General features: G+C 54.9%; 110 protein-coding genes and 2 tRNA genes (2 of these 112 only partly in view). 61 read left to right on the forward strand and 51 right to left on the reverse strand.

The window, feature by feature from the left end:
- The 14 genes from ACG1VR_RS01815 to ACG1VR_RS01880 form a co-directional block, all read right to left on the reverse strand.
- Positions 1-506, reverse strand: the 5' portion of a protein-coding gene (locus ACG1VR_RS01815) for an amino acid ABC transporter permease (RefSeq protein ID WP_395490055.1). Its footprint begins 676 nt before the window's first position; the window shows 506 of its 1,182 coding nt (coding positions 1-506); its start codon is at positions 504-506; the stop codon falls past the left edge of the window.
- A 70-nt stretch (positions 507-576) separates the two neighbouring features.
- Positions 577-1,602, reverse strand: a complete 1,026-nt coding sequence (locus ACG1VR_RS01820; RefSeq protein ID WP_395490056.1) for an amino acid ABC transporter substrate-binding protein — start codon at positions 1,600-1,602, stop codon at positions 577-579.
- Between the two features lie 301 nt (positions 1,603-1,903).
- Positions 1,904-2,125, reverse strand: a complete 222-nt coding sequence (locus ACG1VR_RS01825) for a hypothetical protein (protein WP_016538439.1) — start codon at positions 2,123-2,125, stop codon at positions 1,904-1,906.
- Between the two features lie 297 nt (positions 2,126-2,422).
- A complete protein-coding gene (fis, locus tag ACG1VR_RS01830; RefSeq protein ID WP_000462905.1) occupies positions 2,423-2,719 on the reverse strand; it encodes a DNA-binding transcriptional regulator Fis in 297 nt (98 codons plus the stop codon).
- Positions 2,720-2,744: 25 nt separating this feature from the next.
- On the reverse strand, positions 2,745-3,710 hold the full coding sequence (dusB, locus tag ACG1VR_RS01835; protein WP_016538438.1) for a tRNA dihydrouridine synthase DusB: 966 nt from the start codon (positions 3,708-3,710) through the stop codon (positions 2,745-2,747).
- A 371-nt stretch (positions 3,711-4,081) separates the two neighbouring features.
- On the reverse strand, positions 4,082-4,966 hold the full coding sequence (gene prmA, locus ACG1VR_RS01840) for a 50S ribosomal protein L11 methyltransferase (RefSeq protein WP_395490059.1): 885 nt from the start codon (positions 4,964-4,966) through the stop codon (positions 4,082-4,084).
- Between the two features lie 11 nt (positions 4,967-4,977).
- On the reverse strand, positions 4,978-6,432 hold the full coding sequence (gene panF / locus ACG1VR_RS01845) for a sodium/pantothenate symporter (RefSeq protein WP_172568890.1): 1,455 nt from the start codon (positions 6,430-6,432) through the stop codon (positions 4,978-4,980).
- On the reverse strand, positions 6,422-6,664 hold the full coding sequence (locus ACG1VR_RS01850; RefSeq protein ID WP_395490061.1) for a YhdT family protein: 243 nt from the start codon (positions 6,662-6,664) through the stop codon (positions 6,422-6,424). The genes panF and ACG1VR_RS01850 overlap by 11 nt, the downstream gene beginning before the upstream one ends.
- Before the next feature lie 113 nt (positions 6,665-6,777).
- On the reverse strand, positions 6,778-8,124 hold the full coding sequence (gene accC / locus ACG1VR_RS01855; protein ID WP_016538432.1) for an acetyl-CoA carboxylase biotin carboxylase subunit: 1,347 nt from the start codon (positions 8,122-8,124) through the stop codon (positions 6,778-6,780).
- Positions 8,125-8,134: 10 nt separating this feature from the next.
- Positions 8,135-8,614, reverse strand: coding sequence for an acetyl-CoA carboxylase biotin carboxyl carrier protein (gene accB / locus ACG1VR_RS01860; RefSeq protein WP_016538431.1), 480 nt, complete (start codon positions 8,612-8,614; stop codon positions 8,135-8,137).
- 22 nt (positions 8,615-8,636) lie between these two features.
- A complete protein-coding gene (aroQ, locus tag ACG1VR_RS01865; RefSeq protein ID WP_016538430.1) occupies positions 8,637-9,089 on the reverse strand; it encodes a type II 3-dehydroquinate dehydratase in 453 nt (150 codons plus the stop codon).
- 231 nt (positions 9,090-9,320) lie between these two features.
- Positions 9,321-9,920: a protein-methionine-sulfoxide reductase heme-binding subunit MsrQ gene (msrQ, locus tag ACG1VR_RS01870; RefSeq protein ID WP_016538429.1), complete on the reverse strand. Its 600-nt coding sequence runs from the start codon at positions 9,918-9,920 to the stop codon at positions 9,321-9,323.
- A complete protein-coding gene (gene msrP / locus ACG1VR_RS01875) occupies positions 9,921-10,925 on the reverse strand; it encodes a protein-methionine-sulfoxide reductase catalytic subunit MsrP (protein WP_016538428.1) in 1,005 nt (334 codons plus the stop codon).
- 117 nt (positions 10,926-11,042) lie between these two features.
- Positions 11,043-12,017, reverse strand: coding sequence for an MDR family oxidoreductase (locus ACG1VR_RS01880; protein ID WP_172568892.1), 975 nt, complete (start codon positions 12,015-12,017; stop codon positions 11,043-11,045).
- A gap of 201 nt (positions 12,018-12,218) precedes the next feature.
- Between ACG1VR_RS01880 and csrD the strand changes: the two genes are divergently transcribed.
- The 8 genes from csrD to tldD all read left to right on the forward strand — a co-directional run bounded on the left by csrD (position 12,219) and on the right by tldD (position 24,501).
- A complete protein-coding gene (gene csrD / locus ACG1VR_RS01885; protein WP_016538426.1) occupies positions 12,219-14,159 on the forward strand; it encodes an RNase E specificity factor CsrD in 1,941 nt (646 codons plus the stop codon).
- A 306-nt stretch (positions 14,160-14,465) separates the two neighbouring features.
- Positions 14,466-15,509, forward strand: coding sequence for a rod shape-determining protein MreB (gene mreB, locus ACG1VR_RS01890; protein ID WP_000913396.1), 1,044 nt, complete (start codon positions 14,466-14,468; stop codon positions 15,507-15,509).
- Between the two features lie 65 nt (positions 15,510-15,574).
- A complete protein-coding gene (gene mreC / locus ACG1VR_RS01895; protein ID WP_016538425.1) occupies positions 15,575-16,561 on the forward strand; it encodes a rod shape-determining protein MreC in 987 nt (328 codons plus the stop codon).
- On the forward strand, positions 16,561-17,049 hold the full coding sequence (mreD, locus tag ACG1VR_RS01900; protein ID WP_016538424.1) for a rod shape-determining protein MreD: 489 nt from the start codon (positions 16,561-16,563) through the stop codon (positions 17,047-17,049). The genes mreC and mreD overlap by 1 nt, the downstream gene beginning before the upstream one ends.
- Positions 17,050-17,058: 9 nt before the next feature.
- Positions 17,059-17,652, forward strand: a complete 594-nt coding sequence (locus ACG1VR_RS01905) for a Maf family protein (RefSeq protein WP_395490066.1) — start codon at positions 17,059-17,061, stop codon at positions 17,650-17,652.
- Entirely contained in the window at positions 17,642-19,111 is a 1,470-nt protein-coding gene (rng, locus tag ACG1VR_RS01910; protein ID WP_016538422.1) for a ribonuclease G, read from the forward strand. The genes ACG1VR_RS01905 and rng overlap by 11 nt, the downstream gene beginning before the upstream one ends.
- A gap of 46 nt (positions 19,112-19,157) precedes the next feature.
- Positions 19,158-22,970, forward strand: coding sequence for an AsmA2 domain-containing protein YhdP (gene yhdP, locus ACG1VR_RS01915; RefSeq protein ID WP_395490068.1), 3,813 nt, complete (start codon positions 19,158-19,160; stop codon positions 22,968-22,970).
- An 85-nt stretch (positions 22,971-23,055) separates the two neighbouring features.
- On the forward strand, positions 23,056-24,501 hold the full coding sequence (tldD, locus tag ACG1VR_RS01920) for a metalloprotease TldD (protein WP_016538420.1): 1,446 nt from the start codon (positions 23,056-23,058) through the stop codon (positions 24,499-24,501).
- Between the two features lie 17 nt (positions 24,502-24,518).
- Here tldD and aaeR read toward each other — a convergent pair whose 3' ends face one another.
- Positions 24,519-25,466 (reverse strand): HTH-type transcriptional activator AaeR, encoded by a 948-nt coding sequence (gene aaeR / locus ACG1VR_RS01925; RefSeq protein WP_395490070.1) that lies wholly within the window; start codon positions 25,464-25,466, stop codon positions 24,519-24,521.
- Between the two features lie 177 nt (positions 25,467-25,643).
- Here aaeR and aaeX point away from each other — a divergent pair, with 177 nt between their 5' ends.
- The 5 genes from aaeX to ACG1VR_RS01950 all read left to right on the forward strand — a co-directional run bounded on the left by aaeX (position 25,644) and on the right by ACG1VR_RS01950 (position 30,621).
- Positions 25,644-25,847 (forward strand): p-hydroxybenzoic acid efflux pump operon protein AaeX, encoded by a 204-nt coding sequence (gene aaeX, locus ACG1VR_RS01930; protein ID WP_008454892.1) that lies wholly within the window; start codon positions 25,644-25,646, stop codon positions 25,845-25,847.
- 7 nt (positions 25,848-25,854) lie between these two features.
- The gene (aaeA, locus tag ACG1VR_RS01935) at positions 25,855-26,787 is read left to right on the forward strand and encodes a p-hydroxybenzoic acid efflux pump subunit AaeA (RefSeq protein WP_016538417.1); all 933 of its coding nucleotides are present in this window, start codon (positions 25,855-25,857) and stop codon (positions 26,785-26,787) included.
- 11 nt (positions 26,788-26,798) lie between these two features.
- A complete protein-coding gene (aaeB, locus tag ACG1VR_RS01940; protein WP_172568895.1) occupies positions 26,799-28,760 on the forward strand; it encodes a p-hydroxybenzoic acid efflux pump subunit AaeB in 1,962 nt (653 codons plus the stop codon).
- A 97-nt stretch (positions 28,761-28,857) separates the two neighbouring features.
- Positions 28,858-30,312: an NAD-dependent succinate-semialdehyde dehydrogenase gene (locus tag ACG1VR_RS01945; RefSeq protein ID WP_016538415.1), complete on the forward strand. Its 1,455-nt coding sequence runs from the start codon at positions 28,858-28,860 to the stop codon at positions 30,310-30,312.
- A 36-nt stretch (positions 30,313-30,348) separates the two neighbouring features.
- The gene (locus tag ACG1VR_RS01950) at positions 30,349-30,621 is read left to right on the forward strand and encodes a barstar family protein (protein WP_016538414.1); all 273 of its coding nucleotides are present in this window, start codon (positions 30,349-30,351) and stop codon (positions 30,619-30,621) included.
- A 70-nt stretch (positions 30,622-30,691) separates the two neighbouring features.
- Here the strand turns inward: ACG1VR_RS01950 and yhcN (ACG1VR_RS01955) are convergent, their stop codons facing one another.
- The 3 genes from yhcN (ACG1VR_RS01955) to argR all read right to left on the reverse strand — a co-directional run bounded on the left by yhcN (ACG1VR_RS01955) (position 30,692) and on the right by argR (position 32,191).
- Positions 30,692-30,958: a peroxide/acid stress response protein YhcN gene (gene yhcN, locus ACG1VR_RS01955; RefSeq protein WP_016538413.1), complete on the reverse strand. Its 267-nt coding sequence runs from the start codon at positions 30,956-30,958 to the stop codon at positions 30,692-30,694.
- Between the two features lie 124 nt (positions 30,959-31,082).
- Positions 31,083-31,346: a peroxide/acid stress response protein YhcN gene (gene yhcN / locus ACG1VR_RS01960; protein ID WP_039899448.1), complete on the reverse strand. Its 264-nt coding sequence runs from the start codon at positions 31,344-31,346 to the stop codon at positions 31,083-31,085.
- A 374-nt stretch (positions 31,347-31,720) separates the two neighbouring features.
- Positions 31,721-32,191 (reverse strand): transcriptional regulator ArgR, encoded by a 471-nt coding sequence (gene argR, locus ACG1VR_RS01965; protein WP_039899447.1) that lies wholly within the window; start codon positions 32,189-32,191, stop codon positions 31,721-31,723.
- A 488-nt stretch (positions 32,192-32,679) separates the two neighbouring features.
- On the opposite strand from argR, the gene mdh reads away from it, so the two are divergent.
- Positions 32,680-33,615, forward strand: a complete 936-nt coding sequence (mdh, locus tag ACG1VR_RS01970) for a malate dehydrogenase (protein WP_039898870.1) — start codon at positions 32,680-32,682, stop codon at positions 33,613-33,615.
- A gap of 56 nt (positions 33,616-33,671) precedes the next feature.
- Here the strand turns inward: mdh and degS are convergent, their stop codons facing one another.
- The 3 genes from degS to zapG form a co-directional block, all read right to left on the reverse strand.
- Positions 33,672-34,742 carry an outer membrane-stress sensor serine endopeptidase DegS gene (degS, locus tag ACG1VR_RS01975; protein ID WP_172568896.1) on the reverse strand — a complete coding sequence of 357 codons (1,071 nt, stop codon included), beginning with the start codon at positions 34,740-34,742 and terminating at the stop codon, positions 33,672-33,674.
- A gap of 90 nt (positions 34,743-34,832) precedes the next feature.
- Positions 34,833-36,203: a serine endoprotease DegQ gene (gene degQ, locus ACG1VR_RS01980; protein WP_395490074.1), complete on the reverse strand. Its 1,371-nt coding sequence runs from the start codon at positions 36,201-36,203 to the stop codon at positions 34,833-34,835.
- Positions 36,204-36,382: 179 nt separating this feature from the next.
- Positions 36,383-36,781 (reverse strand): Z-ring associated protein ZapG, encoded by a 399-nt coding sequence (zapG, locus tag ACG1VR_RS01985; protein ID WP_016538407.1) that lies wholly within the window; start codon positions 36,779-36,781, stop codon positions 36,383-36,385.
- Positions 36,782-36,958: 177 nt separating this feature from the next.
- On the opposite strand from zapG, the gene zapE reads away from it, so the two are divergent.
- From zapE to sspB, 5 genes are all read left to right on the forward strand, one after another.
- Positions 36,959-38,083, forward strand: coding sequence for a cell division protein ZapE (gene zapE / locus ACG1VR_RS01990; RefSeq protein ID WP_172568898.1), 1,125 nt, complete (start codon positions 36,959-36,961; stop codon positions 38,081-38,083).
- Between the two features lie 227 nt (positions 38,084-38,310).
- Positions 38,311-38,739, forward strand: coding sequence for a 50S ribosomal protein L13 (gene rplM, locus ACG1VR_RS01995; protein WP_008454874.1), 429 nt, complete (start codon positions 38,311-38,313; stop codon positions 38,737-38,739).
- Between the two features lie 15 nt (positions 38,740-38,754).
- Positions 38,755-39,147 carry a 30S ribosomal protein S9 gene (rpsI, locus tag ACG1VR_RS02000; protein WP_000829818.1) on the forward strand — a complete coding sequence of 131 codons (393 nt, stop codon included), beginning with the start codon at positions 38,755-38,757 and terminating at the stop codon, positions 39,145-39,147.
- A gap of 322 nt (positions 39,148-39,469) precedes the next feature.
- Positions 39,470-40,111: a stringent starvation protein SspA gene (gene sspA, locus ACG1VR_RS02005; RefSeq protein ID WP_016538405.1), complete on the forward strand. Its 642-nt coding sequence runs from the start codon at positions 39,470-39,472 to the stop codon at positions 40,109-40,111.
- 3 nt (positions 40,112-40,114) lie between these two features.
- A complete protein-coding gene (gene sspB / locus ACG1VR_RS02010) occupies positions 40,115-40,618 on the forward strand; it encodes a ClpXP protease specificity-enhancing factor (protein WP_016538404.1) in 504 nt (167 codons plus the stop codon).
- 92 nt (positions 40,619-40,710) lie between these two features.
- On the opposite strand, the gene ACG1VR_RS02015 is transcribed toward sspB, so the two are convergent.
- Positions 40,711-42,129, reverse strand: coding sequence for a glutamate synthase small subunit (locus ACG1VR_RS02015; RefSeq protein ID WP_016538403.1), 1,419 nt, complete (start codon positions 42,127-42,129; stop codon positions 40,711-40,713).
- A gap of 9 nt (positions 42,130-42,138) precedes the next feature.
- Entirely contained in the window at positions 42,139-46,599 is a 4,461-nt protein-coding gene (gene gltB, locus ACG1VR_RS02020; protein ID WP_016538402.1) for a glutamate synthase large subunit, read from the reverse strand.
- Positions 46,600-47,278: 679 nt separating this feature from the next.
- On the opposite strand from gltB, the gene ACG1VR_RS02025 reads away from it, so the two are divergent.
- The 5 genes from ACG1VR_RS02025 (at position 47,279) to ACG1VR_RS02045 (ending at position 53,445) form a co-directional block, all read left to right on the forward strand.
- Positions 47,279-48,211, forward strand: coding sequence for a TIGR01212 family radical SAM protein (locus tag ACG1VR_RS02025; RefSeq protein ID WP_395490079.1), 933 nt, complete (start codon positions 47,279-47,281; stop codon positions 48,209-48,211).
- 61 nt (positions 48,212-48,272) lie between these two features.
- Positions 48,273-50,615, forward strand: a complete 2,343-nt coding sequence (arcB, locus tag ACG1VR_RS02030; RefSeq protein ID WP_016538400.1) for an aerobic respiration two-component sensor histidine kinase ArcB — start codon at positions 48,273-48,275, stop codon at positions 50,613-50,615.
- Positions 50,616-50,846: 231 nt separating this feature from the next.
- Positions 50,847-51,500, forward strand: coding sequence for an isoprenoid biosynthesis glyoxalase ElbB (gene elbB / locus ACG1VR_RS02035; RefSeq protein ID WP_395490082.1), 654 nt, complete (start codon positions 50,847-50,849; stop codon positions 51,498-51,500).
- Positions 51,497-52,225, forward strand: a complete 729-nt coding sequence (gene mtgA / locus ACG1VR_RS02040) for a monofunctional biosynthetic peptidoglycan transglycosylase (RefSeq protein ID WP_395490084.1) — start codon at positions 51,497-51,499, stop codon at positions 52,223-52,225. The genes elbB and mtgA overlap by 4 nt, the downstream gene beginning before the upstream one ends.
- 83 nt (positions 52,226-52,308) lie before the next feature.
- Positions 52,309-53,445 carry a glycerate kinase gene (locus ACG1VR_RS02045; RefSeq protein ID WP_395490086.1) on the forward strand — a complete coding sequence of 379 codons (1,137 nt, stop codon included), beginning with the start codon at positions 52,309-52,311 and terminating at the stop codon, positions 53,443-53,445.
- A gap of 15 nt (positions 53,446-53,460) precedes the next feature.
- Here the strand turns inward: ACG1VR_RS02045 and npr are convergent, their stop codons facing one another.
- The 11 genes from npr to ACG1VR_RS02100 form a co-directional block, all read right to left on the reverse strand.
- Complete coding sequence (gene npr / locus ACG1VR_RS02050) at positions 53,461-53,733, reverse strand: PTS phosphocarrier protein NPr (protein WP_016538396.1); 273 nt, start codon at positions 53,731-53,733, stop codon at positions 53,461-53,463.
- Positions 53,730-54,584 (reverse strand): RNase adapter RapZ, encoded by an 855-nt coding sequence (gene rapZ, locus ACG1VR_RS02055; RefSeq protein ID WP_016538395.1) that lies wholly within the window; start codon positions 54,582-54,584, stop codon positions 53,730-53,732. Before rapZ ends, npr begins: the two co-directional genes overlap by 4 nt.
- A 46-nt stretch (positions 54,585-54,630) precedes the next feature.
- On the reverse strand, positions 54,631-55,128 hold the full coding sequence (gene ptsN / locus ACG1VR_RS02060) for a PTS IIA-like nitrogen regulatory protein PtsN (RefSeq protein ID WP_016538394.1): 498 nt from the start codon (positions 55,126-55,128) through the stop codon (positions 54,631-54,633).
- 82 nt (positions 55,129-55,210) lie between these two features.
- Complete coding sequence (gene hpf / locus ACG1VR_RS02065; protein ID WP_016538393.1) at positions 55,211-55,498, reverse strand: ribosome hibernation promoting factor; 288 nt, start codon at positions 55,496-55,498, stop codon at positions 55,211-55,213.
- 22 nt (positions 55,499-55,520) lie between these two features.
- Entirely contained in the window at positions 55,521-56,954 is a 1,434-nt protein-coding gene (gene rpoN, locus ACG1VR_RS02070) for an RNA polymerase factor sigma-54 (protein WP_016538392.1), read from the reverse strand.
- Positions 56,955-57,002: 48 nt separating this feature from the next.
- Positions 57,003-57,728: an LPS export ABC transporter ATP-binding protein gene (gene lptB, locus ACG1VR_RS02075; RefSeq protein ID WP_016538391.1), complete on the reverse strand. Its 726-nt coding sequence runs from the start codon at positions 57,726-57,728 to the stop codon at positions 57,003-57,005.
- A 6-nt stretch (positions 57,729-57,734) separates the two neighbouring features.
- Positions 57,735-58,286: a lipopolysaccharide ABC transporter substrate-binding protein LptA gene (gene lptA, locus ACG1VR_RS02080; RefSeq protein WP_016538390.1), complete on the reverse strand. Its 552-nt coding sequence runs from the start codon at positions 58,284-58,286 to the stop codon at positions 57,735-57,737.
- Entirely contained in the window at positions 58,255-58,827 is a 573-nt protein-coding gene (lptC, locus tag ACG1VR_RS02085; protein ID WP_016538389.1) for an LPS export ABC transporter periplasmic protein LptC, read from the reverse strand. The genes lptA and lptC overlap by 32 nt, the downstream gene beginning before the upstream one ends.
- Positions 58,824-59,390: a 3-deoxy-manno-octulosonate-8-phosphatase KdsC gene (gene kdsC, locus ACG1VR_RS02090; protein WP_016538388.1), complete on the reverse strand. Its 567-nt coding sequence runs from the start codon at positions 59,388-59,390 to the stop codon at positions 58,824-58,826. The genes lptC and kdsC overlap by 4 nt, the downstream gene beginning before the upstream one ends.
- Positions 59,391-59,407: 17 nt before the next feature.
- Positions 59,408-60,394 (reverse strand): arabinose-5-phosphate isomerase KdsD, encoded by a 987-nt coding sequence (kdsD, locus tag ACG1VR_RS02095; protein WP_016538387.1) that lies wholly within the window; start codon positions 60,392-60,394, stop codon positions 59,408-59,410.
- Positions 60,395-60,410: 16 nt separating this feature from the next.
- A complete protein-coding gene (locus ACG1VR_RS02100) occupies positions 60,411-61,388 on the reverse strand; it encodes a calcium/sodium antiporter (protein ID WP_395490090.1) in 978 nt (325 codons plus the stop codon).
- A 229-nt stretch (positions 61,389-61,617) separates the two neighbouring features.
- Between ACG1VR_RS02100 and mlaF the strand changes: the two genes are divergently transcribed.
- The 7 genes from mlaF to murA all read left to right on the forward strand — a co-directional run bounded on the left by mlaF (position 61,618) and on the right by murA (position 66,429).
- Positions 61,618-62,433, forward strand: coding sequence for a phospholipid ABC transporter ATP-binding protein MlaF (mlaF, locus tag ACG1VR_RS02105; RefSeq protein ID WP_395490092.1), 816 nt, complete (start codon positions 61,618-61,620; stop codon positions 62,431-62,433).
- Between the two features lie 6 nt (positions 62,434-62,439).
- On the forward strand, positions 62,440-63,222 hold the full coding sequence (gene mlaE / locus ACG1VR_RS02110) for a lipid asymmetry maintenance ABC transporter permease subunit MlaE (RefSeq protein ID WP_039898863.1): 783 nt from the start codon (positions 62,440-62,442) through the stop codon (positions 63,220-63,222).
- 4 nt (positions 63,223-63,226) lie between these two features.
- Complete coding sequence (gene mlaD, locus ACG1VR_RS02115; protein ID WP_016538383.1) at positions 63,227-63,778, forward strand: outer membrane lipid asymmetry maintenance protein MlaD; 552 nt, start codon at positions 63,227-63,229, stop codon at positions 63,776-63,778.
- Between the two features lie 18 nt (positions 63,779-63,796).
- Positions 63,797-64,426, forward strand: coding sequence for a phospholipid-binding protein MlaC (gene mlaC, locus ACG1VR_RS02120; protein WP_016538382.1), 630 nt, complete (start codon positions 63,797-63,799; stop codon positions 64,424-64,426).
- Positions 64,426-64,728, forward strand: a complete 303-nt coding sequence (mlaB, locus tag ACG1VR_RS02125; RefSeq protein WP_016538381.1) for a lipid asymmetry maintenance protein MlaB — start codon at positions 64,426-64,428, stop codon at positions 64,726-64,728. The genes mlaC and mlaB overlap by 1 nt, the downstream gene beginning before the upstream one ends.
- A gap of 130 nt (positions 64,729-64,858) precedes the next feature.
- Positions 64,859-65,113 (forward strand): BolA family iron metabolism protein IbaG, encoded by a 255-nt coding sequence (gene ibaG, locus ACG1VR_RS02130; RefSeq protein ID WP_008454819.1) that lies wholly within the window; start codon positions 64,859-64,861, stop codon positions 65,111-65,113.
- Positions 65,114-65,166: 53 nt separating this feature from the next.
- Complete coding sequence (murA, locus tag ACG1VR_RS02135) at positions 65,167-66,429, forward strand: UDP-N-acetylglucosamine 1-carboxyvinyltransferase (protein WP_016538380.1); 1,263 nt, start codon at positions 65,167-65,169, stop codon at positions 66,427-66,429.
- 46 nt (positions 66,430-66,475) lie between these two features.
- Here the strand turns inward: murA and sfsB are convergent, their stop codons facing one another.
- Together sfsB and ispB are read right to left on the reverse strand one after the other, a co-directional pair.
- Positions 66,476-66,739 carry a DNA-binding transcriptional regulator SfsB gene (gene sfsB / locus ACG1VR_RS02140; RefSeq protein ID WP_016538379.1) on the reverse strand — a complete coding sequence of 88 codons (264 nt, stop codon included), beginning with the start codon at positions 66,737-66,739 and terminating at the stop codon, positions 66,476-66,478.
- A 234-nt stretch (positions 66,740-66,973) separates the two neighbouring features.
- On the reverse strand, positions 66,974-67,945 hold the full coding sequence (ispB, locus tag ACG1VR_RS02145) for an octaprenyl diphosphate synthase (protein ID WP_016538378.1): 972 nt from the start codon (positions 67,943-67,945) through the stop codon (positions 66,974-66,976).
- Positions 67,946-68,205: 260 nt separating this feature from the next.
- Between ispB and rplU the strand changes: the two genes are divergently transcribed.
- The 4 genes from rplU (at position 68,206) to cgtA (ending at position 71,041) form a co-directional block, all read left to right on the forward strand.
- Entirely contained in the window at positions 68,206-68,517 is a 312-nt protein-coding gene (rplU, locus tag ACG1VR_RS02150) for a 50S ribosomal protein L21 (RefSeq protein WP_016538377.1), read from the forward strand.
- Positions 68,518-68,536: 19 nt separating this feature from the next.
- Positions 68,537-68,794, forward strand: a complete 258-nt coding sequence (gene rpmA, locus ACG1VR_RS02155; RefSeq protein WP_007673187.1) for a 50S ribosomal protein L27 — start codon at positions 68,537-68,539, stop codon at positions 68,792-68,794.
- 92 nt (positions 68,795-68,886) lie between these two features.
- Complete coding sequence (locus tag ACG1VR_RS02160) at positions 68,887-69,852, forward strand: DMT family transporter (protein WP_016538376.1); 966 nt, start codon at positions 68,887-68,889, stop codon at positions 69,850-69,852.
- A gap of 16 nt (positions 69,853-69,868) precedes the next feature.
- On the forward strand, positions 69,869-71,041 hold the full coding sequence (gene cgtA / locus ACG1VR_RS02165; RefSeq protein WP_016538375.1) for an Obg family GTPase CgtA: 1,173 nt from the start codon (positions 69,869-69,871) through the stop codon (positions 71,039-71,041).
- Between the two features lie 39 nt (positions 71,042-71,080).
- On the opposite strand, the gene pmrB is transcribed toward cgtA, so the two are convergent.
- Genes pmrB through dacB form a run of 3 tightly spaced genes read right to left on the reverse strand, consistent with a single transcriptional unit; the run spans position 71,081 to position 74,231 of the window.
- Positions 71,081-72,136 carry a two-component system sensor histidine kinase PmrB gene (gene pmrB / locus ACG1VR_RS02170; protein ID WP_016538374.1) on the reverse strand — a complete coding sequence of 352 codons (1,056 nt, stop codon included), beginning with the start codon at positions 72,134-72,136 and terminating at the stop codon, positions 71,081-71,083.
- Positions 72,133-72,795: a two-component system response regulator PmrA gene (gene pmrA, locus ACG1VR_RS02175; protein WP_395490099.1), complete on the reverse strand. Its 663-nt coding sequence runs from the start codon at positions 72,793-72,795 to the stop codon at positions 72,133-72,135. Before pmrA ends, pmrB begins: the two co-directional genes overlap by 4 nt.
- 2 nt (positions 72,796-72,797) lie before the next feature.
- A complete protein-coding gene (dacB, locus tag ACG1VR_RS02180; protein WP_395490101.1) occupies positions 72,798-74,231 on the reverse strand; it encodes a serine-type D-Ala-D-Ala carboxypeptidase in 1,434 nt (477 codons plus the stop codon).
- A gap of 254 nt (positions 74,232-74,485) precedes the next feature.
- Between dacB and greA the strand changes: the two genes are divergently transcribed.
- Positions 74,486-74,962 (forward strand): transcription elongation factor GreA, encoded by a 477-nt coding sequence (greA, locus tag ACG1VR_RS02185; RefSeq protein ID WP_016538371.1) that lies wholly within the window; start codon positions 74,486-74,488, stop codon positions 74,960-74,962.
- Positions 74,963-75,067: 105 nt separating this feature from the next.
- Here greA and yhbY read toward each other — a convergent pair whose 3' ends face one another.
- Positions 75,068-75,361 (reverse strand): ribosome assembly RNA-binding protein YhbY, encoded by a 294-nt coding sequence (yhbY, locus tag ACG1VR_RS02190; RefSeq protein ID WP_008454796.1) that lies wholly within the window; start codon positions 75,359-75,361, stop codon positions 75,068-75,070.
- Between the two features lie 126 nt (positions 75,362-75,487).
- Here yhbY and rlmE point away from each other — a divergent pair, with 126 nt between their 5' ends.
- The 18 genes from rlmE (at position 75,488) to mtr (ending at position 94,862) form a co-directional block, all read left to right on the forward strand.
- A complete protein-coding gene (gene rlmE, locus ACG1VR_RS02195; RefSeq protein WP_016538370.1) occupies positions 75,488-76,117 on the forward strand; it encodes a 23S rRNA (uridine(2552)-2'-O)-methyltransferase RlmE in 630 nt (209 codons plus the stop codon).
- Positions 76,118-76,173: 56 nt separating this feature from the next.
- Positions 76,174-78,111, forward strand: coding sequence for an ATP-dependent zinc metalloprotease FtsH (gene ftsH, locus ACG1VR_RS02200; RefSeq protein WP_016538369.1), 1,938 nt, complete (start codon positions 76,174-76,176; stop codon positions 78,109-78,111).
- A 98-nt stretch (positions 78,112-78,209) separates the two neighbouring features.
- On the forward strand, positions 78,210-79,058 hold the full coding sequence (gene folP, locus ACG1VR_RS02205) for a dihydropteroate synthase (protein WP_016538368.1): 849 nt from the start codon (positions 78,210-78,212) through the stop codon (positions 79,056-79,058).
- On the forward strand, positions 79,051-80,388 hold the full coding sequence (gene glmM / locus ACG1VR_RS02210) for a phosphoglucosamine mutase (RefSeq protein ID WP_395490105.1): 1,338 nt from the start codon (positions 79,051-79,053) through the stop codon (positions 80,386-80,388). Before folP ends, glmM begins: the two co-directional genes overlap by 8 nt.
- Positions 80,389-80,623: 235 nt before the next feature.
- Complete coding sequence (gene secG, locus ACG1VR_RS02215) at positions 80,624-80,956, forward strand: preprotein translocase subunit SecG (protein ID WP_016538366.1); 333 nt, start codon at positions 80,624-80,626, stop codon at positions 80,954-80,956.
- A gap of 49 nt (positions 80,957-81,005) precedes the next feature.
- Positions 81,006-81,092 (forward strand) — tRNA-Leu (locus tag ACG1VR_RS02220).
- A gap of 59 nt (positions 81,093-81,151) precedes the next feature.
- Positions 81,152-81,228, forward strand: a tRNA-Met gene (locus ACG1VR_RS02225).
- A 211-nt stretch (positions 81,229-81,439) separates the two neighbouring features.
- Positions 81,440-81,892, forward strand: a complete 453-nt coding sequence (rimP, locus tag ACG1VR_RS02230; protein WP_071704146.1) for a ribosome maturation factor RimP — start codon at positions 81,440-81,442, stop codon at positions 81,890-81,892.
- A 27-nt stretch (positions 81,893-81,919) separates the two neighbouring features.
- Positions 81,920-83,407: a transcription termination factor NusA gene (gene nusA / locus ACG1VR_RS02235; RefSeq protein WP_016538364.1), complete on the forward strand. Its 1,488-nt coding sequence runs from the start codon at positions 81,920-81,922 to the stop codon at positions 83,405-83,407.
- A gap of 24 nt (positions 83,408-83,431) precedes the next feature.
- Positions 83,432-86,125 (forward strand): translation initiation factor IF-2, encoded by a 2,694-nt coding sequence (gene infB / locus ACG1VR_RS02240; RefSeq protein WP_016538363.1) that lies wholly within the window; start codon positions 83,432-83,434, stop codon positions 86,123-86,125.
- Between the two features lie 65 nt (positions 86,126-86,190).
- Positions 86,191-86,592 carry a 30S ribosome-binding factor RbfA gene (rbfA, locus tag ACG1VR_RS02245; RefSeq protein ID WP_008454782.1) on the forward strand — a complete coding sequence of 134 codons (402 nt, stop codon included), beginning with the start codon at positions 86,191-86,193 and terminating at the stop codon, positions 86,590-86,592.
- Complete coding sequence (truB, locus tag ACG1VR_RS02250; protein WP_016538361.1) at positions 86,592-87,536, forward strand: tRNA pseudouridine(55) synthase TruB; 945 nt, start codon at positions 86,592-86,594, stop codon at positions 87,534-87,536. Before rbfA ends, truB begins: the two co-directional genes overlap by 1 nt.
- A gap of 153 nt (positions 87,537-87,689) precedes the next feature.
- Positions 87,690-87,959, forward strand: coding sequence for a 30S ribosomal protein S15 (gene rpsO, locus ACG1VR_RS02255; protein ID WP_002434239.1), 270 nt, complete (start codon positions 87,690-87,692; stop codon positions 87,957-87,959).
- A gap of 249 nt (positions 87,960-88,208) precedes the next feature.
- Positions 88,209-90,338 carry a polyribonucleotide nucleotidyltransferase gene (gene pnp / locus ACG1VR_RS02260; protein WP_039898858.1) on the forward strand — a complete coding sequence of 710 codons (2,130 nt, stop codon included), beginning with the start codon at positions 88,209-88,211 and terminating at the stop codon, positions 90,336-90,338.
- Positions 90,339-90,455: 117 nt separating this feature from the next.
- Positions 90,456-91,340 (forward strand): lipoprotein NlpI, encoded by an 885-nt coding sequence (nlpI, locus tag ACG1VR_RS02265; protein WP_008454770.1) that lies wholly within the window; start codon positions 90,456-90,458, stop codon positions 91,338-91,340.
- 110 nt (positions 91,341-91,450) lie between these two features.
- Positions 91,451-91,528, forward strand: a complete 78-nt coding sequence (yrbN, locus tag ACG1VR_RS02270) for a protein YrbN (RefSeq protein ID WP_099458804.1) — start codon at positions 91,451-91,453, stop codon at positions 91,526-91,528.
- Positions 91,521-93,458 (forward strand): DEAD/DEAH family ATP-dependent RNA helicase, encoded by a 1,938-nt coding sequence (locus tag ACG1VR_RS02275; protein ID WP_039898857.1) that lies wholly within the window; start codon positions 91,521-91,523, stop codon positions 93,456-93,458. The genes yrbN and ACG1VR_RS02275 overlap by 8 nt, the downstream gene beginning before the upstream one ends.
- Positions 93,459-93,617: 159 nt before the next feature.
- Positions 93,618-94,862, forward strand: coding sequence for a tryptophan permease (mtr, locus tag ACG1VR_RS02280; protein WP_395490111.1), 1,245 nt, complete (start codon positions 93,618-93,620; stop codon positions 94,860-94,862).
- A gap of 42 nt (positions 94,863-94,904) precedes the next feature.
- On the opposite strand, the gene ACG1VR_RS02285 is transcribed toward mtr, so the two are convergent.
- The 3 genes from ACG1VR_RS02285 to ACG1VR_RS02295 form a co-directional block, all read right to left on the reverse strand.
- The gene (locus ACG1VR_RS02285) at positions 94,905-95,912 is read right to left on the reverse strand and encodes a luciferase-like monooxygenase (RefSeq protein ID WP_016538356.1); all 1,008 of its coding nucleotides are present in this window, start codon (positions 95,910-95,912) and stop codon (positions 94,905-94,907) included.
- A 143-nt stretch (positions 95,913-96,055) separates the two neighbouring features.
- On the reverse strand, positions 96,056-96,934 hold the full coding sequence (locus ACG1VR_RS02290; protein ID WP_395490113.1) for a U32 family peptidase: 879 nt from the start codon (positions 96,932-96,934) through the stop codon (positions 96,056-96,058).
- 8 nt (positions 96,935-96,942) lie between these two features.
- Entirely contained in the window at positions 96,943-97,938 is a 996-nt protein-coding gene (locus tag ACG1VR_RS02295) for a peptidase U32 family protein (protein WP_395490115.1), read from the reverse strand.
- 258 nt (positions 97,939-98,196) lie between these two features.
- On the opposite strand from ACG1VR_RS02295, the gene ACG1VR_RS02300 reads away from it, so the two are divergent.
- Together ACG1VR_RS02300 and ACG1VR_RS02305 are read left to right on the forward strand one after the other, a co-directional pair.
- Positions 98,197-98,721 (forward strand): SCP2 domain-containing protein, encoded by a 525-nt coding sequence (locus ACG1VR_RS02300; protein ID WP_039898854.1) that lies wholly within the window; start codon positions 98,197-98,199, stop codon positions 98,719-98,721.
- The gene (locus ACG1VR_RS02305; RefSeq protein WP_016538352.1) at positions 98,715-99,218 is read left to right on the forward strand and encodes a GNAT family N-acetyltransferase; all 504 of its coding nucleotides are present in this window, start codon (positions 98,715-98,717) and stop codon (positions 99,216-99,218) included. Before ACG1VR_RS02300 ends, ACG1VR_RS02305 begins: the two co-directional genes overlap by 7 nt.
- Here the strand turns inward: ACG1VR_RS02305 and ACG1VR_RS02310 are convergent.
- Entirely contained in the window at positions 99,215-99,508 is a 294-nt protein-coding gene (locus ACG1VR_RS02310) for a GIY-YIG nuclease family protein (RefSeq protein WP_172568914.1), read from the reverse strand. The two genes, ACG1VR_RS02305 and ACG1VR_RS02310, sit on opposite strands and share 4 nt — an antisense overlap.
- 53 nt (positions 99,509-99,561) lie before the next feature.
- On the opposite strand from ACG1VR_RS02310, the gene ACG1VR_RS02315 reads away from it, so the two are divergent.
- The gene (locus ACG1VR_RS02315; RefSeq protein WP_016538350.1) at positions 99,562-99,990 is read left to right on the forward strand and encodes a YhbP family protein; all 429 of its coding nucleotides are present in this window, start codon (positions 99,562-99,564) and stop codon (positions 99,988-99,990) included.
- Here ACG1VR_RS02315 and ACG1VR_RS02320 read toward each other — a convergent pair.
- Entirely contained in the window at positions 99,987-100,505 is a 519-nt protein-coding gene (locus tag ACG1VR_RS02320) for a type 1 glutamine amidotransferase domain-containing protein (RefSeq protein WP_016538349.1), read from the reverse strand. The genes ACG1VR_RS02315 and ACG1VR_RS02320 overlap by 4 nt on opposite strands.
- Before the next feature lie 84 nt (positions 100,506-100,589).
- On the opposite strand from ACG1VR_RS02320, the gene ACG1VR_RS02325 reads away from it, so the two are divergent.
- Positions 100,590-101,234, forward strand: coding sequence for an NAD(P)H-binding protein (locus ACG1VR_RS02325; RefSeq protein ID WP_395490117.1), 645 nt, complete (start codon positions 100,590-100,592; stop codon positions 101,232-101,234).
- 20 nt (positions 101,235-101,254) lie between these two features.
- Here ACG1VR_RS02325 and nrdG read toward each other — a convergent pair whose 3' ends face one another.
- From nrdG to ACG1VR_RS02340, 3 genes are all read right to left on the reverse strand, one after another.
- Complete coding sequence (gene nrdG, locus ACG1VR_RS02330; RefSeq protein ID WP_395490118.1) at positions 101,255-101,719, reverse strand: anaerobic ribonucleoside-triphosphate reductase-activating protein; 465 nt, start codon at positions 101,717-101,719, stop codon at positions 101,255-101,257.
- Between the two features lie 73 nt (positions 101,720-101,792).
- The gene (gene nrdD / locus ACG1VR_RS02335) at positions 101,793-103,928 is read right to left on the reverse strand and encodes an anaerobic ribonucleoside-triphosphate reductase (RefSeq protein ID WP_039898850.1); all 2,136 of its coding nucleotides are present in this window, start codon (positions 103,926-103,928) and stop codon (positions 101,793-101,795) included.
- A gap of 296 nt (positions 103,929-104,224) precedes the next feature.
- Positions 104,225-105,106 (reverse strand): LysR family transcriptional regulator, encoded by an 882-nt coding sequence (locus ACG1VR_RS02340; protein ID WP_016538345.1) that lies wholly within the window; start codon positions 105,104-105,106, stop codon positions 104,225-104,227.
- Positions 105,107-105,208: 102 nt separating this feature from the next.
- Here ACG1VR_RS02340 and ACG1VR_RS02345 point away from each other — a divergent pair, with 102 nt between their 5' ends.
- Positions 105,209-105,739 (forward strand): NAD(P)H-dependent oxidoreductase, encoded by a 531-nt coding sequence (locus tag ACG1VR_RS02345; RefSeq protein ID WP_016538344.1) that lies wholly within the window; start codon positions 105,209-105,211, stop codon positions 105,737-105,739.
- A gap of 63 nt (positions 105,740-105,802) precedes the next feature.
- On the opposite strand, the gene treC is transcribed toward ACG1VR_RS02345, so the two are convergent.
- The 3 genes from treC to treR form a co-directional block, all read right to left on the reverse strand.
- On the reverse strand, positions 105,803-107,461 hold the full coding sequence (gene treC, locus ACG1VR_RS02350; protein WP_395490121.1) for an alpha,alpha-phosphotrehalase: 1,659 nt from the start codon (positions 107,459-107,461) through the stop codon (positions 105,803-105,805).
- Between the two features lie 53 nt (positions 107,462-107,514).
- Positions 107,515-108,933 carry a PTS trehalose transporter subunit IIBC gene (treB, locus tag ACG1VR_RS02355; protein ID WP_016538342.1) on the reverse strand — a complete coding sequence of 473 codons (1,419 nt, stop codon included), beginning with the start codon at positions 108,931-108,933 and terminating at the stop codon, positions 107,515-107,517.
- A gap of 121 nt (positions 108,934-109,054) precedes the next feature.
- Entirely contained in the window at positions 109,055-110,002 is a 948-nt protein-coding gene (gene treR / locus ACG1VR_RS02360) for a trehalose operon repressor TreR (protein WP_016538341.1), read from the reverse strand.
- A gap of 464 nt (positions 110,003-110,466) precedes the next feature.
- Between treR and mgtA the strand changes: the two genes are divergently transcribed.
- Positions 110,467-113,184 (forward strand): magnesium-translocating P-type ATPase, encoded by a 2,718-nt coding sequence (gene mgtA / locus ACG1VR_RS02365; RefSeq protein ID WP_395490124.1) that lies wholly within the window; start codon positions 110,467-110,469, stop codon positions 113,182-113,184.
- A 115-nt stretch (positions 113,185-113,299) separates the two neighbouring features.
- A protein-coding gene (locus tag ACG1VR_RS02370; RefSeq protein ID WP_395490125.1) for a beta-N-acetylhexosaminidase crosses the window boundary here: on the forward strand, positions 113,300-113,858 show its 5' portion. The gene runs 1,832 nt beyond the window's last position; only the first 559 of its 2,391 coding nucleotides appear in the window; the start codon lies at positions 113,300-113,302; the stop codon falls past the right edge of the window.

Consider the following 113,858-nt stretch of genomic DNA (forward strand, 5'->3'; position numbering starts at 1 on the left):
CGGTTGCTCAGATACATCAGCCCGAAAGCATCTAACGCCTGGCGCGGCCCCGGCAGGTTACGCAGCACCGCAAAGTACCAAAAGAAGATCTGCAACAGCGGAGGAATATTGCGAAATGTCTCTATATAGAAAGTAGAGAGTTTGCGCAGTAGCCAGTTATCAGACAGCCTGGCAAGGCCGACGAAGAAGCCGATAAACGTGGCAAACACGATACAGAGTGCGGAAACCAGCAGCGTATTCAGTAGCCCGACAACGAAGACTTTTCCGTAGGTGTCGCCCTGCTCGTAATCGATAAGATGCTGAACAATTCCGAAGCCTGCGGCACGGTCGAGGAAAGCGAAGCCGGAAGTAATACCACGATTATCCAGGTTGGTGATTGTGTTGTGAATAAGATAGATAGCAATACCAAGAACAATCGCCACGGCGACGATTTGATAAAGCCAGGCGCGAACCGAGGGATTAGAAAAGGACCAATCTGTCTTCACGGTTGGGCGGCGATGACGCATAAGCAAACCTCAGTAACAAGAAGCTAAACCCAGGGCACCACCCGAGCAGTGCCCTGTTCTGATATGTCGCTTAGCGAACCGGCGGGGCGTACTGGATGCCGCCGTTATTCCACAGATTGTTTTGGCCACGCTTGATTTTCAGCGGGCTTGCGGAGCCGACGTTATTGTCAAAAATCTCCGCGTAGTTCCCCACCTGTTTGACGATGTTGTATGCCCATTTGTTGTCGAGCTTCAGGTCTTTACCAAAATCACCTTCTTTACCTAACAGGTGCGCCATATCCGGCGTGGTTGGGTTCGCGGCCATTTGATCCACGTTTTTAGAGCTGATACCCATCTCTTCGGCATTCAGCATCGCAAACAGCGTCCAGCGCACAATGGAGAACCAGTCATCATCGCCGCGGCGCACCACCGGCCCGAGAGGCTCTTTTGAAATGACCTCCGGCAGCACCAGCCACTCGGCCGGGTTGCTCAACTTAATGCGCAAAGCGTAAAGCTGTGACTGGTCCGAGGCCAGGGTATCGCAGCGGCCTGACTCCAGCGCTTTTGCCGACTCGTCGGAGCGGTCAAAGGTCACCGGCGTGTACTTCATGTTATTGGCTTTGAAGTAGTCGGCCACGTTCAGCTCGGTATCAGTACCGGCCTGAATACAAACGGTTGCCCCGTCCAACTCTTTAGCGCTCTTCAGGCCAGCCTTGTTATGGGTGAGGAAACCAATGCCGTCGTAATAGGTTACGCCGGTAAACACCATGCCCATTCCTGCGTCGCGCGAGGAGGTCCATGTGGTGTTACGGGAAAGAATGTCCACTTCGCCAGACTGGAGTGCGGTAAAGCGCTCTTTGGCCGTCAGGGGAGTGTATTTCACCTTCGTCGCATCGCCGAAAACGGCCGCTGCCACGCCGCGACATACGTCCACATCAATACCGGTAAATTTGCCGCTGCCGTCGGCGTAAGAGAATCCCGGCAGGCCGTCGCTAATCCCGCATTGTACAAAGCCTTTCTTTTTTACCGCATCGAGCGTGGTACCCGCATGTGCCTGATTAGCCATCGCAAACAGCGTGCCGGTAGCGACCAGAGTGGCGATCATCATCTTCTTCATAATGCATCCTGTGTGGCGAAATTATCGTTATTGGCGTGGTGGCGTCCGGGAGGCGCCGTATCCCTGTCTGTGGTAATGGCCAGAGTCATATTCTTTAAAGCAAAGGCGATGCCAGGTTTATGAGTAATCAGATACGGACAGTGCGGCGGGAAAAGAAGCGGTAAAGCGTGCAGGCATTGCTCTGAAAAGGTGCAACGCTGAAACTAACGGCGCATTTGAGAGCAAAATGATTCAGGTAAGGTGTGAGAAGGCGGAGTAAAGGAAAGCGCGAGCAGGCTCGCGCTTGTAACGGAATAAAGAGTTACTTGGTTAAGGCAACAATACCCAGAGCCACACCGGCTACGGCGGCAGTCCCGGCGGCAATGGCGCCAGCGGTTTCCCAGTTATCCTGGGTGGTGCCTTTCATACAGGTATTGGTATGCACCAGACGGCCCTGGTCGTCGTATACCGGTACGCAAGGGGAGTTTGTGGCGCAGCCAGCCAGAAGCGTGGAGAGTAACGCGGCGGCGATTAATTTTGTCATTTTGAACCTCAGTTGAACCTAACTCCGGGGCAGGGAGAACTCTCATCGTTACCCTGAAAGGTACGGAGTTTTCACAGGTGCTGCCACGGCGTGAATGCGGCTATTTTATCACCCCGAATCTACGCTCGTAGAATGGGGAATAATTGCAAATCGTGTGGAGTGTAAACAAAGTGAAGAAAACGGCGATGCGGCGGTAAAAAATGAGGAAAATCGTCAGGCGTCGGGTGTTAGAAAAGAAAAAAGGCGCTTCCCCATGCCGAGTAGCGCCTTCTTAAACAACAAGTTAACTGATTAGTATCAGTTCATGCCGTATTTTTTCAGTTTCTTACGCAGCGTACCACGGTTGATGCCCATCATCAGGGCAGCACGGGTCTGGTTACCGCGGGTGTATTGCATCACCATGTCCAACAATGGCTGTTCTACTTCAGCCAGTACCAGCTCATACAGGTCATTCACATCTTGACCGTTCAGTTGAGCAAAATAGTTCTTCAGTGCCTGTTTCACGGAATCACGCAGGGGTTTTTGGGTTACCTGATCCTGAGAGTTAACGGTAGAAACGGTCAGTACGTCAGAATTTACGCGTTGTTCGAACATAGTTCTGTCAGCTCTTTATTTCTGTTTACGCAAAATTTTCGAAGTATGCCTCCAACGCCTCCAGCTGTTCGCCGGAATCCTCAATAGCGTTGAATGTGCGCCGAAACTGGTCATCTGGAGCGTGTTCCTGGAGATACCAGGAAACGTGTTTACGTGCAATTCGGTAACCTTTCACATCGCCATAAAAGCTATGCAGTTCCCGAATGTGCGAGCAAAGTAAGCGCTTTACCTCTGCCAGAGGCAAGGGCGGAAGCAGCTCTCCAGTGTCCAGATAGTGCTGGATTTCCCGAAAGATCCAGGGTCTTCCCTGAGCTGCGCGGCCTATCATCAGGGCATCAGCCCCCGTATAGTCAAGCACAGCTCTGGCTTTAAGCGGGTCAGTAATGTCACCATTCGCGATAATCGGAATGGAAACTTTCTGCTTAACTGCCCGAATGCTGTCGTATTCAGCGTCGCCCTGGAATAAACAGGCGCGTGTGCGTCCGTGAATTGTCAGTGCCTGAATGCCACAGTCTTCAGCCAGTTGGGCAATCTCTACACAGTTACGGTGCGCGGGCTCCCAGCCGGTACGAATCTTCAGCGTTACAGGAACATCCACTGCCTTCACTACCGTCGTCACGATGTCCTTTACCAGACTCGGATACTGCAGAAGGGCTGAACCTGCCAGCTTACGATTTACCTTTTTTGCCGGACAACCCATATTGATATCAATAATCTGGGCGCCATTAGCCACGTTAATACGCGCGGCTTCCGCCATCTCTTCAGGTACGCTGCCGGCAATTTGCACGGTGCGAATACCCGGTTCATCCACATGTACCATCCGCAAACGGGACTTGTCGCTCGCCCATACTTCCGGGTTGGAGGACATCATCTCGGAAACGGTTAACCCGGCTCCCATCTCGTAACACAGCGTCCTGAATGGTCTGTCAGTAATGCCAGCCATAGGTGCTGCAATCAGGCGATTTCTGAGCTGGTGGTGTCCGATGCGCATGAGTTAAGAAATGACCATACTGTACCTGCAAGGCGGCGTATATTACGCATTTTTTGCACGAGATGAAAGGCCAAACTTTGAACAATCCTCTGTCACAGATCAATGAAGCGCTAACCAGTTCAAGGTTATTTAATAATTAACGCTATTAATCATAAGCTTAGGATTTATCCTTTATTTCATGCTGTTTTAAATTTTCCTGAAAGTTAGCAGAAATAAGCTGTATGACAGGGGCTTTTTGCCAGATAAACCGCTGTTTTTGTGGTCAGTTTTGGGTTTTTTATGCGAGCAAGCTCTCATTTTTAGCCCACAGATTGTCACTAAAACTGGCCAGGAAAAGCATGCGGCAGCGCCGCCGCATGCTGCACTTTTAATCAGCCGTGTTTGCGCCCGGTGATGCGGCACCACTCTTCTTTTTCCGCTACCGGGTCGAGAGTGAATTTATCCGCATAGGCTTCACAAACACTCTCAGCCTGGCTTGCCAGTACCCCGGAAAGCCCAAGGAAACCGCCCTCAACGGGCAGGACGCTGATTAACGGCGCCAGCTCGCGTAATGGGCCAGCCAGGATGTTTGCTACCACTACGTCGGCGCTCATGGCTTCCGGCTGGTCTTTTGGCAGATAAAGCTCCAGGCGTTCGGAAACCCCGTTACGCTCGGCGTTATCGCGGCTGGCCTGAATCGCCTGCGGATCGATATCAATCCCAATGGCTTTGGCCGCGCCAAGCTTCAGGGCGGCAATGGCCAGGATCCCGGAGCCGCAGCCAAAATCGATAACGGTTTTACCCGCCAGATCCAGCCCATCGAGCCATTCAAGGCACAGAGAAGTCGTTGGGTGGGTGCCGGTGCCAAAAGCGAGGCCCGGGTCGAGCATCACGTTAACGGCGTTCTCATCCGGCACGTCGCGCCAGCTTGGGCAAATCCACAGGCGGTTGCCGAAACGCATCGGGTGGAAGTTATCCATCCATTCGCGCTCCCAGTCTTTATCTTCGAGCTGTTCCACTTTGTGGTGGAAGCCGTTGCCCAGCAGCGGGCAGTGCTCAAGGATAGCAATCACTTCTTTCATGTCGGTTTCCGCGTCGTACAGGCCGATGACGTCGGTATCTCCCCACAGGCGGGTTTCCCCCGGCAGCGGCTCAAAGACCGGCGTGTCGTGGGTATCCTGGAAGGTGACGGAAACCGCACCGCTGTCAATCAGCGCATCGCCTAAGCTTTCGGCGTCGCCGCCGGTAGTATTAATTTTCAGTTGGATCCATGGCATGGCGAAACTCTTTATTTATCAGTAGTTGAAACGAGAAGGGGTTCCGGTACGGCACGGCCAAAGCGGTTGCCTACCAGGAATGCCAACAAACTTAAAACCAGCGACGGCACAATCGGATGGAAGCCGAACAGCTGAATGCTGAAGCTTGCCAGCAGCGCGTACAGCGCGCCGCCGACTATCATACCGCTCAGGGCTCCTGCGGCATTGGCTTTGTCCCAGTAGAGACCGAGCACCAGCGGCCACAGGAAAACGGCTTCCAGGCCGCCGAAGGCGAGCAGATTCAGCCAGATTATCATCTCTGGCGGGCGCCAGGCGGCCAGCATCATCAGAATGCCCAGCACCAGCGTGGTGGTGGTGGAAATGCGCTTCAGGCGGCTCTCCTGACGAATTTTAGCCGGACTCGCGCTTAGCCACAGGTCTTTCACGATAGTCGCGGACGCCTGCAGCAGGTGGGCGTTAACGTTAGACATGATGGCGGCCATCGGGGCGGCAAGAAACAGGCCCGCGGCCCACGGCGGCAGAACCTGCATCATCAGGGTAGGAATCACCAAATCCGGCACCGTGAGGCCCGGCAGAACGGCTCTGCCAAGCGCGCCTGCCAGATGCATGCCGAGCATCAAAATTGCCACCACGATGGTGCCGATGATAATGCCCCTGTGCACCGCTTTGCTGTCTTTATAAGAGATGCAGCGCACCGCCGTATGCGGTAAACCGATAACGCCGAAGCACACCAGCACCCAGAACGAAGTCATAAAGGTTGGCGTCAGGATATCGTCGGCCCCGTGCGGGCTGACCAGCTTTGGATCGATATGCTCGAGGGTCTGCACCGCATTGCTCAGGCCGCCCGCAGCGTGAACCACGCCGACCAGCAGCACGATGGTGCCAATCAGCATGACCATGCCCTGCATCGTGTCATTTAGCACGCTGGCGCGGAAGCCGCCAAAGGCGGTGTATAAAGCAATGGTTATCCCGAAGATCAGCAAGCCGGTTTCGTATTTGATCCCGGCCGCTGTTTCCAGCAGGCGCGCCCCGCCGATAAACTGAACGGCGATTGCGCCGACAAAGGCGACCAGCAGGCTAACGCTTGCTATCCAGACTACCGCGCGGTTCTGGTAGCGGGCCTGAAGCATATCGTTGAGCGTAATGGCGTTATAGCGCCGCGCCAGAATAGCGAACTTTTTGCCCAGAATACCCAGCGAGAGCCAGATCGTCGGGATCTGAATCATCGCCAGTAGCACCCACCCCAGTCCGTATTTATAGGCGGCACCCGGCCCGCCGATAAACGAACTGGCGCTGATATAGGTAGCCGTTAGCGTCATCGCCAGCACAAAGCCGCCCATGGAACGGCTGCCGAGGAAATATTCACTGAGGAAGGTGCCGGAGCTGCGCTGGCGCATGGCATAAACCGACAGGCCAAATACCACAATCAGGTAGACGGCCAGTACGGCGATAACTTCATTTTGCATTTTCGTCCTCCAGTGGAATATCGCGGAAGACCGTTCTGACCATCAGCCAACAGAGCAGGATGAAAAGCAGTGGCACCAGCAGGCAGGCCATTTCAAACCAATGCGGCAGGCCGGTGAATCCCTGAGTATTATCGGGTAAGTAAGCGGCCACTGACCAGGCGGCAAGATAGAGCAGGGTCAGCCAGAGCGCCCAGCGCGCTTCTTTATGGGCCTGAACAAAACGCTTGTCCATTTTTATCCCTTGAGTTCGCGGAAAGCGGCGATTGTAACGCATCAATCCTGCATCAGGATCAAAAAAGAAAAAGGCCGGAGAACCGGCCTTTTGTCGACATGTTTGACGGAAACTTAGTGTTGAAGACCGAGTTTCTTCTCCAGATAGTGGATGTTAGTTCCACCCTGCTGGAAGTGTTCGTCATTCATGATTTTGGTTTGCAGCTCGATGTTGGTTTTGATGCCGTCGATGATCAGCTCTGCAAGAGCATTTTTCATGCGGGAAATCGCCACTTCACGAGTTTCGCCGTAGCAAATCAGCTTACCAATCATTGAATCGTAGTACGGCGGTACGGTGTAACCGGCGTAGATATGCGATTCCCAACGCACGCCAAAACCACCAGGCGCATGGAAGCGCGTGATTTTGCCCGGGCTTGGCAGGAAGGTGTTCGGGTCTTCGGCGTTGATACGGCATTCTACCGCATGGCCGGTAACGTGAACGTCTTCCTGTTTGATGGACAGCGGCTGACCGGCAGCAATACGCAGCTGCTCTTTGATCAGGTCAACGCCGGTAATCATTTCGGTAACCGGGTGCTCTACCTGAATACGGGTGTTCATTTCGATGAAATAGAACTCGCCGTTTTCGAACAGGAACTCAAAAGTACCCGCGCCGCGGTAGTTGATGTCCACGCAGGCTTTGGCGCAGCGATCGCCGATGAATTTACGCAGTTCCGGCGTGATGCCCGGCGCTGGCGCTTCTTCAACGACTTTCTGGTGGCGGCGCTGCATGGAGCAGTCACGTTCGGCCAGATAGATAGCGTTACCCTGGCCATCGGCCAGAACCTGAATCTCGATATGGCGTGGGTTCTCGAGGTACTTCTCCATATAGACCATGTCGTTGTTGAAAGCCGCTTTGGCTTCCGCACGGGTCATATTGATGGACTGCTCAAGTTCCGCATCGCCGCGAACTACGCGCATACCGCGACCGCCGCCGCCGCCGGACGCTTTGATAATAACCGGGTAGCCGATGCGCTTAGCATGAGCACGGTTTTTATCCATGTCGCCGTCGAGAGGGCCGTCAGAGCCTGGTACGGTTGGTACACCCGCTTTCTTCATCGCGGTGATAGCGGAAACTTTATCGCCCATCAGGCGGATAGTTTCGGCTTTCGGTCCGATGAAGATAAAGCCGGAGCGCTCAACCTGCTCGGCAAAGTTGGCGTTTTCTGACAGGAAACCATAGCCCGGGTGAATCGCTACTGCGCCAGTAATTTCTGCCGCAGAGATGATTGCCGGGATATTCAGATAGCTTTTCACGGACGGAGCCGGGCCAATACAGACCGTCTCATCCGCCAGTAATACGTGTTTCAAATCGCGATCCGCACTTGAGTGCACGGCGACGGTCTTGATGCCCAGTTCTTTACAGGCACGAAGAATACGCAGTGCAATCTCGCCGCGGTTGGCGATGACAATTTTATCCAGCATGTTCGCCTCGTTACTCGATGACGACCAGCGGCTCGTCAAATTCTACCGGCTGACCATTCTCGACCAGAATTGCTTTCACCACACCGGCTTTATCAGCTTCGATCTGGTTCATCATTTTCATTGCTTCAACGATGCACAGGGTGTCGCCAACGTTAACCTTCTGGCCAACTTCAACAAACGCTTTTGCATCCGGGCTTGGGGTACGGTAGAAGGTACCGACCATTGGGGAACGTACGATGTGACCACTGACTTCAGCAGCTGCAGGGGCTTCCATTGCCGGGGTAGCGGCTGGCGCGACGGCCTGGGCCAGACCCGGCTGTGGCTGAGGCTGGTACATAGGCGCAGCATAAGCCTGTTGCATCATCGGGAAACCCGCGTTTGCCGGTGAGCGGCTGATACGTACAGACTCTTCGCCTTCAGAAATTTCCAGTTCAGCGATGCCTGATTCTTCAACCAGCTCGATCAGTTTTTTAATCTTACGAATATCCATGAGTGGGTTCCGTACTCTTTGTTTAGATGGATTTTGACAGGCGTTTTACCGCCGTCTGTAGTGCATATGAATAGCCGTCAGCGCCTAATCCGCAGATGACGCCGACGGCTTTATCTGAAAGATATGAATGATGGCGAAACGGTTCACGCGCGTGAACATTGCTGAGGTGGATCTCGATAAACGGGATATCTACCGCCAGCAGAGCATCGCGCAGCGCGACGCTGGTATGCGTGAACGCGGCCGGATTAATCAGGATAAAGTCCACATTGTCTTTGGCCTGATGAATACGGTCAATCAGCGCATATTCGGCGTTTGATTGCAGGTGGCTGAGCTTCACGCCAAGGTCGGTCGCCTGTGCCTCCAGGGTGTTAACAATTTCTGCTAACGTCTGGTGGCCGTACTTATCCGGCTCCCGGGTGCCCAGCATGTTCAGATTAGGGCCATTCAAAAGCAAAATGTGAAATTCACCCGACATCGTGCTGCCATCTCCTGCAATTAGTAGGCAATTTACAAAATATACCTAAGTTTTCCGGTTGTCACCTTTTCGAGTCGAAAATGGGCACCAGAAAAAACCGAAGTCGCACATTATAACGATTTCGTAGCATTTGGCAGCTAAATACTGGTCTTATCAGGGAAGATGATCAACCGCTACCCCATCAGGGGCGGCAGTTGACGTTCATTCGGCGGAAAACAAGATGCTCTGAGGCTAGCGCCACCACTGGCGAAACTTCTTGTAGCGCAGTGCCAGAAGGATGATAGCACCCAGGGCATAAAGCAAGGGCTGCGGGGACAAAATCTTAACCGACCAGATGAAATGAACTGGCGCGAGGATCGCGACCAGATAGACGAAGTTATGCAATTTCTGCCAGCGGGAGCCAAGCGCTCGTTGGGCTTTTTGGGTGGAGGTCACGGCCAGAGCGAGCAAAATAAGCCAGCAAATAATGCCCAGCGTGAGGTAAGGACGGGTGACTAGCTCCTGGCCCAGCAGGCCAAGATTGCTTATGCCGAGCTCAAGCAGCGAATAGCTGGTGAGGTGCAAAGACGCCCAGACAAAGCACCAAACGCCGAGCAGGCGGCGGGTACGAATCAATAAAGGCTGTTTGGCGTAGCGGGCCAGCGGAGTGATAAGCAGCGTTGCCAGCAGCAGCTTTAGCGCCATTCTGCCGGTAAAATGCTGGATATCTTTTGCCGGATCGGCGCTAAAAAGCCCCTGGCTGGCGGCGTAAAACAGCCAGACAAAAGGCAAGAAAGCGGCCAGATGCAGCGCCACCTTAAGCCAGGTAATTTGCTTTGCTGTCAGGCGCACTCAGAAATTCTCCTTGAGATTCAGGCCGTGGTAAAGCGATGCCACCTGTTCGGCGTAGCCGTTAAACAGCAGCGTGGGCTGGCGCTTCACATCCAGCACGCCGCCGGAGCCGATAAACCGCTCTGAAGCCTGCGACCAGCGAGGGTGGTCAACATGCGGGTTCACGTTGGCGTAGAAACCGTATTCATTCGGCGCGGCAAGGTTCCAGGTCGTAGGCGGCAGCTCGCGTACCAGCTTGATGCTGACAATCGACTTTATCCCCTTGAAGCCATACTTCCACGGCACAGTCAGGCGAATCGGCGCGCCGTTTTGCGGCGGCAGCGCCTTGCCGTAAACGCCAACGGTCAGCAGCGTCAGCGGATGCATCGCCTCATCAAGCCTCAGCCCCTCTACATAAGGGTATTGCAGGCCACCGCCGATGAAACGATCTTTCTGGCCGGGCATTTGTTCGGGATCGTAAAGCGTTTCAAAGGCAACATATTTGGCATTGCTGGTGGGCTCAACCATCGCCAGCAATTTGCTTAGCGGGAAGCCAATCCACGGAACCACCATTGACCAGGCCTCAACGCAGCGCATGCGGTAGATGCGCTCTTCCAGCGGAAAACGTTTATACAGATCGTCGTGATCCAGCGTGAGCGGCTTGGCCACTTCACCGCTGATTTTTATCTGCCACGGGTCGGTTTTCAGCGCGCCGGCATTTGCCGCCGGGTCGGCTTTATCCAGCCCGAACTCATAAAAGTTGTTGTAGCCGGTGACTTTATCTTCCGGCGTCATGGCGAGCTTTGCCTGCCACTGCCCGGGCTGGCTAAAGGTCAGAGGCTTTCCCGAAGGGGCGGGAGGACGGTCATTGCCTTTAAACCAGGAAAGAATATCGGCGTTGGCGGTGTGCGGTAGCGACAATGCGGCGGCGCTAATCCCCAGAGCCTTCAGCACCTGGCGACGCTTCATCATAAATACCGATTCTGGCGTGACGTCGGCTTCGCTAAGCCGGGTGACCTTTTTCATGACATTCTCCTCGTTGCTATAGGCTAAGCATGACCGAGAGAAAGCGTTCCGGCGAATATGTCACGAAAAATTGAAATTTACGGGGGCGCAAGGTACGGCCACGGCCCCCGGCGGGTATTAACGAACTTTTACCAGCGTACGCCCCTGAGCGGCGTTATTGATGATGGCGTCAGCGAACTTCGGCGCATCTTCAAGACCAATTTCGGTGGTGGCCTGCTGATAGAAAGACTCCGGTAAATCACGAACCAGGCGTTCCCAGGCCGCAGCGCGACGCGCGGTTGGCGTCATGACTGAGTCCACGCCCTGCAGGCGAACGTTACGCAGAATAAACGGCATCACGGTGGTTGGCAGCGCAAAGCCGCCCGCCAGGCCACAGGCCGCCACACAGCCGCCGTAATTCATCTGCGCCAGCACTTTCGCCAGCACTTTGTCGCCCACGGTATCCACCGCGCCAGCCCAAAGCTGTTTTTCCAGCGGGCGGGTTTCGGCAAATTCATCGCGGCCAAGAATGCGGTTAGCGCCCAGGCTGCGAAGGTAGTCATGGGTAGACTCGCGCCCGGAAACGGCGGCCACCTGATAACCGAGCTTGTGCAGTAACGCTACCGCCGTGCTGCCCACTCCGCCGCTGGCACCGGTGACGACGATTTCACCGCTCTGTGGCGTCACGCCTGCTTCTTCCAGCGCCATTACGCAGAGCATAGCGGTGAAGCCTGCGGTACCAATAATCATTGCTTTGCGTGCGTCCAGCCCCTGGGGCATCGCGACCAGCCAGTCGCCATTCACTCGTGCGGCTTCCGCCAGCCCGCCCCAGTGGTTTTCTCCCACGCCCCAGCCGGTTAGCAGCACGGCCTGGCCAACGTGGAAGCGTGGATCTTCGCTGCTCTGTACCTTCCCGGCGAAGTCTATGCCCGGCACCATCGGGAAGTTACGAATAATTTTGCCTTTGCCGGTAATGGCGAGGGCGTCTTTGTAGTTGAGGCTTGAGTAGTCAATCTCAACGGTAACGTTGCCTTCCGGCAGCGTAGCTGGCTCGATATTTTTTACCGCTGCCAGGGTCTGGCCTTCGGACTGTTCCAGGATTAGTGCCTGCATTGGCGCTCCTCGGTGGCTATTAATGGGAAAAAAATCTCAGAAGACTATACTCCGATACTGATCTTAAGAGCCGACTTACCGCAATAAATGCACAGAAATGACCGTGGAGTTTGCCAGGGTTCTTGCTTTGCTATTTAATGCTTCATCCTTTGATACCAATGTGAGTGTGGTTAATTTTCACCAACCGGAGTTAACACAGGGATGCGATTAACGACGAAACTTTCCGCTTTTATCACCCTCTTAACCGGCCTTGCGATAATCGTAACGCTGTTGGGCTGCCTGCTAAGTTTCTACAGCTCGGTGCATGATAAAACGCAGCAGCGGATTATGGCGGTCGCCACCATTATTGATAATCAGCTGGTTTCCAGCTCGCCGCAGCAGCTTGCCAGCCGTTTTACCGAATTAATGACCCCGGTTGATATCACGGGGATCCGCCTGCAGGCGGATAAAACCTACGAATTTCAGCACGTCTTACCTGAGGATTACCGCCCGACCGGCACCCAGTATCTTTACCGCACTCTCACCGTAGATCTGATGAAGCATCCAGGGATGACGCTGACGCTGACCTATCGGGACCCCGTTGCCCTCTATTATCACGCGATGTTTACCACCACCCCGTTAACGGCGGCGATCGCTTTTATGCTGGTGGTGCTGCTGCTGGCCGGACGCTGGCTGAAAAAGCAGCTTTCCGGTCAGGAGCTGCTGGAGGCGCGTGCGGGTAAAATCATCAGCGGTGAGCGTGGCGTTGGCGTGCGGGGCTCCGTGCATGAATGGCCGCCGCTGGTCAGTAGCGCGATTGACGCCTTACTTTCAGATTTGCAGAGCGCCGACGAACAGCGCAACCGGGTTGATACGCTGATCAGGGCGTTTGCGGCCCAGGACGTTCAAACCGGGCTAAACAACCGTCTGTTCTTCGATAACCAACTGGCCACGCTGCTGGACGGGCAGGAGCAGGTGGGCGCGCACGGCGTAGTGATGATAGTTCGTTTGCCGGACTTCGAGCTGCTGAAGGAAACGTGGGGTAATGCGCCGGTAGAAGAATATCTATTCACTTTGGTGAATTTACTCTCCACTTTTGTGATGCGTTACCCTGGAGCCCTGCTGGCCCGCTATTTTCGCAGCGACTTTGCGGTTCTTTTGCCGCATCGCACCCTGAAAGAGGCCGATGGCATAGCCAGCCAGCTGTTAAATGCCGTGGATGCGCTGCCGCCGACCCGTATGGTAGATCGCAGCGATATGCTGCACATTGGCATCTGCGCCTGGCGCAGCGGGCAGACCAAAGAGCAGGTGATGGAGAAAGCCGAAATTGCCACCCGAAACGCCGCTTTCCAGGGGGCTAATAGCTGGTCAGTCTATGACGACAAGCTGCCGGAACAGGGAAGAGGGAGCGTGAAATGGCGTACTCTGCTTGAGCAGGTGCTGAAGCAGGGCGGCCCGCGTTTCTATCAAAAACCGGCGGTTGACCGCCTGGGCATCGTGCACCATCGCGAAATCATGTGCCGTATTTTTGACGGCGAGCAGGAGGTGCTGTCGGCGGAGTATATGCCAATGGTCAGGCAGTTTGGCTTATCCGAGCAATACGATCGGCAGGTCGTCTCCCGACTTTTACCTTTGCTCAGCTTCTGGCCCGAAGAGACGCTGGCGATTCAGGTCACCGTTGACTCGCTTATCCGCGCACCTTTCCAGCGCTGGCTGCGTGATTCTCTGATGCAGTGCGAAAAATCGAAACGCTCAAGGATTATTTTTGAACTTGCGGAGGCAGATGTCTGTCAACACATCAGCCGTTTACAACCCGTAGTCAGGTTGATAACCGCTTTAGGGGCAAGAATTGTTGTTATCCAGGCTGGATTAACCGTGGTGAGCACAACCTATATTAAAGAGCTGGATGTGGGGCTGATAAAACTGCATCCGGGTCTGGTGAGAAACATCGGCAAGCGTACAGAAAACCAGCTGTTTGTTAACAGCCTGGTGGAATCCTGTAAAGGTACGCGAACCCGTGTTTTTGCTACAGGTGTGAGGACTCGCGGCGAATGGCAGACGCTGATTGATAACGGGGTGGCGGGGGCGCAAGGTGATTTTATCGCCGCATCTCAGCCGCTTGACAGTAATGTGAAAAAATATTCACAAAGATACTCGGTTTAACCTGCCGTTTGGCATTATTTCACGTAGAATAACGCGCGCTGCATCTCAAGGGGGCGAGTCTGCCTGCCGGCCAGATTGTCGCAGCCGTTATGAACCGGTTTGCTGCTGTTAGCTGTTCGTTTATTCTACCGCGTTTGCTGCATTTCTGAGCGCCATGTAGGAAGACGTTTCAAAAGTGTAACAGCCGTAGTGAACTGCACTATTTTTCACCGTTGCAGAACATTTTTGCGCCTTGTCGCTGTAGCGTGTGGTTGGTAAAGTAAGCGGATTTTGTATCCGCCCCAGCTTTCAGGATTATCCCTTAGTATGTTGAAAAAATTTCGTGGCATGTTTTCCAATGACCTGTCCATTGACCTGGGTACTGCGAATACCCTGATTTATGTGAAAGGACAAGGCATCGTACTGAATGAGCCCTCCGTCGTGGCCATTCGCCAGGACCGTGCCGGCTCTCCTAAAAGCGTTGCAGCCGTAGGGCACGACGCTAAACAAATGCTTGGCCGTACACCAGGCAACATCGCGGCTATTCGTCCGATGAAAGACGGCGTTATTGCCGACTTCTTCGTGACTGAAAAAATGCTGCAGCACTTTATTAAACAGGTTCACAGCAACAGCTTCATGCGCCCAAGCCCGCGCGTGCTGGTGTGTGTGCCGGTTGGCGCAACTCAGGTTGAACGCCGCGCAATCCGTGAATCCGCTCAGGGTGCCGGCGCGCGTGAAGTGTTCCTGATTGAAGAGCCAATGGCTGCGGCAATCGGTGCAGGTCTGCCGGTTTCTGAAGCAACCGGTTCAATGGTTGTGGATATCGGTGGCGGTACGACGGAAGTTGCGGTTATCTCCCTCAACGGCGTGGTTTACTCCTCCTCCGTACGCATCGGCGGTGACCGCTTCGACGAAGCCATCATTAATTATGTGCGCCGTAACTATGGTTCCCTGATTGGTGAAGCAACCGCCGAGCGCATCAAGCACGAAATCGGTTCTGCCTATCCGGGCGACGAAGTGCGTGAAATTGAAGTTCGCGGCCGTAACCTGGCCGAGGGCGTTCCACGTGGCTTTACCCTGAACTCCAACGAAATCCTCGAAGCGCTTCAGGAGCCTCTGACCGGTATCGTTAGCGCGGTGATGGTTGCTCTGGAGCAGTGCCCGCCGGAGCTGGCGTCCGATATCTCCGAGCGCGGTATGGTTCTGACCGGCGGTGGCGCACTGCTGCGCAACCTCGATCGCCTGCTGATGGAAGAGACAGGTATCCCGGTAGTAGTTGCAGAAGATCCACTGACCTGTGTTGCCCGCGGCGGCGGCAAGGCACTGGAAATGATCGACATGCACGGCGGCGACTTGTTTAGCGAAGAGTAACAGCCGCAAGGTCAGGGGGAGCTTCCGGCTGCCCCTGCTTGCTGGTTTGGGAATACGCATAGCCTATGAAGCCAATTTTCAGCCGTGGCCCGTCGCTACAGATTCGCCTTATCCTGGCGGTGCTGGTGGCGCTTGGTGTCATTATCGCCGACAGCCGCCTCGGTACGTTCAGCCAAATCAGAACGTACATGGATACTGCCGTCAGTCCTTTCTATTTTGTCTCTAATGGTCCCCGTGAATTACTCGATAGCGTCTCTCAGACGCTGGCGTCACGCGACCAGCTGGAACTTGAAAATCGGGTTCTGCGTCAGGAGTTAATCCTGAAAAACAGCGAATTACTGATGCTGGGTCAATACCGGCAGGAAAACGCGCGTCTGCGTGAGCTGCTGGGTTCTCCGCTGCGTCAGGATGAGCAAAAAATGGTGACTCAGGTCATCTCTACCGTTAACGATCCGTACAGCGATCAGGTGGTTATCGACAAGGGCAGCGTAAACGGCGTTTACGAAGGCCAGCCGGTTATCAGCGATAAAGGCGTTGTCGGTCAGGTTATTGCGGTGGCTAAGTTAACCAGCCGCGTGCTGCTGATATGCGATGCCACACACGCGCTGCCCATTCAGGTACTGCGTAACGACATTCGTGTCATTGCGGCCGGTAACGGCTGTACTGATGATTTGCAGCTGGAGCATCTGCCGGCAAATACCGATATCCGCGTGGGCGACGTGCTGGTGACCTCGGGTCTCGGCGGGCGTTTCCCGGAAGGTTACCCGGTCGCCGTCGTCTCCTCCGTCAAGCTGGATACTCAGCGCGCCTATACCGTGATTCAGGCTCGTCCGACCGCCGGTTTGCAGCGTCTGCGTTATCTGCTGCTGCTCTGGGGTTCGGATAAAAACGGCGTTTCGCCGATGCCGCCTGAGGAAGTTCACCGTGTGGCTAACGAACGCCTGATGCAGATGATGCCGCAGGTTCTGCCGCCGCCTGGCTCTATGGGGCCGCCAGCGCCGGTGCCTGCGCCCGCGACGGGCATTACCCAGCCTGCTACGGGAGCTCAGTAGTGGGAAGTTATCGTAGCCAGGGCCGCTGGGTCGTCTGGCTTTCATTCCTGATTGCTCTGCTGCTCCAGGTGATGCCCTGGCCGGACGACCTCAAGTTTTACCGGCCTGACTGGGTGTTGCTGATTCTGCTTTATTGGATTTTAGCGCTGCCGCATCGCGTGAATGTCGGAACGGGATTCGTCGTGGGAGCCATACTTGATTTGATAAGTGGCTCCACACTTGGCGTTCGCGCTCTATCATTAAGTATTGTGGCTTACCTGGTGGCGCTGAAATACCAGCTTTTCCGTAATCTCGCCCTTTGGCAGCAGGCGCTGGTCGTTATGCTGCTCTCGCTGGTCACCGACATCATTGTTTTCTGGTCGGAATTTTTAGTGATCAACGTCTCTTTCAGACCGGAAGTGTTCTGGAGTAGTGTAGTTAACGGTATCCTGTGGCCCTGGATTTTCCTGTTAATGCGCAAAGTTCGCCAGCAATTTGCTGTGCAGTAAAAGGTAAATATGACTACGTTGTATCTGGCATCCGGTTCGCCTCGCCGTCAGGAATTGCTGACCCAGCTGGGCGTCTCCTTCGAACGTGTGGTTCCCGGCATTGAAGAGCAGCGCCAGCCGCATGAAAGCGCCGAGCAGTATGTATGCCGCCTGGCGCGTGAAAAAGCTCAGGCAGGCGTCGCGATGGTGACTCAGGATTTGCCGGTACTGGGTGCGGATACGATAGTTATTTTTAACGGCGAAGTGCTGGAGAAACCAAAGAATGCCGGGCACGCGGCGCAGATGCTGCGCCTGCTTTCCGGCAACCAGCATCAGGTGATGACGGCGGTGGCGATTGCCGACGCTAACCAGGTGCTGGAAACTTTAGTGGTTACCGACGTAACGTTTCGCAGCTTATCCGAACAGGATATTGCCGGCTATATTGCCAGCGGTGAGCCTATGGACAAAGCCGGTGCCTATGGTATTCAGGGGCTTGGCGGCTGTTTCGTTAAAAGGATTAATGGCAGTTATCACGCAGTGGTGGGATTACCGCTGGTGGAAACTGGTGAGTTGCTGAGCAATTTTCACGCGCTGCGTGACGGACGAGGAAAAGATGACGGCTGAATTATTAGTCAACGTTACCCCTTCAGAAACACGGGTAGCCTATATTGACGGCGGCATACTGCAAGAGATCCATATAGAGCGCGAAGCGCGCCGCGGAATAGTAGGGAATATCTACAAAGGTCGCGTTAGCCGGGTGCTGCCTGGAATGCAGGCGGCATTTGTAGATATTGGCCTGGATAAGGCGGCTTTCCTCCATGCTTCAGACATCATGCCGCATACCGAATGCGTGGCGGGTGAGGAGCAAAAGAACTTCAGCGTGCGTGATATCGCCGAGCTGGTTCGCCAGGGGCAGGACCTGATGGTACAGGTGGTGAAAGATCCGCTGGGTACTAAAGGCGCACGCCTCACCACCGACATTACTCTGCCTTCACGCTACCTCGTGTTTATGCCCGGAGCCTCCCACGTTGGTGTATCCCAGCGCATTGAGAGCGAAGCCGAGCGCGACCGCCTGAAGCGCATCGTTAATGATTATTGCGACGAGCACGGCGGGTTTATTATTCGTACCGCCGCCGAGGGCGTTTGCGAAGAAGACCTGGCCTCCGATGCCGCCTACCTGAAGCGCGTCTGGACCAAGGTTAGCGAGCGTAAGAAGCGCAATCAGACCCGCTATCAGATGTACGGCGAGCTGGCGCTGGCCCAGCGCGTGCTGCGTGATTTTGCCGACGCGGCGCTGGACAGGATCCGCGTGGACTCCCGCCTGACCTATGAAATGCTGCTGGAATTTACCGCCGAATACATGCCGGAAATGACCAGCAAAATTGAACACTACAGCGGGCGGCAGCCGATTTTCGACCTCTATGATGTCGAGAACGAAATCCAGCGCGCGCTGGAACGCAAGGTCGAGCTGAAATCCGGCGGCTATCTGGTTATCGATCAGACCGAAGCAATGACCACGGTGGACATTAACACCGGGGCATTTGTCGGCCATCGCAACCTCGATGACACCATTTTTAACACTAATATCGAAGCGACTCAGGCCATTGCCCGCCAGCTTCGCCTGCGCAATCTCGGCGGCATTATCATCATCGACTTTATCGATATGAGCAATGAAGATCACCGCCGCCGCGTGCTGCATTCTCTGGAGCAGGCGCTGAGCAAAGATCGCGTTAAGACCAGCATTAACGGCTTCTCACAGCTTGGTCTGGTGGAGATGACCCGCAAGCGCACGCGCGAAAGCGTGGAGCACGTACTTTGCAATGAATGCCCGACCTGCCACGGCCGCGGCACGGTAAAGACGGTCGAAACGGTCTGCTATGAAATCATGCGTGAAATCGTGCGCGTGCATCACGCCTACGATTCCGACCGTTTCCTGGTCTATGCTTCTCCTGCCGTGGGGGAAGCGCTGAAAAGCGAAGAGTCTCACGCCCTGGCCGAAGTAGAAATCTTTGTTGGTAAACAGGTCAAAGTACAAATAGAGCCGCTCTACAATCAGGAGCAGTTCGACGTCGTAATGATGTAAACGTGCGGATGCGCGTTTTGCCCGTAAGGCTGACAAGGAGAGAAAGGTGAGGCGACTGCCCGGCATTCTGCTGCTCACAGGCGTAACGCTGGTTGTTATCGTCGCGCTGCTGGTGAGCGGCCTGCGGCTCGTTTTGCCGCACCTGGATGCCTGGCGTCCCGCTCTGCTGGATAAAATCGAAGCCGCTACCGGCGTGCCGGTTGAAGTCAGTCATCTTCAGGCCAGCTGGGAGAACTTCGGGCCAACGCTCGACGTGCGTGATATCCACGCCGGTCTGAAAGACGGCGGCACGCTTAGCATTAAACGCGTCACCCTGGCGCTGGATGTTTGGCAAAGCCTGCTGCATGCCCGCTGGCAGTTTCGCGATCTCACCTTTTACCAGCTACAGATGCGTACCAACACGCCGCTCAGCCAGAACGGCGGCGAAGGCTCCCTCGAAGCCGACAAAATTAGCGATCTCTTTCTGCGCCAGTTCGATCACTTCGATCTGCGGGACAGCTCGCTTAGCTTCCTGACGATTTCCGGCCAGCGCGCCGAGCTATCCATCCCTCAGTTAACCTGGCTCAACGGCAAAAATCGCCACCGCGCCGAGGGCCAGGTCAGCCTTTCCAGCTTTAACGGTCAGCACGGTCTCGCCAACGTGCGTATGGACCTGCGCGATGAAAACGGCATTTTGAATAACGGCAAAGTCTGGCTTCAGGCGGACGACGTGGACGTGAAGCCCTGGCTGGGCCGCTGGATGAAAGATAACGTGGATTTGCAAAGCGCCCGTTTCAGCCTTGAAGCCTGGATGGACGTCAAAGAAGGCGATATCAGCGGCGGCAGCATCTGGCTAAAAAAGGGCGGCGCAAGCTGGCCGGGCACCGACAACGCGGATCACCGACTTTCGGTTGATAACCTGACGGCACAGGTCAGCCGCGAGAAGTCCGGCTGGCAGCTTTCAATCCCTTCCACCAACATCACGCTTGATGACCAGGCCTGGCCGAAAGGTTCACTCTCAGTCGCGTGGATTGCTCCGCAGGATGTAGGCGGCAAAGAAGGCCAGCGCGGCGATGAGCTACGCGTGCGCGCCAGCAATATGGAGCTGGAAAAATTCAACGGGCTGCTGCCTATAGCCGCCAAAATCTCCCCCGAGTTTGGCGACATCTGGACGGCGATGCAGCCGCAGGGGCATATCGATGTGCTGGCGGTTGATATCCCGCTTCAGCAAACCGAGCAGACCCGCATGCAGGCGCGCTGGGATAATGTAAGCTGGAAGCAGTGGAAGCTGTTGCCGGGCGTGGAAAACTTCTCAGGCTCGGTGACGGGCAGCATTCCTCACGGCCAGCTTAATGCCGTGGTAAGTGATGCAAAAATGCCTTACGAGACGGTGTTCCGCGCGCCGCTGGAAATTGAAAAAGGCTCGGCGACGCTGGCCTGGCAGAAAAATGCCGACGGCTTCCAGCTTGACGGTAAAAACATTGATGTGAAGGCGCGTTCAGTCTGGGCGCGTGGCGACTTCCGCTATTACCAGCCGAGCGGCGGCGACCCGTGGCTCGGTATCCTGGCCGGTATCAGCACTGATAACGGCGCGGATGCCTGGCGCTACTTCCCGGAAAATCTGATGGGCAAAGAGCTGACAGATTATCTTAGCTCGGCCATTCAGGGCGGCCAGGCGGATAACGCTACGCTGGTCTACGGCGGCAACCCGCATCTCTTCCCGTACGAGCATAACGAAGGCCAGTTTGAGGTTTATGTTCCGCTACGCAACGCCAAATTTGCCTTCCAGCCGGACTGGCCTGCGCTGGAGAATCTCGACATCACGCTCGACTTCATCAACAACGGACTGTGGATGAACAGCGATGCGGTAAAACTGGGCGGCGTGACGGCCAGTAAGCTGACGGCTAATATTCCCGATTATGCAAAAGAGAAACTGCTGATCGATGCCGATATTAACGGGCCGGGCAGCGCGGTTGGGCCATATTTCAAGGATACGCCGCTGGACGATTCTCTGGCCGCGGCGCTTGATGAGCTACAGGTTGGCGGCGATGTGAATGCTCGCTTACATCTCGATATTCCGCTCAACGGCGAAATGACCATCGCCAAAGGCGACGTGCTGCTCAATAACAACACGCTGCTTATCAAGCCGCTTAACAGCACGCTGCATAACCTGAATGGCAAATTCAGCTTTACCAACGGCGACTTGCAGAGCGAAACGCTGAGCGCCAGCTGGTTTAATCAGCCGGTGAGCCTGGACTTCAATACCAAAACCGGCGACAAAGATTACCAGATTGGCGTTAACCTGAACGGCGACTGGCAGCCGAATAAAACCGGCGTCCTGCCTAAGCAGGTCAACGACGCTATCGGCGGCAGCCTGGCGTGGAAAGGCGATGTGGGTATTACTCTGCCTTACCGCGGAAGCGCCAGCTATAAAGTTAATCTGGCGGGCGATCTGAAGAATGTGAGCAGTCACTTACCTGCGCCGGTCGATAAGAAGGCCGGAACTCCGCTGCCGCTCAATATCGCCGTTAAGGGCGATTTAAAAAGCTTCGATTTAACCGGCAATGCCGGGTCGCTAAACCACTTCTCCAGCCGCTGGCTGTTAAATAAAAAACTCACGCTCGACCGGGCAATTTGGACCACCGATAGTAAGACCGTGCCTCCGCTGCCCGGGCAGCAGGGCATTGAACTTGATTTGCCCGCGATGGATGGCGCCCAATGGCTGGCGCTGTTTAGCGCCGGAGCCGCAGACAGCGTAGGCGGTTCGGCCGCTTTCCCTTCGGCGATTACGCTACGGACACCGGCATTAACGCTTGGCGGCCAGCAGTGGCATAACCTGAGCCTGGTTTCCCGCCCGGCGATCGGTGGCACTCAGGTTGAGGCCCAGGGGCGCGAAATCAACGCCTCGCTGAGCATGAAAAATAACGCGCCGTGGCAGGCCAGTATCAAATACCTCTACTTCAACCCAACCTGGACCCTCGCTCCTGCGACGTCCGGCGGGACACCCGCGCCTTTGCAGCCTGAAAGCGATAACGCTATCAGCTTCCGTGGCTGGCCAGATGTGCAGCTGCGCTGCGCCGAATGCTGGCTGTGGGGGCAGAAATATGGCCGCATTGACGGTGACGTTAAAATCAATGGCGACACGCTCCAGCTGGCAAACGGGCTGGTGGATACCGGCTTTGCCCGCCTGACGGCCGACGGAGAGTGGGTTAACAAACCCGGCGCCGAGCGTACCTCTCTGAAAGGCAGGCTCAAGGGCGAGAAGCTGGACGCCGCGGCCGGTTTCTTCGGCGTGAAGACGCCGCTGCAAGGCTCCTCTTTCGACGTGGATTACGACCTGCACTGGCGGGCTGCGCCGTGGAAGCCGGATGAAGCCTCGCTAAACGGCATTCTGCATACCAAATTTGGTAAAGGGCAAATTACCGATGTCAGCACCGGCCACGCCGGGCAACTGCTGCGCCTGGTGAGCTTTGACGCGCTGCTGCGTAAGCTGCGCTTCGACTTCAGCGATACCTTCGGCAGCGGCTTCTACTATGACTCGATTCGCAGCACCGCGTGGATAAAAGACGGCGTGCTGCATACCGATGATACGCTGGTGGACGGGCTTGAGGCCGATATCGCAATGAAAGGCTCGGTGGATCTAGTGCGTCGCGAGCTGAATATGGAAGCGGTGGTGGCGCCGGAAATCTCCGCTACCGTCGGCGTTGCGGCTGCGTTTGCCGTTAACCCAATTGTCGGCGCGGCGGTCTTTGCCGCCAGTAAAGTGCTTGGCCCGCTGTGGAACAAAATATCGGTTCTGCGCTACAGCATCACCGGCCCGGTAGACAAACCTCAAATCAATGAAGTGCTGCGTCAGCCGCGCGTGAGCGAAGCCAAGTGATTTGACGTCGACGTTTAATTGCCGCAAGCTCCATAGATAAACATTCTTCGCCGTACGGGCGATAAGCAATAAGAGTAGCGAAACGATGAGTCTGAACCTGGTAAGTGAGCAGTTGCTGTCCGCGAATGGCTTAACCCATCAAGATCTGTTTTCCATTCTCGGCCAGCTGTCCGAGCGCCGTCTCGACTACGGCGACCTCTACTTCCAGTCGAGCTACCATGAATCATGGGTGCTGGAAGACCGCATTATTAAAGACGGCTCATGGAATATTGACCAGGGCGTTGGCGTGCGTGCGGTTAGCGGTGAGAAAACCGGGTTTGCCTATGCCGACCAGATAACGCTGCTGGCGTTAGAGCAAAGCGCTCAAGCCGCCCGTAGTATCGTTCGCGAACAGGGTGACGGGCGCGCTCGTACTCTGGGTAACGTGCCGCACAGCGCGCTTTACACCAGCGCCGATCCTCTCACCAGCATGACCCGTGAAGAGAAACTCGACATCCTGAGGCGCGTAGACAGCGTGGCGCGAGCCGCAGATGCTCGTGTTCAGGAAGTTAGCGCCAGCCTGACCGGCGTATACGAACTGATTCTGGTTGCCGCCACCGACGGCACCCTGGCTGCCGACGTTCGCCCGCTGGTTCGCCTGTCCGTTAGCGTTCAGGTTGAAGATGACGGTAAACGCGAGCGCGGTTCAAGCGGCGGCGGCGGTCGTTTTGGCTATGAATATTTCCTCGAAACCGCTAACGGTGAAGTTCGTGCCGATGCGTGGGCGAAAGAAGCCGTGCGCATGGCGCTGGTAAACCTTTCTGCCGTTGCGGCACCGGCGGGTATGCTGCCGGTTGTGCTGGGCGCAGGCTGGCCTGGCGTACTGCTGCACGAAGCGGTAGGCCACGGGCTGGAAGGCGACTTCAACCGCCGTGGGACCTCGGTATTCAGCGGCCAGATGGGGCAGCTTGTCGCCTCTGAGCTTTGCACCGTGGTCGACGACGGCACCATGATGAACCGCCGCGGCTCCGTTGCTATCGATGATGAAGGCGTACCGGGCCAGTACAATGTACTGATTGAAAACGGCATTCTGAAAGGTTACATGCAGGATAAGCTGAACGCTCGCCTGATGGGCGTTGCGCCAACCGGTAACGGCCGCCGCGAGTCTTACGCTCACCTGCCGATGCCGCGCATGACCAACACCTATATGCTGGCCGGAAAATCCACCCAGCAGGAAATTATCGAGTCCGTAGATTACGGTATTTTCGCGCCTAACTTTGGCGGCGGCCAGGTGGATATCACCTCCGGCAAGTTCGTGTTCTCCACTTCAGAAGCCTACCTGATTGAGAAAGGGAAGGTAACGAAGGCGGTTAAAGGGGCGACGCTTATCGGTTCCGGGATTGAAACCATGCAGCAAATCTCAATGGTCGGTAACGATCTGGCGTTGGATAACGGCGTTGGCGTTTGCGGTAAAGAAGGGCAAAGCCTGCCGGTTGGCGTAGGCCAGCCGACGCTGAAGGTGGATAACCTGACCGTTGGCGGTACAGCTTGATTTAACTTCAGGCCGGGCTAGCCCCGGCCTAGTTGTTTTGCCTTCCCGTTTCTTCCCTGCACGCCCTGATAAAGCTCCGACACCTTCACGAAATATTGCGTCAGATAGTTGATGCAAACCTCAACCTTCAGCGGCAGTTTATCCTTCTCGGTATACAGCGCGTAGACCGGGCGAGGATCGGACTGGTAGCGCGGGAACAGGATCTCAAGCTGCCCGCTATTGATCTCGTCGATCACCCACATCAGCGGCGCATAAGCTATCCCCGCTCCGGCTTTTAGCCAGCGGCTGAGCGTCATCGGATCGTTGGTCACAAAGCGCCCCTGCGGCAGCAGCCGGGTAGAGATCCCTTCCGGTGCGATCAGCTCAAATTCGTTGTCCGGGCGAATGCTGTATTCCAGCCACGAATGGTTTGCCAGGTCTGCGGGTTTTTCCGGGGTGCCGTGCTGCTGTAGATAGTTTTTCGCCGCACAGACTACCATCGGCATCGAACCCAGCCTGCGTGAAAACAGGCTGGAGTCCTGCAATGCGCCCACGCGGATAACCAAATCCAGCCCGTCTGCAATCAGGTCCGGTGCCGGTATGCCGGTAACCAGGTTTACCGTTAGCCCCGGGTGTTCACGCAGCATTTCGGCGGTCATGTCGGCCAGGACATTCTGTGCCATAGTTGAAGAACTGCCGATGCGCAGCGTGCCAATAGGCGTGTTATTAAAGGCGTAGAGCTGCTCGTGAACCTCCTGGGCCTCATGGAGCATTTTACGGCAGCCCTGATAATAAATTTTTCCCGCTTCGGTCAGGCCGATGCTGCGGGTGCTGCGGTTAAGAAGTTTTACCTGCAGCTCATCTTCCAGCTTTGAGACAATCTGGCTGATGGAAGAGACGCTCATTTGCAGCTGCCTGGCTGCGGCAGTGTAGGAGCCAAGTTCGACGACTTTGGCAAACACCGACATACGTTTAAGTCGTTCCATTGTTAACTCTGAGTGAAAAGTGATTTAGATCACATATTATAGATAACAGGGTAACAGTTACGTTAATATATTATTATTAGCCTAACTCATACCGCGCGCTCGCTTGCCTTTTCTGGCCTCTTAGTCGCGGTTTACCGTCGAGTTATGTACCGCCTGCATTATCTAATCAAGGTTAAAATGAGTCTATTTCCGGTAATCGTAATATTCGGTCTTTCGTTTCCGCCGATATTCTTCGAGTTAATTTTGTCGCTCGCTGCCTTCTGGCTGGCGCGTCGGCTGCTGACCCCAACCGGCATCTATGATTTTGTCTGGCACCCGGCATTATTCAATACAGCGCTCTATTGCTGCCTTTTTTATCTGATTTCGCGTTTGTTCGTTTGAGGTTGATGTGAAAATACTAACAAGAAACATAACCCGTACCGCTATCACGCTTTTGCTGGTGCTGCTGGCCTTCATCGCTATCTTCCGCGCATGGGTGTTTTATACCGAATCCCCGTGGACGCGTGACGCTCGTTTTACCGCCGACGTTGTCGCGATTGCGCCAGATGTCTCCGGCCTGATAACCACCGTTGACGTGCAGGACAACCAGCTGGTGAAGAAAGACCAGGTGCTGTTTACCATCGACCAGCCGCGCTACCAGAAGGCGCTGGAGCAGGCGGATGCCGATGTGGCCTATTACCAGGCGCTGGCATCCGAGAAACGCCGCGAGGCCGGTCGGCGTAACACGCTCGGCATTCAGGCTATGTCGCGCGAAGAGATAGACCAGTCGAACAACGTACTGCAAACCGTGCTGCATCAGCTGGATAAAGCTCAGGCGACCCGCGACCTTGCAAAACTTGATTTACAGCGCACGGTGATCCGCGCCCCTGCGGACGGCTGGGTGACAAACCTTAACGTCCATACCGGTGAATTTATTAATCGCGGCGCGACGTCCGTGGCGCTGGTGAAGCAGAATTCTTTCTACATTCTTGCCTATATGGAAGAGACCAAACTTGACGGCATTCGCCCGGGCTACCGGGTGCAGATTACCCCGCTGGGCAGCAATCGTGTGCTGCGCGGCAGTGTCGATAGCATCTCGGCCGGGGTGACCAACGCCAGCAGCACCAGCGATTCCAAAGGAATGGCGACCGTTGACTCTAACCTTGAGTGGGTTCGCCTGGCCCAGCGCGTGCCGGTACGCATTCGTCTTGATGAACAGCAGGGCAACCTGTATCCGGCGGGGACTACCGCCACCGTCGTTGTCACCGGTGAGAAAGATCGGAAAGCGGAAAACGATTCGGCGTTTATCAAACTCTTGCACCGCCTGCGTGAGTTCGGTTGAGTTGGCCGCCTATGTATAACATCTCCACGCTACATGTCCGCTTTGCAATCAAACTCGCCTTTGCCATTGTGCTGGCGGTGTTTGTTGGCTTCCAGTTTCAGCTGGAAACCCCGCGCTGGGCTGTGTTGACGGCGGCAATCGTCGCCGCAGGGCCTGCCTTTGCGGCAGGCGGCGAGCCTTACTCCGGGGCCATTCGCTATCGCGGCATGCTGCGTATTATCGGGACTTTTATCGGCTGTGCCGCCGCGCTGGTTATCATCATCACGCTGATTCGGGCGCCGGTTGTCATGCTGCTGGTGTGCTGTATCTGGGCCGGTTTTTGTACCTGGATCTCCTCCCTTGTTCGCGTTGAAAACTCCTACGCCTGGGGCCTTGCTGGTTATACGGCTCTGATTATCGTCATCACTATTCAGGCCGCGCCGCTTACCACTCCACAATTTGCCGTTGAACGTTGCAGCGAAATTGTCATCGGTATCGTCTGCGCAATCGTCGCCGATTTGCTGTTTTCACCGCGCTCGATTAAGCAGGAAATCGACCGGGAGCTGGATAATCTGCTGGTGGATCAATACCGGCTGATGCAGCTCTGTATCGCCCACGGTGACAAGGAAGAGGTTGATAAAGCATGGAGCGGGCTGGTGCGCAAGGTCACGGCGCTCAACGGCATGCGCGGCAATTTGAATATGGAGTCCGCCCGCTGGTCGAAGGCCAATAGCCGCCTGAAGGCCATCAACACGCTCTCTCTGACTTTGATTACCCAGGCCTGTGAAACCTTCCTTATACAAAATACTCGCCCTGAATACGTCACGCCGGAGTTCCGCATGCTGTTCGCCACGCCGGTTGAAACCGCGGCGGATGTCTATAAGCGCATGAAGGTACTGCGTCGCGCTATTTCCGCCATGGGCGAAAAGGCCACGCCGGTGACTATCGGTTCATGGGTTGGCGCCTCCACGCGATTTTTGCTGCTTAAACGCGGTTTTATCTGCAACAGCCGGGTGAGCGCCGTGGAAGAGGAAGTATTGAACGGCGAGCCGGTTATCAAAGTGGAGTCGGCGGAGCGCCACCACGCAATGATTAACTTCTGGCGCACCACAATCTCCTGCGTGCTGGGGAGTCTGTTCTGGCTCTGGACCGGTTGGACATCCGGCAGCGGGGCGATGGTGATGATTGCCGTGGTTACCGCCCTGGCGATGCGTTTGCCTAACCCGCGTATGGTCTCGCTCGATTTTCTGTACGGCATGCTGGTGGCGCTGCCGCTGGGGGCGCTTTACTTCCTGGTTATCCTGCCGTCTACCCAGCAAAGTATGCTGCTGCTGTGCATCAGTCTTGCGCTACTGGGCTTCTTTATGGGGATTGAGGTCCAGAAACGGCGGCTGGGATCGATGGGGGCGCTGGCCGGGACTATCAATATTATTGTGCTGGATAACCCGATGACGTTCCACTTCAGCAGCTTCCTGGATAGCGCGCTGGGGCAAATCGTCGGCTGTTTCCTGGCGATGATGGTTATCCTGCTTATCCGCGATAATTCTAAAGAGCGCACCGGGCGCACGCTGCTGAACCAGTTTGTCTCCGCCGCCGTTTCGGCGCTGACCACTAACAATGCACGCCGCAAACAGAACCATTTACCTGCTCTGTACCAGCAGCTCTTCCTGCTGCTGAATATGTTCCCCGGCGATATCGACCGCTACCGCCTGGCGCTGACGCTGATCATTGCGCACCAGCGCCTGCGCGATGCGCCGATACCGGTGAATGATGACCTTTCTGCCTTTCACCGGCAGTTGCGTAAAACGGCGGATAAAGTTATCTCCGCCAGCAGCGACGATAAACGCGAGCGCTACTATCAGCAACTGCTGGGCGAGCTGGAAATTTATCAGGAGAAACTTCGCCTGTGGGAAGCGCCGCTCCAGGTTACCGAACCGGTGAAACGGCTGGCCGATATATTGCACAAATATCAGCACACTCTGATAAATGCCTGATTAATCCGAATGGAAAAGAGCCGACGCCTGCGTCGGCTTTTTTCTATCTATACTTAACAGCGGTCAACGGGACGAACACTTCTGAACAGGAGAAAATATGACTAATCAGACCCTCCAACAAAGTGAACTCTTCAAAACCGGCTATCTGGTCGACGGTAAGTGGCACGCGCTCGGTGAAACCTTTGAGGTACTGAACCCGGCCACCGGTGAAGTGGTGGCCAGAGTGGCAAAGGCCGGTAAAAAAGAGACCGAAGCCGCTATCGAAGCAGCAAGTAAAGCTTTCCCCGCCTGGCGCGCCAAAACGGCCAAACAACGTTCTGACCTGCTCTACGGCTGGTATCAATTAATTCTGCAACATAAAAGCTGGCTGGCGCGGCTGATGACCCTTGAGCAGGGTAAACCGCTTAAAGAGGCGGAAGGCGAAGTTGAGTACGCCGCCAGTTTTATTCAGTGGTTTGCCGAGCAGGCAAAGCGCGCTAACGGCGAAATTATCCCTCCGGCTAAGACCGGGTCACGGATCCTTGCCACTCGTGAACCCGTGGGCGTGGTTGCGGCTATTACGCCTTGGAATTTCCCGATGGCGATGCTCACCCGTAAGCTTGGCCCTGCTCTCGCCGCTGGCTGCACAGGCGTCATAAAACCTGCCAATAACACGCCGCTTTCTGCTTTTGCGCTGCTGGAGCTTGCTCGCCAGGCCGGTATACCGGACGGTGTACTAAATGCCGTCGCGGGGAAAACGCCGGAGATCAGCGATGCTATAATGGCCAGCCAACAGGTGCGCAAAATTTCCTTCACCGGCTCGACCGCAGTGGGCAAAACGCTGATGCGTAATGCGGCCCAGACGATGAAGAAAGTCTCGATGGAGCTTGGCGGCAATGCGCCCTACATTGTGTTTGACGATGCCGACATCGATGAGGCCGTTAAAGGCGCTATTGCCAATAAGTTCCGCAACGCCGGGCAGGTTTGCGTCAGCGTTAACCGCTTCTTTATTCAGCAGGGCGTCTACGACCAGTTTGTGAATAAGCTTGCCGAAGCGGTTAAAAAGCTGAAAGTAGGAAACGGCCTGGAAGAGGGCGTTGTGGTTGGCCCTCTGATTGAATCCTCGGCGGTAGATAAAGTTCGTGAGCATGTAGAGGACGCGCTGGCAAAAGGCGGCAAAGCCCTGGTGGGCGGGAAGCCTCATGCGCTGGGAGGTAACTTCTGGCAGCCCACGGTGATTATCGATGCCAGCGACGAAATGAAATTGGCTCAGGAAGAGACATTTGGCCCGCTGGCCGCCTGCTTTAGTTTCAAGACTGAAGAGGAGGTTATCGAGCGCGCCAATAATACGCCGTTTGGCCTTGCGGCTTACTTCTATACCCAGAACCTACAGCGCGTATTCCGCGTCTCGCAGGCGCTGGAAAGCGGCATGGTGGGCGTTAATGAATGTGCGGTTTCCACCGAGCTTGGCCCGTTTGGCGGGGTAAAAGAGTCCGGCCTGGGGCGAGAGGGTTCCGTGCTGGGGCTGGAGGAGTTCCTGGAAGTGAAAACGTTACACATCGGCGGGCTGTAGCTCTCCCGCTTGCGATAAACGGTCAGGACGGCAGCGATGAAAAAATACACGTTTGATTTTAGCCAGATTGAAGACAACCCTGCGTTTTACCAACGGTTTTCAGAGCTGCTTTCCTTAAGCAAAGGCGTGGTACACGATTTAGACAGCCTGTGGGAGGTGGTCACCGGTGCCGCATTTTCCCTGCCGGCAGAAATTGAATTTACGCATCTGCCGGAGAATAAACGGCGCAGGTTTGGTGCGCTTATCCTGCTGTTTGATGAGGCGGAAGAGGAGCTGGAAGGCCAGCTTCGCTTTAACATTCGCAGCTAAACGCGAATTTCGGGCATAAAAAAGCCCCCGGCGAGCGGGGGCAAGGTCGTAGGACAAGTACGACGAGGGTTTATTTGTACAGTTCAGCAGTTGCGTGCCAGGTGTCGCCGCTACGTGCTTCGGTAATACGGTATGCGGATGCACCTTGTTCTGTCGCTTTCTGCGAGAGTTCCTGACGCATATCCATTGGCGCGCTGCCAATCTGGCTTACAGAGATTGAGCCCATGGACTGCATGCCTTGAGCCTGTTCGCTATTGATCTGGTGAGCTGCGGCGTTAGCGCCTAAAGAGATAACGGACAGCAGGCTCAGTGCGGCGATAGTTAATTTGGTTTTCATAGTCTTTACTCCTGAAGGTTTACACGGCGGCCGGAAGGGCTTGATAGCGATTTTTCTACTTGGGGCCGCTCGAGGCTTAACGTTTTTAGTTCTATCTATTCAACTGACTTATGGCTGACGGCTGTTACTTATACAGCTCGGCAGTTGCGTGCCAGTGGCCACCGGTACGGGCTTCGATTACGCGGTAGGCTGAAGCGCCGTTTTGCTCGGCTTTCTGGTTCAGCATTTCATGCATATCCATCGGCGAGCTGGCGATATCGTCAACGGAAACGGTGCCTAAAGACTGGCGGTTTTCCGCTTGCTGCGCGTTGATAGAGTCAGCGGCAAAAACGCCGAAAGACAGGGCGGATAGCAGGCTGGCGGTAACTAAAGTGGCTTTCATGTTCATCATTTTTTCCTCGTCGTATTCTTTTGGTTGGGTCATCGTTCTGTGACCCTCATCACGAAATTAAGTATACACTAGTTTCGGAAAAAATTAATACCTTGCTAATTGTTGCCTATGCAACTTTAAATTAATGAAATGATTTTTTATTACCCATAGTTATAAAAAAGACGTTTTTATCGCGCCATTTTTGTTAAATATAAGTAAAATCATATATATGGGTCAATTTGACTATTTGTGCGGTAAAGCACAGAACAATGGCCTGTGGAATGCTATTGAAGCAATTCCATACGCTGGGCTGAGGTTTTTTTACCGAAGATTACCGGGGCGGGAGGGTAAAGCCCGCCATATAACACGGCGGGCTGAAGAGAAGAGGAGTATTACAGCTCTTGTTCGAACAGGACCAGAATCGCTTCGTACAGCTCTTTCACGGTGAAGTCATTGGCCGGGGTGGTAAAGATGGTGTCATCTCCGGCGATGGTGCCGAGGATACCTTCAGCTTTACCCAGTGAGTCCAGAAGGCGCGCAATAAGCTGTGCGGCACCCGGGCTCGTGTGGATAACCACTACGGCGTCGTTGTAATCAATGTCCAGCACCAGGTTTTTCAGCGGGCTGGAGGTCGTCGGAACCCCAAGCTCTGCTGGCAGGCAGTAAACCATTTCCATCTTGGCATTGCGGGTTCTGACCGCGCCAAACTTGGTCAACATGCGGGAAACTTTGGACTGGTTGATGTTTTCGAAACCTTCGTTTTGTAACGCCTGAACTATCTCGCCCTGTGAGCTGAATTTCTCTTCTTTAAGTAACGCTTTGAAAGCCTTTACTAATTCTTCTTGTTTCGAGGAGTTACGCATAAATAACCTATCCTGGGTAAAAGAGATAACATTATTATGCATTTAAATGAATTTTTATGCAAATTGTTCATCTTCCTTCAGGCGCGAGAGCGATCGCCAGCCTGAATGCTGTGGGACAATTATCCGGCGGGAGTCAGCCTGAAATAATGTTATGAAAGCGGGGGATTTTATCAAATTTCGTTATCGGCGAACATGCCTGTGTCACGACTCGCAAATAAGCCTCAAAGTAAATTAAATGTTATCAAAATGATGTTGTTTTGGTTGGCCTTGAGGGGTAATGTAACCGCCGTTGATGTAACCACATCAGGTCGTGACCGGGCGCTATGGCGTCGTTCCTCCCGGCGAGTAAATGCAGCAGCAACGCGGTCGATGATTGCGGAATATCGCAATCTGGCGGCGGGAAGATTGTAATTATCTCTTCTCTGGATTATGGTCGCCACCGCATGGAGTTACGGCACGATTTTGCTAACCATAATAAGGAGTTTAGGATGAAAGTTGCAGTCCTCGGCGCAGCCGGCGGTATTGGCCAGGCGCTTGCCCTTCTACTTAAGACCCAACTGCCTTCAGGCTCAGAACTCTCACTGTATGACATTGCTCCGGTAACCCCTGGGGTTGCGGTGGACCTGAGCCATATCCCTACAGACGTGAAAATCAAAGGTTTCTCCGGCGAAGACGCAACTCCGGCGCTGGTTGGCGCGGACGTAGTGCTGATTTCTGCTGGCGTGGCGCGTAAACCCGGTATGGACCGCTCCGACCTGTTTAACGTCAACGCGGGCATCGTGAAGAATCTGATTGAGCAGGTTGCTAAAACGGCACCAAAAGCCTGCATCGGTATTATCACCAACCCGGTTAACACCACCGTTGCTATCGCGGCGGAAGTGCTGAAGAAAGCGGGCGTTTACGATAAAAACAAACTGTTCGGCGTGACCACGCTGGATATTATCCGCTCCAACACCTTTGTTGCCGAGCTGAAAGGCAAAAAGCCAACGGATATCGAAGTTCCGGTCATCGGCGGCCACTCAGGCGTGACTATTCTGCCTCTGCTGTCCCAGATCCCGGGCGTGAGCTTCACCGAGCAGGAAGTGGCTGACCTGACCAAACGTATCCAGAACGCGGGTACTGAAGTGGTTGAAGCTAAAGCCGGTGGCGGATCGGCTACGCTGTCCATGGGCCAGGCCGCAGCTCGTTTCGGTCTTTCTCTGGTTCGTGCGCTGCAGGGCGAAAGCAATGTTGTTGAGTGCGCGTATGTTGAAGGTGACGGCGAGCACGCACGTTTCTTCTCTCAGCCGCTGCTGCTGGGTAAAAACGGTATCGTTGAGCGCAAAGCTATCGGCACCCTGAGCGCCTTTGAGAAACAGGCGATGGAAGGCATGCTGGATACCCTGAAAAAAGACATTCAGCTGGGCGAAGATTTCGTTAAGTAATCGACCTCAGAATAAAAAAAACCGGAACTCAGTTCCGGTTTTTTTATGTCCGCAGTTTAGTTACTTCCGGCGGGATATTCCTGGATAGTGACCTGAAGCGTCAGCTTTTTATCTTCACGCATCACTTCAACCGGGATAACCGAGCCTGGTCTAATTTCTGCAACCTGGTCCATGGTCTCCAGCGCGGAGATGGCCGGTTTGTGGTTGACCGAGATAATCACGTCATTGACCTGAATACCTGCCTGAGCGGCCGGACCTTCCGGTGAAACTTCGTTCACGATAATCCCCTGCAGCTGGTCGATGCCGGTAGACGGGCCGTGCAGCGGGGTAATTTCTCTGCCGCCGATGCCGATATAACCGCGGATCACCCGGCCATCGCGAATCAGCTTATCCATTATTTTGGTCGCCAGCTGAGTTGGGATAGCAAAGCCGATCCCCTCCGGGGTTTCGCCGTCGTTGCTCTTATCGAACGACAGGGTATTGATGCCCATCAGCTCGCCTAAGGAGTTAACCAGCGCCCCGCCCGAGTTCCCGCGGTTGATGGAGGCGTCCGTTTGCAGGAACGACTGGCGGCCTGACGGGCTAAGGCCGATGCGGCCGGTGGCGCTGATAATGCCCTGAGTTACCGTCTGCCCGAGGTTGTACGGGTTGCCTATCGCCATGACAACGTCGCCGATGTGCGGCTGGCGTTTGCCGTTAATCGGAATAATCGGCAGGCTGGTGGCGTTGATTTTCAGCACGGCCAGGTCGGTCAGGCTGTCGGAGCCAATCAGCAGCGCTTCGAAAACTCGCCCATCCTGAAGCGCAACGATGATTTGCTCCGCGTCGTTAATAACGTGTTTATTGGTAATGATGTAGCCGCGGCCGTCCATGATAACGCCGGAGCCGAGGGTTTTTATCTGCAGTTGATTCTGGCCGTTATTGCCCACGCTGCGGTTATAAACGTTGACCACCGCCGGGGCAGCACGGCGCACCGCCGGGTTAAAACTCATCGGCGTTTCGTCGGCGCTGTCATATTGCGATGGTACCAGCGGGCTAACGGCCTTGCGCAATGACGGCATCGCGAGCAACAGCAGCCCCGCGACAATCAGCCCAATCACCACCGAACGTAAGATCTTTAGGAACATGAATTTGAGTTAATCAGTGAGAAAAATCGAACGCAGAATAGCATGAGTTGAACGGACATCGTACAGACGATGTCCGTTTCTCTGCTGCCTTTAACGCAACAGCAGATAAATGCTGTCTTCACCGCGGACAATGTGGAGCGCGATAACCGCAGGCTTGGTTTCGAGCACCTTACGCATTTCTGCGATGCTGTGCACACGCTCGCGGTTAATCCCGACAATCACATCATCTTTATGCAGGCCAACCTGAGCGGCAGGCGTGCTTTTTTCAACGTTATCCAGGCGAATGCCTTTCCCGCCGTCTTTCAACTGCCCGTCGCTCAACGTGGCACCCTGAAGCGCGGGAAGTATCATCTCTGCGCTGGCGGAGGAGGCTGTGCTCTTGTCCAGCGTGACGCTGACCTCGAGTGGTTTACCGTCACGCAGCAGGCCGAGTTTTACCACCGTACCGGGTTCGGTGGTGGCGATTTTGGCGCGCAGTTCGGCGAAACTGTTAAGCGGGTTACCGTTCAGACTGGTAATCACGTCTCCTGCTTTTACGCCAGCTTTGGCCGAGCCGGACTGCGGCAGCACTTCGCTGACGAAAGCGCCGCGCTGGGTAGACAAATTAAACGCTTTGGCGATGTCGGCGCTCATCTCGGTGCCTTTAATCCCCAACAGGCCGCGTTTGATTTCGCCAAACTCCATCAGCTGTTTAGCCAGGGTTTGCGCCATATTGCTTGGGATAGCGAAGCCAATACCGACGCTGCCGCCGCTCGGAGCCAGAATGGCGGTGTTTATCCCAATCAGCTCGCCGTTAAGGTTCAGCAGCGCGCCGCCGGAGTTGCCGCGGTTGATGGAGGCGTCGGTCTGGATGAAGTTTTCCAGCCCTTCGAGATTAAGGCCGCTGCGGCCTAATGCGGAAACTATCCCGGAAGTTGCCGTTTGCCCAAGGCCAAACGGGTTGCCCACAGCGACGGCAAAATCGCCGACCTTCAGCTTGTCTGAGTCCGCAACTTTAATTTCGGTGAGCCCGGTAGCGTTTTGTAGCTGGATAAGCGCGATATCGCTTTGGTCGTCTCCGCCGATGAGTTTTGCATCAAACTCGCGTCCATCGTTGAGCTGAACGCTTATCTTTTGTGCCTGATTAATAACGTGATTATTGGTCAGCACGTAGCCTTTGGCGGCGTTAATGATGACGCCGGAGCCGAGGCCTTCAAACTGCTGAGGCGCGTCTGACGGAGCCCCATCGCCGTAGAATTTTTTAAACTCTTCCGGCACCTTTTGACTTGAAGCCGATGCGGTGCCTTCAACCTGTACGCTGACGACCGCAGGCAGCACTTTTTCCAGCATCGGGGCAAGGCTCGGCAGCGCGGGCTGGCCTGGAACCTGGGAGGGCAGTGACGCGCTCGCCAGAGGGGATACGCCGAGCGTCAGACCGACGCTTAACGCTACTGCACTCAACAGCCGGATTTGTTTCTTCATTGGATGCTGGCTCTCGTCACCTGGAAAAAGGAATGCCCACTTACTCAATCGATGTTATTGAAATATCAATCGACTAACAATGGCGTAATAAGAAAGCAATAGATTATTAAATGATAGCTGCGGCAGGAAAGGATGGGGGGCACGCAGGCCGTGCCCCTGAAAAAAAGCTGAAACTGGGATTAATCGCGTTTTGCGCCGGTACGCAGCAGGCCAGAAGCGCCTTCTGAATAATCGCGCGGCATCTGAACCGGAGCCTGATCGTTGCTGGCTTCTGACTCCGCAAGGCGGTTGCGGAACGGGTTCGCTTCGGCGGACATTTCCGGCAGCAGGCTGCTGGAGCTTTTCGCCATATGTTGATAAAGCTGGCGATAATCGTGCGCCATATTATCCAGCAGCTCGGCGCTGCGGGCAAAGTGGCTGACCAACTCTTCACGATACTCTTCGAGTTCCGCTTTATTTTTTTCCAGCTCATACTGCATAGCTTGTTGTTGGCGCAGCTTGCGGTTGCCAAAGCGCATGGCGACGGCACCGATAATAAGGCCCACTACTAACCCAATAAGCGCATATTCCCAAGTCATGAACTTCTCCCGTTATCTTGTGATTCCGTAGGGTAATGTAGCCACTATAACCGTTAACCTAAGAGAAGTGGAATCCTGACGCAGCATCGCTTAGGGTAGAACGGCCTTTTTTTCGACAACCGAATTCGAAAACGACAGTGAACGGCTATCCGATTCTAAAGGGAATACCATAATACCATGCAAAATCTCTCTCCCGCATCGCGCTATCAACAGGCCCTGGCAGAGGGCAGCTACCAACCCGACGAAGTACAGCGCGAAGCGGTTATGCGTTTAGATACTATCTGGCAGGCGCTGACGACAGAAACTCAGCCGGAAAACACAGCCGGCTTATTTGCCCGCTTCGGCAAGCTACTGGGCAAACGTGACGCGCCCGCCTCGCGGGAGCCGGTTCGTGGCCTGTATATGTGGGGGGGCGTAGGGCGCGGTAAAACCTGGCTAATGGATATGTTCTTCCAGAGTCTGCCGGGGGAGCGCAAATTACGCCTCCATTTCCACCGTTTTATGCTGCGGGTTCACGAAGAGCTGGCGCAAAACCAGGGCCACAGCGATCCGCTTGAAATCGTTGCCGATGGTTTTAAGGCCGAAACCGACGTCTTGTGCTTTGATGAGTTTTTTGTCTCTGACATCACCGATGCCATGCTGCTGGGTACATTAATGAAAGCGCTATTCGCCCGGGGCATCACCTTAGTGGCCACGTCGAATATCCCGCCGGACGATTTATACCGTAACGGGCTACAGCGCGCGCGATTTTTACCGGCTATCGAGGCCGTGAAACGCTATTGCGATGTGATGAACGTAGATGCCGGGATTGACTATCGCCTGCGTACGCTCACTCAGGCACATCTTTGGCTGTCGCCGCTTAATAGCGAGTCCGCGCAGCAGATGGAGAAACTTTATGCGGCGCTGGCCGGAACTAAGCGCGAAGGCGGCCCGGTGCTGGAGATAAACCACCGCCCGCTGGCCACGCTCGGCACCGCCAACCAAACGCTGGCGGTGGATTTTACTACGCTGTGCGTGGATGCCCGCAGCCAGCACGATTACATCGCACTTTCCCGCCAGTTCCACACCGTGATGCTGTTTAATGTGCCGGTGATGACGACGCTTATGGAAAATGAAGCGCGGCGTTTCATTGCACTGGTGGATGAGTTTTATGAACGCCATGTCAAATTGGTGGTGTCGGCGAATGCTGAACTATTTGATATTTATCAAGGGGAAAGGTTAAGATTCGAGTTCCAGCGCTGCCTCTCCCGCCTGCAGGAAATGCAAAGCGAAGAGTATTTGCGGCTCTCTCATCTGCCCTGACGATGAATATGTGATATCAACTACAAATTGTGGTCGATTTTTGAGGGCGACTTCTCTATAATCTTGCGACCCCACGTTACAACCAAAGTTTTTTTCCCAAAACTTTTGTCGTGCCGGCATAGGCTATTCGAAGGGGTAGGTTTGCTGGACAATGTCGCGTGAACCTCAACTGATTTTAAACGTTTGGGTGTTCACCAACGTGTAACTATATATTGGGTAAGCTTTTAATGAAAACTTTTACAGCTAAACCAGAAACTGTACAGCGCGACTGGTATGTTGTTGATGCTGAAGGTAAGACCTTAGGTCGTCTGGCTACTGAACTGGCTCGCCGTCTGCGCGGTAAGCACAAAGCGGAATACACTCCGCACGTTGATACTGGTGATTACATCATCGTTCTGAACGCTGACAAAGTTGCTGTAACCGGCAACAAGCGTACTGACAAAGTGTATTACCATCACACCGGCCACATCGGTGGTATCAAACAAGCGACCTTTGAAGAGATGATTGCCCGCCGTCCTGAGCGTGTGATTGAAATCGCGGTTAAAGGCATGCTGCCAAAGGGTCCGCTGGGCCGTGCTATGTTCCGTAAACTGAAAGTTTACGCGGGCACCGAGCACAACCACGCGGCACAGCAACCGCAAGTTCTGGACATTTAATCGGGATTATAGGCAATGGCTGAAAATCAATACTACGGCACTGGTCGCCGCAAAAGTTCCGCAGCTCGCGTGTTTATCAAACCGGGCAACGGCAAAATCGTTATCAACCAACGTTCTCTGGAACAGTACTTCGGTCGTGAAACTGCCCGCATGGTAGTTCGTCAGCCGCTGGAACTGGTCGACATGGTTGAGAAACTGGATCTGTACATCACCGTTAAAGGTGGTGGTATCTCTGGTCAGGCTGGTGCGATCCGTCACGGTATCACCCGCGCTCTGATGGAGTATGATGAGTCCCTGCGTTCCGAACTGCGTAAAGCAGGCTTCGTTACTCGTGATGCTCGTCAGGTTGAACGTAAGAAAGTCGGTCTGCGTAAAGCACGTCGTCGTCCACAGTTCTCCAAACGTTAATTGTTCTCTGCTTACGCAGAAAGGCAATTGGCAAAAACCCGGTCTTTGTACCGGGTTTTTTTATGTCTGTAATTTATATTATCGGTTTTAACGCTTTGAAATGGTTTGTCTTTTAGGCAAATTCAACACGTAGCCACCACAAAACCGGTAAAATCTGGTAAACTATCATCCAATTTTCTGCCCAAATGTCGGCATCAGGTTTGTTCTCGCTTTCTTTTCAGGCGTTAACGGTGTTACGGCGAAGCGTTGGGTAATAAACGGTCAGGTTAGTCGCCGCTTGCGGCTATTAGCAGTAATTTTCTGGATAAACTTGGAGGTTTTCATGGCTGTCGCTGCCAACAAACGTTCGGTGATGACGCTGTTTTCCGGTCCTACTGACATCTACAGCCATCAGGTACGCATCGTGCTGGCTGAGAAGGGTGTTAGCGTTGAAATTGAGCATGTGGAAACGGATAACCTGCCTCAGGATCTGATTGACCTCAACCCAAATCACAGCGTACCGACCCTGGTTGACCGCGAACTGACGTTGTGGGAATCCCGCATCATCATGGAATATCTTGATGAGCGTTTCCCGCACCCGCCGCTGATGCCGGTTTATCCGGTTGCGCGCGGTGAAAGCCGTCTGTATATGCATCGCATTGAGAAAGACTGGTACACCCTGATGAACGTGGTGATGAACGGCTCCGCGCAGGAAGCGGACGCGGCGCGTAAGCAGCTGCGTGAAGAGCTGCTGAGCATCGCTCCGGTGTTCACTCAGAAGCCTTTCTTCCTGAGCGACGAGTTCAGCCTGGTAGACTGCTACCTGGCTCCGCTGCTGTGGCGTCTGCCGCAGATGGGCATCGAGCTGACCGGTGCGGGTTCTAAAGAGATGAAAGGTTATATGACCCGCGTCTTCGAGCGCGATTCCTTCCTGGCCTCTTTGACCGAACCTGAGCGCGAAATGCGTCTGCAGACTCGAGGCTAATTGATGGATATGTCGCAACTGTCTCCGCGCCGTCCTTACCTGCTGCGAGCCTTCTATGAGTGGTTGCTGGACAACCAGCTCACGCCGCATCTGGTCGTGGATATCACGCTGGAAGGTGTGCAGGTTCCAATGGAGTACGCGCGTGACGGGCAAATTGTGCTGAACATTGCTCCTCGCGCCGTGGGCAACCTTGAATTAGCCAATGACGAAGTGCGTTTTAACGCGCGCTTCGGCGGCGTACCGCGGCAGGTCAATGTACCGATGGCGGCGGTGCTGGCAATTTATGCTCGTGAAAACGGGGCCGGGACGATGTTTGAGCCGGAAGCGGGCTACGATGAAGACGCAGAAAGCCATAACGATGACCAGCCTGCAGCAGGCGAGTCAGAAACGGTAATGCAGGTTATTGACGGCGATCGTCCGGACAACGCCGATCGCGACAATAACCCTGACGACGATCCGCCTCCGCCGCCGCGCGGTGGCCGTCCGGCGTTGCGCGTAGTGAAATAAGAAAAAGCCAGTCGAAAGACTGGCTTTTTTATTGGGGCAAGTTCTACCGGAGCAACAAGACCCGATAGCCGAAGCTATCAGGCCTTCTGCTTTTATACTTCGAGGAAGTTCAGGATCCCATCCGCCGCCTTGCGGCCTTCGGCAATCGCCGTTACCACCAGGTCAGACCCGCGAACCGCATCGCCGCCGGCGAAGATTTTTGGGTTGCTGGTCTGGAACGCGTTTTCGCTGCCTTCCGGGGCGATGATGCGGCCCTGGCTATCCAGTTCGACGCTGTGCTGCCCCAGCCATTCCATGCTGTGAGGGCGGAAACCAAACGCCATCACTACCGCATCGGCAGGCAGAACGTGCTCGGAACCGGCGACGATTTCAGGGCGACGGCGGCCATTGGCATCCGGCGCGCCCAGTTCGGTGCGGGCAACTTTCACGCCGCAAACCCGGCCATTAGCGTTAATCTCAACGCCGAGCGGCTGGAGGTTGAACTGGAACTCCACGCCTTCTTCACGCGCGTTTTTCACTTCACGTTTAGAGCCCGGCATGTTTTCTTCGTCACGGCGGTAGGCACAGATAACGTGCGTTGCGCCCTGGCGAATAGAAGTACGCACGCAGTCCATCGCGGTGTCGCCACCGCCCAGCACCACAACGCGTTTGCCTTCCATGCTGACATACGGCTCTTCGGCAGTTTCACCGAAGCCCATCATTTGCTTGGTATTAGCGATAAGGAACGGCAGCGCGTCGTAAACGCCCGGCGCATCTTCGTTCTCTAAACCGCCGCGCATAGACTGGTAAGTGCCCACGCCGAGGAAAACAGAGTCGAATTCGCTCAGCAGCTCGTCCATCTGTACGTCACGACCGACTTCGGTATTGAGCTTGAACTCGATGCCCATGCCGCTGAAAATCTCGCGGCGCTTGGTCATCACTTCTTTTTCCAGCTTGAAGGCCGGAATGCCGAAGGTCAGCAGGCCGCCGATTTCAGGGTGTCTGTCGTAAACCACGGCTTTTACGCCATTGCGCGCCAGCACGTCGGCACAGGCCAGCCCCGCAGGGCCAGCGCCGATAATCGCAACGCGCTTGCCGGTTTGCTTAACGCCGGTTAAATCCGGTTTCCAGCCCATCTCAATGGCTTTATCGTTGATATAGCGCTCGATGTTGCCGATGGTGACTGCACCAAACTCGTCGTTCAGGGTGCAGGAGCCTTCGCAAAGGCGATCCTGCGGGCAAACGCGGCCGCAAACTTCCGGCAGGCTGTTGGTCTGGTGAGACAGCTCGGCCGCCTCGATAATGCGCCCTTCATTGGCCAGCTTCAGCCAGTTTGGAATGTAGTTGTGAACCGGGCATTTCCACTCGCAGTACGGGTTACCGCAGGACAGGCAGCGGTCCGCCTGCGCCTTGGCCTGGCCTTCCGAGAAGGGTTCGTAAATTTCCACGAACTCGATCTTGCGGATCTTCAATGGCTTTTTCGGCGGATCAACGCGCTGCAAGTCGATAAATTGATAAACGTTTTGACTCATCGTGACCTCTTACTGCGCCTGCACCCGCAGCTCTGCTGCGGAACGACTGCGGTGACCCAACAATGCTTTCACATCACTGGACTTCGGTTTAACCAGGGTGAATTTCGCCGCGAAGGATGGCCAGTTCGCCAGGATCTCTTCGCCACGCTGGGAGCCGGTTAGCTGAACGTGTTCGGTTATCATGCCGCGCAGATGCTCTTCATGAATCGCCAGTTCTTCCACGTCGAGTAATTCAACCAGTTCCGGATTCACGCGTTTACGGAACTCGCCGTCTTCGTCAAGCACGTAGGCGAAGCCGCCGGTCATGCCCGCGCCGAAGTTAACCCCGGTTTTGCCAAGAATGCAGACGATACCGCCGGTCATGTATTCGCAGCCGTTATCGCCGATACCTTCAACCACGGTGATAGCACCGGAGTTACGCACCGCAAAACGTTCACCCGCGCGGCCTGCTGCGTACAGCTTGCCGCCCGTTGCGCCGTACAGGCAGGTGTTGCCGATAATCGTCGCTTCGTGGCTGCGGAAGGCCGAGCCTACCGGAGGACGCAGTGATATCAGACCGCCTGCCATGCCTTTGCCTACATAGTCGTTGGCATCGCCGGTCAGGTGCAATTCCACGCCGCCGGCGTTCCACACGCCGAAGCTCTGGCCCGCGGTGCCGCTGAAATGCGCCTTGATTGGGTCTGCTGCCAGACCCTGGTCGCCGTTATGCTGCGCAATGTAGCCGGAAAGCGAAGCGCCCACGGAGCGGTCGGTATTGCGGATGTCAAACCAGAAGGTTTTGCTCTGCTTGTCATCAACATACGGCTGCGCCTGGGTTAACAGCTGTGCGTTCAGGTCGCCTTTGTCAAACGGCGGGTTGTGCTCGGTGCAGTACACCGCTTTGCCCGGCATCGGTTCTGCGGTTTTCAGCAGCGCCGAGAGATCGAGCTTCTGCTGCTTGGCGGTAAAGCCTTCCAGCTCTTTCAGCAGATCCGTGCGGCCAATTAAGTCCACCAGACGCTTCACGCCCAGCAGCGCCATCAGCTCGCGGGTTTCGCGGGCGATAAATTCAAAGTAATTGGTCACTTTGAACGGCAGGCCGTGATAGTGGTTCTTACGCAGCTTGTCATCCTGGGTTGCTACGCCGGTCGCGCAGTTGTTCAGGTGGCAAATACGCAGGTATTTACAGCCCAGGGCAACCATTGGCCCGGTGCCGAAGCCGAAGCTTTCCGCGCCGAGAATAGCCGCTTTAATGATATCGAGGCCGGTTTTCAGGCCGCCATCCACCTGCAGGCGGATCTTGTGACGCAGACCGTTTGCTACCAGAGCCTGCTGGGTTTCTACCAGGCCAAGCTCCCACGGGCAGCCAGCGTATTTCACGGAAGAAAGCGGGCTGGCACCCGTGCCGCCGTCATAACCGGCGATGGTAATCAGGTCGGCATAGGCTTTCGCCACGCCGGTCGCGATGGTGCCGACGCCCGGTTCAGAAACCAGCTTCACGGAGATCATCGCTTTCGGGTTGACCTGTTTAAGGTCGAAAATCAGCTGCGCCAGGTCCTCGATAGAGTAAATATCGTGGTGCGGTGGCGGAGAAATCAGCGTCACGCCCGGCACGGAGTAGCGCAGTTTCGCGATGTACGGCGTCACTTTATCACCCGGCAGCTGGCCGCCTTCGCCCGGCTTAGCGCCCTGAGCAACTTTAATCTGGATAACGTCGGCGTTGACCAGGTAGGCTGGTGTTACGCCGAAGCGGCCGGAAGCCACCTGCTTGATGCGTGATACTTTGTTGGTGCCGTAGCGGGCAGGATCTTCGCCGCCTTCGCCGGAGTTGGAATTACCGCCGATGCTGTTCATTGCTTCGGCCAGCGACTCGTGTGCCTCCGGGCTTAATGCTCCGATGGACATCGCCGCGGTATCAAAGCGTTTAAACAGCTCGCTGGCTGGCTCAACGTCTTCAATTTTGACGGACTCATCCTGCGGGTTCAGGGTCAGCATGTCGCGCAGCGTTGCCACCGGGCGCTCGTTGACCAGCTTCGCGTACTGCTGGTAATCGCCATAGTCGCCGCTTTGCACCGCTTTTTGCAGCGTCTGAACCACGTCCGGGTTATAGGCGTGGTATTCACCGCCGTGGACGAACTTCAGCTGCCCGCCCTGATCCAGCGGCTTACGCACCAGCCAGGCACGCTTGGACAGGTTCAGCAGATCCTGCTGGAAGTCGGCGAAGCCCGCGCCGCCGATGCGGCTGACTGCACCCTGGAAGCAAAGCTCGGACACTTCTTTGTGCAGGCCGACGGCTTCAAACAGTTTGGAGCAGCGGTAAGAGGCGATAGTCGAGATGCCCATTTTGGACATGATCTTGTACAGCCCTTTATTGATCCCGTTGCGGTAGTTCTGCATCACCGTGCGGTAGTTTCTGTCGATTGCGCCGTTATCAACCAGCTTCGCCAGAGTTTCATAAGCGAGGTATGGGTAGATTGCGGTGGCGCCAAAGCCGAGCAGAACCGCAAAGTGGTGCGGGTCGCGGGCGCTGGCGGTTTCAACGATGATGTTAGCGTCGCAGCGCAGGCTCTTGTCCACAAGGCGAGTCTGGATTGCGCCAACGGCCATCGGAGCCGGAACCGGCAGGCGGTTTTTGGCAATATTACGGTCGGACAGCACCAGCAATACCGTGCCGTTGCGAACCATACGTTCGGCTTCGTCGCACAGCGCCGCTACGGTTTCGTGCAGTGATTTCTCGGTCACGTCATAAGTGATGTCGAGCGTATCGGCGCGATAATGCTCTTCTTCCAGCGTGGTCAGTTGCTGGAAATCGGACCACAGCAGGATTGGCGATTTGAAGCTCAGGCGGTGGGCCTGGCCTTCCGCTTCGCAGAAGACGTTCATTTCGCGGCCAATGCTGGTGGCCAGCGACATAACGTGGGCTTCACGCAGCGGGTCGATAGGTGGGTTAGTCACCTGTGCAAACTGCTGGCGGAAGTAGTCATAAATAATGCGTGGCTGGCTGGAAAGCACGGCAAACGGGGTATCATCGCCCATTGAGCCAACGGCTTCCTGGCCGTTCTCGCCCAGCACGCGAATGACCGAGTCCAGCTCTTCGCTGCTGTAGTTAAACTGCTTCTGATAGCTGGCGAGCGTGTCGTCATCCATTTCGCGAGTGCCGACGCGTTCGTCCGGCAGCTCTTCAAAAGGCACCAGGCGGCGAACGTTTTTCTCCATCCACTCTTTGTAAGGATGGCGGCTTTTCAGATCGTTGTCGGTCTCTGCGGAATGCAGAATACGGCCAACGCGGGTATCGATAACCATCAGCTCGCCGGGGCCAACGCGGCCTTTTTCAACCACTTCGTCCGGCTGGTAATCCCAGATCCCAACCTCGGACGCGCAGGTGATGAGCTTATCTTTGGTAATAACGTAGCGCGCCGGGCGCAGGCCGTTACGGTCCAGGTTACAGGCGGCGAAACGCCCGTCGGACATAACGATACCGGCCGGGCCGTCCCACGGCTCCATGTGCATGGAGTTAAAGTCAAAGAAGGCGCGCAGCTCCGGGTCCATGTTCGGGTTGTTCTGCCAGGCTGGCGGAACCAGCAGACGCATGGCGCGAACGATATCCATCCCGCCCGCCAGCAGCAGCTCAAGCATGTTATCCATGGAGCTGGAGTCAGAGCCGGTTTCGTTGACGAACGGCGCGGCGTCGTGCAGGTCAGGAATCAACGGTGTCTGGAATTTGTAGGTACGGGCGCGTGCCCACTGGCGGTTACCGGTAATGGTGTTGATCTCGCCGTTGTGCGCCAGATAGCGGAACGGCTGAGCCAGAGGCCAGCGAGGTACGGTGTTGGTGGAGAAGCGCTGGTGGAACAGGCAAATGGCTGATTCCAGGCGCAGATCCGCCAGGTCCAGGTAGAAGCGCGGCAAATCCGCCGGCATACACAGACCTTTATAAATGTTCACCAGGTTAGAGAGACTACAGATATAGAAGTCTTTGTCTTCCTGGATGCGTTTTTCGATACGGCGACGGGCGATGAACAGGCGACGTTCCATATCGCGAGGACGCCAGCCCGCCGGGGCATTAACGAAAATTTGCTCAATACGTGGCAGAGAGGAGAGGGCGATTTCACCGAGCACATCTTTATTAACCGGCACTTCGCGCCAGCCAACAATAGACAGGGTTTCGTTTTGCAGCTCTTCTTCAACAATGCGGCGGCTGGCGCGGGCAAGCGCGTCATCCTGGCTTAAGAAAATCATGCCAACGGCATAGTTTTTAGCTAAACGCCAATTGCGCTCTTCTGCAACGATGCGGAAGAAACGATCCGGTTTTTGCAGCAACAGGCCGCAACCATCACCGGTTTTACCGTCGGCCAGAATCGCGCCGCGGTGCTGCATACGGGCCAGTGCGTGAATAGCGGTACGCACTACCTTGTGGCTAGGTTCGCCTTCTATGTGGGCGATCAGGCCGAAACCACAGTTATCCTTCTCGAGGGATTTATCGTACAACATATCAGTGAACCTCCCCAGGCTCTACGTTACCCCCAACCGTTTGCGCGTGGACGCAGCAAGGGCATGGCGACGGGGTTTGCGCATCTTACGCTTGCCTCGCGTGTCGCCCTCTTAATGTCCAACGCATCCGGTGTCACAAGTGTTGAGGACTTGCTTTAGAGGGAATCTCAATTACTGCATAAATATGATGGGCACAGAACCCATCCAGAAAGCTTCCAGCGGATTTCCAACTTATCGGGAAAGAGCACACAGGTCAAATGGCATTCTTATTTATACATAATTGTGCTAAGAGTGGGTTAACGATATGAATAAGAAGATTTTTTTGTCTTTTTTGCACATTCAGAAAGGTCTGCTAACGTCGGGCTTTATGTGATCGTCCTCACTATCCGAAAGCCCGTGAAACTCCAGACCATGCTGGCATGAATGATATTGCCAGCACGATATGCTGCCTAACCCTCGCGGCGTGCAGCATGACACTGTTTTTCACCGGGCGTCATATTCTTTAAATAAAGGGATGCGTCATAAGGAAAAGTAATTACGCTTGGAGTGGATAAAATTGCACTAATTTTGAATGGTTATTCAATAGATAAAGCTGCGCCGAAGCGATTGATCCAGGTCATCGCCGGGGCGAACAGAAAATGGCAGGCTAGGCCCCTTTTTCGGGACGGCCCATCAGATTATGCAGTTACAGAAATTAGTCAATATGTTTGGCGGCGATCTCTCTCGTCGTTACGGGCAAAAGGTCCACAAGCTTTCGCTTCACGGCGGGTTTAGCTGCCCGAATCGCGACGGTACTATCGGGCGCGGGGGCTGCACTTTTTGCAATGTCGCCTCTTTTGCCGATGAAGAACAGCAGCACAACTCTATTGCCGTGCAGCTCGCGCGGCAGGCCAGCCGCGTGGATCGCGCGCAGCGCTATCTGGCTTATTTTCAGGCCTACACCAGCACCTGGGCAGAGGTTCAGGTATTGCGTTCGATGTATCAGCAGGCGGTGAGCCAGGCCAGCATTGTCGGCCTGTGTGTAGGAACCCGCCCGGACTGCGTGCCCGACAGCGTGCTCGATTTGCTAAGCGAATACCGCGAACAAGGGTACGAGGTCTGGCTGGAGCTGGGTCTACAGACGGCGAACGATAAAACCCTGCACCGTATCAACCGGGGGCATGATTTTGCCTGCTATCAAGAAACCACGCGGCGGGCGCGTGCCCGTGGTTTGAAAGTCTGTAGCCACCTGATTGTAGGTTTGCCCGGCGAGGGGCAGCAGCAGTGCATGGAAACGCTGGAGCGGGTGGTGGAAACCGGCGTGGATGGCCTGAAGCTGCATCCGCTACACATTGTTGAAGGCAGCATTATGGCGAAAAGCTGGCGTGCGGGCCGCCTCGGCGGCATTGAGCTTGAGGAATACGTGCAAACCGCCGCAGAGATGATTCGCCATACGCCCCTCGACGTGGTGTTTCACCGCATCTCCGCCAGCGCACGCCGCCCTACGCTGCTGGCGCCTTTATGGTGTGAAAACCGCTGGACGGCGATGGTGGAGATAGATCGCTACCTGCTGGAACATGGAACGCAAGGATCGGCTCTGGGTACGCCGTGGGATCTCTCACTTCTTTCGTAATACCTGAGCGTTAGCCCTTTTTGCGGTATATTTAGCGCATCCACGGCGAAGGAAGGGTTCCATGAAGCAAATCCGGTTATTAGCGCAGTATTACGTCGATCTTATGGTGAAGCTGGGGTTAGTGCGCTTCTCCCTGCTGCTGGCTTCGGCTCTGGTCGTGCTGGCGATGGTGGTGCAGATGGCCGTCACCATGCTGCTGCGCGGCCAGGTCGAAAGCATCGATGTTGTTCGCTCCATCTTTTTTGGGTTGTTGATTACGCCGTGGGCGGTCTACTTCCTGTCGGTTGTTGTTGAGCAGCTTGAAGAGTCCAGGCAGCGCCTGTCGAAGCTGGTGGAAAAACTTGAGGAGATGCGCGAGCGTGACCTGATCCTCAACGTCCAGCTAAAAGATAATATCGCCCAGCTCAACCAGGAAATTGCCGACCGCGTGAAGGCGGAAGCCGAGCGCCAGACTATGCTTGAGCAGCTTAAAGTGGAGATGCAGGAGCGTGAAGAGACGCAAATCCGGCTTGAGCAGCAGTCCTCTTTCCTGCGCTCCTTCCTTGATGCCTCCCCTGACCTGGTGTTCTACCGCAACGAAGATAAAGAATTCTCAGGCTGTAACCGGGCGATGGAGCTGTTGACCGGGAAAAGCGAAAAGCAGCTAATCCACCTCAAACCGCAGGACGTTTACTCTGCCGAGGCCGCCGAAAAAGTGCTGGAGACCGACGAGAAAGTCTTCCGCCACAACGTGTCGCTAACCTACGAGCAGTGGCTTGATTACCCGGACGGGCGCAAAGCCTGCTTCGAAATTCGTAAAGTGCCTTATTACGACCGCGTGGGGAAACGCCATGGCCTGATGGGCTTTGGGCGTGATATTACCGAGCGTAAACGCTACCAGGATGCCCTGGAACGCGCCAGCCGGGATAAGACCACGTTTATCTCTACTATCAGCCACGAGCTGCGCACGCCGCTTAACGGCATCGTCGGCCTGAGCCGTATTCTGCTGGATACCGACCTGAGCGCCGAACAGACCAATTACCTGAAAACCATTCACGTTTCGGCCATCACTCTCGGCAATATCTTCAACGATATTATCGACATGGACAAACTTGAGCGCCGCAAAGTGCAGCTTGATAATCAGCCGGTGGATTTCACCAGCTTCCTTGCCGACCTCGAAAACCTCTCCGGCCTGCAGGCTCAGCAAAAAGGGCTATCGTTTGTTATGGATCCGACGTTGCCGCTGCCGCATAAAGTGGTGACGGACGGCACGCGCCTGCGCCAGATTCTGTGGAACCTTATCAGCAATGCGGTGAAGTTTACCCCGAAAGGCGGGCTGGTGACGGTGCGGGTTCGTTATGAAGAGGAGAGCTGCCTGCGCTTTGAAGTGCAGGATTCGGGTATCGGCATCCCTCAGGATGAGCAGGACAAAATTTTTGCCATGTACTACCAGGTGAAAGACAGCCACGGTGGTAAACCGGCGACCGGCACCGGTATTGGCCTTGCGGTATCGCGCCGCCTGGCGAAGAGCATGGGGGGCGATATTACCGTGACCAGCAAGCCGGGTGAAGGCTCGCTGTTTACCTTAACCGTGCAGGCGCCAAGCGTGGCCGAAGAGGTTGAGGATACGCTCGACGACGACGAGATGCCGCTGCCGGCCCTGCACGTCCTGCTGGTGGAGGATATCGAGCTGAACGTCATCGTGGCGCGCTCGGTACTCGAAAAGCTGGGGAACAGCGTTGATGTGGCGATGACCGGGAAAGAAGCGCTGGAGATGTTTATTCCGGGGGAATATGACCTCGTGCTGCTGGACATCCAGTTGCCGGACATGACCGGGCTGGATATCTCCCGCGAGCTGAATAAACGCTTTAGCAAAAGTGAGCTGCCGCCGCTGGTGGCGCTTACCGCTAACGTGCTGAAAAACAAGACCGAGTACCTGGAAGCCGGAATGGATGACGTGTTGAGTAAACCGCTCGCCGTGCCGGCACTGATGTCGATGATCCAAAAGTTCTGGGATAACCAGATAACGGACAAGGAGCCTGTGGTGACAAAAGTCGATAGTGAAAAACAGCAAGCGCTGCTCGATATTCCCATGCTTGAGCAATATATCGAGCTGGTAGGGCCAAAATTAATAACCGATGGCCTGGCGATGTTCGAAAAAATGATGCCGGGTTATTTAGAAGTGCTCGATTCCAATATGACCGCGCGTGATAACAAAGGCGTGGTGGAAGAGGGGCATAAAATTAAAGGCGCGGCTGGCTCGGTCGGCCTGCGCCATTTACAGCAGGTTGCCCAGCAGATTCAGTCGCCGGATTTACCCGCGTGGTCAGATAACGTTGGCGAATGGATCGAAGAGCTGAAACAAGAGTGGCAGCACGACGTTAACGTATTAAAAGCGTGGGTAGCCGAAGCCGGAAAAAAATGACCCCGGCCAGGCCGGGGTGCGCGAATACTGCGCCAACACCAGGGAAAACAGGGTTGCGCCTTTTTTAAGCGTTGAATTAATTAATGGCACAACCAGCAATTCGCGGGCCGTCAGCCATATAAGATAGCAAAGCTTGAAATATTTGTTACGTGAATCAGTAAAATATGTGAAGCATAACGAGCAAATGGTTCGGCTGATACTGAAGCAGGCTTTAAGTAAAGGAGCGTTCAAATGAAGAGAATCGGCGTAGTGCTAAGTGGCTGTGGCGTTTACGACGGCAGCGAAATCCACGAGGCGGTGCTAACGCTGCTGGCGCTGTCCCGTGCCGGTGCCGAGGCGGTTTGCTTTGCACCCGATAAACCTCAGTCTGACGTTATCGATCATCTTACCGGCGAGGCTGCAACTGGCGGCCGCAATGTCCTGCAGGAAGCGGCCCGCATTACGCGCGGCAATATTCTGCCTTTGCGCGAGGCGGTGTCCGAAGCGCTCGACGGCCTGATTGTGCCGGGTGGATTTGGCGCGGCTAAAAACCTGAGCACGTTTGCCGCCCAGGGTGCTGAATGTGAAGTTGATGTTGATTTACGCCGCCTTGCGCGCGAATGCCACGAGCAGGGAAAGCCTTTGGGCTTTATGTGCATTGCTCCGGCGATGTTGCCAAAGATTCTGGATATGCCTCTGAGGCTAACCATCGGGACGGATATCGATACCGCTGAACTGCTGGAAGCGATGGGCGCAGAGCATGTTCCCTGCCCGGTAGAGGATATCGTTGTTGATGAAGATCGTAAGGTCGTGACAACGCCTGCTTATATGCTGGCGCAAAACATTAACGAAGCGGCCATCGGTATCGACAAGCTGGTTGCACGCGTGCTGGAACTGAGCGCGTGAGGAAAGGGCGTTTTGCACCGTTGCAGTGGGTGAAACGCTGGCTTCTGAGGGCTTTGATCGCGGTTGGCGGCCTGTGGTTTTTCGGGCTGCTGCTGTTTCGTTTTGTCCCCGTGCCGTTTTCCGCGGTAATGGTTGAGCGCCAGGTCAGCGCCTGGGCGAGCGGCAATTTTGGCTATGTCGCCCACTCCGACTGGGTATCTATGGACGAAATTTCTCCGTGGATGGGGCTGGCGGTTATTGCCTCTGAGGACCAAAAATTCCCCGAGCACTGGGGATTTGATACCGCCGCTATCGAGAAAGCGCTCGCGCACAATGAGCGTAATGAAAACCGCGTTCGCGGCGCTTCAACGCTCTCCCAGCAAACGGCCAAAAACCTGTTTCTGTGGGACGGGCGTAGCTGGCTGCGTAAAGGTCTGGAGGCCGGGCTGACCGTTGGGCTGGAAACGGCGTGGAGTAAACGGCGGATTTTGACGGTGTACCTGAATATCGCCGAGTTCGGTGAAGGTGTTTTTGGCGTTGAAGAGGCCTCGCGGCGCTATTTTAACAAGCCAGCCAGCCGCCTGACTCCGGCAGAAGCGGCACTGCTGGCCGCGGTATTACCCAACCCGATTCGTTTTAAAGCCAATGCGCCATCCGGCTATATTCGCCAGCGGCAGCAGTGGATCATGCGCCAGATGCGTCAGCTGGGCGGGGAGTCCTTCCTCGAGCAGCATAATTTAAAATAACCGCCAGAGCGCCCTCCGGCGGTTGTTCTTCCTTCCGCAGTTCGCCGCCTGGTTGTGCTATGCCGCGGTTGAATGAGGTCGCCATGAAAATTGTTATTGCCCCCGATTCTTTTAAAGAAAGCCTGAGCGCAATGCAGGTTGCCGCGGCTATTGAGCAGGGTTTTCGCGAAATTTACCCGCATGCCGATTATGTAAAGCTGCCGATGGCCGACGGCGGGGAAGGTACAGTCGAGTCGATGGTTGCCGCCACCGATGGGAAAGTCATTCCGGTAACGGTGACCGGCCCCCTCGGGCAGCCGGTTGAAGCCTTTTTTGGCCTGACGGGCGCAGAGGACATGGCAATCATTGAAATGGCCGCTGCCTCCGGTCTGCATCTGGTTCCCGTGGCGCAGCGTAACCCGTTATTAACCGGTACTTTCGGCACCGGCGAGCTTATCCTTGCGGCGCTGGAGTACGGCGTCAGTAAAATCATTATCGGCATTGGCGGTAGCGCAACGAACGACGGTGGAGCGGGCATGATGCAGGCGCTGGGCGCAAAGCTCCTTGATGCCAAAGGGCAGCAGTTAAGTGCCGGAGGCGCGGCGCTGGCGGAGCTGAGCTCGCTGGACTTGAGTCTGCTGGACCCGAGATTGCTGCAAACCGAAATCTTGGTCGCCTGCGATGTTGATAACCCGCTGTGCGGTGAAAAGGGAGCTTCTGCGGTATTTGGACCGCAAAAAGGCGCGACGCCGGAAATGGTTAGCCAGCTGGATGCTTCTCTCAGGCACTATGGCGAGCAGATTGAGCGGCTCGGCGGCAAGCCGGTTATTGATGTTGCCGGTGCGGGGGCTGCGGGAGGAATGGGGGCTTCGCTGTTCGCGCTGTTGAATGCCAGGCTGCGGCCGGGCGTTGAAATAGTCACCGAAGCGTTAAAACTGGCAGAGGCTATTGAAGGCGCGGACCTGGTTATTACCGGAGAAGGGCGGATTGATAGCCAGACGATACACGGTAAAACCCCGGCAGGCGTGGCAAGAGTCGCTAAACGATTTGATGTGCCGGTGATTGCGCTGGCGGGCGGTATGGCGCCTGATTACGGGGTGGTGCATCAATATGGAATAGACGCCGTATTTTCAGTGCTTAACCGGATCCAGACCTTACCGGAGGCGCTTGAACAGGCGGAGGAAAATATACGCATAACGGCGCGTAACGTAGCCGCGGTGTGGAAAATGGGGCGCGGCTAACGCCGCGATACCCGCTTAGTCTTCGTCAAAACCGGCATTGAACAGCGCGATTACCGCCGCCAGAGCCTGTTCTTCCTCAGGACCCGTCACTTCCACCTCGATGTGCCCACCCTTGGCGGAGTCCAGCATCAGCAGAGCAATCACGCTGCTGGCTTCGGCTTCGGTTCCTGCTTCATTTCTCAGCATTACTTCGGCGTCAAAGCTTTGCACCAGTTCAAACAGCTTCATAGCCGGGCGGGCGTGCATGCCCAGCTTATTGGTGATTTCAACGGTATGCTTTACGGTCATGTTTTACGTTTTTCCAGCGTGCGGTGTCGGGACTGGACGTTCTTGCCGCGCGAACGGAAGTAGTCGGCCAGCTGCTCTGCAATATAAACCGAACGGTGCTTACCGCCGGTACAGCCGATAGCGACGGTCAGATAGCTACGGTTGTTGGTTTCCAGCATGGGTAACCATAACTCAAGATAGCTGCGGGTCTGGTAGATAAAATTGTGTACTTCTGTGTGCCTGTCGAGGAAGGCGGCAACCGGTCTGTCGAGGCCGGTCATCGGGCGCAGCTTAGGGTCCCAGTGCGGGTTAGGCAGGAAGCGAACGTCAAACACATAGTCCGCATCAATCGGGATGCCGTGTTTGAAGCCGAAGGACTCAAACACCATCGTCAGCTCGCGCTCCCGTTTGCCCAGCAGGCGGGTACGCAGCATTTCAGCCAGCTCGTGAACCGACATTTCCGAGGTGTCGATAATCAAGTCCGCGCGGGATTTCAACGGTTCGAGCAGGTCGCTCTCTTCGTCGATAGCGCTTTCCAGCGAAAGATTCTTGCTGGAGAGCGGGTGCAGGCGGCGGGTATCGCTGTAGCGGCGAATCAGGGTGTTGCGGTCGGCGTCCAGGAACAGCAGCTGCGGCGAGAAAGCATCCGGCAGATTGTCCATCGCCTGCTCGAAGATCTCCGGTGATTCCGGCATGTTGCGCACGTCAATGCTGACCGCGGCGGAAATTTGCCGGTCAGCAAGCGTTTTTGCCAGCTCCGGCAGCAGAACAACCGGCAGGTTATCCACACAGTAGAATCCCATATCTTCCAGTGCGCGCAAGGCTACAGACTTCCCTGAACCTGAGCGGCCGCTGACAATCATCAGCACCATGTAATCATTCCCCCGATTTATCTGTCCGGTACATCAAACGTGCCGATTATTCGTTTTCGCTGGCGTTATCGACTTCTGTTTCAGTAATTATCTGGTAAAGCTCTTCATCGCTGCTGGCCGAACGCAGGCGGCGGCAAATGGTTTTATCCGCCAGACGCTTCGCCACCAGAGACAGCGTATGAAGGTGGGTCTTGGTTTGATCCGCCGGCACCAGCAGCGCGAACAGCAAGTCCACCGGCTGGTTGTCGATAGCATCAAAAGCAATAGGCGTTTCCAGCTGGATAAAGACGCCAACGGCGCGCAGCGTATCTTCCTCAAGCTTGCCGTGGGGAATTGCAATGCCGTTGCCAATGCCGGTACTGCCCATACGTTCGCGGGTTAATACGGCTTCGAAAACGACCTGCGGCGGCAGGCCAAGCTGTTTTGCTGCCAGTTCGCTGATAATTTCCAGCGCACGTTTTTTACTCTGGCAGTGGACGCCACTGCGAGTACATTCCTGGTTAAGGACATTGCTCAGTTGTAGAGCCGAATCGTTGTTCATCATAAGTTCACCTAAGCATTTTTTGTGCGAACGGCCCGCTACACAGGCAGCGGGCCGACCGTATGCACATCTGATGCCCGGATTATCAGTGCTGTTTTAGTTTATCTTTGTGTTTTGTTAACTGTCGGGCCAGTTTATCAATCAGTCCGTCAATCGCGGCATACATGTCCTGGCCTTCGGCGCTGGCATGCAGTTCTCCACCGTTCACGTGCAGCGTAGCATCCGCCGCATGAGTTACTTTTTCCACCTTTAATACAATATAGACCTGGTTGATTCTTTCGAAGTACTGCTCCAGTTTGGCAAACTTAGCGTTCAAAAAATCACGCAGTGCATCGGTTATCTCGACGTTTTGCCCTGTAATGTTGAGCTGCATAGTGTCTTCCTTATCGGTGAAGTCACACCAGCTGTTTACGCTGGTTTGACGGTGGAATGGATAAAGATTCTCGGTACTTCGCAACTGTGCGGCGTGCCACCATAATACCCTGATCCGACAGCATTGAGGTTAATTTACTGTCGCTCAGAGGTTTGGCGGGGTTTTCCGCAGCTATTAACTTCTTCACCAGCGCACGAATTGCCGTTGAGGAGGCTTCGCCGCCGCCTTCGGTACTGACATGGCTGGAGAAGAAATACTTCAATTCAAAAATGCCGCGCGGGCTGTGCAAATACTTCTGCGTCGTCACCCTTGAGATGGTCGATTCGTGCATCTCTACCGCCTGGGCAATATCCGCCAGCACCATCGGCTTCATGTGCTCTTCGCCATGCTCAAAAAAGCCCTGCTGCTGCTCCACAATGCAGCGGCTAACGCGTAACAGCGTATCATTGCGGCTTTCGAGACTTTTAATCAACCACTTCGCTTCCTGCAGGTGACTGCGAATAAACTGCGAATCGCTGTCATTGCGGGTATTTCCGCCCATGGCGGCATATTGCTGGTTGATTTTGAGACGGGGAATGCTGTCGGAGTTAAGCTCTACGGTCCAGCGTGACTGTAGCTTACGCACCAGCACGTCCGGAATAACGTATTCAGGCTCGCCGGTTTGAATGGACTGGCCGGGGCGTGGGTCAAGCGACTGAATCAGGCACATGGCCTCTTTCAGCACGTCTTCTTTGATTCTTGTTACGCGCATTAAGGCGCGGAAATCGTGGTTAGCCAGCAGATCTAAATGATCGCTAACAATCAGGCGAGCTTCAGCCAGCCAGGGCGTTTCTTTGGCGAATTGAGAAAGTTGGATCAGCAGGCAGTCGCGCAAATCTCTCGCCGCCACCCCTACCGGATCGAAGCGCTGAATACGCTTAAGCACCGCTTCGACTTCATCGAGCGTGACCTCGTCGTTGCCCATGCTTTCCAGAATGTCTTCCAGCGGGACGGTTAGATACCCGGTTTCGTCTACCGCGTCGACTATCGAAGTTGCAATCGCGGTGTCCGTGTCGGAGAAGGGCGTCAGGTCAACTTGCCACATCAGGTAGTCCTGAAGCGACTGGGTTGTTTCACCCTGATAAACGGGAAGCTCATCGTCGAGATAGTCGGTGCCGGTGCCTGAAGGGGTTCCTGCGGTGTAGATCTCATCCCAACTGGCGTCCAGCGGCAGCTCCTCCGGCATATCTTTCTGTTCGAGGGCTTCGCGGGTGTCCATGGCTTCGCTCTCAGGCATTTCCTGAGTATCGATTTCATCATGCAGGTCGGTTTGCTCAAGCAATGGATTGCTGTCCAGTGCCTGCTGGAGTTCTTGCTGAAGCTCTAACGTCGAGAGCTGCAACAGGCGAATTGCCTGCTGTAGCTGGGGCGTCATAGCAAGTTGTTGGCTAAGCCGTAATTGCAAACCTTGCTTCATGTTCAGAGCAAACGTCCTCAAATAAGTCGTGTAAGACTTCCCACCCTATCAGAGTCTGAACTCTTCGCCCAGATAGACTCGCTTAACTTGCTCGTCTTCAAGGATTTCTTCCGGCGTGCCGTGGGCAATCAGGTGGCCCTGGCTAACGATATAGGCGCGTTCGCAGACGGCCAGCGTTTCGCGGACGTTATGGTCGGTAATCAGCACGCCGAGGCCGCTGTCGCGCAGATGCTCGATGATGCGTTTGATATCAATTACGGAGATCGGGTCTACGCCGGCAAAAGGTTCATCCAGCAGGATGAATTTTGGGTTTGCTGCCAGCGCGCGGGCTATTTCAACGCGGCGGCGCTCCCCGCCGGACAGCGACTGCCCAAGGCTATTGCGCAGATGAGAGATGTGGAACTCTTCCATCAGCTCGTTGGCGCGATCTTCGCGCTGCTCTGAGGTCAGGTCATCGCGAATCTGCAACACCGCCATCAGATTATCGAAAACGCTCAGGCGGCGGAAAATAGAGGCTTCCTGAGGCAGATAGCCGATACCACGACGTGCGCGGGCGTGTAGCGGAAGCAGGCTGATGTCTTCATCATCAATGATGATATTGCCCGCATCGCGAGGCACGATACCTACAACCATATAAAACGTCGTGGTTTTACCGGCGCCGTTTGGCCCGAGCAGCCCAACGATTTCGCCTGATTTAACGGTCAGGCTGACGTCTTCGACCACGCGGCGGCCCTTGTAGGCTTTAGCCAGGTTTTTCGCAATTAAAGTTGCCATAACGAATTAGTTACTCTTTTTCTGTGCCGGCTGCTGGCCGTTTTTGTTTTGCAACTGAGACGGCACCAGCACGGTGGTGACTCGCTTGCCTTTATCGCTAAACGCCTGCATTTTTTGCTCTTTCACCAGGTAAGTTATCTTGTCGCCGGTGATATTGCTGTCCAGCTGTTCCAGGTAAGCTTTACCGGTCAGCACGACGAAGTCGTTGGCCAGCTCATAATGCATGGTGGAGGCGTGGCCTTTTACCGGCTTCCCGCTGTCCTGCATTTGGTAGAAGGTTGCCGGGTTGCCGTAGCCGTCGATCACCTCTTTGCCCTGCTCACCGCCGGGACGGGTGACGACAACTTTATCGGCGTTGATTTTGATACTGCCCTGAGTCACCACGACGTTACCGGTGAAGGTGACGACGTTACCCTGCATATCGAGGGACTGCTGGTCCGATTCAATATGAATCGGCTGTTCGGTATCACCGGTCAGCGCCCAGGCGGACCATGGTGCGGCAAAGAGCGTACCAAGCAGAACAAGTTTAAGGCTGAGTTTGTTTATTCTGGATTTCATAAGAGGTTTTAACCTTTTCAATCAGCTGTGCAGTTTGGCTGCGTAAGTTGCCGCGCATTTTCAGGCCGCTGGAATTAAAGCTGGTACCGTACAGGGTAACCAGGTCGTCGGACGCAACGTCCTGGGTGACGAGGTTAACCTGCGCATTGTCTGTCGTGATTTTGCGTAACTGCGACTCCGGGGTCAGCGCCGTTACCACCACGTTGCCGTACAAATAGAGCATTTTGTCATCGGTAAGTTTGGCGCGATCGGCGTGAATTTCCCAGGTGGCGACCTTCTTTTCATCGTACTGGGTCATCACCGGTTTGGTGAACCAGGAAATCCCCGTATCCGAAAAATATTCAACATGCTGGGCTATCAGCTTGTAATTCAGCGCGCCCTGCGGGTTGTACACTACCGTTGTGGAAAGCTCACTCTGATAGGTGGGATCATTATTATTGACGGTTACGCCAGGTTCGTCACGATCCGTAAGATTCAGGCCGATCAGGACCAGCGCCGCGATGGCGAGCAGGATGATAAGCCAACGTTTGGTCTTACTCATATGGATTGCCCTTTGGCCTCGTCAAGCTTACCTTGCGCCATCAATAACAGATCGCAAACTTCCCGCACCGCGCCGCGCCCGCCGCTAATTCGGGTAACGTAGTCAGCCTTTGGCGTCAGCAGCGGATGGGCGTCTGCAACGGCTACGCTTAAGCCCACTTGTTCCATTACCGGCCAGTCGATCAGGTCGTCACCGATATAAGCCGCCTGCTCTGGAGAGAGCGCCAGCTTTGCCAGCAGATCGCGAAAGGCGATGAGCTTATCTGACTGCCCCTGATAGAGGTGCGTGATACCCAGAGTTTCACAGCGGTCTTCCAGCAGTTTTGCTTTCCTTCCGGTAATAATAGCGACTTCAATCCCGGAGGTCAGGGCGCAGCGAATGCCGTAGCCATCGCGCACGTTGAAGGCCTTCAGCTCTTCGCCGCTATTGCCCATGTAAATCAGGCCGTCTGACATAACGCCATCGACATCCAGAATCAGCAGGCGAACTTCTTTCGCCCGCTCTATGACCTGCGCGCTAACCGGCCCATAACAGGTGTTCAGCAACGCATCACGGTTACTCATTAAGGCTAATCCTTTGTTTAAACTACGCCTGCGCGCAGCATGTCATGCATATGTACCACACCCAGCAATTGGTCGCCATCTGCGACCAGAACCGAGGTGATATGGCGCGACTGCATCAGGTTCAGGGCGTCAACCGCCAATGTTCCCGGACGCACGCGAATGCCGCCTGCGGTCATCACGTCAGCAATGCGTAGGGTATTTAAATCAGCACCCATATCGAACACGCGACGTAAGTCGCCGTCGGTAAAGATGCCTTCAATTTTCATCAGGTCATTGCAGATGACCGTCATCCCCATATTTTTACGGGTAATTTCCAGCAGCGCGTCGCGCAGAGAGGCCTCTTTGCTGACGTGCGGAATTTCATCGCCGGAGTGCATAATGTCGTTAACTCGCAGCAGCAGTTTACGGCCCAGCGCGCCGCCCGGATGGGAAAGCGCAAAATCTTCGGGCGTAAAGCCGCGGGCTTTCAGCAGCGCGACAGCAAGCGCATCACCCATCACCAGCGTTGCCGTGGTGCTGGTGGTCGGTGCCAGGCCCAGAGGACAGGCTTCCTGTGGCACCGCGATGCACAGATGAATATCTGCCGCACGGCCCATTGAGCTTTCCGGGCGGCCAGTCATGCAAATTAACGGCACCTGGAGGCGTTTTAACACCGGGATTAGCGCCAAAATTTCGTTAGATTCGCCGGAGTTGGAAATGGCTATCACGATGTCCTGCGCGGTAACCATGCCGAGATCGCCGTGGCTGGCTTCACCGGGATGGACGAAAAATGCCGGGGTGCCGGTGCTGGCGAAAGTCGCCGCCATCTTCTTACCGATATGGCCCGACTTGCCCATGCCCATCACAACTATCTTGCCCGCGCAGTAAAACATTTTCTCACAGGCCTGCGAGAAGTCGTCGTTAATATACTGGTCGAGCTGAGCCAGGCCTTCACGTTCAATATTGAGCACGTCTTTGCCCGCTTGTTGAAAGTCAAAACCCGGCGCTAAATCTATATGAGACATAATTCCCGTTTCCGTTTTATCCGACGACAGGTGGTGCAACAAACCAAAGCACCACAATCCATACGATAAACCCACATGTTAACAGAGCGCCCGCGAGCTTGCCGATTTGGCGAGGTTTACGCCAGCAAAGCACGGCAAAAACAGCACTTACCGCTAACATCAGCCAATAATCACGCGCAAAGGCCTGCGGGTCGATACTGCCCGGAGCCACCAGTGCGGGGATCCCCAGTACAAAAACAATATTAAAAATATTTGAGCCAATGATATTGCCAATGGCGATGTCATCTTCACCTTTGCGTGCGCCCGCAATCGCCGTCGCCAGTTCCGGCAGGCTGGTGCCGATAGCAATGATCGTCAGGCCGATAACCAGCTCGCTCACGCCGAAATAGTGGGCGAGAACAGAAGCATTATCGATAACCATTCTGGTGGCCATCGGCATAATTACCAGCGCGACGCCGAGCCATAAAAACGCTACCGAGAGGCTGCCTTCCTGCGGCAGCTCGGCTAGCTGTTCGCGCGTGAGGCTATCTTCGCCCTGACGCTCGGCAAGGCGGCCTATTCTAATAATAAACAGCAGATATAGCACCGCCATTGCCAGCAGTATTATGCCTTTGAACTGGCTCAGCTCCCCGTCATACAGAAACAGGCCAGCGGCGGCGCTAACGATCAACATTAGCGGTAATTCGCGGCGTACAATATCGGAATTGACGGTAAATGGGTGAAGCAGCGCGGCCAGGCCGAGAATCAGCATGATATTGGTTATATTAGAGCCGATTGCCGTTCCGACGGCTAAGTCCAACTGCCCGTGCAGCGCCGATGAGCTGGCAATAATGATTTCAGGAAGCGAGGTGCCAATGCTGACCACGGTCATGCCGATGATAAGCGGCGGGACGCCGATACTTCGACAAAGGATCGCGGCGGCAAAAACTAAACGATCGGCACCATAAACCACCAGAAGTAAACCGATAATTAATAGCGCCGTAGCTAACAGCATGAAAAATCCTTTATTAAGGTATAATCGCCGGTCCTGGGCCCTGAATGTTCCGGCGGAGCCGAAGCGCCGTCTGGACTTAGCCATAAGTCTTAATTCTGACTTTATGCGGCAGAAAAGTAAAACAAATGCCAGCTTTCGCTAACCCGGACAGGTAATATTCTGTAAAAATGATGGGTTTCAGCCTCTCTTTGAGGCCATGCTTGCCGCTTAAGACAAAAAAGGAAGGGCGATGAGTCAGACTGAAGCGAACCTGGTTGAGATCCGTGGGATGAGTTTTTCCCGTGGCGAACGCCAGATTTTCGATAATATTTCCCTGACCGTACCTCGCGGCAAAATAACCGCGATCATGGGGCCATCGGGGATCGGCAAGACGACGCTATTAAAACTTATTGGCGGGCAGATAACCCCCGATAGCGGTGAGATCCTGTTTGATGGCGAAAACGTTCCGGCAATGTCACGCTCGAGGCTTTTTACCGTCCGCAAGCGCATGAGCATGTTGTTCCAGTCCGGCGCGTTGTTTACCGATCTCGACGTGTTTGAAAACGTTGCCTATCCGCTGCGCGAGCATCGCAATTTGCCTGAGCCTCTGCTGCACAGCACGGTGATGATGAAGCTGGAAGCGGTCGGGCTGCGTGGTGCGGCTAAACTGATGCCGTCTGAGTTGTCCGGCGGGATGGCACGGCGTGCCGCGCTGGCTCGTGCTATTGCCCTTGAGCCAGACTTGATCATGTTTGATGAGCCTTTTGTTGGCCAGGACCCAATAACGATGGGCGTACTGGTGAAGCTTATCTCTGAGCTGAATAGCTCGCTTGGGGTAACCTGCATTGTGGTATCCCACGACGTTCCCGAAGTATTAAGTATCGCGGATTACGCTTATATTGCTGCCGACCAGCACATTGTGGCGCACGGTAGCGCGGCTGAGCTGCGTGAAAATCACGACCCACGCGTTCGACAATTCCTCGACGGCATCGCTGACGGACCGGTGCCGTTCCGTTATCCGGCCGGGGATTATCAACAAGATTTGTTATCTGGAACGAGGAGCTAAGCGCTCATGCTGCTAAATGCACTGGCATCTTTCGGGCGACGTGGGGTAAAAACCTGCGCTTCGTTTGGGCGTGCCGGATTGATGTTATTCAACGCGCTGGTAGGGAAACCGGAGTTTCGCAAGCATGCGCCGCTGCTGATGCGTCAGCTTTACAACGTCGGCGTGCTGTCGATGCTGATAATCATGGTTTCCGGCCTGTTCATCGGTATGGTGCTGGGGCTGCAGGGCTATCTGGTGCTGACGACCTATAGCGCGGAGTCAAGCCTGGGTATGCTGGTTGCGCTCTCTTTGCTGCGCGAGCTGGGGCCGGTGGTTGCCGCGCTGTTGTTTGCCGGGCGTGCCGGGTCTGCATTAACCGCCGAAATTGGCCTGATGCGGGCGACCGAGCAGCTTTCCAGTATGGAAATGATGGCGGTCGATCCGCTGCGCCGCGTGGTTTCACCGCGCTTTTGGGCCGGTGTCATTTCTCTGCCGCTGTTAACGCTTATCTTTGTTGCCGTTGGCGTTTGGGGCGGCGCGCTGGTTGGCGTTAACTGGAAAGGTATTGACGCTGGTTTCTTCTGGTCGGCAATGCAGAATGCGGTTTCCTGGCGGCTTGATTTAGTGAACTGCGTGATTAAGAGCGTAGTTTTCGCCATTACCGTAACGTGGATTGCGTTATTCAACGGGTACGACGCGATTCCGACGTCCGCAGGGATCAGCCGGGCAACCACACGCACCGTTGTGCACGCTTCTCTGGCCGTCCTCGGCCTCGATTTTGTGCTGACAGCACTGATGTTTGGGAATTGAGTTCATGCAAACAAAGAAATTTGAAGTTTGGGTAGGTGCTTTTCTGCTGGTGGCGCTGGTAGCGATTATTTTCCTCTGCCTGAAAGTGGCTAACGTCACTTCCCTGCGCAGCGAACCGACTTATCGTGTCTATGCGACCTTTGACAATATCGGCGGCCTGAAAGTCAGCTCTCCGGTTCGCCTCGGTGGCGTAGTCATTGGCCGGGTTGATGATATCGCCCTCGACCCGAAAACTTATCTGCCGCGCGTAACGCTGGATATTGAGCAGCGCTACAACCAGATCCCCGATACCAGTTCGCTGGCTATTCGCACTTCTGGCCTGCTGGGTGAGCAGTACATCGCCCTGAACCTTGGCTTTGACGACCCGGAACTGGGATCATCTATGCTTAAAGACGGCGGTACTATCCAGGATACCAAGTCCGCGCTGGTGCTTGAAGACCTGATTGGCCAGTTCCTGTATAAGAGCGGCAACGGCGATAATAAGAATTCTGGCGATGCCGACCCGCATGCGGCGGGTCATACTGATGCTACGCCGCAGTCTGGCACCACGAATTAATCTAAGAGGAAACGAGTAATGTTTAAACGTCTTATGATGATTGCCATGTTGGTGATTGCGCCATTTGCCATGGCGGCAGACCAGAGTAATCCCTACAAATTAATGAACGAAGCGGCCCAGAAAACCTTCGATCGCCTGAAAACCGAGCAGCCTAAAATCCGCCAGAACCCGGACTATCTGCGTGATATCGTCGGCCAGGAGCTGCTGCCCTATGTGCAGGTGAAATACGCCGGTGCGCTGGTGCTGGGGCGCTACTACAAAGAGGCGACGCCCGCGCAGCGTGACGCTTATTTCAAAGCTTTTGAAGAGTATCTGAAGCAGGCTTATGGCCAGGCGCTGGCGATGTACCACGGGCAGACTTATCAGATTGCTCCGGAGCAGCCGCTGGGCAATGCCGATATTATCCCTATCCGCGTGACGATTATCGATCCAAACGGCCGTCCTCCGGTACGTCTTGACTTCCAGTGGCGTAAAAACACCCAGACAGGTAACTGGCAGGCCTACGACATGATCGCCGAAGGGATCAGCATGATCACCACGAAACAGAACGAGTGGAGCGATCTGCTGCGTACTAAAGGGATCGACGGCCTTACTGCTCAGTTGCAGACTATTTCTAAACAGCCCATCACGCTGGACAGTAAAAAGTAATGGCAGAAGAACTCAGCTGGAAGCAGGAAGGGGCGACCCTGCACCTGACGGGTGAGCTGGATGGCGAAACCGTTCAGTCGCTCTGGCAGGTGCGTGAGAAGGCGGTAGCTGGCGTAACGAGCTTTGAGCTTAGCGGCTTAACGCGCGTTGATACCGCAGGGCTTGCGCTGCTGATCCATCTGATTAATATCGCCGGGCGGAAAGGCGCGGAGGTTCGATTGCAGGGAGCCAGCGAGAATTTACGGACTCTTGCCCAGCTCTATAACCTGCCGGATAAACTGTTGCCGCACCTGGCCGGCTAATGTTTTCAGCACGTTACTATTAAAGCCCTCGAACTGTTAAGTTCCGGGGCTTTTTGCTTATTTCAGCGAGCGCCACTTTCCTCTAAGATGTGTGGCTTATTTCATTAACCGACGAATAGATAAAAAGCCCATGGAAAATCATGAAATTCAGACAGTGCTGATGAACGCACTGCCTCTCCAGGAAGTCCACGTCTCAGGCGATGGCAGCCACTTTCAGGTGATAGCGGTGGGTGAGTTGTTCGCCGAGTTAAGTCGCGTCAAAAAACAGCAAACGGTTTATGCGCCGCTGATGGAGTTTATCGCCGATAACCGTATGCATGCTGTTTCAATTAAGACCTACACTCCGGAAGAGTGGGCGCGCGATCGCAAGCTAAATGGTTTTTGAGCCATCGGCCCGGGCTGATGGTAACGGTTTGAATTTTAAAGAGAGCAGTTTTAATGGATAAATTTCGTGTGCAGGGGCCGACCCGCCTGAGCGGTGAAGTCACAATTTCCGGGGCTAAAAACGCCGCGCTGCCGATCCTCTTCGCAGCCCTGTTGGCGGAAGAGCCGGTTGAGATCCAGAACGTTCCAAAGCTGAAAGACATTGATACCACCATGAAGCTGCTGAGCCAGCTGGGGACCAAAGTTGAACGTAATGGCTCGGTGCATATCGACGCCAGCGGCGTCAATATCTTCTGCGCACCCTATGACCTGGTGAAAACCATGCGTGCTTCTATCTGGGCGCTGGGGCCGCTGGTTGCTCGTTTTGGACAGGGTCAGGTTTCTCTGCCGGGCGGCTGCGCTATCGGCGCACGTCCGGTTGACCTTCATATTACCGGCCTGGAGCAGCTGGGTGCCGAGATCAAGCTGGAAGAGGGTTACGTTAAGGCTTCTGTAAATGGCCGCCTTAAAGGGGCTCATATCGTGATGGATAAGGTGAGCGTTGGCGCTACCGTTACTATCATGAGCGCCGCGACGCTTGCCGAAGGCACCACGGTTATTGAAAATGCCGCACGTGAGCCGGAAATTGTTGATACAGCAAACTTCCTCAACACGCTGGGCGCTAAAATCACCGGCGCAGGTTCTGACCGTATTACCATCGAAGGCGTTGCTCGCCTCGGCGGCGGCGTGTACCGCGTACTGCCTGACCGTATTGAAACCGGGACTTTCCTGGTTGCTGCGGCTATTTCCGGCGGCAAGATCATTTGCCGTAATGCCCAGCCGGATACGCTGGATGCGGTGCTGGCAAAACTGCGCGAAGCCGGGGCTGATATTGAAACCGGTGAAGACTGGATAAGCCTCGATATGCACGGCCAGCGCCCGAAAGGCGTAACCGTTCGCACGGCTCCACACCCGGGCTTCCCGACGGATATGCAGGCGCAGTTCACCCTGCTTAACCTGGTAGCGGAAGGAACCGGCGTGATTACCGAAACCATCTTCGAAAACCGCTTCATGCATGTGCCTGAGCTGATTCGTATGGGCGCGCACGCGGAAATCGAAAGCAATACCGTTATCTGTCACGGCGTTGAAAAGCTCTCCGGAGCGCAGGTCATGGCCACCGATTTACGTGCTTCCGCAAGCCTGGTGCTCGCCGGCTGTATTGCCGAGGGGACTACGCTGGTTGACCGTATCTACCATATCGATCGCGGCTACGAGCGCATTGAAGACAAACTTCAGGCTCTGGGTGCCAACATTGAGCGCGTGAAGGGCAGCGAGTAATTCCTTTTGCCTGAAGCGTAGAAAACCGGGGCTTGCCCCGGTTTTTTTATGGCTGACGAATTCTACTGGCTCTATCGATAAACTCATGGGTAAACGGATCGTGATAACGCGAAGGCCAGATTACCTGCGGCTCCACGCCAAGTCCCTGAGCGATAATCAGCTCTCCTTTAGGCCAAGGACGGGACAGGGCATTGGCAAGCGTTGATGAGCTTAAACCTGCCTGACGAGACAGCGCGGCCAGCGAGGTTCCCTTTTTTCGTAGCCCGGCAATAATATCCGCCGGATGCCAGTCCACATATTTATTTTCCATAATCTCTCCCTGTAGATCTTATAAGTTCAGCTCTGAGCTGAACGATGGCAAGGCAAGGTTATATCATAAAAGTTTCCAAATGGTTCCAGTAACTATTGGAAATAACTAAATATGTGTTTAATCACACAAAAGGGAGGGGATTTAATGAGGTATTTAGCGATAGGTGGCGTTTTTTAGAAAGAAAAAATAATTTATTGGAGCTTTTTGGCGCGCCTGCCGACGCGCTCAGAAAGGCTAGCGATCGCGCTGAACTGACATGTGAGCCAGAGAGATAAGCGCTTCGCGATAAGGGCTGTCAGCAAGAACGGAAAGTGCGCTAATGGCCTTGTCCGCTTCTTCTTCAGCCCGCTGACGCGTCCATTCCAGCGAGCCACAGGAAGCCATTGCCTCCAGCACCGGCTGCAGAAGATGACGGCCGTTCCCCTGTTCAATTGCACCGCGAATCATCAGGGTCTGCTCCGGCGTACCGTTACGCATCGCGTGCAGCAGCGGCAGAGTAGGCTTACCCTCATTCAGGTCGTCACCTACGTTCTTACCCAGCGTCTCACCGTCCGCGCTGTAATCCAGCAGGTCGTCAATTAACTGGAAAGCCGTGCCCAGATAACGACCGTAATCCTGTAGGGCTTTCTCCTGAGCTTCCGTCGCACCGGCAAGAATACCGGAGCACTGAGCGGCAGCTTCGAACAGCCGTGCGGTTTTACTATAGATAACCCGCATGTAGCTCTCTTCGGTGATATCAGGATCGTTACAGTTCATCAACTGGAGCACTTCGCCTTCAGCTATGACGTTAACGGCCTCAGACATCACTTCCAGAACCTTCAGCGAACCGAGACTGGTCATCATCTGGAAGGCGCGGGTATAAATAAAATCACCGACCAGCACGCTGGCAGCGTTGCCAAAGGCGGCATTTGCCGTGGCCTTGCCGCGCCGCATGTCCGATTCGTCCACTACGTCGTCATGAAGCAGCGTAGCGGTATGTATGAATTCTATAAGGGCTGCAATCCTGACGTGCGCCTGGCCTTCATAGGCAAGCGCGCGTGCGGCGAGCACGGCAATCATAGGACGAATACGTTTACCACCACCGCTGACGATGTAGTAGCCCAGCTGGTTGATAAGCTGGACGTCCGAATTCAGTTGTTCCAGGATTGTCGCATTGACACCCGCCATATCTTGCGCGGTTAACTCATTAATTTTTTCTAAATTCATCGCAAAAGTCTGGCTTTCGTCCTGTTTATTCCATATCCATATGGCATAACGAGAGGGTTGAGGTTCGATACTGTAGTACAGATTGTACTGAAAAAACGAGGCAGATAAACGGTGTGTGTGCGGTTGCGTTTTTTTTCTACGCTAATTGACGAACGGGCTTGTCAAAGCCTCACGATTTGCGTAATATTCGCGCCCTATTGTGAATATTTATAGCGCTACCTGAAACCAACGTAAGGTATGTGCGGAAAGCGGAGTTTTATATGTACGCGGTTTTCCAAAGTGGTGGTAAACAACACCGAGTAAGCGAAGGTCAGACCGTTCGCCTGGAAAAGCTGGACATCGCAACTGGCGAATCTGTTGAGTTCGCTGAAGTTCTGATGATCGCTAACGGTGAAGAAGTCAAAATCGGCGTTCCTTTCGTTGATGGCGGCGTTATCAAGGCTGAAGTTGTTGCTCACGGTCGTGGCGAGAAAGTTAAAATCGTTAAGTTTCGTCGTCGTAAGCACTACCGTAAGCAAGCGGGCCACCGTCAGTGGTTCACTGATGTGAAAATTACTGGCATCAGCGCCTAAGACCTGAGGAGTAGATTAAATGGCACATAAAAAGGCTGGCGGCTCAACTCGTAACGGTCGCGATTCAGAAGCAAAACGCCTGGGCGTGAAACGCTTCGGCGGTGAAACTGTTCTGGCTGGTAGCATCATTGTTCGTCAACGTGGTACTAAATTCCACGCGGGTAACAATGTAGGTTGTGGTCGTGACCACACCCTGTTTGCTAAAGCAGACGGTAAAGTGAAATTCGAAGTTAAAGGCCCGAACAATCGTAAATACATCAGCATCGTTGCTGAGTAAGTTTTTCGGTCCGGTAACGGATGAAAGCCCCGCAACGTGTTGCGGGGCTTTTTACATTGTACGCCTGGTAAATGAATACAGGGACACGGAGCATGGGGCAGCAGGCGGGTATCGGCATTCTTTTGGCGCTGATTACGGCGATGTGCTGGGGCGCGTTGCCGATAGCAATGAAGCAGGTGCTCACGGTGATGGAGCCGCCAACGGTGGTATTCTATCGCTTCCTGATGGCCGGTATCGGCCTGGGGTTGATCCTGGCCGTTCGCGGTAAGCTGCCGCCGCTGAAGTTATTTCGTAAGCCGCGCTGGCTTGGTCTGTTAGCGATTGCCACCGGCGGCCTGTTCGGTAACTTTCTGCTTTTCAGCTCCTCCCTGCAATACTTAAGCCCGACCGCTTCTCAGGTTATCGGCCAGCTCTCCCCGGTAGGGATGATGGTGGCAAGCGTGGTCGTGCTGAAGGAAAAAATGCGTGGCACCCAGATTATCGGTGCCAGCATGCTGCTGTGCGGGCTGGTCATGTTCTTCAATACCAGCCTGATAGAAATTTTTACCCGCCTGACGGATTACACCCTTGGGGTTATCTTCGGCGTTTTGGCGGCGACGGTTTGGGTCTGCTATGGCGTCGCGCAGAAGGTGTTATTACGCCGGCTGGCCTCGCAACAGATCCTCTTTTTGCTGTACACTTTATGTACGCTTGCGCTGTTGCCGCTGGCGAAAGTGAATGTCATCTTCCAGCTCAGTAGCTGGCAACTGGCATGCTTAATTTTTTGTGGTCTGAATACGCTTGTGGGATACGGTGCGCTCGCCGAAGCGATGGCGCGCTGGCAGGCAGCTCAGGTTAGCGCCATTATCACGTTAACCCCGCTGTTCACGCTGCTGTTCTCAGACCTGTTATCCCAAGCCTGGCCCGATTATTTCGCCATGCCGTTGCTTAACCTTGTGGGTTATATCGGTGCGTTAGTCGTAGTGGCCGGAGCAATGTATTCCGCTATAGGCCACCGTCTTTGGGGGCGCTGGCATAAAACCGAAGCTGCCAAACCATTGCAACGTTCGGGCGAATGATTTACGGAGAAGTAAGATGAAGTTTGTTGATGAAGCAACGATCCTGGTCGTGGCGGGTGATGGCGGTAACGGCTGCGTTAGCTTCCGTCGTGAGAAATATATCCCGAGGGGCGGCCCGGATGGTGGCGATGGCGGTGACGGCGGCGACGTATGGCTGGAAGCAGACGAGAACCTGAACACGCTTATCGATTACCGCTTTGAAAAAGCCTTCCGTGCTGAACGCGGCCAGAACGGCCAGAGCCGTGACTGTACCGGTAAACGTGGCCACGACGTCACCGTGAAGGTTCCGGTTGGTACTCGCGTTATCGATCAAGGTACCGGCGAAACCATGGGCGATATGACCCAGCATGGCCAGAGACTGATGGTCGCGAAGGGCGGCTGGCATGGCCTGGGCAACACCCGTTTTAAATCTTCTGTAAACCGTACGCCACGCCAGAAAACCATGGGTACGCCGGGTGAGAAGCGCGATCTGCAACTGGAGCTGATGCTGCTGGCGGACGTCGGTATGTTGGGGATGCCTAACGCAGGCAAATCTACCTTCATTCGCGCCGTTTCTGCTGCGAAGCCAAAAGTAGCGGACTATCCGTTTACTACCCTGGTGCCGAGCCTGGGCGTTGTGCGCATGGACAACGAAAAGAGCTTCGTCGTTGCCGATATTCCGGGGCTGATTGAAGGCGCTGCCGACGGCGCAGGCCTGGGTATTCGCTTCCTGAAGCACCTTGAACGCTGCCGCGTACTGCTGCATCTCATTGATATCGAGCCAATCGATGGTTCCGATCCGGTTGAGAACGCCCGCATCATCGTCGGTGAACTGGAGAAGTACAGCGAAAGCCTGGCCTCCAAGCCGCGCTGGCTGGTCTTTAACAAAATTGACCTGATGGATAAAGCTCAGGCCGAAGAAAAGGCGAAGGCGATTGCCGAGGCGCTGGGCTGGGAAGATAAATATTATCTGATCTCCGCCGCCAGCCAGATGGGCGTTAAGGATCTGTGCTGGGACGTGATGACCTTTATCGTTGAGAACCCGATCACGGCCAGCGATGTGGCTAAGCAGACCGAGAAAGTCGAGTTTATGTGGGACGATTACCATCGTCAGCAGCTCGATGAAATGGAGTCCGAAGCCGAAGAGGATTGGGATGACGACTGGGATGATGAAGACGACGAAGGCGTGGAAATCATCTATCAGAAATAAGCATCAAAATCTTAAAGGGCCGGAATATCCGGCCCTTTTTTATTGGATGCTGGCGGGCAACCAGCAGCTGGCTATCAGCCCGCCTTCAGGCCGGTTATCCAGCGCCAGGCGGCCATGATGCAGCTGTACAATACGCAGTACGATGTTAAGGCCCATGCCGCTTCCGCCATAGCGTCTGTCCATACGCTGGAAAGGTTCGGTAATACGCTGACGATGTTCTTCGTCGATACCGGGGCCACAGTCTGCAACGGCCAGCGCCGTTCCACTCTCCCTTTGTTCCAATAGAATGCCGATCGTGCCGCCTTCCGGGCTATAGCGTGAGGCGTTTTCCAGCAGATTACGCAGCATTAAACGTAGCAGTACTGCGTCGCCCTCCACCGTCAGGTTTGAGTCCGCTGGCCAGACGAATGTTTGCCCGCGCGGGGCAGCCAGTTCTTCCATCTCCATCTTCAGCGGAGCGATGATATCGCGGGTCCAGGCCAGCGTGTTGTAGTGCCCGCTTGCCAGCGCCTGCCCGGCTCGCGACAGCATCAGAAGCTGCTCGATGGTGTGCATCAGCAAATCAATACGCTCAAGCAGCATGGGCGCCTGTTCCACCCCCTTGTTCGCCATTAATTCCAGATGCAGCCTGAGGCCCGCCAGCGGCGTTCTCAGCTCGTGTGCGGCATCGGCGGTGAACAGGCGTTCCTGCTGAATGGTATGGTCAAGGCGGCCAAGAAGCTGGTTCAACGAGTTGGTGACTGCGACCATCTCGTCCATGTCAGAAAACATCGGCAGCGGGGAGAGATTGTCCGCCGAGCGGTTGGCCAGGCTTGAACGTAGCTGGCTGAGCGGGCGGGTTATCCAGGTGATGGCCCAGAAGGAGAAAAACAGCGTAAAGGCAACCATCACCAGCGAAGGGACCAGCAGGGAAGCAATTGCCTCGCGGATCTCTTTTTCCACATGCTGGTTTCTGGCTCTGGCAGACAGCGTTTCGTTAACCAAAAAGCCAATCTGCTCGCGGCTTTCATGCCACAGCCATACCACGCTAACCAGCTGGAAGAATAAGAGGATCAGCGCCAGCAGGATCATCAAACGCCGGCGCATGCTGTTCATGAGCGGCTTTCCAGGCGGTAGCCAACGCCGCGCACGGTTTTTATCCGGTCTTTGCCCAGTTTGCGGCGCAGGTTATGAATATGTACTTCGAGCGTATTGGAGCCGGGATCGTCCTGCCAGCTGTAGATATCCTGCTGGAGCGTTTCGCGGTGGACGGTCTGGCCGATACGCATCATTAATCTGGTGAGCAGGGCAAACTCTTTAGGCGTGATTTCGACCGGCGTACTGGCCAGCAGGACCTGCTGAGTTTGCAGGTTGAGCGTCAGGTCATCTTGTTGCAGCAGATTATCGCTATGGCCCTGATAACGGCGGATCAGGGCGCGAGCGCGTGCCTGAAGCTCGGCGAGAGCGAAGGGTTTTACAAGATAATCGTCGGCACCGGAGTCCAGGCCGTTAACACGGTCTTCCAGCGCGTCGCGAGCCGTCAGGATAAGCACCGGATTTTTAACCCCACGGCGACGCCACTGGCCTAATAGCGTCGCCCCGTCTTTATCCGGCAGGCCTAAATCGAGGATTATCAGGCTGTACTCGCCGCTTTGCAGCAGAGCATCCGCCTGCGCGGCCGTAGCGGCGCAGTCCAGAGCATAACCTTCACCGCCTAATGCCAGCGCCAGACCTTCCTGTAACAGTAAATCGTCTTCAACAATAAGCAGTTTCATGGTTAGTTATTCTGGTAGATGTCCTTGTAGAGGCGGCTTTCAAAACGCACCAATGGGATCCGGCGATTGCGCTGATCGGCCGGCTCAACGGCGTAGCCTGACAGATATTGCACGAAGGCCATACGCTGCCCGCTGGCGGTGGTAATAAAGCCGGCCAGGTTATAAACGCCCTGCAGCGAACCCGTTTTCGCCGAAACTTTTCCGTCAACGCCCGCCTGATGCAGGCCCGCACGATATTGCAGCGATCCGTCGTATCCGGCGAGCGGCAGCATAGAGATAAAGTTTAGCTGATTATCGTTTTGGGCGATGTATTGCAGCACCTGCATCATGGTTGCCGGAGAAATCAGGTTGTGGCGCGAGAGGCCTGAGCCATCCACGACAATGCTGTTGCCCAAATCCACGCCCGCCTTTTGACGCAGGATCTGGCGTACGGCATCGGAGCCTGCTCGCCAGGTGCCCGGTACGCCAAGCCGGTTATGGCCGATGGTACGGAACACGGTATCGGCAATCATGTTATCGGATTTCTTAAGCATGATTTTTAGCAGGTCGTGCAGCGGGGCTGACTGTTTGCTGGCGATAACCGTTCCCGGCGTGTTGGGCTGGGTCTGGCGTAAAAGCGTGCCGCTATAGCTAATTCCTGCCTGCTTCAACTCATCTTTAATAATAGCTCCGGCATAGCTTGCCCCGTCCTGAATGGCAAAGGCCAGCGGCAACGGCTCGGCTCGTTGAGTCAGGCAGCCGGTGAGCGTATAGCGGTTCAGATCGCCGGGAACCACATCCAGCTCGCAGTATTGGGCATCAGGAGAACCTTTTGCCAGCGTTCTGACCTGGCTGAACATTACAACCGGATAGTAAGAGGCGATGCGAATAAAGGCCAAATCGTCGGCCTTCGGGGCGCTGTAGAGCGAAATCGAGAAGCAGTTACGGTCAACGATAGCCGCGGCAGGTGGGGCGCTGAAGCACTGGGTCAGGTCGTTCCACGGCCAGCCTGGCGCTTTGTCGTGGCTGGCAAAGACCGAGGTATCGACCAGCACATTGCCTTTAATTTGCTGTACGCCAGCTTTCTTGAGTTCGGCGACCATATTACGAATATCCTGACGCTTAAGCGTAGGATCGCCGCCAAATCGGGCAATAAGATCGCCTTCCAGCACGCCGTTATCAACCTGCGCGCGGCTTTCCAGCGTAGTGGTAAAACGGAAGTCCGGCCCCAGCTGTAACAGCGCTGCAAGGGCGGTAATGACCTTTTGGGTACTCGCCGGGAGAGCCATCTGCTGGCTGTGGTAATCAATAAATGGGCTGCTGGCCCCAACTTTTTGCACCATCAGCGCGAGGTTCGCCCCGTCAGGCAACTGGGAGGTATACTCTTCTACATTCGCAGCCTGAGTATTAATGGCTACAGCAGCGGTCAACCCAATGACAAATCTCAAAAATCGCATAATCTCGCGGTAACGGCCTGGAAACGTGACCGTCATACTACGGTGCATCGCGGTGCAAAGTAAACGATGACCCTTACGGAACTCCAGGGTAAAATGTCGGTCAATTTGAAAACTGTTACTGACCTGGGGCTATGATTCCGGGTCGGTTTTCTTTTATTTGTTGCCGGGGTGCATTGCGTCGCTCCGGCTATGCTCTTAAGCCAGCGTGGCCCATTTACCGCGCTGCACAGGACTGATTTTAAGAGGTATAACAAATGCAACCTATTCCGATGACCTTACGTGGCGCTGAAAAATTACGCGAAGAGCTGGATTTCCTGAAGTCCGTTCGCCGCCCACAAATCATTGCCGCCATCGCCGATGCTCGTGAACATGGCGATCTTAAAGAAAATGCTGAATACCATGCTGCGCGTGAGCAGCAGGGTTTTTGTGAAGGTCGCATTCAGGATATCGAAGCCAAGCTGTCTAATGCGCAGGTGATCGATGTCACAAAAATGCCTAACAACGGACGTGTGATTTTTGGTACTACCGTAACGGTATTGAACCTGGATAACGACGAAGAGCTTACTTATCGCATTGTTGGCGATGATGAGGCTGATTTTAAACAGAATCTGATTTCTGTGAATTCGCCAATTGCTCGCGGTCTGGTGGGTAAAGAATGCGATGATGTTGTCGTTATTCGTACGCCGGGCGGCGATGTAGAATTCGAAATCCTGAAAGTAGAATATTTGTAATTTTTACTACGCTGACTCAAGGGTTGGCGTATTGTAAAGAAAAGAAAAAGGCCGCATAGCGGCCTTTTATCAACGAACAGGGCGTGGCATTTTGCACACCACTGCTTACTTCGGCAGAGAGATCTTACGCTCTTTAGAAGGGCGGTAGAGCACCAGCGTTTTACCGATGACCTGTACGTTACAGGCGCCGGTTTCCCGCACGATGGCATCCACAATTAAGGTTTTGGTTTCGCGATCTTCCGTTGCGATCTTCACCTTGATTAACTCATGGTGCTCAAGCGCTTGTTCAATCTCGGCCAGTACCCCTTCGGTCAAACCATTGTTGCCAAGCATAACTACCGGCTTGAGCGGATGAGCAAGACCTTTCAGGTGCTGTTTTTGTTTAGTACTCAGATTCATCGTATTTTTTGCTTACGTTGGGATTGAAAACGGTTCATTCTACCGCCATCTCCAGTGTATCGCCAAATCGGCTGTGCTGATTGTTAGTTAGCCTGCTATTCACGATGAACAAAGTTGGAAATTGAGATGACAGGTAAAAAGCGTTCTGCCAGCTCCAGCCGCTGGCTGCAGGAACACTTTAGCGATAAATATGTTCTACAGGCACAGAAAAAGGGGTTGCGGTCCCGTGCCTGGTTTAAACTTGATGAAATACAGCAAAGTGACAAACTTTTTAAGCCAGGAATGACTATTGTTGATCTTGGTGCTGCACCCGGCGGGTGGTCACAGTATGTCGTGACCCAAATCGGGAATCAGGGGCGAATCATCGCTTGCGATCTTTTACCAATGGATCCTATCGTTGGTGTGGACTTCCTTCAGGGCGATTTTCGTGATGAATTAGTCGTCAAGGCCCTGCTGGAACGTGTTGGTGACAGTAAAGTTCAGGTTGTCATGTCAGATATGGCACCAAACATGAGCGGGACACCGGCAGTCGATATTCCGCGCGCTATGTATCTGGTGGAACTGGCACTTGAAATGTGCCGGGACGTGCTGGCGCCGGGCGGTAGTTTTGTAGTGAAAGTGTTTCAGGGCGAAGGCTTCGATGAATACCTGCGGGAAATTCGCTCCCTGTTTACGACGGTTAAAGTTCGTAAGCCGGACTCTTCTCGTGCCCGCTCACGTGAAGTGTACATTGTAGCGACCGGGCGCAAACTATAGTACCCTGACGCTGTTTGTTAACACAGTTGTAATATGAGGTTAATCCCTTGAGTGACATGGCGAAAAACCTAATACTCTGGCTGGTCATTGCCGTTGTGCTGATGTCAGTATTCCAGAGCTTTGGGCCCAGCGAGTCAAATGGCCGTAGGGTGGACTACTCCACTTTCCTGTCTGAAGTTAATCAGGACCAGGTTCGCGAAGCGCGCATCAACGGACGTGAAATCAACGTTACCAAGAAAGATAGTAACCGATACACGACTTACATCCCCGTTAATGATCCCAAGCTGCTTGATAGTCTGATTACCAAGAATGTGAAAGTTGTGGGTGAACCACCTGAAGAGCCGAGCCTGCTGGCTTCTATCTTCATTTCCTGGTTCCCAATGCTGCTGCTGATTGGGGTCTGGATCTTCTTTATGCGCCAAATGCAGGGCGGCGGTGGCAAAGGTGCCATGTCGTTCGGTAAGAGCAAGGCGCGCATGCTAACGGAAGACCAAATCAAAACCACCTTTGCTGACGTTGCCGGTTGCGACGAAGCGAAAGAAGAGGTGGCCGAGCTGGTTGAATACCTGCGTGAGCCGAGCCGTTTCCAGAAACTGGGCGGTAAAATCCCGAAAGGCGTGCTGATGGTTGGCCCTCCGGGTACCGGTAAAACGCTGCTGGCTAAAGCTATAGCCGGTGAAGCTAAGGTTCCGTTCTTCACTATCTCTGGTTCTGACTTCGTGGAAATGTTCGTCGGCGTAGGCGCATCCCGCGTACGTGACATGTTCGAACAGGCCAAGAAGGCTGCGCCTTGTATTATCTTTATCGATGAGATCGATGCCGTTGGCCGTCAACGTGGCGCCGGTTTGGGCGGTGGTCACGATGAACGTGAGCAAACCCTGAACCAGATGCTGGTTGAGATGGATGGCTTTGAAGGCAACGAAGGTATCATCGTTATTGCTGCGACTAACCGTCCGGACGTACTTGACCCGGCGCTGCTGCGTCCAGGCCGTTTCGACCGTCAGGTCGTGGTTGGGCTGCCTGATGTTCGCGGTCGTGAGCAGATCCTGAAAGTTCATATGCGTCGCGTTCCTTTAGCGCCGGATATCGATGCCGCAATCATTGCTCGTGGTACACCTGGCTTCTCAGGCGCCGATTTGGCTAACCTGGTGAACGAAGCCGCGCTGTTTGCCGCTCGTGGCAACAAGCGTGTGGTCTCGATGGTTGAGTTCGAGAAAGCGAAAGACAAAATCATGATGGGTGCGGAACGTCGCTCCATGGTGATGACGGAAGCGCAGAAAGAATCCACCGCTTATCACGAAGCGGGCCACGCGATTATTGGCCGTCTGGTGCCGGAGCATGACCCGGTACATAAAGTGACCATTATCCCTCGCGGTCGTGCGCTGGGTGTGACCTTCTTCCTGCCTGAAGGCGACGCAATCAGCGCCAGCCGTCAGAAACTGGAAAGCCAGATCTCCACGCTGTACGGTGGCCGTCTGGCAGAAGAAATTATCTACGGCGCAGAGCATGTTTCTACCGGCGCGTCGAACGATATTAAAGTCGCTACTAACCTGGCGCGGAACATGGTGACCCAGTGGGGCTTCTCCGACAAACTTGGTCCGCTGCTGTATGCGGAAGAAGAGGGCGAAGTATTCCTGGGCCGTTCAGTTGCAAAAGCGAAGCACATGTCCGATGAAACCGCGCGTATCATCGACCAGGAAGTGAAGTTACTGATTGAACGTAACTACGCCCGTGCTCGCCAGCTGCTGAATGAGAACATGGATATTCTTCACACCATGAAAGACGCGTTGATGAAGTATGAAACCATCGATGCTCCGCAGATTGACGATCTTATGGCTCGCCGCGAAGTGCGTCCGCCAGCAGGTTGGGAAGAAGCGAGCAAAGGCAGCAATAATTCTGACAACAACGGCACCCCGAATGCGCCACGTCCGGTTGATGAACCGCGTACGCCAAACCCGGGCAATACCATGTCAGAGCAGTTGGGCGACAAATAAGACGCTCACGCCAGATGTTTTTGCAGTAATCTATAAACCCCGGGCCAGCCCCGGGGTTTTTGTTTTTGTAGATCCTCAGACAAACCAGGGAAATCTCGATGAAACTCACCGCTCAGGGCACCACGCTCGATCTCTCCCACCCTCACGTAATGGGCATTTTGAATGTCACGCCGGACTCTTTTTCCGACGGCGGGCAGCACAACTCATTGATTGAGGCGCTTAAGCACGCTAACGCGATGATTAATGCCGGGGCGACGATTATCGACGTAGGCGGTGAGTCTACGCGGCCCGGAGCCGCAGAGGTGAGCACCGATGAAGAGCTTTCTCGGGTTATCCCGGTGGTGGAGGCGCTGGCTCAGCGCTTCGAGGTCTGGGTTTCGGTCGATACCTCCAAAGCAGAGGTAATCCGTGAGTCTGCAAGGGTTGGCGCGCATCTGATTAATGATATTCGTTCCTTGCAGGAGCCGGGCGCCCTGGCGGCAGCGGCCGAAACGGGGCTGCCGGTTTGCCTGATGCATATGCAGGGCGAGCCGAAAACCATGCAGCAAGCTCCTCAGTATGAGGATGTTTTTGCCGATGTGGATCGCTTCTTTATTGAACATATTGCCCGCTGCGAAGCGGCAGGTATCGCAAAAGATAAATTGTTGCTCGACCCGGGCTTTGGTTTCGGTAAAAATCTCACCCACAATTATCAGCTGCTCGCCCGACTTGCTGAGTTCCACCGCTACGGTATGCCGCTGCTGGTGGGGATGTCTCGTAAATCCATGGTCGGGCAGTTATTGAATGTTGGCCCCGATCAGCGGCTAAGCGGTAGTCTGGCCTGCGCGGTGATTGCCGCGATGCAGGGGGCACATATTCTCCGCGTGCACGATGTGAAAGAGACCGTAGAAGCCATGCGCGTGGTAGAAGCCACGCTTTCAGCGAAGGAAAACAAACGCTATGAGTAACCGTAAATATTTTGGCACCGATGGCATTCGCGGCCGCGTAGGCGATGCGCCTATTACTCCTGATTTCGTTTTAAAGCTGGGCTGGGCCGCCGGTAAAGTTCTCGCCCGCCACGGTTCGCGTAAAATTATCATCGGTAAAGATACCCGTATTTCTGGCTACATGCTGGAGTCGGCGCTCGAGGCTGGTCTTGCCGCCGCTGGGCTGTCCGCCTCTTTCACCGGGCCGATGCCAACGCCTGCGGTTGCCTATCTGACCCGCACTTTCCGCGCTGAGGCGGGGATCGTTATTTCCGCATCCCACAACCCGTTCTACGATAACGGCATCAAATTCTTCTCCATCGACGGTACCAAGCTGCCGGATGAAGTTGAAGAAGCCATTGAAGCGGAAATGGAAAAAGAAATCACCTGCGTGGACTCCGCTGAGCTCGGTAAGGCCAGCCGTATTGTTGATGCGGCAGGGCGCTATATCGAGTTTTGCAAAGGAACCTTCCCGAATGAATTAAGCCTCAACGGCCTGAAAATCGTTGTGGATTGCGCCAACGGTGCGACCTACCACATCGCGCCGAACGTGCTGCGTGAACTGGGCGCCAAAGTGATTGCCATTGGCTGCGAACCTGATGGCGTAAACATCAACGAAAAATGCGGTGCGACGGATGTACGCATGTTGCAGGAACGCGTTCTGGCGGAAAAAGCCGATCTTGGTATCGCTTTTGATGGCGACGGTGACCGCGTCATCATGGTCGATAACCTCGGTCATAAAGTTGATGGTGACCAAATTCTCTATATCATTGCTCGCGAAGGGCTGCGCCAGGGCCAGTTGCGCGGTGGTGCCGTCGGCACGCTGATGAGCAATATGGGGCTGGAAGTTGCGCTTAAACAGCTGGGGATTCCTTTTGTTCGCGCTAAAGTGGGCGACCGCTACGTGCTGGAAAAATTGCAGGAAAAAGGCTGGCGTATAGGCGCAGAAAACTCCGGCCACGTTATTTTGCTGGATCAAACGACTACCGGAGACGGTATTGTCGCAGGTCTGCAGGTACTCACGGCGATGGTTCGCAACCATATGAGCCTGCATGACCTGTGCAGCGGCATGAAGTTGTTCCCTCAAATCCTGGTTAATGTGCGCTTCACTGCGGGAAGCGGGGATCCGCTGGAAAATGAAACCGTTAAGAAAGTCACGGCTGAGGTTGAGGCTGCGTTAGGCAATCGTGGCCGTGTCCTGCTGCGTAAATCCGGCACCGAACCGCTTATTCGCGTCATGGTTGAAGGTGAAGATGAAGGGCAGGTAACGGAATTTGCTAACCGTATTGCCGATGCGGTGAAGGCTGTTTAAGACTTCTTTCTTCGTAAACTGATTGAAAAGGCGGCAAATACCGCCTTTAAATCCCGTAGATGCTGATTGTTTGCTGTTTTTTTCCGCAGTCAGTGCAATGTTAATAAATTGCCCTTGCGCACCAGTCTGGCTTTGGTTAGTATTCTCACCCGCTTCAGTGGGTAATGACAAACGTGCCCGCTTAACTGGTTTGAAGCAATTGGCGTGCGGTAACCCCGCAAGGAACAGGTTAATTATGTACGAAGCTCTTTTAGTTGTTTTCCTTATTGTAGCCTTAGGCCTTGTAGGTCTCATCATGCTGCAACAAGGTAAAGGCGCTGATATGGGAGCCTCCTTCGGAGCAGGCGCTTCCGCTACGTTATTCGGTTCAAGTGGTTCTGGTAACTTCATGACCCGTATGACCGGTGTGCTGGCGACGTTGTTCTTTATCCTGAGCCTGGTTCTGGGTAACCTCAGCACCAATAAAACCAGTAAAGGAAGTGAGTGGGAAAATTTAAGTCAGCCGGTTAAATCCGAGCAGACTGCGCCAGCGGCACCTACCAAGCCGAGCAGCGATATCCCGCAGTAAGTTTGTCAGCTTCAATACGGTAATATGCAAGTTGCCGTGTTTTAAGAGTGCCGAGGTGGTGGAATTGGTAGACACGCTACCTTGAGGTGGTAGTGCCCGATTGGGCTTACGGGTTCAAGTCCCGTCCTCGGTACCAAATCCCAGCAATTCTTGCATTTAATGCATTACTGGCGTAATATTTGCCACGTTTTCGGACGCGGGGTGGAGCAGCCTGGTAGCTCGTCGGGCTCATAACCCGAAGGTCGTCGGTTCAAATCCGGCCCCCGCAACCACTTTCCCTGAGAGTTGTTTTTCAAATATACTGTGAACACCAGTCGGTGCCTTCGCGAAGAATTTAGAAAAAAATTCTCCTGGACGGTGTCCGGGCCGCAGTTGCGGCATACAGGGTTCAGTTATATAAAGCCCCGATTTATCGGGGTTTTTTGTTATCTGACTTCAGAATAACTGGGCTATATGCCCTTTTTTTATGTCTTGGGGGTGGGCTTGTCCACATTAGAGCAAAAATTAACAGAGATGATTTCAGCACCGGTCGAAGCACTGGGCTATGAACTTGTCGGCATCGAATTCATTCGGGGTCGCCAATCTACGCTGCGCATCTATATTGATAGTGAAGATGGCATTAATGTTGATGATTGTGCTGATGTCAGTCACCAGGTAAGTGCAGTCCTGGATGTCGAAGACCCTATCACCGTGGCGTATAACCTGGAAGTGTCCTCACCTGGCCTCGATCGCCCAATGTTCACCGCAGAACACTATGTTCGCTTTAACGGCGAAGAAGTGAGCATTGTATTGCGTATGGCTGTGCAAAACCGTCGCAAATGGCAGGGTATTATTAAAGCTGTAGACGGTGAGATGATCACAGTTACGGTCGAAGGAAAAGACGAAGTGTTCGCGCTGAGCAACATCCAGAAAGCGAACCTGGTACCCCACTTTTAATAGTTTGGATTGAGGTGAAAACCCAGGATGAACAAAGAAATTTTGGCTGTTGTCGAAGCAGTTTCCAACGAAAAATCGCTGCCGCGCGAGAAAATTTTCGAGGCGCTGGAAAGTGCACTGGCAACGGCGACTAAGAAAAAATACGAGCAAGAGATTGACGTCCGCGTAGAAATTGACCGTAAAAGCGGTGATTTCGATACTTTCCGTCGTTGGGTTATTGTCGAAGAAGTGACCCAGCCTACGCGTGAAATTACGCTCGAAGCTGCCCAGTTCGAAGATCCGGCGTTTACCGTCGGTGAATACGTTGAAGACCAGATTGAATCTGTCACCTTTGACCGTATCACTACCCAGACCGCTAAGCAGGTTATCGTGCAGAAAGTGCGCGAAGCCGAGCGCGCGATGGTTGTCGATCAGTTCCGTGAGCATGAAGGTGAGATAATCACCGGCGTCGTGAAGAAAGTTAACCGCGACAATATCTCTCTCGACCTCGGCAGCAATGCTGAAGCCGTAATCCTGCGCGAAGACATGCTTCCGCGTGAGAACTTCCGTCCGGGCGACCGTATTCGTGGCGTTCTTTATGCCGTGCGTCCTGAAGCTCGCGGCGCGCAGCTGTTTGTTAGCCGTTCCAAACCGGAAATGCTGATCGAACTGTTCCGCATCGAAGTGCCGGAAATCGGCGAAGAAGTTATCGAAATTAAAGCCGCTGCACGCGATCCTGGCTCCCGAGCCAAAATCGCCGTTAAAACCAACGACAAGCGCATCGATCCGGTCGGCGCCTGCGTAGGTATGCGTGGTGCGCGTGTTCAGGCGGTTTCTACTGAGTTAGGCGGTGAGCGTATTGATATCGTGCTGTGGGACGATAATCCGGCGCAGTTTGTTATCAACGCAATGGCACCAGCCGACGTAGCATCCATCGTTGTCGATGAAGACAAACATACGATGGATATCGCGGTAGAGGCAGGCAATCTGGCGCAGGCCATCGGCCGTAACGGTCAGAACGTTCGCCTGGCATCACAGCTGAGCGGCTGGGAGCTCAACGTTATGACCGTTGACGACCTGCAGGCTAAACATCAGGCTGAAGCGCACGCGGCTATTGATACCTTTACCAAGTACCTCGATATTGACGAGGATTTCGCCACCGTGTTGGTCGAAGAAGGCTTCTCCACGCTCGAAGAACTGGCCTATGTGCCAATGAAAGAGCTGCTGGAAGTCGACGGCCTTGATGAAGACACCGTGGAAGCATTACGCGATCGCGCTAAAAACGCGCTCACCACACTGGCTCTGGCCCAGGAAGAGAGCCTCGGCGATAAGAAACCTACCGAGGATCTGCTGAGTCTCGAAGGTCTGGATCGCCAGATGGCCTTTAAACTGGCCGCGCGTGGTGTTAGCTCGCTGGAAGACCTTGCTGAGCAAGGTGTTGACGACCTGTCAGATATCGAAGGCTTAACGGACGAGAAAGCCGGCGAACTGATTATGGCAGCGCGCAATATTTGCTGGTTTGGCGGCGAAGCGTAATAAACTGTAGCAGGAAGGAACAGCATGACAGATGTAACCGTAAAAGCGCTGGCCGCAGAGATTCAGACCTCCGTGGACCGCCTGGTACAGCAATTTGCTGATGCAGGGATCCCGAAGTCTGCTGATGATTCTGTTTCGGCGCAAGAGAAGCAAACTCTGCTGGCCCACCTGAACCGTGAACATGGCTCAGGCCCAGACAAGTTGACTTTACAGCGCAAAACGCGCAGTACTTTAAACATTCCAGGTACCGGTGGGAAAAGTAAATCGGTACAAATCGAAGTCCGCAAGAAGCGCACCTTTGTAAAACGTGATCCGCAAGAGGCCGAGCGCCTTGCAGTGGAAGAACAGGCGCAGCGTGAAGCGGAAGAGCAAGCCCGTCGTGAGGCAGAGGAAGCTGCCAAACGTGAGGCACAAGAAAAAGCTAAGCGTGATGCTGAAGAACAAGCTAAGCGCGAAGCCGCTGATAAAGCGAAACGTGAAGCTGCGGAAAAAGACAAAGTGAGCAATCAACCAACTGACGAAATGACGAAAGCCGCCCATGCCGAGAAAGCTCGCCGTGAAGCGGAAGCTGCCGAACTGAAGCGTAAAGCTGAAGAAGAAGCCCGTCGCAAACTTGAAGAAGACGCCCGTCGTGTGGCAGAAGAGGCCCGTAAAATGGCTGAAGCCAACGCTGGAGTTTGGGAAGAGCAGGAAAAAGAGAAAGTGGAAGACGATAAGTCCGATTACCACGTAACCACTTCTCAGCACGCTCGCCAGGCTGAAGACGAAAACGACCGTGAAGTAGAAGGCGGCCGCGGCCGTGGTCGTACTGCTGCAAAAGCACCTCGTCAGAAAAAAGCCGGCGGTAAGCACGGCGAGTCTAAAGCCGATCGTGAAGAGGCTCGTGCAGCCGTTCGCGGTGGCAAAGGCAAGCGTAAGCCAAGCTCTCTGCAACAGGGCTTCACCAAGCCTGTTCAGGCGGTTAACCGTGACGTCGTAATCGGCGAAACCGTAACCGTAGCCGAACTGGCTAACAAAATGGCTGTTAAAGGCTCTCAGGTCATCAAAGCGATGATGAAACTGGGCGCAATGGCGACCATCAACCAGGTTATCGATCAGGAAACAGCTCAGCTGGTTGCTGAAGAGATGGGCCACAAAGTTATCCTGCGTCGTGAAAACGAGCTGGAAGAAGCGGTAATGAGCGACCGTGATACCGGTGCAGCGACCGAAACTCGCGCCCCGGTTGTGACCATCATGGGTCACGTTGACCACGGTAAAACGTCTCTGCTCGACTATATTCGTTCTACTAAAGTGGCCTCCGGCGAAGCGGGTGGTATTACCCAGCATATCGGTGCTTACCACGTAGAAACCGACAACGGCATGGTTACCTTCCTGGATACCCCGGGACACGCAGCGTTTACCTCTATGCGTGCTCGTGGTGCTCAGGCAACGGATATCGTTGTTCTGGTTGTTGCTGCCGACGATGGCGTGATGCCGCAGACTATCGAAGCTATCCAGCACGCAAAAGCGGCGCAGGTGCCGGTTGTTGTTGCGGTTAACAAAATCGATAAGCCAGAAGCCGATCCAGACCGCGTTAAGCAAGAACTGTCCCAGCACGGTATCATGCCGGAAGAGTGGGGCGGCGAGAGCCAGTTCATCCACGTATCTGCAAAAGCCGGTACCGGTATCGACGAGCTGCTGGACGCAATCCTGCTGCAGGCCGAAGTTCTGGAACTGAAAGCCGTGCGTAAAGGTATGGCAAGCGGCGTAGTTATCGAATCCTTCCTGGATAAAGGTCGTGGTCCGGTTGCTACCGTTCTGGTACGTGAAGGTACGCTGAACAAAGGCGATATCGTACTGTGTGGCTTCGAATACGGCCGCGTGCGTGCGATGCGTGACGAACTGGGTCGTGAAGTGACCGAAGCGGGTCCATCTATTCCGGTCGAGATCCTCGGTCTGTCCGGCGTTCCGGCTGCGGGTGACGAAGTTACCGTTGTTCGTGACGAGAAGAAAGCCCGTGAAGTTGCTCTGTACCGTCAGGGTAAATTCCGCGAAGTTAAACTGGCTCGCCAGCAGAAATCCAAACTGGAAAACATGTTCGCCAACATGACCGAAGGCGAAGTGTCCGAAGTGAACATCGTGCTGAAAGCAGACGTTCAGGGTTCTGTGGAAGCTATCAGCGACTCCCTGCTGAAACTGTCTACTGATGAAGTTAAAGTTAAAATCATCGGTTCTGGCGTGGGCGGGATCACTGAAACCGACGCGACTCTGGCAGCGGCATCCAACGCAATTCTGGTTGGCTTCAACGTACGTGCCGACGCTTCTGCTCGTCGCGTAATCGAAGCTGAAAGCTTGGATCTGCGTTACTACTCCGTCATCTATAACCTGATTGACGAAGTTAAAGCTGCGATGAGCGGCATGCTGTCACCAGAACTGAAACAGCAGATCCTCGGTCTGGCCGAAGTACGTGATGTGTTTAAATCACCTAAATTTGGCGCGATCGCTGGCTGTATGGTTACCGAAGGTGTGGTTAAACGTCATAACCCAATCCGCGTACTGCGTGACAACGTGGTTATCTATGAAGGCGAGCTGGAATCCCTGCGCCGCTTCAAAGATGACGCCAGCGAAGTCCGTAACGGCATGGAATGTGGTATCGGCGTTAAGAACTACAACGACGTGCGCGTGGGCGATATGATCGAAGTCTTCGAAATTATCGAGATCAAGCGTACCATCTCCTGATAGCCGTACCGCATCTACTATTTCAGGGGGGCCAAGTGCCCCCCGTTTTGTCTGGAGAAATTATTATGGCGAAAGAATTTGGTCGCCCACAGCGCGTTTCTCAGGAACTGCAAAAAGAAATTGCCATTATCCTGCAGCGTGAAATCAAAGATCCGCGTCTGGGCATGATGACCACCGTTTCCGGTGTTGAAGTCTCCCGTGACCTGGCCTATGCCAAAGTGTTCGTGACTTTCCTGAACGATAAAGACGAAGACGCCATCAAAGAAGGCATCAAAGTTCTTCAGGACGCTTCCGGCTACATCCGCACTCTGGTTGGCAAAGCTATGCGTCTGCGCATCGTGCCTGAACTGACCTTCTTCTACGATAACTCGCTGGTTGAAGGGATGCGCATGTCCAACCTGGTCTCCAATGTCATCCGTCACGATGACGAGCGTCGCGTGAATACGGACGACAGCAAGGAGGATTGATGAGTCGTCCTCGTCGTCGCGGTCGTGATATACACGGCGTGCTGTTGCTGGATAAGCCTCAGGGTCTTTCCTCTAACGACGCGCTGCAAAAAGTAAAGCGCCTCTATAACGCTAACCGCGCGGGTCACACCGGCGCGCTGGATCCGCTGGCTACCGGCATGTTGCCTATCTGTCTGGGAGAGGCGACAAAGTTCTCTCAGTACCTGCTGGACTCCGATAAACGCTATCGGGTGATTGCACGTCTCGGGCAGCGTACCGATACGTCCGATGCCGACGGCACGGTAGTTGAAGAGCGTCCGGTAAACTTTAGCGAGCAGGCTCTGGCGGATGCGCTGGAAAGTTTCCGCGGTGAAACTCAGCAGATCCCGTCGATGTATTCCGCGCTGAAATACCAGGGCAAGCCGCTTTACGAATACGCTCGCCAGGGCATTGAAGTCCCTCGTGAGTCGCGCGCTATCGTGGTTTATGAGCTGCTGTTTATTCGCCATGAAGGCAATGAGCTGGAGCTTGAAGTCCACTGCTCCAAAGGCACTTACATCCGTACCATCATTGACGATCTCGGTGAAAAGCTGGGCTGTGGGGCGCATGTTACTTTCCTGCGTCGCCTGGCGGTGAGTAAGTACCCGGTTGAGCGCATGGTGACGCTGGAGCAGCTCAATGAGCTGATTGAGCAGGCCCACCGGCAGGAGATTGCGCCTTCAGAGCTCCTTGACCCGCTGCTGATGCCAATGGACAGCCCGGCCTCAGATTTTCCGGTCGTTAACCTGCTGTCCGAAGTTGCCGTCTACTTTAAGAACGGCCAGCCGGTGCGGGTTAACGGCGTGCCTGCCGAAGGGCTGGTGCGGGTAACCGAAGGCGAAGAACACAAGTTTATCGGTATGGCCGAAATTGACGATGATGGTCGCGTTGCGCCGCGTCGTTTAGTGGTCGAATATCCAGTCTGACTTTTGCCGCTACCTTGCGGTAAAAGAGCGCTACAGGTAAAATAGCGCGGCTTAATATCCGGACAAGGTTTTTAACCTCGTCTGGCTATGCACTGGGGTTGCTGAATTAGAGATCGGCACCCTGTTTATTTATCTATAATTTTGGAGTTGAAAATGTCTCTAAGCGTTGAAGCTAAAGCTAAAATCGTTTCCGAGTTTGGTCGTGGTACTAACGACAGCGGTTCTACCGAAGTTCAGGTTGCACTGCTGACTGCTCAGATCAACCACCTGCAGGGTCACTTTGCAGAGCACAAAAAAGATCACCACAGCCGTCGTGGTCTGCTGCGTATGGTTTCTCAGCGTCGTAAACTGCTCGACTACCTGAAACGTAAAGATGTAGCACGTTACACCAGCCTGATCGAGCGTCTGGGTCTGCGTCGCTAATTCTTGCGAGTTTCAGAAAAAGGGGCCTGTAAGGGCCCCTTTTTTCAACCAGACGGCAGCAATTCTATGGAAACTAATGTATTGTTGCTGAGTGTGATCTTTATTGCAGAGGTTCGCGCGGCTAATGAGAGGCTTTACCCGCAGGAGAGTGGGTTAGGGTTGTCATTAGTCGCGAGGATGTGATGAAGATCGGGTATCAACGGCGGCGCGTGAAGCCACGTGCTGCCCGTCATTTTAAAGGATCTTATCTTGCTAAATCCGATCGTTCGTAAATTCCAGTATGGTCAACATACGGTCACTCTTGAGACCGGCATGATGGCTCGCCAGGCTACTGCTGCTGTGATGGTAAGCATGGATGACACCGCGGTATTCGTTACCGTCGTTGGCCAGAAAAAAGCTAAAGCAGGCCAGGACTTCTTCCCGCTGACCGTAAACTATCAGGAGCGTACCTACGCTGCTGGCCGTATCCCGGGTAGCTTCTTCCGTCGTGAAGGCCGTCCAAGCGAAGGCGAAACCCTGATCGCGCGTCTGATTGACCGCCCGGTTCGTCCTCTGTTCCCGGAAGGTTTCGTGAACGAAGTTCAGGTTATCGCGACCGTTGTTTCCGTTAACCCACAGGTTCACCCTGATATCGTTGCAATGATTGGCGCATCTGCTGCGCTGAGCCTGTCCGGTATTCCTTTCAACGGCCCAATCGGTGCCGCTCGTGTTGGTTACATCAATGACCAGTACGTGCTGAACCCAACCGCTGACGAGCTGAAAACCAGCAAGCTGGATCTGGTTGTTGCCGGTACCGAAGGTGCTGTGCTGATGGTTGAGTCCGAAGCAGAACTGCTGAGCGAAGACCAGATGCTTGGCGCTGTGGTCTTTGGCCACGAGCAGCAGCAGATTGTTATCGAGAACATCAACTCTCTGGTTGCTGAAGCGGGCAAACCACGTTGGGATTGGCAGCCTGAAGCCGTTAACGAAGCGCTGAACGCGCGCGTTGCCGCTCTGGCTGAATCCCGTCTGAGCGATGCTTACCGCATCACTGAGAAACAAGAGCGTTATGCTCAGGTTGACGTCATCAAAGCTGACGTTATCGCAACCCTGACCGCAGAAGACGAGTCTCTGGACGCAGGCGAGCTGTCTGACATTCTGCACGCTATCGAGAAAAACGTTGTTCGTAGCCGTATTCTGGCTGGCGAGCTGCGTATTGATGGCCGTGAAAAAGACATGATTCGTGGTCTGGACGTTCGTACCGGCGTACTGCCGCGTACCCACGGTTCCGCTCTGTTCACCCGCGGTGAAACTCAGGCGCTGGTCACCGCGACTCTGGGTACTGCCCGTGACGCGCAGAACCTGGACGAGCTGATGGGCGAGCGTACCGACAGCTTCCTGTTCCACTACAACTTCCCTCCGTACTCCGTTGGTGAGACCGGTATGGTAGGTTCTCCGAAGCGTCGTGAAATTGGTCACGGCCGTCTGGCGAAGCGCGGCGTGCTGGCTGTTATGCCAGAAGCTGACAACTTCCCGTATACCGTGCGTGTGGTTTCTGAAATCACCGAATCTAACGGTTCTTCTTCTATGGCTTCCGTGTGTGGTGCTTCTCTGGCACTGATGGACGCAGGCGTGCCGATTAAAGCGGCCGTTGCGGGCATCGCGATGGGTCTGGTGAAAGAAGGCGATAACTTCGTTGTTCTGTCCGACATTCTGGGTGACGAAGATCACTTGGGCGACATGGACTTCAAAGTTGCCGGTAGCCGCGAAGGTATCTCTGCGCTGCAGATGGATATCAAAATTGAAGGCATCACCCGCGAAATCATGCAGGTTGCTCTGAACCAGGCTAAGGGTGCGCGTCTGCATATCCTGGGCGTAATGGAACAGGCTATCAACGCACCGCGTGGCGATATCTCTGAATTCGCACCGCGTATTCACACCATCAAAATCAACCCGGACAAGATCAAAGACGTGATCGGTAAGGGTGGTTCTGTGATTCGTGCGCTGACCGAAGAGACCGGCACTACCATCGAAATCGAAGACGACGGCACGGTGAAAATCGCTGCTACCGACGGCGACAAAGCGAAACACGCTATTCGTCGTATCGAAGAGATCACTGCTGAAATCGAAGTGGGCCGCATCTACAACGGTAAAGTAACCCGTATCGTTGACTTCGGCGCGTTCGTTGCTATCGGCGGCGGTAAAGAAGGTCTGGTTCACATCTCTCAAATCGCTGACAAGCGCGTTGAGAAAGTGACTGACTACCTGCAGATGGGTCAGGAAGTTCCGGTGAAAGTACTGGAAGTTGACCGTCAGGGCCGCGTTCGTTTAAGCATCAAAGAAGCAACCGAGCAGTCTCCGGCGGAAGGCGCAGCACCGGCTGCTCCAGAAGCTGAGTAAGGTTTGCCAATTTAGCTCTCCATGGAAACATGGAGAGCTGTTTGTTACGGGACCGGATGTCTCGTTTGCAGCCGGGGGACAGGACGTTCATCCATTTGTTGTCTTCGGGAGTAGGAAATGAAGCCTTTTTTGCGCTGGTGTTTCGTTGCGACAGCTATCACGCTGGCCGGATGCAGCAACTCTGCCTGGCGTAAGAACGAAGTATTAGCGGTGCCACTGCAGCCTACGTTGCAGCAAGAAGTGATTCTGGCACGCATGGAACAAATACTTGCCAGTCGGGCTTTAACCGATGACGAACGCGCACAGCTTTTATATGAGCGCGGAGTGTTGTATGATAGTCTCGGTCTGAGGGCTTTGGCGCGGAATGATTTTTCACAAGCGCTGGCCATCCGTCCCGATATGCCTGAAGTATTCAATTACTTAGGCATTTATTTAACGCAGGCAGGCAATTTTGATGCTGCCTATGAAGCGTTTGATTCTGTACTTGAGCTTGATCCAACTTACAACTACGCGCATTTAAATCGCGGTATCGCCCTCTATTACGGTGGTCGTTATCGTTTAGCGCAAGATGATCTGCTGGCGTTTTATCAAGACGATCCCAACGATCCTTTCCGTAGCCTGTGGCTCTATATTGCTGAACGCAATCTGGACGAAAAGCAGGCCAAAGTGGCGCTACAACAGCGTCTCGAGAAATCGGATAGAGAGCAATGGGGATGGAACATTGTCGAGTTCTACCTGGGCAACATTAGCGAAAAAGAGCTAATGGAACGCCTCAAGGCGGACGCAACGGATAACACCTCGCTCGCTGAGCATCTCAGTGAAACCAACTTCTATTTAGGTAAGTACTACCTAAGTCTGGGGGATAAGGACAGCGCCAAGGCACTGTTCAAGTTAGCGGTTGCTAACAACGTACACAACTACGTTGAGCACCGTTATGCATTGTTGGAATTAGCGCTCTTGGGCCAGGAGCAAGACGACCTGGCAGAATCGGACCAGCAATAGCTGACGAACAACGATCGTCCCATAAACTTTTTAACTAAAGTCATCACCTTAACGGGTGAGGGCGTTTTTGTTCGTTAATCAATCAAATTTGAGCCGGTTCACACTTTTCAATGAAAATTGCAGATCAATTTCACGATGAGTTACGTAGACTGGCCGCCATCAATGAGGCACATGTACTACATGACTGATATCATCGAAACCACTTTTTCTGATCTGGGGCTGCACGCCTCCATCATTCAGGCCCTGAACGATCTGGGCTACGAAAAGCCATCACCCATTCAGGCAGAGTGTATTCCACACCTGCTGAATGGCCGCGACGTTCTGGGCATGGCTCAGACCGGTAGCGGTAAAACCGCAGCGTTCTCTTTACCGCTGCTGAACAACCTCGATCCTGAGCTTAAAGCACCGCAAATCCTGGTGCTGGCGCCGACCCGCGAACTGGCGGTTCAGGTTGCAGAAGCCATGACGGATTTCTCTAAACATATGCATGGCGTTAACGTCGTGGCCCTGTACGGCGGCCAGCGTTATGACGTGCAGCTGCGCGCTCTGCGTCAGGGGCCACAGATTGTTGTCGGTACTCCGGGTCGTCTGCTGGACCACCTGAAACGCGGCACCCTGAACCTGTCCGGCCTGAAAGGTCTGGTACTGGACGAAGCGGATGAAATGCTGCGTATGGGCTTCATCGAAGACGTTGAAACCATCATGGCGCAGATCCCGGCTGAACATCAGACCGCGCTGTTCTCAGCAACCATGCCGGAAGCTATCCGTCGCATTACCCGTCGCTTCATGAAAGATCCTCAGGAAGTGCGCATTCAGTCAAGCGTAACTACTCGTCCGGACATCAGCCAGAGCTTCTGGTCTGTTTACGGCATGCGTAAAAATGAAGCGCTGGTTCGTTTCCTGGAAGCGGAAGACTTTGATGCGGCGATTATCTTCGTGCGTACCAAAAACGCGACTCTGGAAGTGGCCGAAGCGCTGGAGCGTAGCGGTTACAACAGCGCCGCGCTGAACGGCGACATGAACCAGGCCCTGCGTGAGCAGACTCTGGAGCGCCTGAAAGATGGTCGTCTGGACATCCTGATCGCAACCGACGTTGCGGCTCGTGGCCTGGACGTTGAGCGTATCAGCCTGGTTGTTAACTACGACATCCCGATGGACTCCGAGTCTTACGTTCACCGTATCGGTCGTACCGGTCGTGCTGGTCGTGCTGGCCGTGCGCTGCTGTTCGTTGAGAACCGTGAACGCCGCCTGCTGCGCAACATCGAGCGCACCATGAAGCTGACTATTCCTGAAGTAGAGCTGCCAAACGCAGAACTGCTGAGCGAACGTCGCCTGGCTAAATTCGCCGCTAAAGTTCAGCAGCAGCTGGAAAGCAGCGATCTGGATCAGTACCGCGCGCTGCTGGCAAAAATTCAGCCTTCTTCTGAAGAAGAACTGGACATCGAAACGCTGGCCGCAGCTCTGCTGAAAATGGCTCAGGGTGAGCGTCCGCTTATCCTGCCACCGGATGCACCGATGCGCCCACGTCGCGAGTTCAAAGAACGTGACGATCGTTTCGAACGTCGCGGCGACCGTAACGATCGCGGCCCGCGCGGCGACCGTCCGGAGCGTGGTGGTGAAGACCGTCCGCGTCGTGAACGTCGTGAAGCTGGCGATATGGAACTGTACCGCATCGAAGTTGGCCGTGATGACGGCGTTGAAGTTCGTCACATCGTTGGCGCTATCGCTAACGAAGGCGATATCAGCAGCCGCTACATCGGTAACATCAAGCTGTTCGGCACCCACTCCACCATCGAGCTGCCGAAAGGCATGCCGGGTGAAGTTCTGCAGCACTTTACCCGCACTCGTATTCTCAACAAACCGATGAATATGCAGCTGCTGGGCGATGCGCAGCCACGTCCTGAGCGCAGCGGTGAACGCCGTGGCGGTCCTGCTCGTGAAGGCGGCCGTAGCTTCGGCGGTGAGCGTCGTGAAGGTGGCCGTGGTCCACGTCGCGATGGCGCTGGTGCCGGTGCTGGCGCGGGTCGTAGCTTCAGCGGCGAACGTCGTGAAGGCGGTCGCGGTCCACGTCGTGAAGACGGTGCGGCAACCGCACGTCGTCGCTTCGGTGATGCATAATTGACCTATAATCTGCCGCTCTGTTTCTGAGCGGCAGTGAAAAAGCCCTGGTTATTGGGACCGGGGCTTTTTTTTATCCCTTTTGTACTCATGTACTGGTACAATGAGCCGCGTCAGACAACTTCATTACGCTTCACCTCATTTTTCAGGGAACCCGATATGACAACTTTAACCACCACCGGCACCAGGCCCTCGCTTATCGGCGGCGTGATGATCATCGGTGGGACTATCATCGGCGCAGGGATGTTTTCGTTACCCGTGGTTATGTCGGGTGCCTGGTTCTTCTGGTCGCTGGCGGCGCTGGTTTTCACCTGGTTCTGCATGTTGCATTCCGGGCTGATGATCCTCGAAGCGAACCTTAACTACCGCATCGGCTCCAGCTTCGACACCATTACCAAAGACCTGCTTGGCAGAAGCTGGAATGCGGTAAACGGCCTGTCGATTGCGTTTGTCCTCTATATTCTGACCTACGCCTACATCTCGGCCAGCGGCTCTATCTTGCACCACACTTTTGCAGAAATGTCGCTTGATGTACCGGCGCGGCTTGCCGGTCTGGTGTTTGCTCTGGCGGTGGCGTTTATTGTCTGGCTAAGCACTAAAGCGGTAAGCCGGATGACTGCTATTGTGCTGGGCGCCAAGGTCATCACCTTCTTCCTGACTTTTGGCAGCCTGCTTGGGCACGTTACCCCGGTTACGCTGTTTAACGTCGCCGAGAGCAACGCTTCCTACACCCCTTATCTGCTGATGACGCTGCCGTTCTGCCTTGCCTCGTTTGGCTACCACGGCAACGTGCCGAGCCTGATGAAATACTACGGCAAAGATCCGCGCACCATCATCCGCTGCCTGGTATACGGTACGCTGCTCGCGCTGGTGCTGTACGCCATCTGGCTGCTTGGGACGATGGGCAACATTCCTCGTCCGGAGTTTATCGGCATTGCGGAAAAAGGCGGGAATATTGATGTTCTGGTACAGGCGCTCAGCGGCGTGCTGAACAGCCGTAGCCTGGATTTACTGCTGGTGGTGTTCTCTAACTTTGCGGTAGCAAGTTCGTTTCTCGGTGTGACTCTGGGCCTGTTTGACTACCTGGCCGATCTGTTTGGCTTTGATGATTCCGCTCTGGGTCGTCTGAAAACGGCGCTGCTGACTTTCCTGCCGCCGATTGTGGGTGGCCTGCTGTGGCCAAACGGCTTCCTGTACGCGATTGGTTATGCCGGGCTGGCGGCAACGATTTGGGCAGCGATTGTTCCGGCGCTGTTGGCCAGAGCTTCCCGTAAACGCTTTGGCAGCCCTAAGTTCCGGGTCTGGGGCGGTAAGCCGATGATTGCGCTGATTCTGGTGTTCGGCGTCGGCAACGCGGCCATCCATCTTCTTTCGACCTTCGATCTGCTGCCGGTCTACAAATAGCAGAATAGCGGCCCTCCCGTTGCGGGAGGGCCGGATGACAAATTAGCCCAACAATTCCTCTTTTACCTGCATCGCCAGATCGAATGAATGCAAACGAGCCTGGTGATCGAAGATCTGCCCGTTAACCATAATTTCATCCGCTTCGGTTTCACGCAGTACGGACTCAAGCCCGTGGCGAATTTTTGCCTTATCTCCCACCAGAGACATACTCAGCGCCTGCTGCACGCCGTATTGTTCTGACGCGGACCAGAGCTGGTGCATGTTTTCCACCGGCGGCGGCAGTTGCCCGGTTTCGCCCCGGCGCAGGCGAGTAAACGCCTGCTGCATCGAGGTAAACAGGAATTCTGCGTCACGGGTGCTGTCGGCGGCGATGATATTGATACACACCATCGCATAAGGTTTTGCCAGGCGTTCGGAAGGCTTAAAGTTTTCGCGGTATAGCTGTAGAGCGCGGAACAGCATATCTGGCGCAAAATGCGAAGCGAAGGCAAACGGCAGGCCCAGTTGAGCCGCCAGTTGAGCGCTATACAGGCTGGAGCCAAGTAGCCACACCGGCACTTTCTCGCCATAGCCCGGAACCGGGCGTACGTGCGGATTAGGATCGCGGGCGTCAAACCAGTCCACCAGCTCCGCTACATCGCGCGGGAAGTTGTCCACATCGCCGCTCATATGGCGACGCAGCGCCATCATAGTGCGCTGGTCGCTGCCCGGCGCGCGGCCAAGCCCGAGATCGATACGGCCAGGGTACAGCGTATTAAGCGTCCCGAACTGCTCGGCAATCACCAGCGGAGAGTGGTTGGGCAGCATTACGCCGCCGGAACCCAAATGCAGCGTGGTGGTGTTTGCCGCCAGGTAGCCAATCAGCACCGACGTTGCCGCGCTGGCGATGCCGACCATATTGTGGTGCTCGGCCAGCCAGTAGCGATGGTAGCCGCGCTTTTCAGCCAGCCGGGCAAGATCCAGAGAGTGGGAAAAGGCCTCGCGGGCGGAAGAGCCCTGAGGGATCGGCGCAAGATCCAGCACCGAGAAAGCAATATTTTTGTCAGTCATAACCGCTCACTTTTGTTACAGCGTAGTCATCAGATTGAAGGTCTTCTTCCAGCCTGGCGCAGGAATCCCGCACCGGCCAGAAAAGCTGCATCTTTAATAGTGCATTAGAAAATGACGATTATTGTTAACAAAGTGAGCTTTTATTATGCCTGTAACTCCAGCCCGGCAAGACGCCGCCAGTAGCCGTTACAGTCGCTGCGTGCCGCCAGCGGCAGCGGCGCACTGCCGTTTTCGTTGGCGCGGAAGGCATCAAGCACGTCCAGCGTGCCTATGCCCATTGGGGAGAGGCGCACAATGTCCACCAGCCCCTGCATCGAAGCCAGCTCATTGCCGAGGTTATAGACATATCCGCTCATGGTCTGAATACCGTTGAGCACAAAGACCTGCTGCTGCTCCTGAGAACGCATATCCCGGCCGTTCGGGTACTTAATGCAGCAGGTTACGCATTCATCTTTGGCGCGGTCTTCGGAGCGAGCTGTAAAGCAGCGTGCCGAATAGGCCAGTGGTAAATGGCCGTAGCTGAGCACCTCGACTTCAAATTTGTTGCGGATGCCCAGTTCATCGCACTGGTCCAGCATATTAGCCAGCCAGTCGCGGGAAAGCTCCACCGGCATGCACCAGCGCATCATTCCTTGCTTGTGCAGCAGGCGCAGCGTGACGGCGTTATAGCAGTTAAGCGCGTGCCCGGCAACGAACGGCAGTTTGCGCTCGGCTGCCATATTCACGCTGCCGATATCGTTAGCCTCAATCAGGAAGTCGCCGTTTTCCACATAGCGTTTTAGCTCATTCAGCTCTGAAGGAGCCTGCACCAGCGCGAGGGTAGAAAGCACCACCTGCTTGCCCTCGTTTGCCAGCATTTTTGCCATATCCAGCCAGTCGCCGACTTTGGTGGCGCGACGTTTGCTGCACACCGCCTCCCCGAGATAAATGACATCGGCGCTGCTTTTTGCTGCGGCCTGGTAAAACTTTTCCAGCGTCTCTTTTGGCCAGTAGTAAAGCACCGGCCCTAATGAATATTTCATGCTGTTTCCTACTGCCATTTACGGTGATAGGCACCGAGAGTCGTTTGTGTTCCTTCGGCCATCGAACCGAGTGCTTCCATCCAGGCGGGCTGCGCCCGATAGTTTTGCGGGTCTGCCATACAGCGGTCGATAGCCTGCCGCCAGACCTTCGCTACCTGGGTAACATAGGCCGGGCTGCGCTGGCGACCTTCAATTTTCACCGAGGCGATATTCGCGGCCAGCAGCTCCGGCAGCAATTCTAGCGTGTTCAGGCTGGTGGGTTCTTCAAGCGCGTGGTAGCGCTGGTCATCAACCAGATAGCGCCCTTTACACAGCGTCGGGTAACCGGCGTTTTCGCCTTCCTCATAGCGGTCAATTAATACGTCGTTAAGGCGCGACTCAAGGCCCTGTGGCGTTTGCTGCCAGCGCACGAACCGGGCGGGCGAGCACGCGCCCACGGTGTTAGGCGACTCGCCCGTCAGGTAAGAGGAGAGATAGCAGCGGCCTTCGGCCATAATGCACAGGCTGCCGAAGGCAAATACTTCAAGCGGAACCGGGGTCACGCGGGCGAGCTGTTTTACCTGGTAGATGGAAAGCACGCGCGGGAGCACCACGCGGGCGACATTAAAATTACGATGATAAAAACGGATCGCTTCTTCATTGGTTGCCGAAGCCTGCACTGAAACATGGCGCTCAATATGCGGATAACGTTCAGCGGCATATTCCAGCATCGCCAGGTCGGCAAGAATTAATGCATCGGCACCAAGCTGGGCGGCCATATCGACCGCACGCTGCCAGCGCACATAACCGTCCGGGTGTGCAAAAGTATTGATAGCAATATGCAGCTTGCGGCGGCGCTGGTGCACATAGCTTACGGCTTCCTGGAGCTTTTTCTCGGTGAAGTTAAGTCCGGCAAAGTGGCGTGCATTTGTGTCATCTTTCAGGCCGATGTAGACCGCATCCGCGCCGTTATCAATGGCCGCTTTCAGCGCCGGGAGGTTTCCGGCTGGGCAAAGCAACTCCATAATTTATCCTGAATCTTAGGGGGCCGCAGCGTATGCTGGCCCTCGCTGCGCGGGGATGGCAGCAAAATTGTTAACGAACCGGGATTTTAGTTAACCTGTCGGCGACAATTTTTGATTTGGGGCAGAGAAAGGCGTATTGCTTAGAGTGAGCGCCCCCAATTCGCCTCTTATGCAACCTGCGGAATTGTTGATTTGACGCGCTATAGGGAATTGTCGTTATGGCAAAATAGCGGCAAATTTTTAAAAGGAGTCAAGCCCGTGTTAGATAAACTGCGTTCTCACCTGGTTCAGGTTGGTCCTTCTCTGCTGCGGGTACCGGTCAGGATGACCCCCTTTGCCGTCAAACGTCAGGTACTGGAGCAGGTACTTGGCTGGCAGTTCCGTCAGGCACTCCAGGATGGCGAACTGGACTTTCTTGAAGGGCGCTGGCTAAGTATTGAGGTTCGCGATCTCGGGCTGAAGTGGTTTACTTCCGTTGAGGACAATAAGCTGCTGGTGTGCGACGATGCGCCAGCGGACGTAAGCTTTAGCGCCGAGGCTAATGACCTGCTGCTGATAGCCGCGCGTAAGCAAGACCCGGATACCTTGTTCTTCCAGCGTCGTTTGCTTATTGAAGGCGATACGGAACTCGGGTTATATGTGAAGAATCTAATGGATGCCATTGAGCTGGATGCGATGCCTAAACCGCTGCGCATCGTGCTGCTTCAGCTGGCTGATTTTGTTGAGGCGGGTTTGAAACATAACGCCGCCGCTGAAAGTAATTCGATAGGTGAGCCATGTTAATTCGTGTAGAGATCCCCATTGATGCCCCCGGCATCGACGCGCTGCTGCGTCGCTCTTTTGAAGGCGAAGGTGAAGCCGGGCTGGTCAGAGCGCTGCGGGAAGATGGGCTATTAACCCTGGGGCTCGTCGCAACCGATGACGAAGGCCAGGTTATCGGCTACGTTGCTTTCAGCCCTGTGGCGGTGGAAGGCGAAGAGTTGCAGTGGGTTGGGCTTGCTCCTCTGGCGGTAGACGAGTCCGTTCGCGGGCAGGGCATTGCTAAACAGCTGGTCTACGAAGGGCTGGACTCGCTCAATGAGTTTGGCTATGCCGCTGTTGTCACGCTTGGCTCCCCTGAAATGTACGGCAAACTCGGCTTCCAGCCGGCTGCTCGCTTCGGCCTGCGCTGCGGCTGGCCGGGCACGGAAACGGCGTTCCAGATCCATCCTCTGGCCGACGATGCGTTAAACGGGGTAGAAGGCCTGGTGGAATATTCAGACCACTTCAATCGCTTTTAGTCCGTTTTCCCTTGAAGACTTGCCAGCAGGTCTTCAAGGGTTACCTTCCCGTCCACCAGCCGTTCTTTCTGGGTTTTGCTGAGCTGTTTAATGCGATATTCGGCCCGCAGCGCCTGCGAGCGGTCGCCTATTGGCTGGTGGAACACCAGCGTTAACTCCCCTTTGCCGCGCAGCGCCTTTGCGCCTTTCCCCGCCTGATGTTCGGCGAAGCGGCGCGACACATCGGTGGTGATGCCGGTATACAAGCGGTTATCGGTGCAGCGAATTAAATAGAGATACCAGGAAGTCATAGGGCGGGCGCATAATTAACATTTGCCGCAGAGTATCACTGTTCAGGTTTACGATGGAATCACTCAATGCCATCAGCCGCTGGCTGACAAAACAGCACGTTCTGACCTATTGCGTGGGCGGTGGGGAATCGCTCTGGTGCGCCAACGCCTTTTATATTTTTGACGCCGGGCGGGTCGCATTCTATCTGCTCAGCGAAACCAGCTCGCGCCACGGTGAGCTAATTGGCCAGCAGTCGCCCGTAGCGGGGACGGTCAACGGCCAGCCAAAAACCGTAGCGCTAATTCGCGGCTTACAATTTCGCGGTGAAATTCGCCTGTTGAGCGAAGACGAGTCTGCCAGCTACCGCAGCCGCTACCTTAAACGCTTTCCGATTGCGCGCGTGATGTCGGCTCCGATGTGGGAAATCCGCCTCGATGAGCTGAAAATGACCGACAACACGCTCGGTTTTGGCAAGAAGCTACACTGGCTTCGCGAAGCCTAGCGGCCCAGCAGGATCAGGGCTTCGCGGTTAAAGGCCGGAAGATCGTCAGGCGTTCTGCTGGTGACCAGCTGATGCCCGTCGATGACCACTTCCTGGTCGTAAAAATCAGCCCCGGCATTTTTCACGTCGATGACGATGGGTTTTACAGCAGTAAGCTTTCTGCCGCGTATCACATCCGCGCTAATCAGCAATTGTGGGCCATGGCAGATGGCAAAGACTGGTTTTCCGGAATGAACAAAGTCACGGGTGAAGGTAACAAATCGGTCATCGCCGCGCAGGGCGTCCGGGGAGTGTCCTCCGGGTAGAAGAAGTGCATCGAAGTCGGCAGGGCGAACTTCATCAATGCCTTTGTCTATTTTCACCCTGGCTTCGCCTTTCTTGCCGGTAACCGTTTTTCCGGCTCGCTTCTCAATAGTAATAACCTGGTGTCCAGCTTGCCTGAATTCCTCAGCCGGTGAGGTGAATTCAGAATCCTCAAACTCGTCGGTAATCAGAACTGCAATTTTCTTGCTCATCTTTCCTCCGTTGTGTTTGTCACACTACTAAGCCTGGACTACCATGCTGACATTGCAAGCGCTCAACGCGAACGGGGGGGCATTATGAGTCGAATCTTAATAACCGGCGCAACCGGGCTTATAGGCGGCCATTTACTTCGCCTGCTTAATGACGACCCGCGTATCACTTCTGTTGCCGCACCTACCCGGCGGCCGCTTGCGGTCACGATGGATAAGGTTGTTAACCCGCACGATCCTCAGCTTTCAGACGCGCTTTTACAGGTCATCGGGCCTGTCGACACGGTATTTTGCTGCCTCGGCACCACTATCCGCGAAGCCGGAAGCAAAGAGGCCTTTGTGCTCGTGGACTATACGCTGGTGGTCGACACGGCTATAGCCGGGCTGCGGCTCGGGGCCAGGCATATGCTGGTGGTCAGCGCGCTGGGGGCGAATAGCCGCTCGCCGTTTTTCTACAATCGGGTAAAAGGCGAGATGGAAGACGCGCTGATAGCTCAGAACTGGGCAAGGTTGACGATTGCCCGTCCTTCAATGCTGCTGGGGCATCGTGAATCTCAGCGCCTTAATGAATCGTTAATGGCTCCGCTGTTTAAGCTGCTGCCGGGTAAGTTAAAAGCGATTGAGGCGAGCGATGTCGCACGAGCGATGCTGGATGAAGCGCTTAATCCTTCCCATGAAGGCGTTGCCATTCTTGATTCTAAGCAGCTGCGGGAGCGGGCTGGCGCGAAATAAAAAAGCCCCCGAGGGGCTTTTTAACGTAAATGATGAATGACCTGGTTACTGCTGCCGCGCCAGATAAGCGCCGGATCTTTTAAATCCTGTACAAACTTGCCGTCTACCAGCACGTTTATCAAATCAACAACTTCGCGCTGAGCCGCCGTCAGCTCATCGATTTTATAGCCTGTCCACACCCAGATATCCTTCCCGGGGCACTCGGCCCGCACGCGCTGCACCAGCCTGAGAATTTCCGGTACGTTCTGCGGATGCAGCGGATCGCCGCCGGAAAGCGACAGCCCCTGGCGCTTAACGCGGGAATCGTTAAGGTCGGCGATGATGCGGTCGGCCATCTCTGCGGTGAACGGCATACCGGAATTCAGCCGCCAGGTGCTCTTGTTATAACAGCCGGGGCACTCGTGCACGCAGCCTGAAACAAACAGCGTGCAGCGGGTGCCGGGTCCATTGACGATGTCGACGGGATAATACTGGTGATAATTCATTGAATTGGCCTGATACTCGAACGGTTCCCTCTCCCCTGAGGGGAGAGGGCCGGGGTGAGGGGAATTGTTCTATTTAACCAATCTGCCCGTTGCCCAGGTGTTTCACGCGGCGCTTCACTTCTTCCTGCTTACCGGCGTTAAACGGCCTGGCGTCCGGGCTGCCAAGGTAACCGCAAACGCGACGGGTGACCGAAACGCGCGCCGCGTCGTGGTTGCCGCATTTAGGGCAGGTAAAGCCTTTGCTGGTACATTCGAACTCGCCGGTAAAGCCGCATTCGTAGCACTCGTCGATTGGCGTATTGGTGCCGTAATAAGGAACGTGCTTATAGCTGTAATCCCATACGTCCTCCAGCGCCCGCAGGTTGTGCTGGATATTCGGGTACTCGCCGTAGCAAATGAAGCCGCCGTTGGCTAAAGGCGGGTACGGTGCCTCAAAGTCGATTTTATCGTACGGGTTAACTTTCTTCTCAACGTCGAGATGGAAGCTGTTGGTGTAGTAGCCTTTGTCGGTCACGCCCGGCACCACGCCAAACTCGGCGGTATCAAGGCGGCAGAAACGGTCGCACAGGTTTTCGCTCGGGGTGCTGTAGAGGCTGAAGCCGTAGCCCGTTTCTTCTTTCCAGCTGTCGGTGGCTTCACGCAGGCGCGTGACGATGGCAACGGCTTTCTCGCGCAGCGCTTCGCTGTCGTAAACGTGCTGGTTACCAAAAAGCGCGTTAACCGTTTCGTGAATGCCGATATAGCCCAGAGAGATAGAAGCGCGGCCGTTTTTGAAGATCTCGGAAACATCGTCGTCGGCTTTCAGACGCACGCCGCAGGCCCCTTCCATATACAGAATGGGCGCTACGCGGGCTTTAACGCCTTCAAGGCGTGCAATGCGGGTCATCAGCGCTTTACGAGCCAGCTGCAGGCGGTCATCCAGCAGCTTCCAGAATGCCTCTTCGCTGCCTTTAGCTTCCAGCGCAATGCGCGGCAGGTTAAGGCTGATGACTCCGAGGTTATTACGCCCGTCGTGAATTTGCTCGCCGTTTTCCTCGTACACGCCGAGGAAGCTGCGACAGCCCATTGGCGTTTTAAACGAGCCGGTCACTTTAACGACCTGATCGTAGTTAAGAATATCCGGGTACATGCGTTTGGATGCGCACTCGAGCGCCAGCTGTTTGATGTCGTAGTTGGCATCGCCGAACTTGTGATTCAGGCCGTCGCGAATAGCAAACACCAGTTTCGGGAACACCGCCGTCTTGCGGTTTTTGCCGAGACCCGCGATGCGGTTACGCAGGATAGAAGTCTGGATCAGGCGTGACTCCCAGCTGGTGCCAAGCCCAAAACCAAAGGTCACAAACGGCGTCTGGCCGTTGGCGGTATGCAGCGTATTCACTTCATACTCGAGTGACTGGAAGGCGTCATAGCACTCTTTCTCGGTGCGGGAGTGGGCGTAACCTTCCGCGTCCGGGATCTGCCACTCTTCGGCCACTTTACGGTGCTTATTAAAGCTTTCGGTCACAAACGGGGCCAGCACTTCATCGATGCGGTTAATCGTGGTGCCGCCGTAAATGTGGCTGGCTACCTGGGCGATAATCTGGGCGGTTACCGCCGTTGCGGTGGAGATAGACTTCGGCGGCTCGATTTCCGCATTACCCATTTTAAAGCCGTGGGTCAGCATGCCTTTCAGATCGATCAACATGCAGTTGAACATCGGGAAGAACGGCGAGTAATCGAGATCGTGATAATGAATATCCCCGCGCTCGTGCGCCAGGACAACATCGCGCGGCAGCAGGTGCTGTTTGGCATAATGCTTGGCCACGATCCCGGCCAGCAGATCGCGCTGGGTTGGGATAACTTTGCTGTCTTTGTTGGCGTTCTCGTTAAGCAGGGCGGAGTTCGTTTGCTCAACCAGACCGCGAATTTCCTGATTCAGGCGGCCACGTTTTTCGCGTTCGATATCGCGATCGTGGCGATATTCGATATAGGCGCGCGCCAGCTGCTTGTAGTTACCGGCCATCAGCTGGTTTTCTACCGCTGTCTGAATTTCTCCGATGTCTACCTGGCTGCGGCCCGCCATTTGGGCGCTGACGACATCTGCGACGGTGGCGCAATAGTCCGCGTCATCGACTCCCGCTGCTTTAGCTGCACGCAGAATAGCTTCTCTGATGCGCTCTGAAGTGAAAGGTACTTTGCACCCGTCTCTTTTCATCACATGCGGTGTCATTGTCTCTCCATTTTTATAAAAGGTTATCCACAAAGGATGGGAGGCTCCGGGAGCGCGTAGCTATTTGTCCTGCCATAGACTTCCCGAAGTGCGGCCCTGTTTATCCACAGATAATCCCCAGATTTATCCCTGAGGTGCTGTAGCTATATTAGTCGATAGATACAACATGTAGGGCCGGGATGCATTTTAAGTTCTATATATAGTGATTTGCATCAAACATGTTTACCATTTTATTGATGCAGAACAAGGTAAATCGGGGGCGGTAGAAACGGTGGGCGTTCGCAAAAAAAAGTAAATTAACGGCGGAATTTTTCGTTTAAATATTCAACGAATACGGCCGTTCTGGGAGGGAGTTTTCCGCCGGCATACTTCATCCAAAGCTGCTGCGGCGCGGGCGTGTACTCTTTCAGAATTGCCTTAAGCCGGCCTTCCTCCACGAGCTTATCCAGATACCAGTCTGCCAGGCAAATAATGCCCATTCCTGAAAGTGCAGCGTCGACCAGCGAATCCGGTGACGTGGTGATAAACCACGAAGAGGCTTCGTCTATCAGCGAGTCATCATCCAGCCAGTGCTGCAGGCGGCCCGTGCCGGGATTACGGTGCACAAGGCAGCGGTGATGCAACAGTTCTTCCGGCTTTTGTGGTGTGCCGTAGCGTTCAAGGTAGGAGGGCGTTGCCGCCACTATCGTTTTGCTTTCATAAAGTTCGCGTGCCACTACCCGGCTATCGCGCACGGTTCGGTGCCCAATGGCAATATCTATCCGCTCGCCAATCAGATTAACGCTGCGGGCTTCCATGGAGAGTTCGATGCGTATCTGCGGATAGCGCCGCTGGAATTCGCTCATCAGGGGCATGAGGCGGTGGCGGCCAAAGCCGGGGATAACGCTAATTCTCAGCAGGCCCGCAGGTTCCGACTTCGGGTTAACCAGCGCCTGATTCAACGCCTGCCATAGCGGGGCAACCTGCTCCCGCAGCGCCATGCCTTCTTCGGTTAGCACCACAAAGTGCGTATTGCGCCCAAAAAGCACGATGCCCAGGCGTTGCTCAAGCTGGCGCACGTTTTTACTCACCGCCGCCGGCGTAATGCCCAGCTGGCGCGCCGCCGCAGAAAAGCTTTGGCAGTCCGCCGCGGCCAGAAACGCGGGAATGAGCCGGTGAACATCCGGTGGAAGCGCCATGTTTATAACCTTTAGTTGAAACAGATATGCCCTGATACAGACTACAGGTAAGTCCTGCTATCTGAAAAGATAGCGACATCACAAAGCATAAAGGGCAGGAAAATGAAAAAGGTTCTGGTTCTGGCGGCGCACCGCTACCCTGAAAAATCCCGTATTAACCATGCGGCGGTCGAAGCGCTCAGCGGTTTGGCAGATGTCACCGTACATGAGCTGATGCGGGCATACCCGGATTTCAATATTGATGTTGAGCGCGAGCAAAAATTGCTGTGTGAGCATGATGCTATCGTGATGCTGTTTCCGTTCTGGTGGTACAGCTCGCCGGCTATCCTGAAAGAATGGCAGGATCATGTATTGAGCTACGGGTTTGCCTACGGCAGCGATGGCAAGGCGTTGCACGGTAAAAAACTGCTGGTTGCCACCTCTACCGGCGGCTCCGCTCAGGCCTACACCCCGGAAGGTTATAATCAGTATGCAGTGGAAGCTCTGCTGCTGCCGTTCCATGCCATGGCGAATAAAACCGGCATGATCTGGCAGCAACCTGCGCTGGTGCAGGGCGCCAACGACATTACCGACCCACTGATTGATGAAGGCGTGAACTACTGGCTAAGCCGGGTGAATGAGCTGAAAGGCTAACAAGGCTTGCCCCTCACCCCGGCCACTTTGCAAAGCGGCAGGGGGAAGGGCGAGCACAAAGCGCTAGCGCTTAATCCAGTAGACTGCCTCAAACGGGCGCAGGCTCATCTCGCCCGGTTTGTCTGCTGCGTCAGGGTAGTTGCTCATCAGCACTTCCCATTCGCCGCTGAAGCCGTCTAGCTGCAACCACTGCTGCTGATTGCTGAGGTTCGCGGCAACTACCAGCGTTTGCCCTTCCCTTTCACGGCTGTAGCTCCACACCAGCGGGTGCTCCGGGAGCAAGTCCTGATAGTTACCCAGGGTCAGCACCGGCTCGGCCTTACGCAGCTTAATCAACCGCTGATAGGCATAGAATACCGACTCATCGTCCGCCAGCGCGGCAGCGGCATTCACCGTTTGGTAGTTATCGCACAGCCCAATCCACGGCGTTCCTTCGCTGAAGCCAGCGTTAGCGCCCGCATCCCACTGCATTGGTGTGCGGCTGTTGTCGCGGGATTTACTGGCGAGGATAGCCATCAGCGTGTCGCTGTCGCGGCCCTGGCTGCGCAGTTCGGCGTACATATTCAGGCTTTCTACATCGCGGTATTCGTCGATGCGGCTGAAGTGAGGGTTGGTCATCCCCAGCTCTTCGCCCTGGTAGATATACGGCGTGCCCTGCATGCCGTGCAGCACCATCGCCAGCATTTTGGCCGAGGTAACGCGCAGTTCGCCTTCGTCGCCGAAGCGAGAAACGATGCGCGGCTGGTCGTGGTTACACCAGAACAGCGCGTTCCAGGCAACGTTGTGCATGCCCTGCTGCCAGTGGTTGAAGATGGACTTCAGCTCCACGTAATCAGGTTTTGCCAGCGTCCATTTCTCGCCGCCGGGGTAATCCACCTTCAGGTGGTGGAAGTTAAAGGTCATTGACAGTTCGCTGCCGTCGAGCGCGCCGTACTTCTGGCAGTTATCCAGCGAGGTCGAGGACATCTCGCCGACGGTCATCATGCTGAGCGGTTTGAAAACATCACGGCTCATTTCCTGCAAGAATTCGTGAACGCGCGGCCCGTCGGTATAGAAACGGCGGCCATCGCCTCCGGCAACGTCGTTCGGGAACTGCTGATCTTTGGAGACCAGGTTAATCACGTCCAGGCGCAGGCCGTCCACGCCGCGGTCGGACCAGAATTCGCACACTTTTTTCAGCTCGGCGCGTACCTGCGGGTTCTCCCAGTTCAGGTCTGCCTGCTCAGGCGCGAACAGATGCAGGTAATACTGGCCGCTTTCCGCATGCCACTGCCAGGCGTTACCGCCAAATTTTGAGCGCCAGTTATTCGGCAGCAGGTCCGGCGTTCCGTCGCGCCAGATATAAAACTCGCGATACGTGCTGCTTTTATCCAGCGACTTCTGGAACCATTCATGCTTCGTGGAGGTATGGTTAAACACCATGTCCAGAATGATGCGGATACCGCGCTGGTGGGCTTCGGCTACCAGTGAATCGAAGTCGTCCAGCGTGCCGTAGGTGGGGTCAATAGCGCAGTAATCCGCTACGTCATAGCCGTTATCGATCTGCGGGGAGAGGTAAAACGGCGTCAGCCAGATGGCGTCCACGCCTAACTTCTGAAGGTAGTCCAGGCGTTTAATCACGCCTTTCAGGTCGCCGGTGCCGCTGCCGGTGGTGTCCTGAAAACTCTTTGGGTAAATCTGATAGATGACGCCGTGCTGCCACCACGGAGGAGTGATATTCATAGCGGGTTCCTGCTAGCTGAAGGGTGGGCATTGCTGCCCACCGGTAAATCGAATTAAACCACCAACAATGTGCCCTGACGCAATTTGCGCTTATACACCACAGATGTCAGAACAATAGGTACGATGACCGCAATCACAATCGCAATCGCGTAAATGCCCCAGAACTTAGGCTGGATAGAAAGAATGCCCGGCAGGCCGCCCACGCCGATGCCGTTTGCCATCACGCCGTTAAGGCCGCACAGCAGGCCAGCAAGGCCGGAACCCACCATCGCGCACAGCATCGGGAAGTGATACTTCAGGTTGATACCGTACATGGCCGGTTCGGTTACTCCGAGGTAGGCAGAAATCGCCGCCGGAACCGAAATTTCGCGCTCGTTTTGCTTACGGCTGCAAATGATAATGCCAACAACCGCGGAAGCCTGAGCAATGTTAGACAGCGCAATCAGCGGCCAGACCGGCGTCCCGCCCATGCTTTGAATCATCTGCATGTCGATGGCGAGCGTGGTCTGGTGCACGCCGGTAATAACCAGCGGGGCGTACAGGAAGCCAAACAGCGCCGCGCCGACCGGGGCAAAGCTGCCCGTCATCAGATGGCGAACCGCGAAGGCTACGCCGTCGCCAATCATGCGGCCAAACGGACCAATCACCGTATGAGCAAGGAAGACCGCCAGAATCAGCGAGCAAACCGGCACAATGACCAGGTAGAGGTAGTCCGGCACAATGCGTTTCAGGCGAGTTTCAATGAAGCCCAGCGCCAGGCCCGCCAGCAATGCCGGGATAACCTGAGCCTGATAGCCCACTTTCTGAATCGTGAACCAGCCGAAGTTCCAGACTTCCGGAATTTTGCTGCCAAGCTCGTAGGCGTTCATCAGCTGAGGTGATACCAGCGTGACGCCCAGCACGATCCCGAGGATAGGCGTTCCGCCCATCTTGCGGACCGCAGACCAGCAAATCCCTACCGGCAGGTAGAAGAAGATGGCTTCGCCAATCAGCCACAGGAAGTCATAAACGGTTTTCAGCGCCGGGTACATCTGCGCAAGCGTTTCGCCGTTGCTCATCGGCAAATCGCCAATAACGTTGCGGAAGCCGAGGATCAAACCGCCGCTTATCAGCGCGGGCAGCAGCGGGAAGAAGATCTCCGCGAAGTGGGAGATCAGCTGCTCGTGCCATTTCATATTTTGACGGGCGGCCGTTTTGGCCTGCTCTTTGTCAGCGGAGCTTAGCCCGGTGGTGGCAATCAGCGCTTTGTAATAGTCGTCAACGTCGGTGCCGATAACCACCTGAAACTGTCCGGCATTGGTAAAGCAGCCTTTCACCATCGGCAGGTTTTCGATCTCTTTAGGACTGGCATTCTCGGGATTATTCAGAACAAAACGCAGCCGGGTAATACAGTGGCTAACGGTGGCGATGTTTTCGCGCCCGCCGACCAACTCAATCAGCTTATCTATGTCCTGCTGTTTGACTTTACTCATATTGACACCCTGGGGTATGGAGGTAATGACCTGACTATAAGGGTAGCCAGTAATCCATTTTGCGAAAATGGGAACGTTCCCGAAATCAGGCCGGGATCACAATAATCCCGATCCTCAGGGCTTATTGAAGGTGGCTGGGAATAACGATTTGCCGCAGTTGTTGCTGCTGTGAGATCTGGCCGATCAGCTGTAAAGCCGCGGCTCGCCCGGCTTCGGCGTAACCTGGATCGACGGTGATAATCTCCGGGTGCAAGAATTTCATCAGCGGCGTATTGCCCACGCTCGCGAGCTGCAGGCTGCTGCGGTTTTGCTGCTGAAGATATTTGCTGGCACCCAGCGCCAGGGTGTCGGTGGCGCACAGCAGGGCGGTGGTTTGCGGGGTTAACACATCCACAACGTGCTCATAGCCCTGCTTCATTGCCAGCCCCGGAAGGGCGGCATTCGGCGTAATGTCGTGTCGGCTACAAAAATCGAGGTAAGCCTGGTGGCGGCGGTAGCCGGTGGTAACGTCGGCATGCGGCACGCCCAGAAAACTGATGTGGCGATGCCCCTGTTGGTAAAGAGTGGACATCAGAATCTGAATCGCGCCGTCATCGTCATAACAGACGGAAGCGAAGCCGTTGGCATCCCTCGCCATCAGCACCAGCGTTGAGCGCCACGGCTGCAACATTTTTTCGCTAATGCCGGTAAAGCCAAACAGGATAACGCCGTCGATATTGCGGCGGCGCAGCATGCCCAGGTGCTCTTCTACCATCTCCGGCGAAAACTGGCTTTCCATCATGATGGGGTCGTAACCCTGCTCGTAGAGGCAAGGCAGCATGGTTTGAACCGCGAGATTTTCCGACAGGGAGTCGAGGCGCGAGACGATAATCGCCACCACTTTATCGCTCTGGCCGCGCATGGCACGGGCGGAGCGGGAAGGAGAGAACTCATGCTGCTGCATAACCGCTTCCACCCGCTCACGCGTGCGGGCGCTGACGCCGCTTTCATTATTCAATACGCGAGAGACGGTTGATTTCCCGACTCCGCTTAAGCGGGCAATGTCTTTAATGGTCAGGCGGCTTTGCATTGTTACTCTTTTTCCTGGTAGTCACGGAGCAAACCGGGTGACAACCGGTTTACGAGGGCAAATATTGTCACGTTTTCGCCTTCGGGCTGTAATCAGAATTATACTTAGGAAGCGTAAAACTTTAACCCAGTATTCCGAACCTGCCATGGGCAAAATCTGGTTTACAGACGGTTTAGTTTTACCGGCGTAGTATAAGCGGCATTCTGATTATGCCAGAAGGCATAATGCTATTTCTCTTTCAACGCTACCGGAGACGACATGGAACCCGATCCCAGTCCTCACCCTGAAGTAACAGGAATTTTCCGGTAAGCCCCAGGTTAACAGCCGCTGCCTTACCGATTTTGTAAGGCAGCGACGCATTCTCTCTTTTGACGTCCCTGCTATTTGATAATCTCCTGCCGGGTGAGGCCTTGCCGCGCTTGCAGAAGAAGGGGTGCCGCTCCAGACGGCGCTAAGGACGTTCTATGCAATTAAAAAATCTTACTCGCCAGCTGATGTCCCAGTTGAGCCGCCATTTGCCTCGCCGCGTGGTGCAGCGTGACCCGATGCCCGACGGCAACGTTGTGGCTAAAGCCGCTGACATTCCGGCCACGCTGACTCAGTCCTGCCTGAAATACGCTGCGGCCAGCGAAGAGCAGCTTTACATTGAGTTTGGCAGCCACCCGGAAGGGCTTAACGAACGCGAAGTCGAAAAGGCGCGCGAAACGTTTGGCATGAACCAGATCCCGGCCCAGAAGCCTTCACCGTGGTTCATTCACCTGTGGATTTGCTACCGCAACCCGTTCAACCTGTTGCTGACGGCGCTGGGGATTTTTTCCTATGCGACGGAAGACGACTTGTTTGGCGCCAGCGTTATCGCGCTGATGGTGGTTATCTCCACGCTGCTGAACTTCATTCAGGAAACCCGCTCCACTCGTGCGGCGGACGCGCTCAAGGCGATGGTAAGCAACACGGCGACCGTGCTGCGGGTTATCAATGAGCAGGGCGAGTATGGCTACGTAGAAGTGCCGCTGGATCAACTGGTGCCGGGTGATATCGTCAAGCTCGCCGCCGGAGATATGATCCCCGCCGACCTGCGTGTGATCCAGGCTCGTGACCTGTTCGTTGCCCAGGCTTCGCTGACCGGCGAATCTCTGCCGGTAGAAAAAGTGGCCGTCAGCCGTCAGCACGACCAGCACAACCCGCTGGAGTGCGACAACCTCTGCTTTATGGGCACTAACGTGGTCAGCGGCACCGCGCTGGCCATGATTATCGCCACCGGGGGCAATACCTGGTTCGGCCAGCTTGCCGGGCGCGTCACCCAGCAGGAAAGCGAGCCAAACGCCTTCCAGCGCGGTATCAGCCGGGTTAGCTGGCTGCTGATCCGCTTTATGCTGGTGATGGTGCCTGTCGTGCTGCTGATTAACGGCTTTACCAAAGGCGACTGGTGGGAAGCGGCCCTGTTTTCGCTCTCCGTTGCGGTTGGTTTGACGCCGGAAATGCTGCCGATGATAGTCACCTCCACGCTCGCTCGCGGGGCGGTAAAACTGTCTAAACAGAAAGTTATCGTTAAGCACCTCGACGCTATCCAGAACTTCGGCGCGATGGACATTCTCTGCACCGATAAAACCGGCACCCTCACGCAGGACCGTATCGTGCTGGAAAACCACACCGATATCTTCGGTGAGGAGAGCGACCGCGTTCTGCACACCGCCTGGCTGAACAGCCATTATCAGACCGGCCTGAAAAACCTGCTGGACGTGGCTGTGCTGGAAGGCGTTGACGCCGATCACGCCCGCGCGGCCGTTGCCCGCTGGCACAAAGTGGACGAAATTCCGTTTGATTTTGACCGCCGCCGTATGTCGGTAGTGGTTTGCGAGCAGCCGGACGTTCATCAGCTGATCTGCAAAGGCGCGCTGCAGGAAATTCTCAACGTTTGTACCCACGTCCGCCACGGCGACGAAATTGTGCCGCTTAGCGAAGGGATGCTGAAACGTATTCGCAGCGTGACCGATTCCCTTAACAGCCAGGGCCTGCGCGTGGTAGCTGTTGCTACTAAATTACAGCCTGCACGCAGCGAAGATTACAGCCGCGTGGATGAGTCTGACCTTATCCTCGAAGGCTATATTGCCTTCCTCGATCCGCCGAAAGAGACCACGGCTCCGGCGCTGAAGGCGCTGAAAGCCAGCGGTATTGCGGTAAAAATCCTCACCGGCGACAGCGAACTGGTGGCGGCGAAAGTATGCCGTGAAGTGGGTCTGGAAGTGGGCGACCTGATAATCGGCAGCGACATCGAAGAGATGAGCGACGAAGAGCTGGCGCGCGTTGCGCTGCAAACTACGCTGTTTGCCCGCCTGACCCCGATGCACAAAGAGCGCATTGTCCGCCTGCTGCGCGGTGAAGGCCACGTGGTTGGCTTTATGGGCGACGGCATTAACGATGCTCCGGCTCTGCGCGCGGCGGATATCGGTATTTCCGTTGACGGCGCGGTGGATATTGCCCGCGAGGCGGCCGATATCATCCTGCTGGAAAAAAGCCTGATGGTGCTTGAAGAGGGCGTTATCGAAGGGCGTCGTACTTTTGCCAACATGCTGAAGTACATCAAAATGACCGCCAGCTCCAACTTCGGCAACGTGTTCAGCGTGCTGGTGGCGAGCGCCTTCCTGCCGTTCCTGCCTATGTTGCCTATCCATCTGCTGATCCAGAACCTGATGTACGACGTCTCTCAGGTAGCTATCCCGTTCGACAACGTGGACGACGAGCAAATTCAGCAGCCGCAGCGCTGGAACCCGTCCGACCTTGGCCGCTTTATGGTGTTCTTCGGGCCGCTCAGCTCCATCTTCGATATCGTGACTTTTGGCGTGATGTGGTGGATTTTCAAAGCCAATACGCCGGAAGCGCAAACCCTGTTCCAGTCCGGCTGGTTTGTTGAAGGACTGCTGTCACAAACCCTGATTGTGCATATGATCCGTACCCGCCGCATTCCGTTCCTGCAAAGCCGCCCGGCGTGGCCGCTGATGGTGATGACGCTGCTGGTGATGGCGCTGGGTATCGCGCTGCCGTTCTCACCGCTGGCCGAGTATCTCCACTTGCAAGCGCTGCCGCTGAGCTACTTCCCGCTGCTGGTGCTGATCCTCGGGGGATATGTGATGCTCACTCAGGCCGTTAAGGGCTTCTATAGCCGCCGCTACGGCTGGCAATAATCTCAAAAAATGGCGAGATGTGATCCACGTCTCGCCATAATGTTGCTGAAAAATCCTTCACATGGTAACAGATTGTTTTTGCTGTTTTCTGGCCCGTCATGTGAAAGGAAAGTCCATGTTTAAATCGCTCCGTTTTAGCCTGCTGGCCGCAGGTATCGCCGTTGCCTGCCAGGCTCAGGCCGCACCTGCCGGAGAGTTACCGCTGATGCCCTGGCCGCAGCAGGTCGAGCTTCCGGCAACCCAGGGCAGCCTCGCGCTCACCAACGCTCTCTCAATCAATATCAGCGGCGATAAGCTGCCCGGCGCAGCAGAGCGCTGGCGTCAGCGTATTAGCCTGCAAACCGGCTGGCAGCTTCAGCCCGCGGAAGCTCACCCGGCAAAACCGACTATCGCTATTCAAATCCGCAAAGCGGTTGACCCGTTGCCAAAGGCGGACAGCGACGAAAGCTATGAGCTGAGCGTGACGGCGGACGGAGTGAAACTCACCGCGAACACTCGCTTCGGCGCAATGCGCGGGATGGAAACCGTTTTACAGCTGATCCAAAACGGCCCGCAAAATACCTCGATCCCTTATGTGGAGATAAAAGACGTGCCGCGCTTCCCGTGGCGCGGGCTGCTGCTGGATTCGGCGCGCCACTTTATGCCGCTGGAAGATATCCTGCGCCAGCTGGACG

Source organism: Cedecea davisae (assembly GCF_044095835.1).
GTDB classification, from domain to species: Bacteria; Pseudomonadota; Gammaproteobacteria; order Enterobacterales; family Enterobacteriaceae; genus Cedecea; species Cedecea davisae.

Coding starts and splice junctions, on each gene's coding strand:
- nlpI (WP_008454770.1), top strand. CDS start 90,456: ATGAAGCCTTTTTTGCGCTGGTGTTTCGTTGCGACAGCTATCACGCTG.
- rlmE (WP_016538370.1), top strand. CDS start 75,488: ATGACAGGTAAAAAGCGTTCTGCCAGCTCCAGCCGCTGGCTGCAGGAA.
- mreB (WP_000913396.1), top strand. CDS start 14,466: ATGTTGAAAAAATTTCGTGGCATGTTTTCCAATGACCTGTCCATTGAC.
- msrP (WP_016538428.1), bottom strand. CDS start 10,925: ATGAAAAAGGTCACCCGGCTTAGCGAAGCCGACGTCACGCCAGAATCG.
- sfsB (WP_016538379.1), bottom strand. CDS start 66,739: ATGGAAAATAAATATGTGGACTGGCATCCGGCGGATATTATTGCCGGG.
- degQ (WP_395490074.1), bottom strand. CDS start 36,203: ATGAAGAAACAAATCCGGCTGTTGAGTGCAGTAGCGTTAAGCGTCGGT.
- dacB (WP_395490101.1), bottom strand. CDS start 74,231: ATGCGATTTTTGAGATTTGTCATTGGGTTGACCGCTGCTGTAGCCATT.
- nrdD (WP_039898850.1), bottom strand. CDS start 103,928: ATGACACCGCATGTGATGAAAAGAGACGGGTGCAAAGTACCTTTCACT.
- mtr (WP_395490111.1), top strand. CDS start 93,618: ATGACAACTTTAACCACCACCGGCACCAGGCCCTCGCTTATCGGCGGC.
- treC (WP_395490121.1), bottom strand. CDS start 107,461: ATGAATATCACTCCTCCGTGGTGGCAGCACGGCGTCATCTATCAGATT.
- ACG1VR_RS02325 (WP_395490117.1), top strand. CDS start 100,590: ATGAGTCGAATCTTAATAACCGGCGCAACCGGGCTTATAGGCGGCCAT.
- ACG1VR_RS02160 (WP_016538376.1), top strand. CDS start 68,887: ATGGGGCAGCAGGCGGGTATCGGCATTCTTTTGGCGCTGATTACGGCG.
- ACG1VR_RS02340 (WP_016538345.1), bottom strand. CDS start 105,106: ATGGCGCTTCCACCGGATGTTCACCGGCTCATTCCCGCGTTTCTGGCC.
- lptC (WP_016538389.1), bottom strand. CDS start 58,827: ATGAGTAAGACCAAACGTTGGCTTATCATCCTGCTCGCCATCGCGGCG.
- pmrB (WP_016538374.1), bottom strand. CDS start 72,136: ATGAACAGCATGCGCCGGCGTTTGATGATCCTGCTGGCGCTGATCCTC.
- argR (WP_039899447.1), bottom strand. CDS start 32,191: ATGCGTAACTCCTCGAAACAAGAAGAATTAGTAAAGGCTTTCAAAGCG.
- yhbY (WP_008454796.1), bottom strand. CDS start 75,361: ATGAATCTGAGTACTAAACAAAAACAGCACCTGAAAGGTCTTGCTCAT.
- greA (WP_016538371.1), top strand. CDS start 74,486: ATGCAACCTATTCCGATGACCTTACGTGGCGCTGAAAAATTACGCGAA.
- mgtA (WP_395490124.1), top strand. CDS start 110,467: ATGCAATTAAAAAATCTTACTCGCCAGCTGATGTCCCAGTTGAGCCGC.
- kdsD (WP_016538387.1), bottom strand. CDS start 60,394: ATGTCTCATATAGATTTAGCGCCGGGTTTTGACTTTCAACAAGCGGGC.
- rapZ (WP_016538395.1), bottom strand. CDS start 54,584: ATGGTGCTGATGATTGTCAGCGGCCGCTCAGGTTCAGGGAAGTCTGTA.
- csrD (WP_016538426.1), top strand. CDS start 12,219: ATGCGATTAACGACGAAACTTTCCGCTTTTATCACCCTCTTAACCGGC.
- zapE (WP_172568898.1), top strand. CDS start 36,959: ATGCAAAATCTCTCTCCCGCATCGCGCTATCAACAGGCCCTGGCAGAG.
- accB (WP_016538431.1), bottom strand. CDS start 8,614: ATGGATATTCGTAAGATTAAAAAACTGATCGAGCTGGTTGAAGAATCA.
- ACG1VR_RS02275 (WP_039898857.1), top strand. CDS start 91,521: ATGACTGATATCATCGAAACCACTTTTTCTGATCTGGGGCTGCACGCC.
- ACG1VR_RS02305 (WP_016538352.1), top strand. CDS start 98,715: ATGTTAATTCGTGTAGAGATCCCCATTGATGCCCCCGGCATCGACGCG.
- murA (WP_016538380.1), top strand. CDS start 65,167: ATGGATAAATTTCGTGTGCAGGGGCCGACCCGCCTGAGCGGTGAAGTC.
- yhcN (WP_016538413.1), bottom strand. CDS start 30,958: ATGAAAACCAAATTAACTATCGCCGCACTGAGCCTGCTGTCCGTTATC.
- cgtA (WP_016538375.1), top strand. CDS start 69,869: ATGAAGTTTGTTGATGAAGCAACGATCCTGGTCGTGGCGGGTGATGGC.
- treB (WP_016538342.1), bottom strand. CDS start 108,933: ATGAGTAAAGTCAAACAGCAGGACATAGATAAGCTGATTGAGTTGGTC.
- rplM (WP_008454874.1), top strand. CDS start 38,311: ATGAAAACTTTTACAGCTAAACCAGAAACTGTACAGCGCGACTGGTAT.
- rng (WP_016538422.1), top strand. CDS start 17,642: ATGACGGCTGAATTATTAGTCAACGTTACCCCTTCAGAAACACGGGTA.
- ACG1VR_RS02345 (WP_016538344.1), top strand. CDS start 105,209: ATGAAAAAGGTTCTGGTTCTGGCGGCGCACCGCTACCCTGAAAAATCC.
- mlaE (WP_039898863.1), top strand. CDS start 62,440: ATGCTGCTAAATGCACTGGCATCTTTCGGGCGACGTGGGGTAAAAACC.
- ACG1VR_RS01945 (WP_016538415.1), top strand. CDS start 28,858: ATGACTAATCAGACCCTCCAACAAAGTGAACTCTTCAAAACCGGCTAT.
- infB (WP_016538363.1), top strand. CDS start 83,432: ATGACAGATGTAACCGTAAAAGCGCTGGCCGCAGAGATTCAGACCTCC.
- truB (WP_016538361.1), top strand. CDS start 86,592: ATGAGTCGTCCTCGTCGTCGCGGTCGTGATATACACGGCGTGCTGTTG.
- fis (WP_000462905.1), bottom strand. CDS start 2,719: ATGTTCGAACAACGCGTAAATTCTGACGTACTGACCGTTTCTACCGTT.
- lptA (WP_016538390.1), bottom strand. CDS start 58,286: ATGAAATCCAGAATAAACAAACTCAGCCTTAAACTTGTTCTGCTTGGT.
- ACG1VR_RS02295 (WP_395490115.1), bottom strand. CDS start 97,938: ATGGAGTTGCTTTGCCCAGCCGGAAACCTCCCGGCGCTGAAAGCGGCC.
- rpmA (WP_007673187.1), top strand. CDS start 68,537: ATGGCACATAAAAAGGCTGGCGGCTCAACTCGTAACGGTCGCGATTCA.
- folP (WP_016538368.1), top strand. CDS start 78,210: ATGAAACTCACCGCTCAGGGCACCACGCTCGATCTCTCCCACCCTCAC.
- mdh (WP_039898870.1), top strand. CDS start 32,680: ATGAAAGTTGCAGTCCTCGGCGCAGCCGGCGGTATTGGCCAGGCGCTT.
- aaeX (WP_008454892.1), top strand. CDS start 25,644: ATGAGTCTATTTCCGGTAATCGTAATATTCGGTCTTTCGTTTCCGCCG.
- ACG1VR_RS01950 (WP_016538414.1), top strand. CDS start 30,349: ATGAAAAAATACACGTTTGATTTTAGCCAGATTGAAGACAACCCTGCG.
- zapG (WP_016538407.1), bottom strand. CDS start 36,781: ATGACTTGGGAATATGCGCTTATTGGGTTAGTAGTGGGCCTTATTATC.
- ACG1VR_RS01850 (WP_395490061.1), bottom strand. CDS start 6,664: ATGGACAAGCGTTTTGTTCAGGCCCATAAAGAAGCGCGCTGGGCGCTC.
- pmrA (WP_395490099.1), bottom strand. CDS start 72,795: ATGAAACTGCTTATTGTTGAAGACGATTTACTGTTACAGGAAGGTCTG.
- rplU (WP_016538377.1), top strand. CDS start 68,206: ATGTACGCGGTTTTCCAAAGTGGTGGTAAACAACACCGAGTAAGCGAA.
- ibaG (WP_008454819.1), top strand. CDS start 64,859: ATGGAAAATCATGAAATTCAGACAGTGCTGATGAACGCACTGCCTCTC.
- mlaD (WP_016538383.1), top strand. CDS start 63,227: ATGCAAACAAAGAAATTTGAAGTTTGGGTAGGTGCTTTTCTGCTGGTG.
- yrbN (WP_099458804.1), top strand. CDS start 91,451: ATGAAAATTGCAGATCAATTTCACGATGAGTTACGTAGACTGGCCGCC.
- mlaF (WP_395490092.1), top strand. CDS start 61,618: ATGAGTCAGACTGAAGCGAACCTGGTTGAGATCCGTGGGATGAGTTTT.
- ftsH (WP_016538369.1), top strand. CDS start 76,174: ATGGCGAAAAACCTAATACTCTGGCTGGTCATTGCCGTTGTGCTGATG.
- ptsN (WP_016538394.1), bottom strand. CDS start 55,128: ATGATGAACAACGATTCGGCTCTACAACTGAGCAATGTCCTTAACCAG.
- prmA (WP_395490059.1), bottom strand. CDS start 4,966: ATGCCATGGATCCAACTGAAAATTAATACTACCGGCGGCGACGCCGAA.
- aaeR (WP_395490070.1), bottom strand. CDS start 25,466: ATGGAACGACTTAAACGTATGTCGGTGTTTGCCAAAGTCGTCGAACTT.
- lptB (WP_016538391.1), bottom strand. CDS start 57,728: ATGGCAACTTTAATTGCGAAAAACCTGGCTAAAGCCTACAAGGGCCGC.
- nusA (WP_016538364.1), top strand. CDS start 81,920: ATGAACAAAGAAATTTTGGCTGTTGTCGAAGCAGTTTCCAACGAAAAA.
- ACG1VR_RS01825 (WP_016538439.1), bottom strand. CDS start 2,125: ATGACAAAATTAATCGCCGCCGCGTTACTCTCCACGCTTCTGGCTGGC.
- sspA (WP_016538405.1), top strand. CDS start 39,470: ATGGCTGTCGCTGCCAACAAACGTTCGGTGATGACGCTGTTTTCCGGT.
- gltB (WP_016538402.1), bottom strand. CDS start 46,599: ATGTTGTACGATAAATCCCTCGAGAAGGATAACTGTGGTTTCGGCCTG.
- ACG1VR_RS02015 (WP_016538403.1), bottom strand. CDS start 42,129: ATGAGTCAAAACGTTTATCAATTTATCGACTTGCAGCGCGTTGATCCG.
- panF (WP_172568890.1), bottom strand. CDS start 6,432: ATGCAAAATGAAGTTATCGCCGTACTGGCCGTCTACCTGATTGTGGTA.
- ACG1VR_RS02025 (WP_395490079.1), top strand. CDS start 47,279: ATGCAGTTACAGAAATTAGTCAATATGTTTGGCGGCGATCTCTCTCGT.
- secG (WP_016538366.1), top strand. CDS start 80,624: ATGTACGAAGCTCTTTTAGTTGTTTTCCTTATTGTAGCCTTAGGCCTT.
- ACG1VR_RS02315 (WP_016538350.1), top strand. CDS start 99,562: ATGGAATCACTCAATGCCATCAGCCGCTGGCTGACAAAACAGCACGTT.
- elbB (WP_395490082.1), top strand. CDS start 50,847: ATGAAGAGAATCGGCGTAGTGCTAAGTGGCTGTGGCGTTTACGACGGC.
- ispB (WP_016538378.1), bottom strand. CDS start 67,945: ATGAATTTAGAAAAAATTAATGAGTTAACCGCGCAAGATATGGCGGGT.
- accC (WP_016538432.1), bottom strand. CDS start 8,124: ATGCTGGATAAAATTGTCATCGCCAACCGCGGCGAGATTGCACTGCGT.
- rpsO (WP_002434239.1), top strand. CDS start 87,690: ATGTCTCTAAGCGTTGAAGCTAAAGCTAAAATCGTTTCCGAGTTTGGT.
- aaeB (WP_172568895.1), top strand. CDS start 26,799: ATGTATAACATCTCCACGCTACATGTCCGCTTTGCAATCAAACTCGCC.
- rpsI (WP_000829818.1), top strand. CDS start 38,755: ATGGCTGAAAATCAATACTACGGCACTGGTCGCCGCAAAAGTTCCGCA.
- rpoN (WP_016538392.1), bottom strand. CDS start 56,954: ATGAAGCAAGGTTTGCAATTACGGCTTAGCCAACAACTTGCTATGACG.
- ACG1VR_RS02045 (WP_395490086.1), top strand. CDS start 52,309: ATGAAAATTGTTATTGCCCCCGATTCTTTTAAAGAAAGCCTGAGCGCA.
- ACG1VR_RS01880 (WP_172568892.1), bottom strand. CDS start 12,017: ATGCAGGCACTAATCCTGGAACAGTCCGAAGGCCAGACCCTGGCAGCG.
- ACG1VR_RS02310 (WP_172568914.1), bottom strand. CDS start 99,508: ATGACTTCCTGGTATCTCTATTTAATTCGCTGCACCGATAACCGCTTG.
- hpf (WP_016538393.1), bottom strand. CDS start 55,498: ATGCAGCTCAACATTACAGGGCAAAACGTCGAGATAACCGATGCACTG.
- yhcN (WP_039899448.1), bottom strand. CDS start 31,346: ATGAACATGAAAGCCACTTTAGTTACCGCCAGCCTGCTATCCGCCCTG.
- sspB (WP_016538404.1), top strand. CDS start 40,115: ATGGATATGTCGCAACTGTCTCCGCGCCGTCCTTACCTGCTGCGAGCC.
- mreC (WP_016538425.1), top strand. CDS start 15,575: ATGAAGCCAATTTTCAGCCGTGGCCCGTCGCTACAGATTCGCCTTATC.
- arcB (WP_016538400.1), top strand. CDS start 48,273: ATGAAGCAAATCCGGTTATTAGCGCAGTATTACGTCGATCTTATGGTG.
- tldD (WP_016538420.1), top strand. CDS start 23,056: ATGAGTCTGAACCTGGTAAGTGAGCAGTTGCTGTCCGCGAATGGCTTA.
- degS (WP_172568896.1), bottom strand. CDS start 34,742: ATGTTCCTAAAGATCTTACGTTCGGTGGTGATTGGGCTGATTGTCGCG.
- npr (WP_016538396.1), bottom strand. CDS start 53,733: ATGACCGTAAAGCATACCGTTGAAATCACCAATAAGCTGGGCATGCAC.
- dusB (WP_016538438.1), bottom strand. CDS start 3,710: ATGCGCATCGGACACCACCAGCTCAGAAATCGCCTGATTGCAGCACCT.
- glmM (WP_395490105.1), top strand. CDS start 79,051: ATGAGTAACCGTAAATATTTTGGCACCGATGGCATTCGCGGCCGCGTA.
- mlaB (WP_016538381.1), top strand. CDS start 64,426: ATGGCAGAAGAACTCAGCTGGAAGCAGGAAGGGGCGACCCTGCACCTG.
- treR (WP_016538341.1), bottom strand. CDS start 110,002: ATGCAAAGCCGCCTGACCATTAAAGACATTGCCCGCTTAAGCGGAGTC.
- ACG1VR_RS01905 (WP_395490066.1), top strand. CDS start 17,059: ATGACTACGTTGTATCTGGCATCCGGTTCGCCTCGCCGTCAGGAATTG.
- rbfA (WP_008454782.1), top strand. CDS start 86,191: ATGGCGAAAGAATTTGGTCGCCCACAGCGCGTTTCTCAGGAACTGCAA.
- ACG1VR_RS02285 (WP_016538356.1), bottom strand. CDS start 95,912: ATGACTGACAAAAATATTGCTTTCTCGGTGCTGGATCTTGCGCCGATC.
- ACG1VR_RS02290 (WP_395490113.1), bottom strand. CDS start 96,934: ATGAAATATTCATTAGGGCCGGTGCTTTACTACTGGCCAAAAGAGACG.
- ACG1VR_RS02320 (WP_016538349.1), bottom strand. CDS start 100,505: ATGAGCAAGAAAATTGCAGTTCTGATTACCGACGAGTTTGAGGATTCT.
- nrdG (WP_395490118.1), bottom strand. CDS start 101,719: ATGAATTATCACCAGTATTATCCCGTCGACATCGTCAATGGACCCGGC.
- aroQ (WP_016538430.1), bottom strand. CDS start 9,089: ATGTCGGGTGAATTTCACATTTTGCTTTTGAATGGCCCTAATCTGAAC.
- ACG1VR_RS02100 (WP_395490090.1), bottom strand. CDS start 61,388: ATGCTGTTAGCTACGGCGCTATTAATTATCGGTTTACTTCTGGTGGTT.
- ACG1VR_RS01820 (WP_395490056.1), bottom strand. CDS start 1,602: ATGAAGAAGATGATGATCGCCACTCTGGTCGCTACCGGCACGCTGTTT.
- kdsC (WP_016538388.1), bottom strand. CDS start 59,390: ATGAGTAACCGTGATGCGTTGCTGAACACCTGTTATGGGCCGGTTAGC.
- mlaC (WP_016538382.1), top strand. CDS start 63,797: ATGTTTAAACGTCTTATGATGATTGCCATGTTGGTGATTGCGCCATTT.